The organism is Caballeronia sp. Sq4a (genome assembly GCF_023170545.1).
Taxonomy (GTDB): Bacteria; Pseudomonadota; Gammaproteobacteria; order Burkholderiales; family Burkholderiaceae; genus Caballeronia.
The window spans coordinates 57672-172610 of record NZ_CP084252.1; the positions used below are offsets into that span (position 1 = coordinate 57672).

A 114939-nucleotide genomic window follows, 5' to 3' on the forward strand; every position below is an offset into this window, starting at 1 on the left:
CATGCATGCTGTTCGTGCCGAGCATCGGCGGAGTCAGCCATGACTTCATCGAGGATACGGCTCAGGCGCACATCGTACTGGGTTGCGAAGTCGCGGCGCATGCCGCAGCGAAGATTCTGCAAGCATTGCGGGGATAGGCGGCTGAGAATGCGGCGTGGCTGATTCACGCGCGTCGGGGCACGAGCAATGAACCAGCGCAAGCCCGGTTAGAACCCATACACCTCACCCGGATTCCCCACAAGAATCTTGCGCCGCCCTTCGTCCCCCGCGACGAGCTCCATCGCCCAGTCGAGCATCTGCGCGTCCTCAGGCACGGGCCGCACATTCGGATGCGGCCAGTTCGATGCCCACAGTCCCCGCTCCGGATACCGCGACGACAGATCGCTCACGAGCCACGCCACGTCGTCGAATGCGGGCGGACCGACGCGCGAACTCTCATACGGCGCGGACAGCTTGATCCAGCAACGCCCGCCATCCAGCAAACGGGACAGCGACGCGAAGCCTTCGCTCTGCGGCGTGACAGGCGCGAGAAACTTGCCGAGATGGTCGATCACGAGCCGGGACGAAAGACGCGACAACATCGGCTCATAGCGCGGCAACGCATGCCCGTCGAGTTGCAGATCGATGTGCCAGCCGAGTGGCGCGATGCGCGCGGATATCTCCGTCAGCGCGTCCCACGGCAAAACGCCGCCCGGGAGCATCATGAAGCGCACGCCACGAATGCCCGCCTCATGCAAACGCTGCAATTCGTCTTCGCCGACATCCGGCGGCACGACCGCGACGCCGCGCGCCCCGCTACCCAGTTCCGCTATCGCCGCAAGCGTGCAGCCATTGTCGAAGCCATAACCGGTTGGCTGCACGACGATCGCGCGGGACAGGCCGAGCGCGCGCTGCATTCGCGCATACGAGGACGCAGGCGCCGGTGGCGGAATGAACGTCGCGCTCGCGGCGAGCGCATAGCCTTCTTCGTACACGTGAATGTGGCAATCGCACGCGCCGTCGAAAGTGAGCGGCGACTTCATCGCGCATCCGCCGGAACGTCGATGCCCGCGTGGCCCCAGCGCGCCAGCCGGAACGCGTGCGCCGCATTCACCGCGCCGACCGGCATGCGACCGTTGAACAGCGCTTCGGTCTGGGCGACCGTCTCCATCGACTGATGCTCGATCGCGCCCGGCGTCAAGCCACCGACATGAGGCGCCGCGATCACACGCGGATGCGCCGCCAGCCGGGGCGATGGCATCTGATCCGGCGCGCGCCCGACATCGAGCGCGCATCCCGCGATGCGTCCGCCCTCCAGCGCGGCGAAGAGCGCGGCGTCATCGACCAGTTCACCGCGCGCCGCGTTGATGAAATACGCGTCGTGCTTCATCGCGGCGAAGGCGCGCGCATCCATCAGATTCGCGGTCTGCTCGTTCGCGGGCGCGAGACAGACGACGAAATCGGCCTGCGCGAGCAAGGCGTCCAGATCGACCGCGCGCACGCGCGCATCGTCGATTCGCGCGTAAGGATCGGACACGATCACGCGCATGCCGAACGCGAGCGCAAGCTCGCACAAGTAGCGCGATATCTGTCCGTATCCGATCACGCCGAGCGTGCTGCCCCGCAATTCGCGGCCCATCTGCGGCACGGGCGCTTCGTTGCGGTGATACGCCGACGCATACGCGGTCGTCGAGCGCGCGAGATCGAGCATTGCGCCGATCACCCATTCGGATACCGCCGGCACGAAGCCCGCGCTCGCCTGCGTGACGAGCACGCCATGTTCGCTGGCAGCATCGACATCGACAGTGCGAATATCCACTGCGCAGCGCACGAACGCCGCGAGCTTCGGCAGCGCCTCGAACAACGCGCGCGGCGCAGGCGTCTGACGATACGCGATGACGACATCCGCATCGCGCGCCTTGTCCGCGAGTTCGGCCGTGCTCAGCTCGCGGTCTTCGGGGTTGTAGGCGGCATCGGCGATCTTCGCCAGCGCCGCCGCCGCGCGGGCGCCGAAATAATGGTCCAGCATGTGCCGGGGGTGACTCACGAATACCTTGTTCATTTTCTGGTCCTGGATTGCTTCGTTACCGGCCTGGCGCTGCCCGGCGGCGCTACCGATTCCCGTTCGACGAGCGTGATCTCCGTGAACAGCGCCTGCTCCGATGCGGGCATCGGCTCGTCGTGCGCGCGCATCACCCGTTCGACCATCGCGGCGGCCATCGCCGGAACCGGAAGCTGCACGGTGGTGAGCGCCGGGTTCGAGATCGCCGCCAGAAAGTGCCCGTCCATGCCGACGATAGACACGTCCTCGGGCACGCGCAGCCCCGATTCGCGCAAGCCCGCCATCAGACCCAGCGCCATCAGGTCGTTGACCGCGACGATCCCGGTCGGGCGCTCGTCGTCGGCCGCCAGTCGACGCGCAAGCGCGCGGCCGTTCTCGGCGATCATCGAGTCGCCGTACTCGTTGACCGGACCGCTGTCGAGCACCTGCGCGCGCCCGGACAGGCCCGCTTCGCTCGCAGCGGCGAGAAAGCCGTCGATCTTGTCGCGCCGGCTCATCGTCATGCCGGTCAGCGTCGCGAACGCAAGCCGCGTGTGGCCCTGTCCGATGAGATGACGTGTCGCCATGCGCGCGGCGCCGAAGTTGTCGGGCGTAACGTGATCGACGCGCGTGGCTTCGCCTTCGGTCGCGCGGCGGTCGTAACTCACGACGACCATCCCGCGTCCGGCGGCGGTTTCCAGATGGCGCTCATTGGCGAGCGATGAAATCACGATCACGCGGCGCACGCCCTGCGAGAGCAGGTCCTCGAAGAACGAGGCTTCCTTCCCGGGATCGCGATACGTGTTGCCGATCATCACCCGATAGCCGTAACGCTCCTGCGCATAAGTTTCCACTTCGCGCGCGATATAGCCGTACATCGGATTGGCAATGGACGGCACCAGCAGTCCGACGATCGGCGTCTGCCCGGTCTTGAGCTGACGCGCCAGCGTACTCGGGCGATACCGCAGCGTGCTGATGGCGGCCTGCACGCGGGCGAGTGTTTCCTGGCGCATCTGATCGATGCGGCCGTTGAGCACGTTCGACACGGTGCTCACGGACACGCCGGCTTCGCGGGCCACATCCTGAATGGTGCTCATAGCGTTGACTTCTACCGGCTACAGGCCGAGCCGGGTCGGCAACCAAAGTGAGAAAGACGGCACCAGAACCAGCGCCACCAGTGCGATGGCCAGCACCAGCAGATATTTGACCATGGGACGCGCCACCGCCTTCATGTCCGTGCCGGTGATCGCGCAGGTGGCGAACAGGCCGAGACCGACGGGCGGCGCGAAGAGGCCGAAACCCATCGCGACGACGATGACCGTGCCGAAGTGCAGCGGGTTGATGCCGAGTTGCGTCGCGATCGGCGTGAGCAGCGGCCCGAAAATGATGAGCGCGGGCGCGCCTTCCAGCACCGCGCCGAACACAATCATGATGAGCACCGAGAGCAGCAGGAACATGGTCGGGCCATACTGATGCGCGAACGCGATCATCGAATCGGACACGAGCGCGGGAATCTGCTCGATGGTCAGCGCGAACGAAACGCTGGATGCGGCCGCCACGATGAACAGAATACTGCTCGCCATCGATGCCGAGCGCACGAACACGCGCGCGATCGATTTCGGCGTCAGTTCGCGAAATGCGAGCCAGCCGACAACGAGGGCATAGACCACGGCGAACGCCGATACTTCCGTCGACGTCGCGATACCCGAAGTCACGCCCTTGCCGATCATCGCGATCATGACCAGTGCGACGAGCGCGCCGCCCAAGAGCGGCAGCCACGCGCGCGGGTTCGTCAGGGCATCGGCGAGGTTGATGCGCCGGCCGCAGATCACGGCGACGATCGCGAGCGCCACGGCGAGCACCGCGGCCGGCACCACGCCTGCGAGAAACAGGCCGGCGATCGAAATGTTCGCGACGAAGCCCATGATGATCATGTTGACGCACGGCGGGATGGTTTCCGCCATCACGGCGCTGCAGGCGAGCAGCGCGGCCGCTTCGTTCGGGTCTTCGCGGCTCTGGCGCACCGCGGGCATCACCACGCCGCCGACCGCCGCGATATCCGCCAGTTTCGAGCCGGACACGCCGGAGAAGAACGCGGTCGCCATGATCGTGATGAGGCCGAGTCCGCCGCGTACCCGCCCGAACATGCGCAGCAGTAGTTCGATCAGTCGCGACGACATGCCGTTCGTTTCCATCAGAAGGCCGGCAAGCACGAAGAACGGAATCGCAAGCAGTACGAAATGATCGGTGCCGGCCATGACCTGCTGCGAATACACGAGCATCGGCAGGGACGGTTCGGCGAGGAAGTAGAGCAGGGCCGAGAAGGCGAGCACGAAGCCGATCGGCACGCCGAGCACGAGTCCACCGATAAAGCCGATGGCGAGCAGCGCGCCGGGCTTCGCCGCATGACCGGGTACGAGGACGTTCCACGCAAACACCGCCGCCGCGATCGCCATGCAGCCGAGCAGCGTGCCGAGCACGAGTCGGCGCGTGCCGTTCAACGCATGCGCGAGGGCGAACACTGTCATGAACAGGCTGCCCGCGACGAGCGGATACACGTTGATCCACGCGGGCAGACCGCTCGGCGTCATCTGCCCGTATGAATCGACGAGCAGCAGACACGACGACACGCAAAGATTGGCGGCGACGCCCGCGATCACCCAATGGCCGGCATGCACGAGCGCCGGTTGCCAGCGCTTGGGCAGCATGCCGCGAAACAGATCGACGCCCACGTGCTGGCTGCGCCCGAGCACGGTGGCCGCGCCGAAGAAGACCAGCACGATCATCAGCGCGCGGGCGACTTCCTCGGCCCAGTCGAACGGGTCGTGCAGGAAGTAGCGATAGATCACGGACAGAAACACCACGAGCACGTCCGCCGCGAGCACAGCCGCGCACAAATATTCGATGCCGCGCATCAGGCGCACGAGACCGCGCGCAAGCGCAGTCTCGCGGCCGAAGTCCGGCGCGGCGAGCGTGGCTTCGGGGCCGGGCGTCGCGGAGAAGGTGGTCATGGCGTCGTTCCTCCGTTCAGGCCCGGGCCGAAGCGATGGCGGTGAAAAGCGGCGCGGTCGCGGGATATTGCTTCGCGAAGCTCGCGTACAACTGCGTCTGCATTTCCTTGCGCGCGGTGTCGCGATCGGCCTGCGACATCGGATAGAAGGTCATGCCGCGCTTCTTGAGTTCCTGCTCGGCGCTGGCGGCGGTCTGGATGGCCGCGACGCGCTGCTTCGCGGTGGCGTCCTGCGCGGCCTTCTGAAACGCGGGACGCAGGTTCTCGGGGATCTTCGCGAGCGCGCGGCGGCCCATCACGACGACGAGCGGGCTGAAGACGTGCTGCGTCTGCCAGCACGACTTCACGACCTCGTCGTACTTGCTGGCGAGCACGGTGGCGCAATCGTGCTCGAAGCCGTCGACGACGCCCGTCTGCGCGGCCATGTACAGCTCGCCGATGGGAATGGGCGTCGGCACGGCGCCCATCAGCTTGAATGTTTCCATGAACGCGGGCGTGGGCAGGACACGCAGCTTCACGCCCTTGATGTCCGCGAGCGATTGTGTCGGCTTCTTCGTGAAGACATTTCGGCCGCCGAAGGAATAGCCCCACGTGACGACGGAGCAGCCGGCGCGCTGTTGCAGCATGCTGTCGAACGACTTGCCGACGCTGCCGTCCATCGCGCGGCCGACGTGGTCGAAACTGTCGAACACGTAGCCCAGGTCCAGCATGCCGAGCTCGGGCAGCACGGTCGCCCAGATCGACGAGCCGGTGACCATCATGTCCACGGCGCCTACCTTGACCTGCTGCACGACGTCGCTTTCCTTGCCGAGCTGGTTGTTCGGGAAGTAGTCGATGCGAATCTGGTCGCCCACGCTCGCCTTCAGGTTCGCGGCGAGATTCTGATACCAGACATAGTGCGCGGCGTTCTCGTTGGCGGGCATCGAAGACGACAAGCGCAGCGCGACGGCCGGCTGCGCGCGCACGATGGCGGGAAAGCCCGCGCCCGCCGCCGCGAGCGAGGCGGCCGAGGCCGTCTGAAGGAACCGTCGCCGGGAAATCGAATGCATGGTGTGTCTCCTGATTGCCGCGTGAGCGCGGACGAGTTTGCGCGCATGCGAGCGTCCGCCGCGCGGCTGTATCGATTTAGTGTATCGATACAGTAGGCGACGGGTCGTCCAACGGTCAACCGCGCGTTTTCCCGTAGGCTCATCCGTTGGACCGACTGCGTTCGCCCTGAATCACCCGCGACACGCCGCAACGGACTGCGACATTGGCCAACCCGAGCATGCAAACGACTCGGCGTTTTCACCTAGTTGACTCGTCCGCGCACTCTGCCCAAACTGCGTTCCATGCGGTGTGATCACACATCACAAGCACAACCGGCATGCCTTTGGGAGGTCTTCTCGTGGCGACTCGCGCATCACCGGACTTACCGGCACTCGAACTGGTTGCACGAGAGACGATGGCGAGCCGCGTCTACACGCAGTTGAGGGAAGCGATCATGACCGGACGCTTCGCGCCCGGGCAGTTGCTGAGCCTGCGCAGCGTCGCCGAAGCGGTCGGCTCGTCCACGATGCCGGTACGCGCCGCGCTCACCCGCTTGCAGGCGGAAGGCGCGCTGATCGACGGACCCGGCCGCGCGCTCATGGTCCCGCCGATGACGCTCGAACTGCTCGAAGAACTCCGCGACGTGCGCATCGCGCTCGAAGGCGCGGTGGCGAAACGCGCGGCTTCGCGAATGACGCGCTCGCATCTCGCCTCGCTACAGGAGATCTTCGACGAGATGGATGTTCACGTAGAAGCGGGCGACGTGGCCGCCTACCTGCGCAGCAACTTCAGATTTCATAGCGCGATCTACGCGCACGGCGCGAGCGAAATCACCCAGGCGACGATCCAGAACCTCTGGATGCGCATTGGTCCCTTTCTCAACCTCGTCGCGCCTGACATTCCTCACATGCGCCGTTCGATGGCCGCGCATCGGCATATCGTCGAGGCGCTGTGGCGCGGCGACGGCGAGGGCGCGCGCGCCGGCATCGAGGAGGACATCGGCGACGCCGCGGCCGATTTGCAGGAACGCCTGCAAAGCGCCACGAGCGACGAAGCAAGCGACGACGGCGGCGGCAATCTGGCGCAGGCCTGAATCGAAGAAGATTCGTACAACGAATGAAAACAAACGGAGACGGACAATGACGGTTCTGCAGATGCTGAAACCGCACGCGGGCTTGCGCGTGCTCATCACCGGAGGCGCATCGGGCATCGGGCTCGTGATTGCGCGGGCGTTCGTCGATGCAGGGGCGCGCGTCCACGTTTGCGATGCGAGCCAGCAAGCGATTGACGAACTCGCCCACGCCGAAGCGGGCGCGGAGTTGAATCCGATCACGGCGACGCTCGCGGATGTCTCGGATCGCGACGCGGTGGAGCGCGTGTTCGCGGACGTGCAAACCCAGCTCGGCGGGCTCGATGTGCTCGTGAACAACGCCGGCATTGCCGGGCCGACCGGCGGCATCGACGAGATCGACGTCAAAGCGTGGGAAGACACCGTCGATGTCAATCTGAACGCGCAGTTTTACTTCGCGCGCCGCGCGGTGCCGCTGCTGCGCGAAGCGAGGGAAGGCGGCACGATCATCGCGCTGTCCTCGGTGGCCGGGCGTCTCGGCTACGCCTTCCGCACGCCGTACGCCGCGACGAAATGGGCCGTGGTCGGCATGACCAAGAGCCTCGCGATCGAGCTCGGTCCCGACAACATACGCGTCAACGCAATCCAGCCGGGCATCGTGAAGGGCCCGCGCATCGAGCGGGTCATCGACGCGCGCGCGAAGCAGCTCAATCTCTCTTACGAAGAGATGGAGAAGCAATATCTCGCCAAGATTTCGCTGCGTCGCATGACGACGCCGGAAGAAGTCGCGGCCACTGCGCTCTTTCTGTGCTCGCCTGCGGGCAGCGGCATCTCGGGACAGGCTATCTCGGTCTGCGGCAACGTCGAAGTTCTCTAACGCACGAGGATCCCATGGCAACGAAACGCAAGGTCATCATCACCTGCGCGCCGACCGGCGCCATTCACACGCCGTCGATGTCGCCATATCTGCCGGTCACGCCGCAGGAGATCGGCGATGCCGCGCTCGCCGCCGCCAAGGAAGGCGCCGCGATCATTCACCTTCACGCTCGCGATCCGAACGATGGCCGTCCGACGCAGGACCCCGCCGTGTTCCAGGAGTTCCTGCCGCGCATCAAGGCGGAAACCGACGCCGTGATCAACCTGACGACCGGCGGCAGTCCGCACATGACGGTGGCCGAGCGCCTGAAGCCCGCGCATCATTTTCAGCCAGAGGTGGCGTCGCTGAACATGGGCTCGATGAACTTCGGCCTCTATCCGATGCTCGATCGCTTCAAGGAGCTTAAGCACGACTGGGAGCGCAAGCATCTCGAGAATAGCCGCGATCTCGTGTTCAAGAACACGTTCGCGGATATCGAATACATCCTGACTTCGTGTGGCGCGAACGGCACGCGCTTCGAGTTCGAGTGCTACGACATCTCGCACTTGTACAACCTCGCGCATTTCGTGGATCGCGGGCTGGCGAAGCCGCCGTTCTTCGTGCAGAGCGTGTTCGGGCTTCTGGGCGGCATCGGCGCGCATCCGGAAGACCTCGCGCACATGAAGCGAACCGCCGATCGCCTCTTCGGCAGCGATTACGTCTGGTCGATTCTCGGCGCGGGCCGCAACCAGATCGCGCTCGGGTCCATCGGCGTCGCGCAAGGGTCCAACGTGCGCGTCGGACTGGAAGACTCGCTGTGGATCGAGCCCGGCAAGCTCGCCGATTCGAGCGCGGCGCAGGTGCGCAAGATCAAACAGGTGATCGAAGGGCTGTCGCTCGATATCGCGACGCCCGCCGAAGCGCGCCAGATGCTGCAACTGAAGGGCGCGGACAACACCAACTTCTGACCGGGAGCGCATCGTGAGCGCGAAGCTGAAAGTCGTCGCGATGCCGACGGGTTGGCTCACCGTCGATCGGTCATCGCAAGTCTATGGCCGTTACTTCGGCCAGCAAATCAAGGTGCCGGTGTGGTCCACGGCCATCGTCGGCGCGGGCAAGAAGATCGTGGTCGATACCGGCATACACGATCCGGGCTGGGTGTCGAGCTTCGTCTGCCCGTGCGAACAGGCGCCGGAAGAAAGGCTGGAACGCGCGCTGAAGGAGTACGTCGGCTGGAGCGCGGACGAGGTCGATATCGTCATCAACACGCACCTGCACTACGACCACTCCGGCGGCAACACGCTTTTCAAGAACGCGCGATTCATCGTGCAGGCGCAGGAATGGGAGTATGCGGGCCGCCCGCTGCCGACGCAGGCCACCTATTACCAGGAGTTCCTGATCGGCCGCGAGCCGCTCGCGTACTTCCGCTGGCAGTTCGTGCACGGCGTCGCCGATATCGTGCCGGGCGTGCGCGTCGTGCCGACGCCGGGTCATACGCCGGGCCATCAGTCCGTCGCCGTGGATACGGAAGAAGGCGTGGTACTGATCGCGGGAGATTGCGCGAACTGCATGGAAAACATCGTCGATCTGGTGCCGGTCGGCATCGTGCACGAGACGCTCGCCGAGATGGGCTCGCTCTCGCGCATACGCCAGATCGCCGATTTCGTGATTCCCGGACACGATCCCAACGTCGTGCCGGGAAGCGCGGGCATCGCATTGCCGGCGAGCGCGCGCTTGCCGCATGTAGTGAAAGAGGCGTAAGTCCGAAAGCAGTCAAGAAGACAACCAGCGGAGGAAGACATGAAAGCATGGACGAATACGATCCGTCATGCGGGCCGGGCAGCGCTCGGCCTCGCGATGGCGACGGCGCTCGCGATGTCGGGAAGCGCGCACGCAGCGGGCAAATACAAGGTGTTTCTGTCGATGAGCTATGTCGGCAACGACTGGCAGACGGAAGCCGCGAACATGGTCAAGGCCATGGCGAACACGCCGGCGCTTAAAGATAAGGTCGATCTCGAAGTGCAGGTCGCGGGCACCGATGCGCAGAAGCAGATCCAGCAGATCAACTCGATGGTGCAGGCGGGCGCGAAGGCCATCATCATCTATCCGATCTCGCCGACCGCGCTGAATCGCGCGATCAAGAATGCCTGCTCGAAGGGCGTGGTCGTCGCGGCGTATGACGCCGAAGTGACCGAGCCGTGCGCGCACAACGTGAACATCGACCAGCATCAGGCCGGCACGGTGACCGCGGAATGGCTCGCGAAGACGATCAACGGCAAGGGCAACATCGTGATGATCAACGGCGTGCCGGGCACCTCGGTGGACCGCGCGCGCACCGAAGCCGCGAAGGCCGTGTTCGCGAAGTATCCGGGCATCAAGATCGTCGCGGAAGGCACCGGCATGTGGAGCCAGGCGACGGCCAAGACCGAACTGTCGAAGATTCTCGCCACCAATAGCTGGGACAAGATCGACGGCTTGTGGATGCAGGTCGGCTGCTTCACGGCGGCGTCGATGCAGCTGGACGCCGGCATCGCGGACGACAAGATCAAGCCGTGCGCGGGGGAATCGTCGAACGGGCATCGCGTGCAGATGCTGCCGCCCGGCGAGGTCAAGGGACAGGGTGCGTATCGCTCCATCGGCTACCGGTCGATCTCTTACGGCGCGCCGCCGTACTCCGGCGCGATGGCGCTCAAGATGGCTGTCGCGAAGCTCGACGGCAAGGACTTCCCGCAGCACATCACGCTGAAGCTGCCGCTCGTGGAGAACGGCCAGTCGAAGCTGTGCAAGACCGGCAGCATCGACGAACTGAAGGCGGGCTGCACGGCCTTCAGCCCGGACAAGGTGCCGCCGGGCTGGTTCGCGGACATCTACTCCGAGGACACGAAGGAAGTCGGCTTCAACGCGGCGCTCACGGGCAACCAGGACTAAAGGCGCTCATCATGAACGACGCATCTCTGGCGATCGATCTATCGAACGTGACGAAGCGTTTCGGCGCGACGGTCGCACTCGACGGTGCGTCGTTCCGCGTGAAGCGCGGCGCGGTGCACGCGCTGCTCGGCGAAAACGGCGCCGGCAAATCCACCACGGTCAAGCTGTTGTCCGGGTTGATGCAGCCGGACGAAGGCAACATCCGCGTGATGGGCGCGGAAGTCGCCATGCGCGGACCGAAGGACGCGCATCGGGCGGGCGTGCAGACCGCGTTTCAGGAAATGACGCTGGTGCGCGATCTCACGGTCGCGCAGAACCTGCTGATGTCGTATGAGCCGACGGGTCTCTTCGGGCGCATCAAGAAGCGCGAAGCGCAGCGGCAGGCGTCGGAGTGGCTCGAAAAGCTGGAACTCTCCGACGTGCGTCCCGGCGCGTATATCCGCGACCTGTCCTTGCCCGTGCGACAGAAGATCGAGATCGCGAAGGCGATCGTGCGCGGACCGCAAGTGCTGCTGCTCGACGAGCCCACGTCCGCGCTTTCCGGGCGGGACGTCGCGTGGTTGTCGCGCCGCATCGATGAACTGAAGGCGAAGGGCGTGACCTTCGTGTTCATCTCGCACCGCATGCAGGAAGTGCGCGAGTTCTGCGACAGCCTCACCGTGTATCGGAACGGTCGCGATGTCGGCGAGTTCGATGCGGCCGATATTACGGATGACGAAGTAATCAAGCTCGTCATCGGCAGATCGCTGGAAGCGAAGTATCCGCCGAAGATCGAGCCGCCCGCGCTGCGCGAAGCGGCGCCGAAGCCGCCTGCGATGGAGGCGCGCGGCGTGCGCGTCGACGGCGTGGTGACCGACTTCGATCTCGTGCTCAAGCCTGGCGAGGTGCACGGCATTGCGGCGTTGCAGGGAATGGGGCAGCGCGAGCTGTTCGAAGCGCTGTTCGGCGCGACGTACGTCGACGACGGGCAAATCCTCATCGACGGCAAGCCGGTCACGCTCACCTCCACCGCCGATTCGCTGAAGGCGGGTGTCTCGACGAGCTTTCTGCCGGAGGATCGCAAAACCGAAGGCCTGTTCCTCCGCTTGCCCGGTGGCGACAACGTGTCCCTGCCGGTCATCGGGCGTTATGCGCGATTCGGCCTCATCGACCGTAAGCGCGAGCAGGCCGCCATCCGCACGTCGCTCGCCCAGATGGAAGTCAACCCGCGCGCGCTCTATAAGCCGTGTCTGTCGTTCTCGGGCGGCAACCAGCAGAAGATCGCGATGGCGAAATGGCTGCTCACGCAAAGCCGCGTGTGGCTGATGTTCGATCCGACGCGCGGCATCGACGTCGGCACCAAGCATCAGATCTTCGTGCTGATGCGCGCTTTCGCGGCGGCGGGCGGTTCCGTGCTGTTCTATTCCACCGATGTCCCTGAGCTCGTCAACGTCTGCGACCGCGTGTCGGTGATGTATCGCGGCCGCAATGTCGGCGAGCTTTCCGGCGACGCGCTCACGGAAGAAAACGTGATGCGCAAGATGCTTTCGACTTGAGAGGTGCTTCCATGAAGGTAGCCATTGCGTCGCCCGACAGCGAGACCGTCAAGCCGGGCACGGGAACGGGATGGGGCGCGCGTCTGGACCATCACCGCGGGCTCATCATCGCGGTCGGCGCGTTGCTCGCCATGCTGGCCGCGTGGGTCGCGCTGTCCGCGACGCCGGTCGGCATGTACGACCTCGGCTCGGTCATTTCCAGCGCGACGACGCTCGCGCTCGCGGCCATCGGACAGACCATCGTCGTACTGACCGGAGGCTTCGATCTGTCGGCCTCCGCGGTCGTCTCGCTCGCGAATGTGCTTGCAGTGCGATTCGTGCAAGGCACGCCGCTCGAACAATGGATGGGCGCGGCGCTCATCATCGGAATCGGCGGCGGCATCGGGCTCGTCAACGGCGCGCTGATCGCCTGGTTCCGCCTGCAATCCATCGTCGTCACGCTCGCGACGATGTTCATGGTGCAGGGCATGACGCTCCTGATTCAAAACAAGCCGGGCGGCAGTGTCGGCGAGCAGTTCGGCGCATTCCTCACGTCCGATCTGATTCCCGAGAAGTTGCCGATGTCCGCGGGCGTCCTGATCGTCGCGTTGTTGATCTGGGCGTTCGTGAAGCGCACGCGCTTCGGCGTCGGCCTGTACGCGCTCGGCAGCGATCCGGACGGCGCGTTCGCCAACGGCATGCCGGTGACGCGCTATCGCATGGCGACCTATGCGCTCGCCGGCATGTTCTACGCGGCGGCGGGGCTGTACGTGTCGGCGCAGACCGGTTCCGCCGATCCGCTCGTGGGCCGTCCGCTGCTGTTGTCGATGTTCACTGCCGTCGTGCTGGGCGGCACCTTGCTCGGCGGCGGGCGCGGCGGCTGCGTCGGCACGGTGTTCGCGGCGATGACGCTGATGATCACCGTGAATATTCTGCTGGTGCTGAACGTATCGGCGTTCTTCACGACGATCGCGGAGGCGGTGATTCTGATTCTCGCGGTGCTCGGCGCTTCGATCGGCGAGGAATCGGCGGCGCGTGAGTCCATGCGTCACGCGGCGCAGTGGCTGAAGGCGGTGCGAACAGGCACGCGCGTCACGAGCGACGCGCGGGCGCGGCGCGTGACGTTCCAGGTGAACGACTTCCGCCCGATCGAGAACACGGAGCTCAAGGGCCGCGCGATCGGCGACTGGATCGAGCGCAATCGCGAATGGGCGAAGTATGTGCTGCCCGCCTATCTGCTCTTCATCGGCGTCGTCGCGGTGACGGGCGTCGTCTACGGGCCGGGCGTGCTGTTCAGCGCGAACTTCTACAGCAGCCTGCTCACGCTCACGCTGTTCCTCGCGATCCTCGGGCTCGGTCAGGGCGCGGTCATCCTGACCGGCGGCCTCGATCTGTCGATGCCGTGGCTCATCACGCTCTCCGGCGTGCTGCTGACGGGCCTCACGCACGGCGTCAACGGCGCGGCCGCGTGGGCCGTGCCGGTCGTGCTGGGCGTAGGCGTGCTCGTGGGGCTTTTCAACGGCATCGGCGTCGTCATGCTGGGGTTGCCGCCTATCGTCGTCACGCTCGCGGCCAACGGACTGCTGCAAGGCCTGACGCTCATCTACTGCAACGGCTCGCCGCAAGGCTGGGCGCCGTCGGCGGTCAGCGACTTCACCAATGGCAGGCTCGGGCCGCTGTCGCTCGCCGCGTGGAGCGTGCCGGTGTTTCTCGCGTTCGCGCTATTGCTTTTGCATCGCACGCCGTTCGGGCGTCGCATCTATGCAGTCGGCAACTCGCAGATCGCGGCGAAGCTCTCCGGCGTGCGCGTGGGCGCGGTCCTGATTGCCGTGTACTGCGTCTCGGCCGTGTGCGCGGCGCTCGTCGGGCTGCTGCTCGCCGGCTTCAGTTCGCAGGCCTTCCTCGGCATGGGCGATCCTTACCTGCTGCCGTCCATCGCGGTCGTCGTGGTGGGCGGCGCGCTCATCACCGGCGGACGCGGCCATTATCTCGGCGTGTTCGGCGGCGCGCTGCTGCTGACGGCGCTGGGCACGCTGCTCGCCGGAACGACGGTTCCGCCTGCGGTGCGCGACATCATCAACGGAGTGGTCGTGCTGGCTGCCGTCATCACGCTGCGCGACAAACGCGCCTGACATAAGGAGAACGAAACATATGAGCACGAGAGAGATAGCGGTGATCGGTTCGGGGCGGATCGGCCGCGCATGGGCGATCGTGTTCGCCCGCAGCGGTTTTACCGTGAAAATCCACGATGCCTCGCGAGACATGCTGTCGGGCGCGATCCCCGCCATTCGCGAGAGCGTCGAGGATTTCGCTTCCTTCGGCCTGATCGACGAGAGCGTGGACCGTATCGTCGGGCGCATCGAGGCGTGCGATACGCTTGCCGAAGCGGTGGCCAACGCGGATCTGGTGCAGGAGAACATCGCCGAGATCGTGGAAGTGAAGCGCACGATGTTCGCGGAACTCGACCGCCTCACGAAGCCCGAAGCGCTGCTCGCCAGTTCGACTTCAGGTTTGCCCGCGTCGACGTTCACGGAAGGGCTGGAGGGTCGCGCGCGGTGCCTCGTCGCGCATCCTGTCAATCCGCCGTCGCTCGTGCCGCTCGTCGAACTTTGCGGCACGCCGTGGACGTCGCAAGAGACGCTGCAACGCGCGCGCGCGATTTACGAGGAAGCAGGACAGAGCCCCGTCACGGTGAACCGCGAAATCTCGGGCTTCTTGCTGAACCGCATTCAGGGAGCGGTACTCGACGAGGCGTTGAGCCTCTACGAACAAGGCTACGCGAGCGCCGCCGATCTCGACACGGTCATGCGCGATGGGCTTGCCATGCGATGGTCGTTCATGGGCCCGTTCGAAACCATCGACCTGAACGCGCCCGGCGGCGTGGCGGATTACGCGTCGCGTTATGGCGGCACCTATCGCAGCATCGCGGATACGCGCGTGCCGTTCTCGTGGTCCGAAGAAACCATCGCGAGCCTGCACGCGCAGCGCCGTGAACAGCTCCCGGCCGACCAGATCGAGGCGCGCAGCCGGTGGCGCGATCGCCGTCTGATGGCGCTGCTCGCGCACCGGCGCGCCGAGAAGAACAAGAACGACTGACAGAACGAACCCATCAAGGAGACGACGATGCCCGAAGTACGCTTGCTGGTCGATGCGAATAATCACCTGGGCGAAGGACCGCTCTGGGACGTGCAGCAAGATCGGCTCTACTGGATCGACAGCACGGCAGCCGAAATCTACAGTTGCCGCGCGGATGGAAGCGAGGTCACGCGTTACTTCGTGCCGCATCATATCGGCTCGATGGCGTTGCGCGAGAAGGGCGGCGCGGTGGTGGCGCTCGCCAACGGTCTGCATTTCTACGACTTCGAGTCGCAGACCGTCGAGTTCATCGCCGATCCCGAATCCGACGATCCAGAGACGCGCTTCAACGACGGCAAGGTGGATCGGCGCGGCCGCTTTATCGCGGGCACGATGGCCTACGACTTCGACCGCTATTTCGCGGATCGCGGCCAGCGTTCGACGCGCAGCGGCGCGTTGTACCGGCTCGATATCGACGGCCGCGTGACGCGGCTCGACAGCGGCATCACCTGTTCGAACGGTCCGTGCTGGAGTCCGGATAACCGCACGTTCTATTTCACGGACACTTACAGCAAGGAGATGTACGCCTACGACTACGACATCGAAACGGGCGGCATTTCGAACAAGCGGCTTTTCGCATCGGCCCGGAACATGGCGGGCACCTTCGATGGCGCGACTGTCGACGAGGAAGGGTATATCTGGTCGGCGCTGGTGTTCGGTGGGCGGATCCTGCGCTTCTCGCCGGATGGAAAGCTCGATCGCGTCGTGCCGTTTCCCGTGCGCAATCTGACGAGCGTGATGTTCGGCGGCGCGAATCTCGACACGCTGTACGTATCGACCATGGGCCGGCCCATGTGGGGCATTCCGCAGAAAGAGCAGGACAAAGGCGGATTGTTCGCGGTGACGGGACTCGGCGTGAGAGGGCTTCCCGAGCCGCGCTTCGCTGGATGAATGCGGCCGGTGCGCCGGTCCAGGCGAACGGCACCGAAGGGTCTACGAAGCCAGAGCCCCGCGTCACTCGCCCGATCCGCGTACGCCGTTATTCATTGCTCGCATGAACCGGTAAACGAGCGCGGCGCGCGAGCGCACGCCGAGCTTGGCATAGATTGTTTTTACATACGTGCGCACGGTGAACTCGCTTATCTGCAAGCGGCCGGCGATCTGCTTGGTCAGAAATCCCATGCATACCAGCTGAACCACTTCCATCTCGCGCCGGCTCAGCATGCGCATGATGTCCATGCCGATCGCGCCATCGGGTCCCTTCATGGCGTCGTAATCCGGGCGCATCGGCCGCTCAGTGACGACGGCATAGCGCTGTCCTTCGAACTCGAAGCGGACGATCGGATCATTGCCGCCGCGCGACGTTACCGGCGGCTCGCTCTGATGCGCCGCGCGCGGCGCGCCCGAGCCATCGACAAGGACTCGACATAGCTTGCCTCCGAGTTCGATTGTTCCGACCTCGCGCATGCCGGCCGCGTCCGCGAACTCGACAAGCACGGCATCGTGCGGACGCCGCTGCGAATCGCAGGACGCTCTGCGCTTGTCTGAAACCGTCGCCACGAAGCGCCTCCCATCGGATCGGCTCAATCCTGACGCGAAAGCGTAAAGCCGTTCGGTAGCCGGTGATTGCCTCCGACTCCGCGTGCGCCCGCAAAGCGGTGCTCCGCCGTGTCGTCATGCGGCGGACCACGTGGCACGAGCGTCACGCGAATCCACTGGAGGCCTCACTCATCGCAGCACGAATGCAAGCGCCGAAGAAGAGTCGTTTGGATACCTTGCAATGCGATCAACGCGAATTGCGATCAGGTTACTGCCGTTATTTTTAGGTATACCGAATGTAAAAACGCAAGATATATCTCGGCTGAAAGTGCGCTACCTCATATGCGGTAATCCGTTCGCATCCGCCACTGCGCGCTAATGTCTTCTGTGTCGCTTCAAAAAGCGGGTTCAGAGGGGCGAGAGCCGACGCAGCAACCCGCATGCATGTGCCCCTTCTGACGATTGAACCGCGTGCGTAAGTTCCTACACTGCGCACATGGATCGGCTCGCGCAGTCGATGTCAGTTGCGGAGAAAGCAATGAGTGATCTCTTTGATAGCGACCTTGCAGATCAGGCCGATGCCGACAGTGCCGACGACTTGGATCCGCCCAATCAGTTCGACGAATCGGCTGACGGCATGTATGGCGACGAGGCATTCGCCGATAGCGGCGATTGTGCGACGGAGGACTGCTTCGACGGGATGTCGTCAATTGAAGCGGACGACGTCGACGACATGGCATTGTGGAACGCGTTCGAAGAAGAAGTCGCCGATGGGCTCGACGCCGCAAGCGACGACGAATTCATCGGCCGTTTGCTCGGCGGCCTCGGGCGCGCGGCGGGTCTGGTGAGCCGCGGCATGGGGAGCGCGGCGGGCGCCGCAGGCAGGATCGGATCGTTCGCAAGCCGAGCGGGCGATATCGCCGGCGGCGTGGGACGCGCGGCGCGTGTGGTCTCGCCCGCTGCCGAAACGGCCGCGCGGCTTGCGCGCTTGCTGGGAGCGCCCGGCGCAGGGAGCGTACTCGATCAGGTAAGCCGCGTCGCGCAGGGCGTCGGGTCGGCCGCGGGGCGGGCGCAAAGTATCGCCGGATCGCTCGGCCAGACCGCGAGCGGCGCGCAGGGACTGTTCAGCCAGATCGGCCAACTGCTGGGACAAGGCAACAGCGCCGACGATGCGTTCAACGCAGTCATGGACCTCTATCTCGAAGATGGCCTCGACGAGGCTCTGCCCGCCGCAGTCGCACTCGCGGCGCGCGCGGCGGCGCGGGGGCTCGGTTATCGCAATGTCGCGCAGTTATCGGAGGCGGGCCGCCGTGCGCTCGTGCGCGGCGTCGCCGCGGCGGCGCGTGAACTCGCGCGGCGGCGCGGACCGCAGGCCGTGCGCACGCTGCCGAGGCTTTCAGAATCGGCGGCGCGCGTGGCTCAGCGGCAGGTGCCGACGCCGCAGCAGGCGGTGCAGGTGCTGCGCCGCGGTCTGCCGCGGGCGGCGCAGCGGCTCACCCAGCAGCCCGGCCTGGTGCGCCGCCTCACGCGGTCGCCGCGAGCGAGGCCTTCATCCGCCGGACCGCTCGCGCGCCCCCGTTCGCTCGGACGCGGCCTGCCTGGCGTCGGTCGCGGGCGGACCCGAACCATCCGGATCAGCGGGCCGGCGACGCTGACCATCACCCCGCGCTGAGCGTTGTCGAACAGGGAGCACATCATGGATCGCTTCGAAACCGATGTAATGGACGATTTGATGTACGAAGCCGCGGAAGGCCCGTCGCATCATTCGATGGACGCCTACGACGAGGGCGACGAAGACGGCTACGGCGAAGGCGACTTCGCCGACGAGGGCGACGATGAGTTCCTCGGCCGCGTCGCCGGTCACGCGGCCGGTGCGTTCGACAACTATGACGAATCGGACGACGAATTCCAGATGGCCGACGAAGGCGACGAACTCGACGAATCGGACGAGTTTGACGAATTCGACTCGGGCGACGACCTCGACGCGATGGAAGACGCCGTCGCCGATGCGCTCGACGCCGGCGACAGCGACGAGTTCTTCAAGCGGCTCGGGCGGATCGCGCGCAGTGTCGGGCGGGGCATCGGCAGCGTGGCGCGCACCATCGCGCCGATCGCCAGCATGATTCCGCTGCCGCAGGCGCAGCTGATCGGCCGTATCGCCAATGTCGCCGGGAAGATGCTCGCGGACGGCGCAGACGAGTTCGAGCTGTTCGACGAAATGGTCGATGCGCTCGACGAGGACGAACTGGATGCCGCCGCGCCCGTGCTCGCGGGCTTGGTCGTTCGGCGCGCGTTGCCGGCCGTGACACGTGCGAACCCGCAGGTGCGGCGTGCGGCGGTGCGAACGGTCGCGCGTGCGGTGCGCACCGCGACGCGCAGCCAGGGACCGCAGGCTGCGCGTGCGGTCGCGCGTGTGGTGACGGCGACGCGCCGCATCGCACAACGCCGGCGGGCGTCGCCGCAGACGGCCGTGCAAATCGCGCAGCGCGCGGCGCAGCAGGTCGTGCGCCGGCCGCAGACGGTGCGCCGTCTCGCGCGTCCTCTCGTATCGGCGCAACGGCGCGCGACGCCGCGCGGGCAAGTGGCACGCACCATCGCGCGTACGGTCGCGCCTGCCGCGCGCCGCGTGGCGGCCGCCTCGGGACGCAGGATGCATCGCGGCGGCGGCGCGTGCCCGCACTGCGGCGGCGGACGCCGCCTGCGTCTGCGCGGCCCGGTGACGATCGTCATCCGCGGGTCCCGCTAGCGGCGCGATCTGGCAAACGCAGCGGACGGAGCCCGCCATGAGCAATGTGGAGCGTTTTCTCCAAGCGAAAATCACCGGCCTGACGGCGCGGTTGTCGCGGCTCGCGCGCATCGACAATGCATTCGTCGGGCTGAGGCCGCAGGACATGCCTTATGCGCCGTCGGCAGATCATATTCGCGCGGCAAATTCACGGCTTGCGAGCGTCGAACAGAGAATCCGCGCACGTTCCGCCGAATTGCGCAAGGGCTGGCGGCAACGCCCGCCGCAGCGCGTGCTGATCGACATCGCACTCGTCGAACGTGAGCTCGATCGCGCGCGCCGTCTCTTCGGCATGTTTTACGAAGTCTTCGCGCAACGCGGGACGAGCTTCGGGCCGGCACTCGCGGCGCACGATGTCATCGCGCAGGATTGCTACCGGGCCATCCGCCAGGCTGCACCGCGCATCTTCGACGGTCCGCTGCTCAAGCCGGTGTGCTATCTGGAGCACGGCTATTCGCCCGCGACGATGCGGCGTGGCGTGCAGTTGTCGCGCCTTCTGGGCGAGCCGAACCCGTTTCCGCTGATTCGGATTCCCTGGGACCGTGACCAGCCTTGGCAATCCGTTTTTCTGCATGAAGTGGCGCACAATCTGCAGGCCGATCTCGGCATCTGGCAAGAGAACCGTCAGGCCGTTCTGCGGCGCATTCTCGGTTCGTCGCGCGATCCGCTCGTCGCCACCGTCTACGGACGCTGGCATAAGGAGATTTTCGCGGATCTCGCCGCGCTGCTGCTGGGCGGCCCGGCCGCCGCGTGGGGTATGGCGGATTTCCTCGCGAACCCAGGGCCGCGCAGCATGACGTACCGGCCGGGCAGCGCGCATCCGACGGCCTATCTGCGCGTCTACCTGCTCGCGGAGATGCTGCGGCGCATGGGATTCAGCAAAGACGGGACGCGTCTGCTGCGCGTCTGGCAGGCGATGTACAAGCCTTCGCAGGGGCACCGCATACCGGCTGCGCTGATGAGTAGCGCGCCGCGCGTGATCCCCGACGTCGTCGATGAAATTGCGTTCCAGACGCGGCGCAATCTTGCCCAGCGCGCGCTTGCCGACATCATTCCGTTTCGCCGCGAGAATGAGGACGCGATCCGGGCGGGCGCGCGCCGCCTCGCCGAAGAACGTCCTGCCGAGTTGCCGCCGCGTCATCTCGTGAGCGCGGCACATTATGCGCTCGAAGCCGGCTGTATTGCGCCGCGCCGGCTGGCCGACAACGTCATCGGGCAATTGACGGATCACCTGCGCGAGAAGGCCTCGGAGCCTTCGCACTACAAGACGGCAGCGTGACCAGCAACTAATTTTCTGACGCCAGGACTTGCCAAAGGTAGGTAGCCGCCATGAACGAAACCCCGAACGCCCTCTCGCCGATGCCGGATCGTCAGACTCTCGTCATCGACAACCTCATCCGGCGCGAACTGAAGGTGGGCGATCCGCGCGATCCTCAGGCGATCGCGCAGGCACTGGCAGACCGCTATCAATCCGATGTTCGCGCGCAGGCGATCGAAGGCGAGGCGCAGGGCATGCCGTTTCTGCGTACAACGGTGGCCCGGCCTTCGGCGCCGCCGCCGCTCGCCGCGACCAACATCGATCTGAACCAGGCTCGCCACGACGTTGAAACCGATATCGCGCGTCTGCTCGATGACAACCAGAGCAAGGACATTCGGCCGGAACTGGAAGGCTGGCAGCAGGTGATCGTGCGCTCCATCGATGAGGGCGTGGCGGCCGCGCGCATGTCGATGGACACGCGCCAGCGCGACAAGGCCTTCGCGATGCGACGGCAACTCGGCGACTACGCGCGGCTCGCGCGCATGATCGGCGTGCTGACGCCGGACCTGAATCGCAGCTTTCGCGATCTCGGCCAGAGTCTCGACGAAGTATCGGCCGTGATCCTCGTGCTGATGGGCGAAGCACTGGCGAATCTCGGGTTCGCGGGCGGTCACTTCCTGCTGCAGGCGCCCTTCACCGAGCTTCAAGCGCGTCGCGATGCCGTGCTGAATGCGTTACGCCAGGTCGACGGCGTCGCGGCGATGGTCGGACAGGGAAGCACGTGGCCGCGCGGACTGCAATCGTACCGGCAGCTCGCCGCGATGCTCGAAGCGCGCGGACAGGGCGATCTGCGCTCGCTGCTCGGTGAAGGCGAACTCGCGCGCACCATGGACGAAGTCGTGCAGCTCGCGAGCGGCGGCGGGTCCAGCGGATTGCGGGCGATCGGAGCCACCGCGTGGGGACCGCTCGCGCGGCTCAACCGCTTCGTGCAGTCGACGCTCGGGCAAATCCCGAACGTGTCGCCGGAACTGGCGACACTGCTGGAGGCGCTGCAACTATTCATCGACGGATTCATGCCGGCTGGCGGTTTCCGGCTGCTGCGCGTCGCGCGGCCTTCAGTGCTCAACTACGGGCTGTACGGACCGTCGCCGATCACGCCGGCGGAAAACCGCCTCATGAATGTCGTCAATCATCGCGGCACGCTCGCCCGTCAACTGGATTGCCTGACCGACTGCGCGTGCGACCACGACACGGTGCTCGCCCAGATCGCGCTCGACAAGCTGCTTTACGACATCGACCGCTCGATCGACTTCTACTGTGTAGGCGACGCCGATCTCGGTCTGCCCGAAGCGCGCGCCGCCGCATACAGCTTCCTGATCGACGTGATCGTGGCGTCGAACCCGATCAACGCGAGCGTCCAGGCGAGAGAGCCGTTCTTCGGTCAGATGTGGCCGTTCCGCGGCATCGTGCAGCCGCGCGCGTTCCGCAGCACCGGAATCCGGGTGGCCGGCGTAGCGGGCGTGATTCCCGACGCGGTCATCAATGAACTCGACGCGATCCGCCGCCTCTTGCGCCCGCTCGACGCGACCTACTGGTCGGTCACGACGACGGTGGCGAGCTTTCAGAACATCGTGCAGAACAACCTCAGCTTCATGGGCGGCGCGCCGTCCGCGCTGCGCTTCGTCGACGTCATGCACGAGGAACTCTGCCTGCAGCGGGACAGCGATCTGCAATGGCGTCCGCTCGTCGAGCAGATGACGATCGGCTGCGTGTCCGTCGAAGAGATCTTCGACAGTTCGACGACCGGGCCGGAAGGCATCTTGCCGCTTTTCATCGACCGTGCGCTCGACCTGTTCCGCGAAGCGACGGGCGGCGGCGTCCCCGCTTCGTGCACGCCGCTCGATCCGAGAATTCCGCCGCACTTCGAACAGACGCTCTTCGATCGCCTGTAAGCATTCACGCGTCGCCGGCCGCTTTTGCGGGAGGACATCATGACGATAGACAAATATGGCGGATGGGGAAGGCTTCCTTCGGCCGCCGCGCCGAGCCCGACCATCGCGCAGACGCTCTGCATGGCGCGCATCGAGCAGGACGACAACTTCGAAGCGCTGACGCGGGCCGTCAACGATGCAGGCGACAACATCCGTCTGGCGCTCGCGAATCTGAATCCGAATGTGAGTGTGGCGCTCCCCGGGCCGGTGAGTACGCTGCTCGACGACCTTAAGACGCTGCTCGACACGACGAACCGGAATATCGACTGCGTCGCGCAGGCGATTACCGGGCAGCCGAGTCTCAGCACTATCGCAACGCAAACAGCCGAGTTGCGCCAGTGCGTCTGCGAAGCGGGAGAGCGGGTGCGCCTGCTCGCCGGCATGATGAACCGGCAGGCGGAATGGCCGAGGCATCTTTCCTCTGTCGCGATCAGGGTGATGCTGCATCTGTCGAATTTGCAGCATGCATTGCTTAAGGCAATGGACGAAAAGCCCCCGAAACAGCTGGCCAACACACTCATCGAATACGAAAAATCGTTCGCGAGCGATGTCGGCGGGCGCAACGATATTCCCGCTGGGATTGTGGATGAAATCCGCAAGCTGTATCGCCCAATCTCGCCGAAAGAACCACAAAAGGAGATCAACGAGCGTTTGATCGAATTAGCGCGGGTCGAGCAAACTGTGATCGTCGAGCTGGCCTGATCGACGTGCCCGAGGAGCGGGACCATGAACTTCAATACCACGGAAACCATTCAGCGGCTGTGGGAGTCGTTCCTACAGGAACAGCTCGCGAGCCTGCCGCCCGAACAGCGCGACGCCGCGGCGTCGCAGTTCGAGCAGCGCTTCGCCGAACTGCTTGGCAAGCCCAACGGCGACAGCGGCGAATCGGCGTTCTTCGATCTGATCGGCCTCGGGCAGCAAGGCGTCGTCGGTTTTGACAAGGTCGGCTACGCGTACATCAAGCCGGACTTCGACGATTCCATCGTGCCGAGCCAGTTGCACGCGGCCGCCGAGCTGTACTACATCTATCAGCACGAGCGCATGAAGATCTTCGAGGTCGCCGAGACACTGCTCAAGCTGTTCCGCCTCGGCAAAATGCGCATTCAGCGCGGACCCGGCGCGCGCGGTTTGTATCTGCTCGAAAAGTGGCGTCCGCTGCGTTATACGCGGCAGGACCGCATGGTTGCGTACCGGCGGGCGTTCAATTACGGCACCGCCCCGGCACCCGCAGGCGCAATCGTCAATCGAAACTTCCACCGCCAGCTGCTGGGCTTCATGGTCGCGGTGAGCCAGTACTTCCGCGACCTGATGATCGGCGAAGTGATCCGCGGCGGGCCCATGCTCGAACAGCGGCCGTTCGGCAGCGTCGCGACGGTGCAGCGCATCGGGCTGGATTTGCGCTATGCGCTTGACCGCTCGACCTACGGCAACATCTTCGCGCTGACGATGGAAACGGGCCACTACCTGATTCAGGTGCTGAAGCTCCTCGATGCGCCCGACATCAAGAAGTCCTTCGATGCGAACACGAAGTGGGACGTGGTCGAGATCGTGTCGAACCGCTATCTCGGCGGCGTCGCGGAGCCGTCGCAGCGCGCGAAGATGGCGGAGAGCGGGCGGCGCATTCTTCAGTTCATCGCGGACAACGACTTCAAGACCGCCGTCGATCCGATACTGTTCCAGAGCGTCGTCCGGCCGATGGGCGCGCACGCGGAAGCATGGGTCGCCGCGTATCGCATGACGCCGGAAGGACGTGGCTTCCCCGGCGTGACGCCGGCGCTGCGAGGCGTGCTAGGCGTGCCGCAGCCGGTGGCCGTTTGAGCACGAGTGGCCGACCGGTGAACCATGAGCCATCGGCCGTGTAAGACGTGAGGCAGGAAAGCCATGCACGCATCCGACATGCTGGTTCACGTCCACACGAGGAAGCTCTCGTGTGTGCTCGATCCGGCGCTGATCCTCGCGACGCCGGGCGGCATCAAGTTGGCGCTGCGTCTGACGCACGTCGTCGAGCCGTGGCTCACCCGCACGTTCTGGCAGCTGATCGATTCGAGCGACTGGCTCCGGGCCGTCCTACCGAACGACGACGCGGACGCGTCCGTGGCGCCGCGCAGCGACGTGCTCGGCGCGTGGATCGAGATGCGCGAGCAGACGGATGCCGCGTCGTGGCCGTTTCGCTGGATCGGCGACCGCCTCGCCGAATCGCAGTTGCTCGATCACGCGGATGCCTATCTCATCGAACACTACGAAGCGCTCGCCGACAGTCTCGCCGCCCGCGCCGAACGCGGTCGCGGCAGGCGCCGGATGGACTGGCCCACGCACTGGGACCCGGGCACGGCGAGCATCGACACGCTGCCGCTGTCGGCGGCGCTCGATGCCGCGATGATACTGACCGCGAGGGGCGCGCTGAATGGCGAGGAAGGCGAGCCCACGCTGGTGTCCAGGCTGCGCGAGCTGGACATCATCGTCGAGGAAGCCGACAGCGCGTCGCCCGATTCGCTCTTCGCGGCGGAACGCGCGCTGCTGCGCGAGGCCCTGGCGCAGGCGGGTCTCACAGGCCTGTGCCAGCGCCTGCCGCGGCTCGCCGTCGTGCATGTGACGGCTGAAAGGTGGAACGCCTCATCCGCGGATGAGAACCGTTCGGACGATGCCCGCTCGTCCGACGCGTGGTCCGAAGCGCGGGCGTGGTGGTATCCGGTCTGACTCGGCGGCGGCTCGCGGAAGTCCGCGCGGCACGTCCGTCCGGCCGTCGAAGGGAGCGTGAATCATGCCGAGCGAACTGGCCACAACGCGTGCCGGCACGCCTCGAATCAACACCGACGAACTGGTCGCCGCGGCCGTGATCGGACAGATCGCGCATCCGGTCGGGCGCGCGTCGGCGTATCGCATCGGCTACGACGGCGTGCCGCGTGTGCTGCACGGCACGGGTGGCATTGCGCTGAACAAACGTATCGGCGATGCATGCGTCGGGCTTGCCAGCGATCACACCGAACCGGGCGTCGCGCTACATAACAACGGACGTGAAATCGTCGGTCCGCGCGACGGGCCGAATAATGCGCTGCTCACGTATGCCTGCGTGGGCAATGCGGTGCATGTGATCAGCGGCCCATGCGAGGGACGCATCGGTCTCGTCACGGGCAAGCATGGCGGTGTGAATCACGTGCTCGTCGACTTTCCGACCGAGGTGCTGCGGCGCCTGCGCATCGGCGATCGGATGCAGGTTCACTCCGTCGGTCCCGGCATGCGGCTCACGGAACATCCGGATATCGACGTCTTCAACGCGTCGCCCGCTCTCATCCGGCGCTGGGGCCTCGTCGAGCGCGACGGCAAGCTGGGTGTTCCTGTCACCCATCTCGTGCCGGCGCACGTGATGGGATCGGGACTCGGAAAAAACACCGCATGGCGTGGCGATTACGACATTCAGCTCGCCGACCGGCAGACGCGCGAGCGTTACCGGCTGGGCAGCCTGCGCTTCGGCGACATGGTGGCGATCATGCATGCCGACGCCCGGCGCGGCCCGCTTTTTCGCAGCGGGTTCGTGACGATCGGCGTCGTCGTGCACGGGGATAGTACGGTGAGCGGACACGGACCGGGCGTCACGCCGCTCTTGAGCGGGTCGTTGAGTTCGATCCGGCCGATACACGCGCCGCAGGCCAATCTCGCGGAGATCTTCGACGTGCGCCGCGCGGTGCCGCCGCGCGCACGGCCCACGCTGATCGAGGCGACATCGCCGCGGCCGCGGCGTGGCGATCCTGCGGCCATCACTCATGGAAAGCCCGATCGGGACCGGCATGAACCGTTACGTCGATGAAGGCGCATCGCAGTCGGCCGATGCGCTCCACCGCTTGCGCCTTACTTCGCCACCTGCTCGCGCCACTTATAAGCCTGTTGCCAGCCGAGCAAACGCTTGAGTTTCTCGTTGCTGAGCAGGGTTTCGGATTCCGCCAACTGCTTCTTCACCGGCACGTTCGGATAGAAGCGCTTCAGCAATTCAGCGGTGGGCAGATCGGACGAGACGTCGTCGGCGGCGACGTTCATCACCTGGAATCCCAGACCGTCCTTCTCGATGCCGAGCCGCGCGGCCGTCGCGAGATCGCGTCCGTCGATGTAGCTCCACGCAATGCGCTTTCTCAACGCGGGATTCTCGAGCCACGCCGGGAATTTCTGGTAATCGGCGGGATCGAGCACGTTGCCGATGCGAAAGCAGTAGATATCCGCGCCCGTGCGGGCGTGAAACGCTTTCGCCGTGACTTCGTTGATGACCTTCGACGTGGCATAGCTGTCCATCGGATCCACGGGATACTCTTCGTCCAGCGGGAAGTACACGGGGTCGCGATGCCGGTGCGCGAACACCACGCCGTATGTCGTCTCGCTCGATGCGACGATCACCTTCTTGATGCCGAGTTTCGACGCCGCATCGAGCACGTTGTAGGTGCCCATGACGTTGATGCGAAAGACTTCGTTGTCGGTCGTGACCAGAATGCGCGGAATCGCCGCGAAATGCACGATGGCGTCGATCGGCTTCGGCTCGATGTCGTCGTCGAATTCCTTCGGCGTCGTCGTGGATGCGAGCGCGTTGAAGACCTGTCCCGCGTCGGTGATGTCGGTAATGAGCGTGCGAGCGGTGCCCTTCGCCATGGGCACGCGGTCCACGTTCAGCACCTCATAACCGTGCGCGACCAGATCCTCCACCACCCATTTGCCGGCCAGGCCGCTACCGCCGGTCACAATCACTCGCTTCGTCATGCTGCGCTCCTTTGAATTCGATAAGTGTGTGCGCGCATCGTAGCCGTTCTTGGCGTTCCATTTCTGTGACGCGCGTCATAGCGGCGCGCGAGTTGTTCTACGGGTCATCCCCGATGCCCGACTATGACGCGCGTCACAGATTTGCCGTTTCCAACGCGCCTATGATCGGCCTCAGCCTGAACGGAGGAGCGATCGGTGAGCGCACTATCGTCGAACAAAGCATCGGACAAGCCGCAGCCGCAGTCATCACGCGGGGTGGCACTGCTGCGTGCCTGTCTGCGCATCCGCGAGCTGAACGTACTCTCCGTGGTGTTGCTGGTCGGACTGCTGATCAGCGCGTTCTCGCCGTACTTTCTCACCACCAACAATCTGATGGGCGTGTTCCGCTCATTCTCGCTCGTGGCGCTCATGTCCATCGGCATGATGCTCGTCATCATCACGGGCGGCATCGATCTCTCGGTCGGCTCGGTCATGGGGCTGTCGTCGCTCGTGACGGCGCTCGCTTTTCAGCACGGCATGACGGCGTTCGCCGCGGTTCTGTCGGGGCTCGCGGTCGGCGTGATCGTCGGCGGCTTCAACGGCCTGATGATCACGTGGATACAGTTGCCGCCCTTCATCGCGACGCTCGGCACCTTGTCGATCGGGCGAGGGCTCATGTACATCATCACCAAGGGCGTGCCGGTCACGCCGGACGTGCCGGATGCGTTCACGTTCATCGGGCAGGGGTATATCGGTTTCGTGCCGTTTCCGGTCGTCATCCTGCTCGCGATGACCGGCGTGTTCTCCGTCGTCATGCGTCAGACGCGCTTCGGCCGTCACGTCTACGCGACGGGCGGCAATGAAGTGGCCGCGCGCTTGTCCGGCGTGCGCACCGCCCGCGTGAAATTCGCGGTGTACGTGCTGTCCGGACTGATCGCGTCGATGGCGGGCGTCATCGCGTTCTCGCGCTTCGTGTCGGCGGAACCGGCCTCGGGATTCGGCGCGGAACTGGACGTGATCGCGGCGGCGGCCATCGGCGGCGCGAGTCTTTCGGGCGGCGCGGGCAGCGTCGAAGGCGCGATCATCGGCGCGGCGCTCGCCGGCATCATCACGAACGGCGTGGTGCTTCTCAACATCGATACCTATGCGCAGCAGGCCATTACCGGCTGCGTGATCCTGATTGCGGTGAGCATCGACATATGGCGCGTGCGCCGCAAAGGGCCCTGAATTGAGCCTGATCGACAGAAACCATAACGGGAGACGAAGCATGAAGACCACGCCAAGAATCATCGCGGGCTTGACGCTCGCGCTTTGCACCACGCTCGGCAGCGCTGCGCACGCAAAGGAGGGAAAGGACATATCGGTCGCCGTGATTCCCAAAGTCGCGGTGCCGTTCTTCGACGACTGCAACAAGGGCGCGCAGTCCGCCGCGGACAAGGCCGGCGTCAAGTATCAATGGGTCGTGCCGCAGAACACGCAGGGCTCGACGCAAGTGCAGATCATCGAAGACCTCATCTCGCGTCACGTGGATGGCATCGCCATTTCCGTGAACGAGCCGAAGTCGGTCGAAGGCGTCATCAAGCGGGCCGCGCAAAGCGGCGTTAAGGTCCTCACCTACGATTCGGATTCGCCGAAGAGCGGCCGCTCGATGTACATCGGCACGAACAACGTGCAGGCAGGCGAGACGATGGCCGACACGATGGGCCGTGCGTTGAACGGCAAGGGCGAGGTCGCGATCGTGACGGGGCAGCTCGGCGCGGTGAATCTCAACGAGCGCATCGCCGGCATCAAAAAGGGTCTCGCGAAGTATCCGGGCATCAAGATCGTCGAGACGCAGGGCACGGACGACGACCTCGCGCGTGGCGTGTCCGTTGTCGAGACGACGCTGCGCGCGCATCCGAATCTGAACGGCATCTTCGGCGTGAGTCAGGTCGGGGGCCCGGCGGTCGCGAAGGTGCTCAATACGAAGGAATTCGGCGCGATGAAAGGCAAGCTCGAAGTGCTCGCCTTCGACGACCTCCCGGATACGCTCAAGGGCCTGAGAGATGGCTACATTCAGGGCATCATGGTGCAGCGTCCGGTGACGATGGGCTCGCTCGCGGTTCAGCATCTGGTCGCGCAGATCCAGGGCAAGGAAACGCAGGAGAAGGACATCGACACGGGCGTCACGGTGGTGACGAAGGACAACATCGGCAGCTACACCAAATGACACCCGCCGGCGACCGTACGAAGCCCTTTCTGGAGATGCGCGGCATCTCCAGAACGTTTCCCGGCGTGAAGGCGCTCGACCACGTCGATCTGGCCATCTACAGGGGCGAAGTGCTCGCGCTCGCCGGCGAAAACGGCGCAGGCAAGAGCACGCTCATGAAGGTACTGACAGGCGTGTATGCGCCCGATCCCGGCGGCGTCATCCTCGTCGAAGGTCGCGAAGTGACGATCGCGAACAGCAATCATGCGCGCGCGCTCGGCATCAATATCATCTATCAGGAACTGGCGGTCGTCGAGAATCTGACGGTCGGCGAGAACATCTTTCTGGCGAAGGAGCCGCTCACGCGCTTCGGCCTCATCGATCGCGCGGGCATGCACCGCGAAGCGCGCGAGGTGCTGCAGATGATCGACATGGACGTCGATCCGGCGACGCGCGTGAGCGAACTGAGCGTCGGGCAGCGGCAGATGATCGAGATCGCGAAGGCGCTGTCCGCGCAGTCGAAGGTCATCGTCATGGACGAGCCGACGGCGTCCCTCAGTCATCACGAAACAAGCGTGCTGCTGGGACTCGTCAAGCGATTGCGCGAGCGGGGCATTGCCGTCGTCTACATCTCGCATCGGCTCGAAGAGGTCTTCGAGCTTGCGGATCGCGTGACCGTGCTGCGCGACGGCCGCACGGTCAGCACCATGCCGATCGACCGCGTGACGCGTGAAACGCTCGTGCGTCAGATGGTCGACCGCGAGTTGAGCGAGCTCTATGGCGAGCCGCAATCGCACGCGACCGGCCATCCTGTGCTCGAAGTGCGCGATCTTTCGCTCAGGCAAAGCAAGTCCGCTGATGCGCGCATACGCGATATCAGTTTCACGCTGCATCGCGGCGAAGTGCTCGGCATCGCGGGGCTCGTCGGCTCGGGACGCACCGAGATCATGGAGATGATCTTCGGCATGCGCCCGTCGACTGGCTCGATCCTGATGGAGGGCAAGCCGGTCGCGATCCGCCATCCCCATGATGCGATCCGCGCGGGCATCGGCTTCGTCACCGAGGACCGCAAGGCGCAAGGGCTCGTGCTTGGCATGAGCGTGCGCGAGAACTTCAGCCTCACGCATCTTTCGCGCTATTCGCCGTTCCAGTTCGTGCAGCACGCGCGCGAGCGATCCAGTTGCGCGGAGTACGTGCGCATGCTCGGCATCAAGACGCCGGGCGTCGAGCAGAAAGTGGTGAACCTGAGCGGCGGTAATCAGCAGAAGATCGTCATCGCGAAGTGGGTCGCGCGGCAGCCCAAGGTGCTGATCGTCGATGAGCCCACGCGCGGCATCGATATCGGCGCCAAGGCCGAAGTGCATGCCCTCATTGCGCGGCTCGCGTCGCAGGGCATCGGCGTGATCGTGATCTCGTCGGATCTGCTGGAGGTTCTCGCCGTGAGCGATCGCATTCTGACCGTGCGCGAAGGACGCATTAGCGGCGAATTGCGCCGCGAGGAAGCCACTCAAGAGAAGGTGATGGCGCTTGCCACTGCCTGACAATCACTCATTCAAACGTTAGAGCGAAGCATGGCAAAGATCGTCGTAGTGCATACCGGACCCGTTACTGTCGAGCCGCTCAAGGCGCAATTCGCAGAGCAGTTGCCGGGCGATCGCGTCATCAACATCGTGGACGACAGCCTGCTTACCGATGTGCGCGCAGCAGGACGCCTGACTCCCGAAGTGACCGCGCGTCTCTATGCGTACATGTCCAGCGCGCAGGGCATGGGCGCGGACATCATCCTGAACGCATGCTCATCGGTCGGCGAAGCGACGGATCTGCTTCGCGGCCTCATTCGCACGCCCATTGTCAAAGTGGACGAGTCGATGGCCGAGGAAGCGAGCGCGCTCGGCGCGCGTGTCGGCGTCGTCGCGACGGTGTCGACCACGCTCGAGCCCACCGTACGTCTCATTCGCAGCAAGGCGGCCGAGCACGGACGGCAGGTCGACGTGACCGAATGCATCGCGCAGGGCGCATTCGAGGCGCTGCTCGCCGGCGACGCGGGCCGGCACGACGACATCGTGAAACGCGCGATCATCGAACTGGCCGATCGCGTCGATGTGATCGTGCTGGCGCAAGTGTCGATGGCGCGCCTCGTGCCCGCGCTCGGCTCCTTGGCCGTGCCGGTGCTTTCGAGCCCGCAAAGCGGCGTGGCCGCCGTCAAGCGGGCGCTCGCGAATAACGCTTAAGCCGTCGCGAGCGCGTGCGTTCTGCCGATGAAGCGCGAAACGAACGCGGGCGTCAGTACGATCTTGCGTTCGCGCATGTCGACGAGACCTTCGGCCTTGAGATCGCTGATATGCCGGTTCACCGATTCGCGCGACGTGCCGATGAATTCCGCGAGCTTGTCCTGCGCGATCGGTAAGTCGATGAGAATCGCATCGCCCTGATCGGCGTAGTCGCACGCGACGCCCACTTGTCCCGAGAACATCACGAGGATGTTGGTGAGCCGCTTGCGCACGTCGTGCAGCGAAAGGTTCTCGATCAACTGCTGCGCTTCCTGCCAGCGCAGATAGTGATTGCGCAGCACGAACTGGTTGATGACGTCGTAGCGCGCGAGCAGGTCCTTGAAATCCTGCTTGCGGATGAAGCAGACCATGCTCGGCGCAAGCGTCTGTGCGTGATGCGAATAGTTCGCCTGATTCAGCACGTCGCCATCGCCGAAGATCATGCCGGCCTTCACGAACGCCAGCGTGATTTCCTGACCGTCTTCGGTCAGCCGGTATAGCCTGACGCTGCCGCTCTTGAGCAGATAGACGTGCTCGCTCGACTCATCGGGGCGATACACGATGGTGTTCTTGCGCAGCGTGCGGTGATCGCTGAACGCGGGCATTACCTCGTCGAGGCAATTGCGCTGGATGAGTGAAAGCAGTTCGCTCTTGCCGACAAACCACATTGCCGTCTCCTTGGGGTTGCCTTTCGATCGGCTCTCTTTCCGGGCGCTCGTTCGTAGGCGCATGCGGAGCCGTACTTCAGGACGGCTCATTCTACACACGCAAGCATCGGCAGGTGTCTCATGCCGCGTGCGTTGCACCGCACTTTTTTCCTCGCGAACCAATGGGCGTTATTGCAATGCGACGAGCGCATGCGCCAGCGCGGGCGGGATTGCGTTGCGAAAAATGCTGCAGGCGCGGAATGCCGCTCATGTAGACGAACCCATCCGGCTAAGGGAAAATCCCGACAAGAACATCAGACGTCTGATGTATATTTGACCCCATGACACCTGCGGGAGCCCCATGCGTTTAAGCGTCGAGCGTTCGATGAGCGACAAGATCCAGGAGTCGCTTCTCACGATGATCCGCGAGCGCAAGCTCAAGCCCGGCGACCAGATTCCGACGGAAATCGAGCTGTGCGAGCTGCTGGGCGTGGGGCGTTCGAGCCTGCGCGAAGCGGTCGCGCAAATGATCTCGCATGGACTGCTCGAACGCGTGCAAGGCAGAGGAACGTTCATCAGACAAATTTCGCTCAAGCTGCAAGGCGGCCTGGATGATCTGATGTCCGTGACCGACATGATCAAGAGTGTCGGCGCGGTGCCGTCGACGAGCCGCATCCGCATGGACATCGTCGGGGCATCGGAGAGTCTTGCGGAAAAGCTGGGTATCGAGGCAGGCGACGAATGCGTGCGCATCGAGCGCGTGCGCCGCGCGGACGACGCCATTGCCGCGTACTGCATCGACACTATTCCGAAGACGCTGTTCGATGCCGCGGACGGGGAACTGGGTGAGTCGCTGTTCGGGATGTTCGCGCGTACCGGGCGCCGTTTGTCCCACACGCATACGTCGATACAGCCGACCATCCTCACGCCGCGCGACTTGCCCGAACTGGGCGATGGCTTCGGTCTGTTTCTGCTGCTGGACGAAGTAGATTTCGATCAGAGCGGCGAGCCGCTTTGCTATAGCAACGACTACTACAACACGAGCATCTTCAAGTTCGACCTGGTGCGCAAACGTCGCTGAAGCGTTCCGCTGACCTGCGCGCTCAACACATCGGAGGAGACACCGATGGAGTTCGAAGCATTTACCGCAGCCGCACTTGCCGATTACCTCGGCGGCATCCCCGAAGTGCGCGCGCGGCTGGGCGATCCCGATGACCTCGAGATCGTCGAAGTGGGGGACGGCAATCTCAACTTCGTGTACTTCGTGACCAATGCGAAGGCGCGCGAGCGCAGCGTCGTCGTCAAGCAGGCGCCGCCGTTCCTGCGTCTCGTCGGCAAGAACTGGCCGCTGTCCTGCCAGCGCATGGAGCATGAAGTCGCGGCGTTGCGACGCTTCGGCGCGTTGTGTCCGCAGCATGTGCCGCAGGTCTTTCACGCCGACAGCAAGCGCTTCCTGATGGTCATGCAGCATCTCTCGTCGCATCGCATCTTGCGGCACGGGCTCATGGACGGCGTCAGGTATCCGCTCATGGCCGAGCATTTGTCGACGTATCTCGCGCAGACGCTATTTTTCGGCTCCGATCTCTATCTCGCGCCCGACATCAAGAAGCAGGCCGTGGGCGGCGCCGTGAACGCGGAGTTGTGCAAGATCACCGAAGACCTCGTGTTCACGTTTCCGTTCGAAGACCATCCGTCGAACGTCTACAGCGCGGCCTTGCCGAAGTCCGCGCTCGAACGCCTGCGCACCGACGATGCGTTGCGCCTGGCCGCCGCCGACATGAAATGGGCCTTCATGAATCATGCGGAAACGCTGCTGCACGGCGATCTGCACACCGGCTCGATCATGGTCAACGAACGCGAGACCTATGTCATCGACCCGGAGTTCGCCTTCTACGGGCCGATGGGCTTCGACATCGGCGCGCTGATCGCCAACCTGCTGCTTGCGTATTTCTCGCGCGATTATCACGGCCGCCTCGATGGCGGCGAACCCGGCGCGTATCAGGAATGGCTGCTCGATCAGACGGCGCGCATCTGGAACGGCTTCAGCGCGAAGTTCCTCGCGCTCTGGCGCGATCACGAAAGCCGAAGTGGCCGGCCCTTTATCGGCGGATCGGCGGATAGCCGCGCGGCCGACGCATACCGCGCGCACTTCATGCGGCGGCTTCTGGCGGACACCCTGGGTTTCGCGGGCTGCAAGATGATCCGGCGCATCGTCGGCATGGCGAAGGTCGCGGAAATCACGCGCATTCCCGACGCCGACGTGCGCGCGCAGATCGAAGTGCGCTGCCTGCGCTGCGCCGAAGCGCTCCTCGTGCAGCGCGCCGCTCTGACCGGCATCGAAGATGTCACCCTGCTCGCGCGCGACATGCAGCGCGAGGCCGTCGAACAACGCTGACTGGAGCATGAATGAATTCGCAGCCCTTGTTTCCTGCGCTCGCGCCCACCATCGAGTGGCGTGACGGCAAACTGCTGCTGCTGAACCAGACGCGGCTGCCGCACGAGATCGTGGTGGAGCATGTCGCCGATGCCGCCGCCGTGTGGCGGGCCATCCACGAACTGCGCGTGCGCGGGGCGCCTGCCATCGGCGTCGCGGCGGCATATGGGCTATGCGTCGCGATGCAGGATGCGCGCGCGTTGCCCGTCGCGCGCTTTCGGGCGGAACTGGAACGGCGCGCCGCGTGGCTCGACAGCGCGCGTCCCACGGCGGTCAATCTGAGCTGGAGCCTCAGGCGCATGGTGCGGCGCGTGCGCGAATGCGACGCGCAGGATGGCGCCGCACTCTACGACGTGCTCGTCGACGAAGCGAAGCGCATCCACGAGGAAGACATCGCGCTATGCGAAGGCATCGGCCAGCATGGCATGTCCCTCATCCGGCCGGGCAGCGGCGTGCTCACGCACTGCAATGCAGGCGCGCTCGCGACCACCGGTCTAGGTACGGCGACGGCGCCGATCTACGCGGCGCATCGCGCGGGCGTCGCATTCAACGTCTTTGCCGATGAAACCCGGCCCCTGCTGCAAGGCGCCCGTCTCACGGCGTTCGAGTTGCAGCAGGCGGGCGTCGACGTGACGCTCATCATGGATGGCGCGGCGGCGTCGATCATGTCGCAGGGTCTCGTGGATCTCGTGATCGTCGGGACGGATCGCGTGGCCGCGAACGGCGACTTCGCGAACAAGATCGGCACGCTGGGCCTCGCGATCGCCGCGCGCCACTACGGCATACCGTTCTATGTCGCATGTCCTTCTTCGACGCTGGACTTTTCGACGGCGACGGGCGAGCGCATCGAGATCGAGGAGCGCTCGGGAACCGAGGTCACGCATCTCGCCGGGCAACGGATCGCGCCGGAGAACATCAAGGCGCGCAATCCCGCATTCGACGTGACGCCGCACGCCCTCGTCACCGGCTTTATCACGGAACGGGGCATCGTCGAAGCGCCGTTCGAGCGTTCGCTCAGAAACCTCTTTGCCGCGGAAGGCAACGCGGCATGAACGCGACGGATGAGGACACGCTGCGCCGGGGCATCGTGGAAACGGCGCTCGAAATGGAACGCCTCGGCATCAACCAGGGCACGTCGGGCAATGTCAGCGCGCGTCTGCGCGACGGCTTGCTGATTACGCCGAGCGGCGTTCCGGCACGCGAGCTGGACGCCGCGAGCATCGTGTATCTGCCGCTTCGCGTGCGCGACGACGATGATGTCTTTCGCGTCGAACGGCCTTCGTCGGAATGGCGCATTCATCGCGATCTGCTGCGCGCGCGCCCGGACATGCATGCGGTCGTGCATACGCACTCGACGGCCGCAACGGCGCTCGCCATTCACGGCCGCGATATCCCGGCGGTTCACTACATGGTGGCGGCCGCGGGCGGCGCGTCGATACGCTGCGCGCCGTATGCGCTCTTCGGCACGCAGGCGCTATCGGACCATGCGCTCGCCGCGCTGGAAGGAAGACGCGCGTGTCTGCTCGCGCATCACGGTGTCGTCGCGCTCGGCGCGGATCTCGCGCGCGCCGTGTGGCTCGCGCATGAAGTGGAAGTGCTCGCGAGGCAATATCTGCTCGCGTTGCAGCTTGGCACGCCGCCTATCTTGAGCGACGAGCAGATGGACGACGTGCTGGAACGATTCAAGACGTACGGCAAGCGCAGCAAGGGCGATTGAAACCCCGCGACACGACCTGAAGCTAACTGCAATGAACAACTCATACAAAGGAGACAGTGATGGCCTGGAGTTCTGCACGATTCGATAGTTGGGGAACGTTCGGCAAATCCACCGGGGCGCTGCTGCTTTGCGCCGCCGCGCTCGCGGGATGCAACAAGAGCGAAAACACGTCGTCGGGCAGCAGTGCCGCCAAGAGCGCCAGCGAGAGCGCGAGCGCGCCGGCAAGCGGGCCGGCAAGCGCAGCGGCGAGCGCCCCGGCGGCGGCCGCCGCGAGCGGCGCCAAGCCCAAGATCGGTTTTTCGATCGCGACGTTGAACAACGCGTTCTTCGTGGGGCTAAAGGCCGGCGTCGAGCGCGGCGCGAAGGATCAGAACTTCGACCTCGTGCAAACCAACGCGAACGGCGATGCGCAGCAGCAGGTCAACGATGCGCTCAATCTGCTGAGTCAGGGCGTGACGGCGCTCGTGCTCAATCCGATCGATTCGAAAGCGATCATCCCGGCCGTCGAGAAGGCGAACCAGATGAACATTCCCGTCTTCACGCTCGATCGCGGATCGGATGGCGGCAAGGTGACGTCCTTCGTCGCGTCGGACAACGTCGCGCTCGGCCAGACGGCGGCGAAGTGGATCGCGGAGCAGCTCAAGAAGCGATACGGCTCGGAGAAGGGCAACGTCGTCGACCTGATCGGTCTGGTCGGCACCACGGCGGCGACCGATCGCGAGAAGGGCTTCAGCGACGAGATCGCGAAGTATCCGGACATCAAGGTCGTGGCTCGCCAGGAAGGCGCATTCGATCAGGAGAAGTCGCTCAACGCGATGACCAACATCCTGCAGAAGTATCCGCAAATCGACGCGGTATTCGGCGCCAACGACGACAACACCGTGGGCGCGGAAAAAGCCATCGACAACGCGGGGCGCTACAAGCCGCTCGACGACAAGGCGCACATCATGGTGATCGGCGCGGACGGAACCGCACAGGCCCTCTCCGCGATTCGCGCGGGCAAGCAGGACGCGACCATCTCGCAGAACCCCATCAAGATGGCGGCGAAGTCGTTGCAGTTCATCGCGGACTTCAACGCGAAGAAGGACGTTCCCGCGAATTATGCGTGGCCGACCATGCTCATCGACAAGTCGAACATCGACTCGGACGCGGTCAAGCAGTACGGCCTGTGGTCCGAAGAAGTGAAGCAGTAAGGCCAACCGGCGGCCGCGCTTGCTTCAGGGCGCGCGGCCGCGAGCGGAATGCGAACATGACAGTCGAAACCGAACCGCGCACGCGCGCGCCTTCGAGCACGAAGGCGCCGCTTCTGCGCATGCAGGGCATCGTCAAGAGCTTTCCCGGCGTGAAGGCGCTGCGCGGCGTGAGTCTGGAATTGCAGGCCGGACATGTGATGGCGATCGTCGGCGAGAACGGCGCGGGCAAGTCGTCGCTCGTGAAGACGCTTTCGGGCGCTTACGAGCCGGACGAAGGCGACATCGAGATCGACGGCAAGCCGCTTGCGCGCGGCACGAACGCCGCCATCGACGCCGGTGTTGCCGTCATCTACCAGGAGCTTTCGCTCATCAACGACATGACGGTCGCGGAGAACCTGTTTCTCGGCCGCATGCCCGCGAGCAAAGGCTTCGTGAAGCAACGCGAGGCGCATGCGATGGCGCGCGAGGCGCTCGCGCGCGTGGGGCTCGACGACGTGGCGCCGTGGATGCGCCTCGGCGATCTCCCGCTCAACAAGCGGCAACTCGTGGAAGTCGCCAAGGCTATCGCACGCGACGCGCGCATTCTCGTGATGGACGAGCCGACCGCCGCGCTGCAAAGCCACGACATCGAGAACCTGTATGCGGTCGTGCGGCGCCTGCGCGAAGAAGGACTTGGCATTATCTTCATCTCGCACCATCTTGAAGAAGTGTTCGAGCTGGCGGATTCGGCAGTCGTGATGCGCGATGGCGCGACCGTGGGCGCGCGTCCCATGTCGCAATGGACCGAAGCCGAACTCGTGCAGGCGATGGTCGCGCGCAATCTCGAATCGTTCTATCCGTGGGAGCCGCGCGATTATGGGGAGGTCGTGCTGGAAGTGCGCAACCTCGCAAGCGCGCCTCTGCTGCGCAACGCGAGCTTCACGGTACGCGCGGGCGAGATCGTCGGCATCGCGGGCATTGCGGGCGCGGGGCGCACGGAACTGCTGAAGACCATCTTCGGCGCGCTGCCCGCCACGCATGGCGAGATCTTCGTGAAGGGCAGGAAGGTCTCGAATCATTCGCCGACCGAAGGCGTTCGTCACGGGCTCGTCTATACGTCGGAAGATCGCAAGCTCGAAGGGCTCGTGCTGGACGCAAGCATCGAAGAGAACATTGCGCTGTCGAGTCTCAGGGCGCTCGCGAGTGGCGGCTTCGTGCGCGGCGCGAGAAAGCGCAAGCTCGCGCAGGACGCGAGTACGCGCTTCGGCGTGCGCGCCTCCTCGGTGCTGCAAATCACGGGCACGCTCTCGGGCGGCAATCAGCAGAAGGTCATTCTCGGACGCGCCACCGCGACGAATCCCGCCGTCATCATGCTCGACGAACCGACGCGCGGCATCGACGTGGGCGCGAAGACCGAGATCTACGCGCATATGGTGGCGATGGCCCGCGCGGGCGCGGCGGTCGTCATGGTCAGCTCGGAACTGCCGGAACTGCTCGGCATGTCGGATCGCGTGCTGGTGATGTATCGCGGCAGCATCGTGACTGAAATACCGCGCGACAAGGCGGACTCCGAAACGGTGATTCAATGGGCAACGACAGGAGCAGGGGCATGACATCCACGGCAGCCAACCGGGCGGACACCGAAGCGCTGTCGCGCCGCGTGATCCGTCAACTGAGAAGCGGCATCGGGCCATTGTTCGCGGCGCTCGTCATCATCTGCGTCGCGTTGTCGATTGCATCGCCGGAATTCCTCACGACGAGCACGCTCACCAACATCATGGTGCAGGTGTCCGTCGTGGGCATCGCGGCGGTCGGCGGCACCTTCGTCATCATCACGTCGGGCATCGATCTCTCGGTCGGATCGCTCGTCGCGCTGAGCGGCATGGTCGCCGCGACCTTCATGGCGGGATCGAGCCCGGATGCGGTCGGGCTCGGCATAGGCGGGCTCTTCATCGCGCTGGCGACGGGCGCGGCGGTCGGGGCGATCAACGGCTTCGCCATCTCCTGGCTGCGACTCGTGCCGTTCATCGTGACGCTCGCCGCAATGGCAATGGCACGCGGTCTGACGCTTGCCATCTCGGACGGCCGCACGAAGTTCGACTTTCCGAACGCGTTCACCGTGTTCGGCGCGAAGGCTATCGCGGGCCTGCCCATGCCGATGATCGTGATGCTCGTCGTGTTCGTCATCGGCCACGTATTGCTGCGCAAGACCACGTTCGGTCATCAGGTGTTCGCGGTCGGCGGCAATCAGGAGGCCGCGCGGCTCGCGGGCATTCCGGTGCGGCGCGTCGTGTTTCTCACGTACATGCTCGCCGGCGTCACGGCGGCGATCGCGGGCATCGTGCTCGCGGGACGGCTGAATTCCGCGCTGCCGTCGGCGGCGAACGGTCTCGAACTTCAGGTCATCGCGGCCATCGTGATCGGCGGCACGTCGCTCGCAGGAGGGCGCGGCTCGATCGTCGGCACGTTCATCGGCGTCGTGCTGATCGGGGTAATCAACGTCGGCCTGTCGCTGCTGGGCGTGAACCCGTTCTGGACGCAATTCATTCAGGGTGGCGTGATCTTCGCCGCGGTCCTGCTGGATGCACTGAGCCAGCGACGCAAGCTGTGACACGCGCGACCTCAACCAATACGCAGGACATCGAGAGACAAACCAAGGAGACACGCGAAGATGAAGAAGATCATCAACAACCCGGAAACCTTCGTCGATGAGATCATCGACGCGCTCTTGCTTGCGCATCCGAAATGGATCAAGGCAGCCAATGCCGACAAGCGCGCGCTCGTTCGCGCGGATGCGCCCCGCGAAGGCCGCGTAGGCATCGTGACCGGCGGCGGATCGGGCCACATGCCGGGTTTTCTCGGCTACGTGGGCGAAGGCTTGTGCGGCGGCGTGGCGGTGGGCAACGTGTTCTCGTCGCCATCGTCGGAACAGATTCTGGAGGCCACCAAAGGCGTGAACGGTGGCGCGGGCGTGCTCTACGTGTACGGCAACTATGGCGGCGACGTGCTGAATTTCGATCTCGCGTCGGACCTCGCGGATGCCGAGGGGATCGAAGTGAAGACCGTCGTGCTGACCGATGACGTCGCATCGGCGCCGAAGGAGCGCGCGTCCGACCGGCGCGGCGTCGCAGGCATGGTGTTCGCGTTCAAGTGCGCGGGCGCGGCGGCCGAACGCGGCGACTCGCTCGAAGAAGTGGCCCGCATCTGCGCGAAAGCCAATGCGAACTGCCGCACCATGGGCGTCGGGCTTTCGCCGACCATCCTGCCCGCGGCCGGCAAGCCCACCTTCACGCTGCCGGATGGCGAGATGGAGATCGGCATCGGCATCCACGGCGAACCGGGAACGCATCGCGGCGCGCTGCAGTCGGCCGATGCCATCGCCGAGAATCTGATGCGCCAGATTCTCGACGATCTCGCGGCACCGAAGGGCTCGCGGCTTGCGCTGCTCGTCAACGGTCTGGGCGCGACGCCGCTCGAAGAGCTGTATCTGCTGTATCGGCGCGCGTCGCAAATGGCCGAGGGCGATGGCCTGTCGATCGCGTGGTCGTACGTTGGCGAATACGTGACGAGTCTGGAAATGGCGGGGGCATCGATCACCGTCATGCTGCTCGACGATGAACTCGAAGCGCTGCTCGCCGCACCGGTGCATTCGCCCTTCTTTCGCGAAGGTACGCGCGCATAATCGGGAAACCTAAATGATTACGACGAGACAAATGCGGGATCTGTTGTCCCACGCATTGAGTGAGCTTCCGTCTCATGCCGACGAGCTACGCGATCTCGATGCCGCGCTCGGCGACGGCGATCTCGGCATCACCGTGCGCGCGGGGTCGGAAGCGGTTGTCAGGGCAATCGGCGCGCTGCCGGACGAGGCCACGCTCGGCGACGTGCTCCTCGCCGCAGGGAAGGCGTTTTCGACGGCCAATCCGTCGACATTCGCGGCGTTGGTGGGCGGCGGCCTGCTTGCCGCCGCGAAGACGGTGCAGGGTAAGGATGCATTGGGACGCGACGAGGCGCTCGCCATCGGGCGGGCGGTGGCGTCACGCATTACCGAGCGTGGCAAGAGCAAGATCGGCGACAAGACCGTGCTCGATGCGCTGGCCCCGAGCCTCGACGTGCTGGAGGCATCGCAAGGAAGCGCGGCCGAGACGCTCGACGCGATGATCGCCACGGCGAGCGAACGCGTCGTGGAAACGGCGAAGATGCAGTCGCAGAAGGGCCGCGCGGCGTGGGTGCAGGAACGGAGCATCGGCCATCCGGATCCCGGCGCGACGGCCTATGTGCGGTTTCTGGAAGCGTTGCGCAGGGCGGTCGATTCAGGCGCGCCGGCGTGAGCGCGGGGCGTCCGTCCCGCGCCCGTGAACGCTACCTGTGAGAGAGCGCGCGCGCCGATTGCAGAAGGTCGTCGAGCATGGCCTGCCGGCGGTCCGGCGTCGTGTCGCGGCCTGTCATGAAGCAGAGCGCCGCGACCGGCGTTCCGGCGCGATCGCGAACGGGCGCGGCCATGCATAGGCGAAACGCGTTCGAGAGTCCCTCGGTGCAGCAGTAGCCCAAGTCGCGCGCAAGCTCTACATCGCGCATGAATGCCTGAAAGTCGATACGAACGCCGTTGTCCAGAACGAAGTCTTCCTGCGGAATCAACGCGCGGATCTCGTCGGCGTTCATGTGGCCGAGCAGAAGGCGTCCGGTCGCGGTCCACGGAATCGGTACTCTCACGCCGATGTCCGAACTGATGTTGAAAGGGCGCGCGCTATTCTCGGATAGAACGACGGTGTACTTGTTACCCTCCAGCATGCACAACTGCGCGGTTTCCTCGTGCTTGCGCACCAGCGCGAGAATCGACTGATGCGCGCGGCTGATCAGGTCGTTGTGCGTTGCGTAGTCGGAGCCGTAGTAATGCATCTCCCGTCCGAAGAAGACGCTGCCGTCGGCGGTGCTTTCCAGCCAGCCGACTTCGGCGAGAATCGCGACGAGTTCATAGATGCTCGATCGCGGAGCGCCGGTCGCTTCGATCAGCTCGCGAATCGACATCGGGCGCTGCGCAATGTGCAGTTGCCTGAACATTGCGATCACGCGATCCACGCCCCGGGCGCGCGACGATTCCATCACAGCCATTCATCCGCTCCGTCGTGCGTCAATGATCGAGCACCCGATGCAGAAACTGCCGGGTGCGCTCGTTCGACGGATTGACGAAGATCTGCTCGGGATCGCCTTGCTCCGCGATCACGCCCTTGTCCATGAACACCACGCGATCGGCGGTCTTGCGCGCAAATTCCATCTCGTGAGTGACCACGACCATCGTCATTCCGTCGCGCGCGAGACCGCGCATCACGTCGGTGACTTCCCCGACAAGTTCGGGATCGAGCGCAGAGGTCGCTTCATCGAAGAACATGATGCCGGGCTCGACGGCAAGCGCCCGGGCAATGGCGACGCGCTGTTGCTGTCCCCCGGACAACTGGCTCGGATAATGATCCGCGCGCTCAGCGAGCCCCACGCGATCGAGCACGTCCATCGCGCGCTTGCGTGCATCGGCGGGACTCATCTTGCGCGCCTTGATCAACGCGAGCGTGACATTGCCGAGCGCGGTCTTGTGCGGAAACAGATTGAATTGCTGGAACACCATGCCGACGTGACCGCGAATGTCGCGCGCGCGTTTCGGGTCGTGCAGCGGAACTTCGTTGACCCAGACTTCGCCGGAATCCGCCGTTTCGAGGCCCGCCATGATGCGCAGCACCGTGCTCTTGCCCGAGCCCGATGCGCCGATGAGCACGAGGACTTCACCCGCACGCACGTCGATATTGATTTCGTCGAGCACGCGCGTTGCGCCGAATGCCTTGCTGACGCGCGTGAGCGCAATGACGGGCTTGTTCTGGCTTTGCTCGCTCACGAGAGTCTCCTGCGGTCATGGTGGCGCACCCACTGCGAAAGCGGGAAGCACACGACGAAGTAAATGACTGCGACGAGCCCGTAGATTTCGACGGGCTTGCCGATCCGGTCGACAATAGCCTGTCCGCCGTGCATGAGTTCCGACATGCCGATCATGCTGACGATGGACGTGTCTTTGATGAGCGACAGATACTGTCCGACGAGCGGCGGCAGCACGATTCTTCCGGTCTGCGGCAGCACGACGGTGCTGAAGGTCTGCATGCGCGACAGTCCGAGGATCTGCGAGACTTCCCACTGGCCCCTCGGCACCGCCTCGATTCCCGAGCGGAACACTTCGGCGATATAGGCGCCCTGATAAACGCTCAGACCGATGACGCCGGCCGCGAACACGTCGATCGCATAGCCGAAGTAAGAGACGCCGAAGTAGATGAACATCAGCGTGATGAGAACCGGCGTGCCGCGAAAGAGCTCGATGTAGACCTTGGCGGCGCGATCCGTGGCCCACGGCCCAAACGTTCGCAGCACGGCGGCGAGAAGGCCGATCAGCGTGCTCCCGATGATGGCCGCGACCGACAGCAGCAATGTCGTCACGAGACCCTGCAACAGGATCGACAGACTGGTACCCAACAATTCGAGTGACATGATCCGGCTCCGGTTCGCGACTCAGGCGCGATTGGCACGGCGCAACGTGAAAGCGCCGAACCGCGCGCGCGGCGGCACGACGAGCGGTGGATGAAACAGCCGCGCGCCGAGGCGGCTTGCAAGCCAGGACAGCACGTTGCTCAGCACCAGATACGCAACGAGCACGACCGCGAAAGTCTGAACGTACAGCAGCGTGCGCGAGTTGATGACCGTCGCTGTTCCGGTCAGCTCGGGCAGCGCGATAGCGGACAAGAGCGACGTGCCGAGCAGCAACTGGATCAGGTAGTTGACGATCGCCGGATAGACGGCGCGGGCGGCCTGAGGCAAGACGATCTCCGACATGATCTGCCCGCGCTCGAGGCCGAGGATTGCCGCAGCTTCCAGTTGTCCGCGCGGCACCGACTGAATGCCTGCGCGAAACACTTCCGACAGGTAAGCGCCGACATTCAGCCCGAGCGCGATGACGCCTGCCCAGTAGGCATCGAGCGCGATGCCCGCCGACGGCAGGCCGAAGAACACGATGAAGATCTGAAGAAGCACCGGCGTGTTGCGGATAATCTCGACGTACGCACGCGCGAGGAAGCGAACGACGCCGAGCGGGGACATGCTGGCCAGCGCGGCCACGAGGCCCAGAAAAATCGCCAGCACGAACGAGAGAAGCGTGACCTGCAGCGTTAGCCAGCCGGCTTTCAGGAACTCTGGAACATAGCCCCACAGGGTCAACCACTCATAGCTCATGTCCTTCTCCGTATCGGATCCATCGGTCCGTCGTCGGCCGGCGATCCCATCGTGCGCTGCTCAGAATTGCGGATTGAGCGGGAAGCGCGGATCCACGCCGAACCACTTCTTGTAAAGCTGCGCGTTGACCTTCGACGCATTGATGTTGAAGAGGAACAGGTTCAGGTAGTTGAGCCACGCCTGATCGCCGGCTTTCACGCCGAACGCGTTGTACTCCAGCGGCACCAGTGCTTCGTTGGTCACGGTCAGTTCGGGGTCCAGCTTCGCCTGATAGGCGAGGAAGTTGTTGTCCTCGATCATCGCGTCGGCTTGCCCTTGCTTGACGGCGAGAATAGCGGCCTGCGAACTGTCGTATTCCTGAATCTTGACCTGCATGTTCAGCGAGCGGACTTCATCGCCATTCGTCGACCCTTTGACGGTCGCGATCGTGCGGTTAGTCATGTCCTTCACCGACTGAATGCCGCTGCTCTTCTTGACCAGCAGCGCCTCGCTCGCGACGACGTACGGCGACGTGAATTCGATGACCTTCGCGCGTTCGAGATTGCGCGTGAAGTTGCAGAAGACGACATCGACCTTGCTCGTCTGCAGGTTCGGAATGCGGTTGGCGCTGGTCGTATTCACGACTTCGAGCTTGACGCCCATCTGCCGGGCCAGCTCCTTCGCGAGATCGACGTCATAGCCGTCCGGCTGACCGTCCTTGTCGTAGAAGCCGAACGGCGCGAACGTCAGACAGTCGCCGACGCGCAAGGTCCCGCGCTGCAGGACTGCCTGCAGTGTCGAGGAACTCGATGCCGCAGGGCTTTCGGCTGGGGTGGAGACCTTCGTGCATGCCGTCAAGGCAATCGCGCCGATGACGAAGAGAGCGGCCGCTTTGCCGCGAAGAGCAACGAATTTCATTTGCAGGTCTTGATTCCAGGGTGGACGAGGGACCGGTTCCAGAACTGCATCCGAAAGGCACCGGAGTGTGTTGTGTCCGATATATCGGACAGGCATCTGACTCTTTGGAATGGAGTTCAGTGTTGACCGAGAGTATTTCGGCGGCAAGCGGCCTAATTACGGATTGTCTTGGGCTTTTTGATGAGATAAAGGCTCGGGGCAGGCAGCCCTGATGTGGAGGCTCGATCGTTGCGATGCGTTGAGCGCGGCGTATGCGAGGGCAGTGCGATCCTGTGGCATCGTTGCGACCTGCTTTCTATTCGATACTCCGCGACAGAGATGAGCGTATCGAAATCCGACATCGAAGATTGCTTGCTGCGACTGCTTCGACAGCGCGCCGCGACTTCCTCTATCTGCCCGTCAGATGTTGCGCGCGCTCTCGCTGCCGATGAAGACGCATGGCGCGCGCTAATGCCCGTGGTCAGACGGGTGGCCTCGGCACTGGCGCATGAAGGGCGCATCATCGTCACGCAAGGAAGCGAAACGTTGCATCCGGACGCGATCAATCACGGACCTATTCGCTTGCGACGCGGGCCGACGTTCGGGCAAACAGAGTGACGCGCGGCGTCGTGGGCAGTCCCGCCAAGCCGGCATCCGATTTCAATGCAGAACGGCTTGCGCGATCCCCGCAAGCGCGCAGCCGATCACCACGACGAGTGGCGGAACTTTCCAGCGCACCAACAGGAAGAAGCCGATGACAGCGATCGCAAAGTCGGATGCGGTGCGCACGGCGCTGATCCAGACCGGCGAGTAGAGCGCTGTCGCGAGCAATCCGACAACGGCCGCATTGACACCCGACAACATCGCAGCCATCGACGGCCGCGCACGCAGCGCTTGCCAGTACGGCAACGCTGCAAGCACGAGCAAGAGACCGGGAAGGAAGATGCCAACGATGGCGAGCAGCGCTCCCCACGCGTGATGGCCTGTCCCGGTCATGGTCCACCCCAGAAAGGCAGCGAAAGTGAATAGCGGACCTGGAACCGCCTGTGCGGCGCCGTATCCAGCCAGAAAGTCGTTCGACGATACCCAGCCCGTCGCCACCGTCTCCTGCTGAAGAAGCGGAAGGACGACGTGACCACCGCCGAAGACGAGCGCGCCCGAACGGTAGAACGCATCGAACATCTTGATTGAGTGTGTCGGATCGGTCGCCATCAAGACCGGAAGTCCGAAAAGGAGAACGCAGAACAGAACGAGCGCGATGGCGCCCGCCGCGCGAGGCACGCGAAACGCCTGAGCGTGTTCATGCGTTGCAGCGAGGCTTCCCGCCGTGGGCGTGTGGCACAGCGCGATGCCGAGCAGTGCGCCCGTCACGATGACGATAAGCTGCGCGTACACCGTGGTCAGGGCGGCGAGAATCGCGATCGTAGCCAGCGCGATCCACGCCCGGCGATGATCGGGACACAGGCGCCGCGCCATATCCCATACGGCTTGCGCCACGACGGCGACTGCGACGAGCTTGAGCCCGTGAATCAGGCCGCTGCCCACCGGCCCGTCGAGCGATGGCGCGAGAATCGCGAAACCAATCATCAGCGCGACAGAGGGCAGCGTGAATCCGCACCACGCTGCGATCCCGCCGAGCCAGCCCGCGCGCAGCAGGCCGATGGAGAAGCCCGCCTGGCTGCTGGCCGGTCCGGGGAGAAATTGGCAGAGACCGATGAGATCGGTGAAGGTGTCGTCGTTGAGCCAGCGGCGTCGCTCGACGAACTCGCGGCGGAAATAGCCGATGTGCGCGACGGGTCCGCCGAACGACGTCAGCCCGAGCTTCAGGAAGACCATGAGCACCTCGAGTGCCGAGCCTGCCCGGTGCCGGCTGGACGTCAGAACGTTTGCTTCCATCGAGGCCTTTCGATCATGATTGCAACGAGCGCGATTCGGCGCTAAAGATCGGCCGCGTCATTTAAGCAGTGGGGATTGCCGTGTCGCCGATGGCTGCAATCGAAAGCCATGTGCGCTGGCCATCCTCGGGAAACAGCTCGATCTGCGAAATGGCATGCAGGTTATCGCGTTCTCGCGAACAGAAAGCGCTTTTAAGGTCCTGTCCTGTTCGATCGAGCGACCACGCACGCGTGAGCGCCTTAACCGATAGCGCAAACGAATGATATCCCCAGCCAACGCCATGCGCCGAAAAGACGACGGTAGATCCTGGCGAAAGACAGAGCAACGGCGCTTCGCTTCCGCGAAGACGCGCGGTTCGACCAGTTCAATCGCCGGGGATGGCGCGGGCACACAGTGTTTCGTTACGATGCCCGGCGCACGCCACGGGCGTCCGTAGATGAGAGCGCTCCTTTATTCGATGGATGATGGTCCACCCTTATTGGGCCACCTCTTAAGCAAGAGATAAGATTTCGCTGCCTATACTGCATTGAGCAAGTTCGGTTTTAGTGAGCACTGAATTAATAGACATTAGCGATCCTAAACTGACTTTGAAGCACACCGTACTCGCTTTTAACTTCTGTTCTTTGCAGTGTGACTCATAACCTGACAGGCACTAGAACGCTCGTTTGAAACTAGGTCTCACGGCACCGTTACATTCACCTGGGTGTATCCGGAATGAGTGAAGCTCTCTTTGACGGGTTCGATGTCGAAAGGCTGATTCATGGCTTCCGCCCGCCTGAACTGCCGCAGTGTGAGCCCGACGAAGCCACGATAGAAGCGGCGGGCCGCAAGGTCAGGCAGTGGACGAGTAGCGTGACCGGTCCACTGACGCCGGGCACCGACGCGCATCGTAGCGAGATGTGTCGGATGTTCCGTGAGACCTTCAGTCCGTATCGTCCGTCTATTATGGATTGGCCGAAGCTCGAACCGGACGTGTTGCAGAGAATCGTGTCTCTGCCGATCTGGGACATCGCCGTGCAGACGGAGGGCAAGGCCAGGATGCGCATGGCCGCGTACGCAGCGACCCTCAGTGAGCCCGACGTTCGCGACGCGCTGGCGCTCAACGCCTGGGAGGAGAACCGGCACAAGGAAGTCTTGTCGCGAATGGTGGCGACATACGGCATTCCGCTCGCGAGCGAAGCACCGTATGTCTATCCAAAGGATACCGAATGGGCTTACCTGGTCACGGGTTACAGCGAATGTATCGATAGTTTCTTCGCTTTCGGCCTCTTCGAACTCGCCCGCCGCTCGGGGCTTTTTCCGCCTGAACTCGTTGATACCTTCGAGCCGGTCATGCATGAGGAGTGCCGTCATATCCTGCTCTTTGCGAACTGGATTGCGTGGCACCGTTCCAGGCTCTCGTGGTGGCGGCGTGTCCGCTTCGAGCTAAAGGTGGCTGCGGTATGGGCGTTTCTCGTTTGGGAGCGGATGAGCCTCGCGCGAACGCTCGACGCCGACGGCAACGAACAGAAACAGGACAACAACTTCACTCTCAACGGCGCGCAGTCGCTGTCGTCGGCACAGGTCGGTGTCGCCGATCTGATGAAGCTATGTCTGACGGAAAACGAACGGCGGTTTTCCGGCTATGACCGCCGTTTGCTGCGCCCCGAAACGGTACCGAAGCTGGTTGCTTTCGCACTGCGCTTCATGCGCAGTAAGACGGAATGAGGTCATCGCTTCAAGGAAGTTTGAATGAGCGAAGCCGTGAGCCGTCGTCATTTGCAAAACCGGGGCCATTCTGCGTCGCGATACCGATGTTAAGCAGCAGGGCAATCACGCCAGCGCAAAAGTCTTTCGCTTACCGCTTTGGCGGGACGCTGCGAGGGAGCGGCGTACGGTTGCGTACCGCGATGCCTCGATCAGCGGGGGGCGCGAAACCGACGCTTCCTGTGTCAGGTTTCCCGAGAAGACCTCCCTAAGCCACTCACGCCATGATGTTGACGCCGCCATCGACATACAAGGTCTCACCCGACAGGCGGCGCGCATAAGGCGTCGCGAGAAACGCGCAGGTGAAGCCCACGTCCATGATATCGACGAGTTCGCCGAGCGGCGCGCGCTGGGCCGCCTCGGTCAAAAGCACGTCGAAGTCCTTCAGACCGGAGGCGGCTCTCGTCTTGAGCGGGCCCGGCGAGATGGCGTGCACCCGAATGCCCTTCGGCCCCAGTTCATAGGCGAGATAGCGGGCGCAGGCTTCTAGCGCCGCCTTGACCGGCCCCATGACGTTGTAGGTCGGAACCACCTTGTTCGCGCCGTGATAGCTCATGGTGAGCATCGTGCCGCCGTTCTTCATCAAGGGTGCGGCAAGACGCGCCATCCGTACGAACGAGTGGCAGGATATGTCCATCGCACGGGCGAATCCTTCGCTGGAACTGTCGAGCAATGGGCCCTGTAAGTCCTCCTTGGGCGCCCATGCAATGGAGTGGACCAGGATATCGAGTCCGCCCCATTCCTTCTCGATCCGTTCGAACACGTCGTCGAGTTCGGTTTGACGAGATGCATCGAGCGGCATGAAAAGCGATGCGTCGAGGTCTTTCGCAAGCGGCTCGACGTAGGGTCTTGCCTTGTCGTTGGCATAAGTGATCGCAAGCGTCGCGCCGAGTTCGTGAAAGGCTTTTGCGCATCCGTATGCAATCGAATGTTCATTCGCGATGCCGGTGACGAGCGCCTTGGCGTCGCGTAGGATGGGCTGCGGCGAGGTCGGTGTCATGAGAGAGATCCTTCATGCAGGCAGAGATGCGGCGCCACTGGTCGACGCCGTTGGCTTGATCGCCGCGAGCGTATGCTGGCCGATCATGAGTTCTTCGTTCGTCGGTATGACCCAGACAGTCGCCTTGCTCGACGCCGCGCTGATGCAAGGTCCGCCCGACGCGTTCGCGGCAGGGTCGAGCTCGATTCCAAGCCACGCTGCATCGCGCACGACGCGCTCGCGAATGATGCTGGCGTTCTCCCCCACGCCGGCCGTGAAAACCAGCGCGTCGATGCCCTGCATCGCGGCCACCAGGGAACCGAGTTCGCGCGCGATCCGGTAGATGTACATGTCGATGGCAAAGCGCGCGCGCGGCGCGTCGCTCGCGAGCAGCGCGCGCATGTCGCTCGACATGCCCGACACGCCGAGCAGGCCGGACTGCCGGTAGATCAGATCTTCGATCTGCTGCGTGGTCATCTTCAGCTCGGACATCAGGTAGAGGATGACGCCAGGGTCGAGGTTGCCGCAGCGCGTGCCCATCAGCAGGCCGTCGACAGCGGTGAAACCCATTGTGCTCGCGATGCTCTTGCCGCCAGCCATCGCGCACATGCTCGCGCCGTTGCCCAGATGCGCGACGACCGTGCGGCCGCTCGGGGCGGCCGGTGCCAGGCGCGGCAGCACGCTCGCAATGTACTCGTACGAAAGGCCGTGAAAGCCGTAACGGCGCACGCCCTTTTCGGTGATCGAGGCGGGCAGTGCGTAAGCCTGCGCCACTTCAGACGCCGAGCGGTGAAACGCCGTATCGAAGCAGGCAACTTGCGGCAACTCCGGGCGCGTTCGCGCGATGATGCGGATCGGATTCAGGTTATGCGGCTGATGCAACGGTGCCAGCGGCACTAGCTTTTCGAGTTCATCCAGCACCGCTGGCGTCACCTGAACCGGCCCCGCGTACGTCTGGCCGCCATGCACCACACGATGACCGACAGCGATAAGACGATGCCCTTCGCCGTGGCTGCGCAGAAACGCGCCAATATGCTCGATCGCGCCCTCGTGGTCGAGGCCAGCGTGCGCGCTCATGTCTTCAGCCGTCGTATTGCCGGCGTTGTCGACCGCGCTGAAACGGGGCGCCGTGCCCAGTCCGTCGACCTGTCCGCGCAACACGAGATGCATGGTCGTGCCGTCCACGCCGAAAGCGCGGAACTTGATGCTGGACGACCCTGCGTTCAGTACCAGAATGACGTCGGCCATGACGCTACCTCAACACGTTGTGGGTCTCGCGCTTCGCCTCTGCCACGAGCGTGGCGACCGCGCATGAGGCGAGGCGCGTCAGCAAGGCGTCGGCGCGGCTCGTCAGAATGATCGGCACGCGCGCGCCGAGCACGATGCCGGCCGCGTCTGCGCCCGCCAGAAACGACAGGCTCTTCGCGAGCATGTTGCCCGCTTCGAGATCGGGGACCATCAGCACGTTGGCGCGTCCCGCTACCTGCGAATCGATGTGCTTGATCCGCGCGGCTTCGAGATTGATTGCGTTGTCGAGCGCGAGCGGACCGTCCACCAACGCGCCCGTCACCTGGTGCCTGTCCACCATCTTGCATAGCGCGGCGGCTTCTATCGTGGACGGCACCTTCGGATTCACGGTTTCCATCGCGGACAGGATGGCGACGCGCACTTGCTCGAAATGCAGCGCGTGACCGAGATCGATAGCGTTCTGCAGAATGTCCATCTTCACGTCGAGCGACGGCGCGATGTTGATTGCAGCGTCGGTCACGATCAGCGCATGCTCGGTCTGCGGCACATCCATGACGAAGCAGTGGCTGATGCGCCGCTCCGTGCGCAGTCCCGATTCGCGGTTGACGACCGCACTCATTAGTTCGTCGGTATGCAGGCTGCCTTTCATCAGCGCTTCGGCCTTGCCCTCGCGCACGAGCTGAACGGCGGCCGAAGCCGCGGCATGACTGTGCGGGGCATCGACGAGCGGGTATTCGGCAATGGAGATGCCGGCTTGCGCCGCCGCTGCTTCAATACGCTCCTTCGGTCCGACCAGTACCGGTGCAATCAGCCCCATGCGCGCCGCTTCGACGGCGCCTTGAACGGAAGTCGAATCGCAGGGATGGACGACCGCCGTTTGCAATGGGGGCAGGCTCTTGCAGAACTCGATCAACCGTTGATACTTCGCGTGCTTGTTTTCCATCGTGCCTCCATCGAAAAGATGACTGCATGCGATAGCCCGGACGAGTCATGGTCGCGCGAGTGCAGCGGTGGCTCGGCCGCGCGTGGGCTTTGCCGCGAGAACATTGCGGATGCGATCCAGCATGGCCCGCTGCGCGTCGGTCGGGCTGGTGCTCTGGACCCGTTCGTCGGTCATCAGCGCGTCGAGTAGCGTGACGAAGCGCGCGCGATCGTTCTTGTCGGCGATGAGCAGTGGCAACGTTGCGAGCGCCTGTTCGGGTTCGAAGCTGACGATGAGTTCCTGCTCGCCGCGGATGCGCCTCCATTGATCAGGAGGCACTTCGGGAAGGTAGTCCGCATACGCCTGCGCCAGTTCCTGGCGCGTGATGAGCCGCGAGAGCGGCAGCGGTTCGCCCTTGCGTGCAAGAAGCGCCGCCGCGCGTGCAATGGCTTCCGTGTAACCGCCTTCGCTGATCGCCGCGAGCGCGTCCTTCACGAAAGGCAACTCGCGCGGCTCTGCGCCGGTCTTGACTGGACTTTCCGCCGGAGCTTTGTGATCGGCGAGATACGCCGAGAAGAGATTCGCATAGATCGTGAAGAATGCCGCTTCCATGCCGGCGTCGCGCATTGCCCGGTAATAGTCGAGCGATGCGCTGATCAATTGCGAGCCGGTCGTCTCCATTGCGCACCACGGATTGTCCCGTTTTGCGGGCTGGCGATTGGCTTTTACTGCGTTCGCCGCCGATGGCAGCCACGCGAGCCACGGATTCAGGTCCGAAAACGCCCAACGCTGGAAGCGCAGTGGATGGAAGGCGCGCAGCATGCGCGCGCTCGTATCGTTCGACATCGACTGCACGAACGGACGCGCGAATAGTTCATAGGCACGCTGATTGAACTCGGAAATCTCGGCCACGGCCTCGAAGGGCTTCTCGTCCTCGCGCTCGAAGCGGTTGAAGCGAGCCGCCACTTCTTCCAGCCGATACTCGCGAAACTCGACCTCGTAATCGGGTTGGCCGTCCGTACCTTCGCGTTCGGTAATCGACATTCCGTACAGGCCCGGCGCAAAAGACTCAATGGCTTCGAGCACGGAAACGATCTGCGCATGTTCCTTCTTCGCCACTTTGCCAGAGACAAAGATGCCGAGATGGCCGATATGCTCGTGCATCAGACCGACGATGACTTGGCCGCGTGCCTTGATCTCCTCGGTGCTGCCGTACAGGTCCGCCACCCAGTTGAAGGCCTGTTGCGGCGGCGTGATGTTATCGCCCAGCGACGCGAACAGAATGATCGGCGAGCGGATGTCGCGCAGATCGAATGCCTTGCCGCTGGCGGCTTTGACATCGCCCGACCAGAGCTTGTTGCCGACGAAGAGGTTGCGGGTGATCCACTCGATCTCCTCGCTGTTCATCAGATAGTAGTCGCCCCACCAACGTTCGAAGTCGAGAAAGCGCGGCGGTTCCGTGTCGATGTTGTGATACAGGTGGTAGTACTTGTCCCACAGCGTATTGGCCGGGTTCAGGTTCTCGAAGTTCTGCACCAGATGTGCGCCGTCGAACTTGCCGGCGCCGAGATCCGCGGCGAACGACGCGAGCCACGAGCCGCCGAGCAATCCGCCGGCGTAGCGCATCGGGTTGTCGCCTTCGCCTTCGCTCCAGGCGCCGCTCCAGTAAGACATCGGCGCGCCGTTGATCACGATAGGGCCGGTATCGCCGGGATCGGAGGCTGCGAGCATCATTGCGGCCCAGCCGCCCTGACAGTTGCCGATCAGCGCGGGCTTGTCACTGTCCGGATGCAACTCGCGAACTCGCTTCACGAACTGTTGCTCGGCCACGCAGACGTCGAGCAGTGTCTGCCCCGGTTCAGGATCGGGAAAGAAAACGACGAAATACACGGGGTGTCCCGCTCGCAGCGCGACACCGGCTTGTGAATCGTCCTTGAAGCCGCCGATGCCCGGGCCGTGTCCCGCGCGCGGGTCGATGATGAGGTACGGGCGCTTGCGTGGGTCCACGGTCACGCCTTCGGGCGGTGTGATCTTCAGAAGCGCGTAATTAACGGGTCTTTCGAACTGACGGCCGTCGAGGACGAACTCGTAGTCGAAGTGCAGCACCGGCTTCGGCTCTTGCCGGCTTCGTTCGTAGAATGCGGTGCCGCGCTCGCGCAGCGTATCCCAGAACATGACCGAACGCTGAATCAGGTCGAGCCCGTAGGACCAGGTGTCCCACGGAGTCGGCGCACGCGCGTTCGCGCCGGGCGCGGTGCCGGCGCCGCCGAACGCGGCGTGTAATCGCTCAGTGAAATTCTTCTGCGCGTTTTCGGTCCGTGCGTTCAGTATGCGCGCAACCTTCGCGTTGATCTCCCGACTGCGTGACAATTGGTTTGCTGCGTCCATGACGTAGACCTCTCGATCGAAGAGCGGGAACAGCGGCGTGCGACCCGGCACGTGCGCTAAGTCGCGGCTTGAATACAGAAGCTAGCAGCGGACGATGACGATTAGACTAAAGCTGCTTACGGCAACCGCCAACCGACGAGTGCAGTGACTTTGTGCTGAATCAAGATCATGCGCATTAAAGGCGGCACAAGCCGCGCGTAGCAATGCCTTGACTCATCCGGCGTGGCGAAGCTGCAATCGGGTTATTGCAACAGGCCTCCTGCGAGTCATGCAAGTGTGTTTTCTCCTGACGCCCCGGTATTTTCTTCTGAAGGTGCTGAACAGAAACGCCCTTCGATACGTAGTTAGCCTAACGTCCATATCGTAGTGAGCCACTACTTAAGTCGATGCTGAGCGCTTCGCACATCGGTCTTCACGTGCCTGAAAGACAAGCGCTTGACGTAGATTAACTTCGGAAAAACGACGTCGCCTTACGATCGAACCGACGGTCGAGAATCGCGTGTGATGGTCGACTTGAGCACTAGCAGTGAACTCGCCACTGCGGCGGAACACGACGAAGGAGGCACCTGGACAATGAATCGCTATTCAGGCTTGGTACCGGAAAAGACACAACAAGCGCCGCCGACGGCAGAGGAAATCCTGCGCGATACGCAAAACTTTTCCCTGGTACTTGGCGGGCCGCTCTTCCAGCTTTTTCGCAAGGCTCACATAGCCGATGATGCCTTGGATCTCGTTCGTCAGCGGATCCTCGTCATCTCGCTTGTCGCATGGCTGCCGCTGCTGGGGCTTTCCGCGCTGGAAGGGCATCTGTGGGGCCATTCGGTGGCGATTCCGTTCTTGCTGGATATGGAAGTCCATATTCGCTTTCTCGTGGCCGTGCCGTTGTTGATCCTCGCCGAGCTCGTCGTTCATCGGCGCCTGCGCCCGATCGCGCGTGCATTTCTCGACCGGCACATCATTCCGGAGGCGTCCGTCACGCGCTTTGACGATGCAATCCGGTCCGCATTCCGGCTGCGCAATTCGGTGCCCGCGGAGCTGCTACTGATCGCCCTGGTGTACGGCGTCGGAATCTTCATTGTCTGGCGCCAATACACCGCCCTGCAAACGACGACCACATGGTACGCCGTCCCGGGCGCTAGTGGATTGTCGCTCTCGCTGGCAGGAATCTGGTACGGCTATGTGAGCGTGCCTATCTTTCAGTTCCTGCTCATCCGATGGTATTTCCGGTTGTTCGTGTGGACGCGTTTTCTGTGGCAGGTATCGCGCATCGAACTCGACCTCGTTCCCGCACATCCTGATCGCGTAGGCGGCCTGGGGTTTCTTGCCAACACCGTCTATGCGTTCATGGCGCTGCTGGTTGCGCATGGTGCGATGCTGGCCGCGCAGTTCGCGAATCGCATTTTCTTCGCCGGTGCAGCACTGACGGAGTTCAAGGCAGAAACCGGCGCGATGGTCCTCTTTCTGCTTGGCCTGGTCTTCGCCCCTTTGTTGGCTTTCGCGCCACAGCTGGCCAAGGCAAAGCGAACGGGTTTGAGTGAGTTTGGCTCGCTGGCGGAACGTTACACGCGGGAATTCGACGCCAAGTGGCTGAAGAGCGGTTCACGTTCAGACGAGCCGCTAGTGGGAAGTGCAGACATTCAGTCGCTGGCGGATCTCGCCAATAGCTTCGACGTCGTTCGGACGATGCGCATTGCTCCAATCACACGCGATGCCATTGTACGGCTCGGCGCTGCGGTGCTTGTTCCGATTGTTCCGCTCGCATTGACAATGATGTCTCTTGAAGATTTGCTCAAGCGACTCTTCGGATTGGTTTTTTAGGCTGCGAGCATGCATGCGGGGGCAGTGTCGTGTGCGAGCCAGGACGCGGGCGATTTCGTGCAGTGCATGCGGCATGGGTTCATTTGATTTGCGTCTGCTTCATGTCTCGAGCAACAGCGCGAAGTTGCTGCTCGAAGCGCAGCAGCAGACGAACATCGTTCGTCGCTGCACGCCTCATGTTTGAAGATAGGTTGCATGGAAGGAAAATCCATGTGCCGTGACTCATGACTCGCCGACTGCGAAGCGTTGACACCGACGCTCATTCCGCGATGCCCCGCGTCGCAGGACGAGCGGCCAGTACGCTCGCGCTGCGCTGCGTCGAGGCGAACGCTAGCAAGGCATAGCCAGCATCATTTGCGGCCTCGCACCGGCGAAATAGTCCCGAATAACCCGTTCGCCTCTTCGTTCGGACCTGCCGAAAAGTAAAGGGTGTCCGAGTTCGAGTTGCGCCCGCCGCCCAGTGAAAGCGCCCACAAACCGTCGATGGTCAGCGGATTGCCATATACATCCTCCAGCTGATCGACGAAGGCACCGTCGTTGTTGAACACATTGATCCGTCCATTGCCGAAGTTGCCGATCAATATCTTGCCGCTGAAAGGACCGAAGTCGAACGAGGCGCGGGTGACGCCCCAGGGAGAATTCAGCGTGCCGCGGCTGGCGAAGCGACGTAACAGATGGCCATCGGTATCGAACACATCGACGAAGCCGCGGCCGTCGCCGGCGACGTCGTCATGCTTCTGGTCATCTTGCTGGGCATAGGTGACGAAAAGATCGCCGTCGATATTGCTGATGCCGAAAGGCGCATAGCCCGCCGGCATTTGTGGATCGACGAAGCCGCCGTCTGTCGACGCGCTCATATAGCGGCCGTTGACTCCGCCGCTGGGCCCGAAGACATCGATGCGGCCGGACCGGAAATTCGTGGCGAAAAGAAAGAGTCCCCTTTTGTTGACGCCGAACGCGAGGCCCTTGTAGACGGCGTGATTCGCGACGGACGGTACGGCTGAATTGTCCACCGCAAGCACGGCGTTGTTCGCAGGACTGAGGCCGCCGGCCCAGGCAGCGAGTGTGCCGTCTTCGGTCGAGAAGATGAAAGCCGCGGGGATAGTCGTTCCAGGGACAAGAAACGCCGCCGAGGCGTTCCACACCATTCCTGTCGGTGCAGCCGGCGCGGGAGTCGGTGAATTCTTTTGGACGACCGGGCGGCATGCGCTAGACGGTATGACGCCTCCGGGAAGAGGAATGACAACTTGCAAAGGGACTTTCGTACCTTCGCCGTCATACAGCGTGGAGCAGCCCGTAGCGTTGTCACTGATCCAGAAAGGACTGCCTGCAGGGCTGAACGCGATGCCCCAGGCGTTGCGCAGGACGCCGTCCACTTTCGGTGCCGCGCCTGCTACGTTCGAGACGAGCGGCCTCACGACATATGCGTCACCGTGGTCTGCATGAACGGTCGTAAAACCGCTGGCGACGGCGATCGCCACTGCTGCTTTCAGACATCCAGAGAAATGAGACATGACACCCTCCTTGGCTCGACTGACGAGACATGCTCCTCGAATAGAGCTGAAGCAAGGTAAACGGGGTGACGTTTCCAATATTCCAGAGCATGCGAAGGCTTTAGCGAATTCCTGTCGTCCGTTCGGGCGGTTGGGATGGAAAGCCGCGAACGCTTCGTGTGAGTTATTAGAACCGCTACATATATACGAATATCCGGACACGCCGGAGCCATAGAAAAGATAGGCGCGCGCGGAATGAATTCGGTGTCCGGCACGTTCATATACAAGCTGCACGTGCCGCAGGATGCGACGAGGGGCTAGCCATGAAAGTCAGGCAGTATCAGTGGAATCGTTTGATGATGACCGTCGCGATGGTTCTCCCGTTCAATGCCGTGGCGAACGAGACGATCCATGTCGCATTGGGCGACGACTCCATCCGGCTCGACACGGATAGAGCGAGAGCAGGACGCGTCTCGTTCGAAGTAACGAATGTGGCGAGAAGCGGAACCGTTCACGAATTCGTCGTCTTGTCGACGAACATCGACGAAAGCCGGTTGCCCGTCAGGAATGGTCAAGTGGTGGAAGGGCAGCTGAAAAAAATGGGCGAAGTAGAAAACGTTCACAACGCATCGAGCAAGCGTCTGTCATTGAACTTACGGCCAGGGCGATACGTGCTGATTTGCAATATGCCCGGCCATTACGCGATGGGAATGCATAAGACCCTGACGGTCTTGCCTTCATCGGGACACGACGCGCAGGCTCATGAAGCGTCGAATGAGGTGAAGTAGTCCATTAAGTTTGGAGATTCGGGACTGAGTCGACGTGCAAGGCTGCTCCGTTCACGACCCTTGTTGGCCCGACGCTTCCGCGAAGGCGAGGCGGTGCGGGTTCGAGGGTCGATGCGGCCAACATTCACGTCGGCGAGCCAGGCGTGAGCAGCGCTTGCTGCTCGCATAGGCATTGAGACAAGAGCGAATCGTCGTCCATGAAGTAAGAAGCCTTAACAAAATGAGCGAAGGGGCTGTTAACTCTCGATGAATGCTGTTAACCTTTTCATTGTTTCGACGACGAAAAGGACATGGCCAAGCCGATACTCGACGACGAACTGTGGGCACTCATTGAACCGCTGCTGCCCCCGCCCAACCCACGACGAACCCGTTACCCAGGGCGCAGGCCGCTCCATAATCGTGCGGTGCTCACGGGCATCCTCTTCGTCTTACAGACGGGCCTGCGTTGGGACCTATTGCCTCGCGAGATGGGCTGCGGCAGTGGCATGAGTTGCTGGCGTCGTTTGCGTGACTGGCAGGCCGCCGGCGTCTGGGAGCAGTTGCACGAGGTGCTGCTTGCGCGATTGCGCGCAGCCGACCAAATCGACTGGTCTCGCGTCATCGTCGATTCCTCCTCAATCCGCGCTGTGGGCTCAGGTCAAAAACAGGACCGAATCCCACAGACCGCGCGCGACCCGGTTCAAAGCACCATCTCATCACCGAGGCCCAGGGTATCCCGCTTGCGGTGATACTGACCGGCGCCAACCGAAACGACGTCACTCAACTTCAATCGCTGGTCGAGGCTATTCCGCCCATCAGCGGCAAGCGTGGCAGACCGCTATCGAAGCCTCGGGTCGTTCAGGGCGACAGAGGCTACGACCACGACAAATACCGACGTCCACTGCATGCCGCCGGCATTGCAACCGAAATCGCTCGACGCGGTCAGCCTCATGGAAGCGGGCTGGGCAAAACACGCTGGGTCGTGGAGCGGACCATTTCGTGGCTTCACAACTTCCGCCGACTGCGCATCCGCTTCGAACGGCTCGCTTTCATACACGAGGCTTTCCTCAAAATCGCTTGCTGCATCATATGCTGGCGGCAGCTGCAAAAGTCATTCTGTTAACGCCTCTAAGTCATGGGACCATCGCCGTGTGCCAGCGCATAGCAGCCGGCGCACAGCACGATCAGAAACAAGATGCCGATGATTACGCGTGTCATCGCAGTCCTCCCAGGGCGGTTCAATTGCGCGATTGCGCGATCCGACTGTCAAGCGCGTCAGCGCATGAGCAGAAGATAGGACCAACGCGCGCATTGAAACAGTCGCTATTCGCGGGGTGGGCTATTCCCCGCAATAGGAGGGACGGGACTTGTGGAGCGACCTTGCGCACTGGCGAGAGCGCTCGACGGCGAGATCAGCGACGGTAGTTAACGATAGAGGTAACTAGCGGCTGTCTCGTCGGAACATGAACGGGGGCGCGGACTGCCCGAGGCCGGCGTAGTCCGCATGTGCTTTTGCGTCGCCGCATACGGCCACGATGCGGCCCCCGCCGTTCATTGCATGCGCATTCTGCGTCATGTCGCCGTACGGCGACAGTTCTGCGAAACATCGTCGCACGGCGCCGCGAGGCTGGCGCGCGGCGCGTCTTCGGCAGACTGGCCATACAGTTCCGCCACCTTGCCGCTCGCGATGCCTTGCCCGAGCTTCTGCAAATCGAGCGACGTGTCCTTCGCGAGCAGCACGTAGGCGAGGCGGTTGGTGCGCCATGTCACAGTCTTCATCTCGCCGACCTGCTGCGTACGAACGGGCTCATCGCTCTTCGCTTCTTCGATCACGCAAAGCGCGACGGGATCGCCGCGTTCAGGCAGATAGACCATTTGAATGAGCGGCCGGTCGTGATAATTGAGCCGCTGCACGCGCTTGAACTTGAGTCCCGCCTGCCGCAAGTCAGGCACGTTCACCGGCATGCCATCGCGCTGATGAATGTCCGCGAGAACCTGCTCCGTGCTCACCTTGTCTTCGCGAATGTTCGCAACGGTATCGCGTCCGTATAGCACCTGATAATCCGCGACGCTGCGAACCCACGGATCAACGCCGGGCTTCAGCGGATTCATCCCGCCGAGATAACCCGTCAGCACGCCGGAGCAGATGGCGCCCGCGACGAATGCAGCGGCTGCCCACTGCATCGGAAAGCGTCCGCTCGCGCGAGCCGGACGGCGCTTTTGCGCGGTGGTCACGCTGACGAGCTCGTCGATGCGGCGCGTTAGACTCTCGGGCACCGGCGGCACCGGACGACGTTCGTATGCGGCGCGATACGGAAGCACGGACGCCTGAAGCGCGGCCACACGGCCCGCGAGATCGTCCGAATGCGCGATGGCCGCTTCGACTTCCGCGCGTTGCTCCGGCGCGAGTTCCCCGTCGACATAGGCCATCAGCAGTGTGTCGTCGACATTCATCATATGGATTCCCCTTTTTGTCCTTTCTGTGCCGCAGCCGGCGCCTGCACGCCGAATTGCTGACCAATCGTCAGCCGAGCGCGGGAAAGCCGGCTCATGACCGTGCCGATGGGCACGTCCAGCACGTCGGCGGCCTCGCGATAACTCAGGCCTTCGATCGCCACCAGCACCATGACGACGCGCTGCGCTTCGGGCAACGCTTCCACCGCGTTGAATACCTGGCGGTGCATCAAATCGACTTCCGGATTGTGCCCGCCCGGATCGGCCAACGACTCGATTTCCTCGTCCTGCCAGTCCATGCTGCCGCGGCTGCGTATCGACCGGGAGCGCAACTCGTTCATCCACGTCGAATGGACGATCGAGAAGAGCCAGCTCAGCGTCGACGTGCCCGGCTGCAACTGATTGCGCCGCTCCAGCGCCCGCACGCAGGCTCGCTGGACGAGATCCTCGGCGTCGTGCTGGTTCTGCGTGAGCCTGAGCGCGAAGCGCCACAGGCGCGGCAGCAGTGTCGGCAGGACGGCGGGCAGGTCGTCGTCGTTCATCGGGGCAGCTCCTGGTGTCGGCGCGCTCATGATTGATAACACCCGAGCGGCCCGCTTATTCCAGGGCTTTTTCGATTTTTTGTGCGGAATAAGCCGGCGAGTCCGGCTGTTTTCGGGTCACTGCTCGCGCAACGAAGCGCACTCGAAAGAACGAATAGGAGACAGATCATGGCGACCCTCCTCGACCAAGCCCGGCAATCAGGCAGAACGGTCATGCGAAACACGTGTTTCGCATGCACACGCTTTCTTAGCATAGTCGGTCCCGAACCGATGCGCGAACGCTTCACGCAAGCCGCCGGCAAGCAAGATTCGACCTGATTCGATGCTTTCCCGATGTGGCAGAAAGCACGCCGCGTACTTAGGAAACCGAACGAATCCGCACCGCATCGACCTCTTTCGCGCTCGAACGACGCGATTTCACCGTGCCGTAACACGCACATTCATTACCTGGAGACTGACATGGCTGTAGACATTTTCATCAAGCTCGGCGACATCAAGGGCGAATCACAGGACTCGGTTCACAAGGAAGAGATCGAAGTCCTGAGCTGGTCGTGGGGCTGCGCGCAGACGGGCACCACGCACAGCGGAACGGGCGGCGGGACGGGGACGGCATCGGTGCAGGACCTTTCGTTCAGCAAGTATCTCGACAAGAGTTCGCCGACCATCGCGCAAGCCTGCTGTCAAGGCGCGCACATGCCCGAGGTCGTGCTCACCATGCGCAAGGCGGGCGGAAAAGAGCCTGTGGAATATATGAAGATCACGCTGAACGAAGTGATCATCAGCACCTATTCGGTCGGCATGAGTGGTGGAGACCAGGCTTCGGAAAACGTCTCGCTGAACTTCGCCAAGTACAAGGTCGAATATCAGCCGCAGGACAACAACGGCGCTAAGAAGGGCGGGGTCGTGACCGGCAAGTGGAACGTCCCCGAGAACAAGTCGGAGTGACCGACGAGCACGCCGCCGTAACCTTCAACGCATCGGGACATCGACATGAATCACGCCGATATCGCTGGCTGGCTCACCGACATCACGCCGCACGCACCCTGCGGCGACGACGAGGAATACAGCGCCGACTTCCGTGCGCTCGAAGAGGCGGTGGCGGGCAAGCCCGATGCGCAATACGGCGGCGTCGTGATCGCGGCGACGCCGCCCGACTGGGCGCTCGCGCTCTCGCTTGCGAGGACGCTCTTTGCGCGCACGCGTGACTTGCGAGTGGCCGTGCATTACACGCAGGCGAGCACCGCACGCGAGGGCTTCGAAGGACTGGCGCGCGGCCTCGCGTTGATCGAAGGCTTGCTCGATACGCAGTGGGGCAGCGTCCATCCGCAACTAGACGATGCCGATGGCGACCCGACCGCGCGAGTCAATGCGCTCTCGGCACTTCTCGATGCCGCAGGGCTCGCCGGCGCGCTGCGCGATGTGCCGTTCGTCGCGCCGCGCGGTCATCGCGCGTTTGCGTTACGCGACCTCGAAGTGATGGCGGGCGAGTTGCCGCTCGCGGAGGGCAGCGAGATGCCGAGCATGGCGACCATCGACGCCGCTTTCGCGCTCGCGGGCGCCGAGGCTGCGCGGGCCACATGCGATGCGCTGGCGTCGGCGCGGGCTTCGCTCGTGCGGATCGAGTCGCTGCTGACCGAGCGCGTCGGGCCGGCGCGGGCGCTGGACTTCGGCGCATTGGCACGGCCGCTTGCCCGCATCGACGAGTTCGTCGCGGCCCGCGTTGCGGCGCTCGATCCACAGGTGATGCGACGGGGCGGTGCGATGGAGACCGACAGCAGTGAAGAGGGCAGCCATTCCGGATCGGCAGCGCATGAGCCGGCCATGCCCGGAATCGCCATGGCCCCGCGCATTGCCAACGCAAGCGACGTGGTCGACACGCTCGATGCCATCTGCGCGTATTACGCAGAACACGAGCCGTCGAGCCCGCTGCCGGTCCTGCTGCAGCGCGCGCGAAGGCTGGTCGGCAAGAGCTTCATCGAGATCATCGAGGACGTCGCGCCGGATGGCGCGCATCAGTTCAGGCATCTGGGCGGCGTCGAATGAGTAACCCAGTAATCTAGTTAGATATCCGAAGGAAACCCATCATGGCTAAGGAAAGCAGTCAGAAATTCATCGCGCGCAATCGGGCGCCGCGTGTGCAGATCGAATACGACGTCGAAGTCTACGGCTCGGAAAAGAAGGTGAACCTGCCCTTCGTGATGGGTGTGCTCGCGGATCTCTCGGGTCAGCCGGCCGAGGCGCTGCCGAGCGTCGCGGAACGCAAGTTCCTCGAAATCGACGTGGACAACTTCGATGAACGCCTGCGCTCGGTCAAGCCGCGCGTGGCGGTTCAGGTGCCCAACACGCTGACGGGCGAAGGCAACGTGGCCGTGGACCTGACGTTCGAGTCGATGGACGACTTCACGCCCGCCGCGATCGCGCGCAAGGTCGAGCCGCTGCGGCAGTTGCTGGAGGCGCGCACGCAGTTGGCGAACCTTCTCACGTACATGGACGGCAAGACCGGCGCCGAAGCGCTCATCGCTCGTCTGCTGGAAGAACCCGGACTCATGCGCGCATTGTCCGCCGAGCCGCGCCCGAGCACGTCTGAAACCGAAGCGCCCAACCACGGAGCATGACGCGATGAACGATCTCAGCATCCACCCGCAGGCCGCCACGGACGTCGCATACGGACAGGCCGCGCCCGAAGTGAGCGACTTCTCCGCGCTCCTGCAAAAGGAATTCAAGCCGAAGTCGGAGCGGGCCCGCGAAGCCGTTGAAAACGCGGTGCGCACGCTCGCCGAACAGGCACTGCGCGACACGCAAGTGATTTCCGGCGATGTCCTCGCGACCATCGAGGCGCTCATCGCGCAGATCGATCAGGCGCTCACGGCGCAGATCAATTTGATCCTGCATAGCGAGCCCTTCCAGAAAGTGGAGAGCGCGTGGCGCGGCCTGCACTACCTCGTGAACAGCACGGAAACGGACGAGTCGCTCAAGATTCGCGTGCTGAACATCTCGAAGCCCGAGTTGCACAAGACGCTCAAGAAGTATCGCGGTGTCGCGTGGGATCAGAGCCCGCTCTTCAAGAAGCTCTACGAGGAAGAGTACGGCCAGTTCGGCGGCGAGCCGTATGGCGCGCTGGTCGCGGATTACTACTTCGACCATAGCGGCCCGGACGTGGACCTGCTCACGCAAATGGCGAAGATCGCCGCGGCGGCACACGCGCCGTTTATCGCGGGGGCGGACCCGGCTGCGCTGCTGATGGAATCGTGGCAGGAACTCGCCAATCCGCGTGACCTGACCAAGATTTTCCAGACGCCGGAACATGCTGCATGGCGCTCGCTGCGCGACTCCGAAGACTCGCGGTATATCGGTCTTGCCATGCCGCGCTTTCTCGCGCGCGCGCCGTATGGCGCAAAGACGGACCCGGTAGAAGCATTCGACTTCGAAGAAGACACCGCCGGCGCGAACAGCAGCCATTACGTGTGGGCGAACGCATCGTATGCGATGGCGGCCAACATCACGCGCTCGTTCAAGACCTACGGCTGGTGCTCGCGCATTCGCGGCGTGGAATCGGGCGGCGCGGTGGAAGGGCTGCCCGTGCATGCCTTTCCGACGGACGATGGCGGCGTCGACATGAAGTGCCCGACCGAGATCGCGATCAGCGACCGGCGCGAGGCGGAACTCGCGAAAAGCGGCTTCATGCCGCTCGTGCACAAGAAGAACTCGGACTTCGCCGCGTTCATCGGCGCGCAGTCGCTGCACAAGCCCGCCGAGTACGAGGACGCGGACGCCACCGCGAACGCCAACCTCGCCGCGCGCCTGCCGTATCTCTTCGCGTGTTCGCGTTTTGCGCATTACCTGAAGTGCATCGTGCGCGACAAGCTCGGTTCGTTCAAAGAACGCGACGACATGGAGCGCTGGCTGCAGAACTGGATTCTGCAATACGTCGATGGCGACCCTGCGCATTCGTCCGACGACACGAAGGCGCGCAAGCCGCTCGCGGATGCGCAGGTCGTTGTCGAGGAAGTGGAGGGCAATCCGGGGTACTACACGTCGAAGTTCTTCCTGCGTCCGCATTATCAGCTGGAAGGCCTGACGGTGTCGCTGCGGCTCGTCTCCAAGCTGCCGACCGCGAAGACCGCGTAAAGCACGCACCCTGACCACGACGAGAGGAACCCGCCCATGTCCGATCCGACCACGCGCGACCGCCTGCAACCGTCGCTGCTCGACCGCCTGACCGATCACGAACCGCACGCGCGAACCGAACCGCGCGAGCGTCGCGTGATGTCGTCGCGGGCGCTGCGCGAGAGCGTGCGGCGCGACATCGGCTGGCTGTTGAATGCAAGCGGTCTCGCGGCCCGCATCGATACGGCGGGTTTCCCTCACGTGGCGACGTCCGTCCTCAACTATGGGCTGCCGGATCTTGCCGGATGCAACGTCGCGGCGCTCACGCCGGGCGCGGTCGAGCGGCTGATCCGCGATGCGCTGTGGGCCTTCGAGCCGCGGCTCGCGCGCGAATCGGTGCGCGTCACCGTGATCGACGACGCGAAGAACAGTGCGCGCGGCCACGTGATCTGCTTCGAGATCGAAGCGCAGATGTGGTCGCGGCCGTACCCCGAGCGGCTGCATCTGCGCACGGAGCTGGATCTCGAAGCAGGCGAAGTGCGCATAGCGGACGCCGCGCCCGCGCGCAGTGTCCACGGCGAAACGGGCGCGGAGGTGCAGGCATGAACCCGGCATTCCTCAAGTACTACAGCCAGGAGTTGCGGCATCTGCGCGAAATGGGCGGCGAATTCGCGGCCGCGTTTCCGAAGGTCGCGGGACGGCTCGCGCTCGACGGCCTGGAATGCGCGGACCCGTATGTCGAGCGGCTGCTCGAAGGCTTCAGCTTTCTCGCGGCGCGCGTGCAGATGAAGCTCGACGCCGAGTTTCCGCGCTTCACGCAGCATCTGCTGGAGATGACGTATCCGCACTATCTGGCGCCCACGCCTTCGATGGCCGTCGTGCAGTTGATGGCGGATCACGCGAACCCGCAACTCGCGGCGAGCGCCAATGGCATCGTGGTGCCGCGTCATACCGTGCTGCGAAGCATGCTCGACGCGTCGTCGTCGACGCGCTGCGAGTTCCGCACCGCGCACGCGGTCACGCTTTGGCCGGTCGAAATCGCGCAGGCGAAGTTCGTGACGCAGGGCGCTTCGGCGAGCGCGAAGGTCGCATCGAGGGCCGCGCTGCGCCTGCGGCTGCGCGCGACGGGCACGCTCGGCTTCGACCGCCTCGCGCTCGACCGTCTCGTACTGCATCTGCGCGGCGCGGACGGCCTCGCGCTGCGCATTCACGAGCGGCTGCTTGCCGGTTGCGCGGGCGTCGCCGTCGTGCAGCCGGGCAAGAACGGCGCGGCCGATACGACGCTCGCCGTGCTGCCGAAGACCGCGCTGCGCCCGCTCGGGTTCGCCGAAGACGAGGCGCTCTTGCCGGTCAGCCAGCAATCGTTCGATGGCTACCGGCTGTTGCAGGAGTATTTCGCCTTCGCGCCGCGCTTTCTGTTCGTCGAGATTGCCGGCTTGCGCGATGCGCTGCGCCACTGCCGCGAACGCGAAGTCGAAATCGTCGTGCTGCTCGATCAGACCGATGCGTCGCTGGAACGCGCGGTCGATGCAGCGCATTTCGCGCTGAACTGCACGCCCGCGATCAACCTGTTTCGCCGCCGTACCGACCGCATCGCGCTCACGCATACGGACTTCGAATATCACGTCGTGGTCGATCGCACGCGGCCGATGGACTACGAGATCCACCATATCGAGGACGTGACCGGCTACGGCTCGGGCGCAGAGACGCAGCGGGCGTTCAGGCCGTTCTACTGCGCGAAGGACCTGGACGCGCCGGGCGAGGGCGGCGCGTTCTACCAATTGCGCCGCGAGGCACGGCGCGCGTCGGTGCGCCAGCAGCGCGACGGCGCGCGCAGCGGCTATCTCGGCAGCGAGGCGTTCATCGCGCTCGTGGATGCAGCGAGCGCCCCGCTCGACGGCGACGTTCGGCAACTCGGCATCACCGCGTGGTGCACGAACCGCGACCTGCCGCTTGCGATGCCGCTCGGCGCGGGCACGACCGACTTCACGCTCGACGCCGAAGCGCCCGTGACGGCGGTGCGCTGCCTCGCGGGTCCGAGCCGGCCGTTGCCTTCCTTCGCGCAAGGTCCGGCGGCGTGGCGGCTGCTGGATCATCTGTCGCTCAACTATGCGTCGCTCGTCGATCACGACGCACAGCAGGGCGCGCGGGCGCTGCGCGAATTGCTCGCGCTCTACTGCCCGGCCGACGACGCGGCGGCGCTGCGGCAAATCGAGGGATTGCGCTCGGTGTCGTCGGAGCCGGTCGTGCGCCGCCTGCCGTCGCCGGGGCCGATCGTGTTCGGCCGTGGCCTCGCCGTCACGCTGAATTTCGACGATGCCGCGTTCGAAGGCGCGAGCGCGTTCCTGCTCGGCGCGGTGCTCGCGCAGTTCATGGCGCAGTACGTGTCGATCAATTCGTTCGCCGAGACCGCCGTCGCGACGCTCGCGCGCGGTTGCATCATGCGCTGGCCGCACAGGAGCGGACGATGCCCGACGCTCTGAACCTCGACGCCGTGCTCGCCCGCGACGCGCGCCGCTTCGACTTCTTTCAGGCGCTGCGGCTCATCGAACAGATGAACGCCACGCGGCCGCGCCTCGGCCGTTCGGCGAGCCCTCGCGACGACGCGGTGCGCCTTTCGCAGGAGCCCGAACTGATTTTTCATCCGACGACGCTCGGCGGCTACACGCCGGGCGAAGGCGGCGAGCCGGGGCGCCTCGCGGTGAATTTCCTCGGCCTGCTCGGCCCGAACGGACCGCTGCCGACGCACCTCACCGCGTATGTCCGCGAACGCGCGCGCAACGCGAACGACCCGACGCTCGCGCGCTTTCTCGATGTCTTTCATCACCGGATGCTCTCGCTGTTCTACCGCGCATGGGCCGACGCGCAGCCGGTCGTGAGCGCGGACCGTCCGCAGGAAGACCGCATCGCGGATTACGTCGGCAGCTTGTTCGGCCTCGGCGCGCCGGGCATGCAGGACCGCGACGCCGTGCCGGACCACGCGCGCCGCCATTTCGCGGGCGTGCTCGCCGCGCCGACGCGCCACGCGGGCGGCCTGCGGCTGATTCTGGCGCGCTTCTTCGGCGTGCCGGTCGCCATCGAGCCGTGGCGCGGGCACTGGATCGCGCTGCCCGCCGATTCGCTCGCGCGGCTGGGCGATGCGCGGCTCGGCGTGTCGGCGGTGGCCGGCACGCGCGTATGGGACTGCCAGCACAAGTTCCGCATCGTGATCGGGCCGCTGTCGTACGCCGATTTCCTGCGCTTCCTGCCGGGCGGCGCAAGTCTTCGCAAGCTGCGCGACTGGGTGCAGAGCTACGTGCGCGATCCGCTCGACTGGGACGTCGCATTGCATCTGAAGCGCGACGAAGTGCCCGCGCTTCGCCTCGCGAGCACGCCGAAGGGCGGCGCGCGCCTTGGCTGGACGACGTGGCTCACGAGCGGCGCGCCGGTCCATGACCATCGGGTCGTGATCGCGCGAACTGCGCGCACGAGCCACATCGAGGAGACGCTCCATGACTGAGATCAGCCGCCAGGCCCTGTTTGGCAAGCTGCATCCCGTTGCGTATCGCGCGATAGAGAACGGCACCGCGTTCTGCAAGCTGCGCGGCAACCCGTATGTCGAACTGGCGCACTGGGTTCATCAGATCCTGCTCGCGCCGGATTCCGACCTGCAACGGCTCGTGCGCGCGTTCGAGCTGGACGAAACCCGGCTCGCCCGCGACCTGACCGCCGCGCTCGACCGCCTGCCGCGCGGCGCGAGCTCGGTATCGGATATCTCGGCGCAGGTGGACGAAGCGGTGGAGCGCGGCTGGGTCTTCGGCTCGCTGATTTTCGGGGCGGCGACCGTGCGCACCGGGCACCTCGTCATCGGCATGTTGCGCACGCCGAACCTGCGCAATGCGTTCTTTGCGCTCTCGCGCGAGTTCGAGAAGATCGGCTTCGACGCGCTTTCGGCGCGCTTCGACACGCTGCTCGACGGTTCGCCCGAAGCGGGCATCGGGAACGCGGCGCATGTCGAATCCGCCGATGCCGCCGCGCCGCTCGCCACGCCGCTCGCCGCTCACGAGGCGCTCGACCGCTACACCGTCGATCTGACCGCGCAGGCGCGCGATGGCAAGCTCGACCCGATCGTCGGACGCGACGCGGAAATTCGCCAGGTCATCGATATCCTGATGCGCCGCCGCCAGAACAACCCGATCCTCACCGGCGAAGCGGGCGTCGGCAAAACCGCGGTCGTCGAGGGCTTCGCGCAACGCATCGTCGCGGGGGAGGTGCCGCCCGCGCTGCGCAACGCCGTCGTCCGCACGCTCGATATCGGCTTGCTGCAAGCGGGCGCGAGCGTGAAGGGCGAGTTCGAGAACCGGCTGCGGCAGGTGATCGACGAGGTTCAGGCGTCGGCCACGCCCGTGATCCTGTTCATCGACGAAGCGCATACGCTCGTCGGCGCGGGCGGCGCGGCCGGCACTGGCGACGCGGCCAATCTGCTCAAGCCCGCGCTCGCCCGCGGCACGCTGCGCACCATCGCGGCGACCACATGGGTCGAATACAAGAAGCACATCGAGAAAGACCCGGCGCTCACGCGGCGCTTTCAGGCGGTGAAGGTGCCGGAGCCGTCGGAGGCGAGTGCCATCGCGATGATGCGCGGTCTCGCGCGCAAGATGGAGCAGCATCACGGCGTGCAGGTGCTCGACGAGGCGCTGGAAGCGGCGGTGAAGCTGTCGCATCGCTACATTCCCGCGCGGCAGTTGCCGGACAAGGCCGTGAGCCTGCTCGATACGGCCTGCGCGCGCGTCGCGGTGAGCCAGCAGGCGCTGCCGCCTGCCATCGACGATGCGAAGCGCCGCATCGAAGCGTGGCGGCTCGAAAGCGAGATCGCGGCGCGCGAGGCGGCGCTGGGCATGACATCGGCCGAGGACGCACAGGAACGTAGCGCCGATGTCGCCGCGAGGCTCGCAAGCGAAGAAGCACGCCTGAGCACGCTGACCGCGCGCTGGGAAGCGGAACGCGCTCTCGTTTCGCGGATTCTCGCGGCGCGCGCGGAAATCGGCGAACGCGGCGAGTCGTCGATGGAAGCATCGACGGAAGTGCGCGCGGATCTGCGCGAACTCACGAGCCAGCTCGCCATCGAGCAGGGCGAAACGCCGCTCGTGTTGCCCGCTGTCGATGCCCATGCCATCGCATCGGTCGTGCAGGACTGGACCGGCATCCCGGTCGGCCGCATGGTGCGCGACGAAGTGAGAAGCGTGCTCGATCTCGCCTCGGCGTTGAACCGGCGCATCGTCGGCCAGCAACATGCAATGCAGATGATCGCCCGCCGCGTGCAGACCTCGCGCGCCGGGCTCGACAATCCGGAGAAGCCGGTCGGCGTGTTCATGCTCGCGGGCACCTCGGGCGTCGGCAAGACGGAGACGGCGCTCGCGCTCGCGGAGTCGCTCTATGGCGGCGAGCAGAACGTCATCACCGTGAACATGAGCGAGTATCAGGAAGCGCACACCGTTTCGCTGCTGAAGGGTTCGCCGCCCGGCTACGTGGGCTACGGCGAGGGCGGCGTGCTGACGGAAGCGGTGCGGCGTCGCCCGTACAGCGTCGTGTTGCTGGACGAATTCGAAAAAGCGCACCCGGACGTGCACAAGCTCTTCTTCCAGGTCTTCGACAAGGGCCGCATGGAAGACGGCGAGGGCCGCGAGATCGACTTCAGCAACACGCTGATCCTGCTGACGACGAACGTCGGCACCGAACTCATCACGCAGCTTTGCGTGGGGCGGCAACACGTGCCGCCGCCCGACGAGATCGCAGAGGCGCTGCGCGCGCCGCTCCTCGACGTGTTTCCGCCCGCGCTGCTCGGCCGCGTCACGGTGATTCCCTATTACCCGCTCGACGACGCGATGCTCGACGCGATCATCCGCCTGCAACTCGCGCGCATCGGGCGGCGCATCGAGGCGCGGTATCGCGTCGGCTTCGCTTATGACGACGCGGTGACGCGCGAGATCGCGCGCCGCTGCACCGAGCTTCAGAGCGGCGGGCGCATGATCGACGCGATTCTGACCAACACGGTCCTGCCGCGCGTGAGCACCGAATTCCTGAGCCGCCTCGCCGATGGACGCAGCGTCGCGAAAGTGGCGATCGGCGTGAGCGACGGCGAATTGACCTACGCGTTCGATTGAATCGGAAAGGAGCCTGCGATGCCTCAACAAGTCAGCATGGGCGCGACGCTTCAGTGCTCGTTCGGCATGGCGCCGTCGACGCTCGTCGTGTTGCCGACCAACCGCGTGCTGTGCGAAGGGCCGCCCGCCGCGAACATCATGGACCACATACCGCTCGTGAACATCATGCCGTTCGGCATGTGCAACGCGCCCGCGAATCCGGCGGTGGCGGCGGCGACCGCCGCCGCATTCGGCACGCCGACGCCCGCGCCCTGCGTGCCCGCCACCGCGCAGCCGTGGACGCCCGGCGCGATCACCGTGCAGATCGCCAATGCGCCGTCGCTCGACAACCTGTCGGTGTGCCCGTGCAACTGGGGCGGCGTCGTCAACGTGGCCGATCCGGCCACGCGCAAGACCGAGCTTCCCTGACTCTTCCTCGACGAGACCCGTGATGATGCTCACCGACACTCACCGCATCGCCCGCGTCACCTGCGCGCTCGGCGCCGACGCCTTCGTGTTCTACCGCATGCGCGGCCACGAAGCACTCGGCCGTCTCGCGCAATGGGACATCGAACTGCTCGCGGACGACTCGAACGCCGATATCGCGAAAGTGCTCGGCCAGGACTTCTCGTTGTCCATCGAGATTCCGGGCGGCGGTACGCGCGAATTCAATGGCATCGTCACCGCGTTCGAACTGGCGCGGCCCGCCAGCACGAAGCCCAACCGTCCCGCGCTTTTCCGCGCGACGGTGCGGCCGCGCCTGTGGCTGCTCACGCGTGCCTCGCATTGCCGCTTCTTCCACAAGATGACGACGCCGGACATCATCGCGCAGGTGCTCGGCGACTATCACATCGACTTCGAGAACAAGTGTTCCGCTTCGTATCTGAGCCTCGAACACTGCGCGCAGTACCGCGAGACGGACTTCGATTTCGTGAGCCGGCTCGCGGAGCGCGAGGGCATCTATTACTACGTGCGGCATCACGGCGGCAAACACACGCTGATTCTCACGGATTCGCCGCACGTTCACGAGGCGATTCCGCACTACGGCGAGCTTCCGTTTCGTCCGGCAACGAATGCGCCGCGCGAGCATGAATGGATCTATGCGTGGCATGCAGGCGCGCAGGTGCAGACGGGTATCGCCGAAGTGAACGACTACGACTTCGAGAAGCCGTCGCAGAGCGAGCAGCAGGGGCTCGTTGCGCGAGCGAGACGCAGCGAACCCTTCGACTCCGCGCTCTACACGATGCAGGAGCACGCCGTCGGCTATGCGCGCGCCGAGGATGCCGAACGGCGTGCGCGCGTACACGCGGAAGCGCATCAGGCGGGCAATGTCTGCGTGAGCGCCCGCGCGACGGTGCGCGGCATCTGGCCGGGCGGTCTCATGCGGCTCGCCGATCATCCGCTGGCTTCGCACAACGGCGAGTATCTGGTCGTGTCGGCGGACTATTCGATTAATTCGGACGACTATCTATCGACGCTGGACAACGCGGCCATAGCTCATGTCTTCGATTGCGCGTTTCGCGCGCTTCCCCGCGACGCAGGCTTTCGTCCCGAGCGCATCACGCGTCGCGCGACGGTCGCGGGGCCGCAGACCGCGTGCGTCGTCGGACCGGCCGGGGAAGAGATTCATACGGACAAGTACGGCCGCATCAAGGTGCAGTTTCATTGGGAGCAGCTCGCCACGGAAGCTTCGCGCGACTCGCTGCAACGCTGCTGGGTGCGCGTCGCGCAGCCGTGGGCCGGCAAAAGCTACGGCGCGTTCTTTCTGCCGCGCATCGGGCAGGAAGTGCTGGTGCATTTCATCGAGGGCGATCCGGATCAGCCGCTCGTGATCGGCAGCGTCTACAACGCCGCGCAGACGACGCCCTACGCGCTTCCCTCGAAGATGGCGCGCACGACCATCAAGACGAATTCGACCAAGGGCGGCAACGGCTTCAACGAAATGCGCTTCGACGATACGAAGGATCACGAGCAACTGTTCTTTCACGCCGAGCGCGACATGGAGACGTGGGTGGGGCACGACGCGCTCGAACGCATCGGCAACGAGCGGCATGTGATCGTGGAAAGCCACGATGTCGCGCGCTGCGGCGGCAATCGCAGCGATGCGGTCAAAGGCAGTCACAGCGAGCGAATCGGCGGCAAGTGCTCGCTGGATGTCGGCGGCGACACGCAAATGAAAACGGCAGGGAATTTTGCGTTGGGGGTGGGTGTTAACGTCGACATCAAGGGCGGTGCGAACGTGACGATCGAAGCGGGCGCGACGCTCACGCTCAAGGCGGGCGGCAACACCATCGTGCTCGGGCCGTCCGGCATTGCGATCAATGCGGCGGGGCCCATCACGATCGACGGCGCGACGGTGCAGATCAACTGCGGCGGCGCGGGCGCGGCGGCAGGCGCGGCGAGCGCATCGCCCGATGCGCCCGCTGATCCGCGTGAGGCCGACGACGGTTCCCGATGAGCGCCGCTTTCGCCGCTTCACTCATGCACAGGCAGGAGACGCCATGCACATCACGCTCGCAGTCCGGACGTATCAGGGCGAGCCGCCGCACACGCCGGGTACGCCGCTCGTCTGCCGATTCGACGCTGCGGGCGGGACCATCGGCCGCGGTCCGGGCAACACGATGGTGCTGCCCGATGCGGCGAAGACCGTCTCGCGTGTGCAGGCGCGCATCGACTGGACGGGCGAGGGCTGGCGGTTCGTGGATCTCGGTAGCAATCCGAGCCGGCTGAATGGCCGCGTGCTCGCAAGTGGTCAGACGGCGCGTCTTGCGAGGGGCGATTGCATCGAAGCGGGGGCGTACCGGCTGGAGGTGTCGTCGCTGGATGATGACGCGCAAGCGTTCGATGCACCCTTAGGCGTCGTCGATCAAGCGCATGTCGCGGGGGCGGGCGGTCGTCGGGTGAATGGGCGCGGGCTGGAGCCGGCGTTCGCACTAGGTGCGCGGGCTAACGATGGTGTCGTGGCGGCTCGTAAGTCTGCGGCGAACGGTTCGATTGGCGACATCGCGCACGAGCCGGGCTCTGCGGCTCGCAGTGCGTTCGCTAAAGAGCCGTTCGTCGCACCGATGAGTGATTCGCTGGCTGCCAACGCTCGGGTCGCGACGCGGACCGTCGACGAACGCGTGGTGCCCGGAACGGCGAGTGATACACAAGCCGCGGCGCGCGCACCGCTTGCCGACGACGACAATGCGCCGTGGCATGCATCGGGCGACGATTCGCGCTTGCGTTCAGGTGGTGCTCCGGCGCATGCGTTCGCAGGCAGCGGCATCGCGGAATCGCATGCCTTTTCCGACGACCCGCTCGCACGGGCAGCGGTACTGTTCGCGGCCCCGCTGCCGACTGCGCATTTCGATCCGCTGGGCGGCCCGCTTCCCGATCTTTGCACGCCGCCGCGCGCCGATGGCCGCGCGCCGTTTGCGGGCTCCGCCAGCGATCATGTCCCGCCCGAGCAGTTCGCGTATGCGCCGGGTCCGGTTCCGTTCGCCGGGCTCAACGGCGGCATTCCGCTCGACTACGATCCGCTCGACGATGTGGCGTTTGCCGCAGGAGCGTCGGCAGCCGCGCGCGCCGTCGAAAGAGATGCCGCCGCGACGCGCCCGGCCGGCGCCGAGAACATCGACGCGAGCCCGCAGACATGGGCGGCAAGCAGTCCGCTGTCTACCGCAGCGCAGAGTGCCGCCACGAACGCTCTCTTCGACACGGCCCCGAGCGCCAACGCCATCGCAACATCGCATCCCCGTGCGCAAGCAATCGCCGACGCCGCGGTGCAATCCGCGGCGGCCGAGAGGGACGACGCGAACCCGCCCGCCGACCTCACCCTCGCCGCGCTCCTCGACGGCCTGAACGTCGACGCGAGCGTCCTGCGCGGCCGCGCTGCGCCCGAGTTCGCGCGCATCGCCGGATCGATGCTGCGCACCGCGATACGCGGCACGGTGAACGTCATGCTCTCGCGCTCGGTGATGAAGCGCGGCATGGGCGTCGATACGACGATGCTCGTGCCGCGCGGCAACAACCCGCTCAAGTTCTTTCCCGATGGCGACAGCGCGCTCGCACACATGCTGCGCGGCGCGGGCGCGGGCTATCTCGCGGGCGATGACGCACTCGAAGGCGCATTCGACGACATCCGCCGCCACGAGCTCGCCGTCCTCGCGGGCATGCGCGCCGCCATGCAGCATCTGCTGCGCCGCTTCGACCCCGATGTCATCGCAGGCGAAGGAGCGTCGCGCGGCTGGCTCGACTGGCTGCCCGGCCGCCGCAAGGCGCAGCAGTGGGACCGCCTCGTCGCGCTGCATCGCGAACTCATGCGCGCGAGCGCCGACGACCTCGCGGCGCTGTGCGGCAACGCCTTCTACGACGCCTACGAGCGGCACGCGGACGGGTCGCCCGAACGCGCGCCGCACGCTTCCTCACACGCATAGCGAGATCGACGATGTCCGCCAACAACAAGGTGATCTGGTCCGAAGGCATGCTGCTCCAGCCGCAGCATCTGCAACAGCACGACCGCTATGTGCGCGCCCAGCTCGACGCGCGCTGCGCGGCGCTGCGTCCCTACGCGTACGGCTTTTCGGAACTGGCCGTCGATGCCGAGCAACTGAAGCTCGGCCGTATCGTGCTCACGTCCTGCGCGGGCGTGCTGCCCGACGGCACGCCGTTTCGCCTGCCCGCCGACGACGACCTGCCTGTGCCGCTCGCCGTCCCCGAGGACGCGCGCGATCTGACCGTCGTGCTGGCGCTGCCCGTCGCGCGTCAGGGCGTGCCCGAGGCGACGTACGGCGGCGAGACGGCGGCCGGATCGGGGCGCGAGGGCTTCGCGCGGCATCGCATCGCGGAAACGGAAGTGCTCGACAGCAACGAGGGCGCAACGGGCGCGGCGCTCGTGCAAGTCGGCAAGCTGCAACTGCGCCTCGCGTTCGAACAGGACGTGGCGCACGCGCATAGCGCGCTCGGCGTCGCGCGCATTGTCGAGCGCCGCGCGGACAACAGCATCGTGCTCGACGCGGCCTACATTCCGCCGTGCCTCGACTATCGCGTATCGCGCCGCCTGTGCGCGTTCGTCGATGAACTCGTCGGCCTCATGCATCAGCGCGCCGATGCGCTCGCCGCCCGCCTCGCGCAGCCGGCCGCCACGGGCGCGGCGGAGATCGCGGACTTCCTGCTGCTTCAAGTGCTCAATCGCGCGGAGCCGCTCTTCGCGGCGCTCGCGTCGACGACCGGCCTGCATCCGCACGACCTGCATCACCACGCGCTGCAACTGGCGGGCGAACTGGCGACCTTCACCGCGCCGGGCAAGCGGCCGGCGCCGTTTCCAGTCTATCGGCACGAGCGGCTCGATGCCGTCTTCACGCCGCTTATCGATGCATTGCGCGCCGCGCTCAGCGCCGTGATGGACCCGCATGCGGTGCCTATCGAGCTGGAGGAGCGCAAATATGGGCTGCGCGTCGCCATCGTGCCGGACCGCGATCTGTTTCGGAGTGCGAACTTCGTGCTCGCGGTCAAGGCCGATCTCGCGCCCGCCGCGCTTCTCAACGGCTTCGCGCAGCAGGCGAAGCTCGGGCCGGTCGAGCGCATTCGCGATCTCGTCAATCTTCAGTTGCCCGGCATCGGCTTGCGGGCCTTGCCGGTCGCGCCGCGACAGTTGCCGTTTCACGCGGGCTTCACGTATTTCGAACTGGACCGCGGCAGCGACCTGTGGAAGCAGTTCGCGGGATCGGCCGGTGTCGCGCTGCACGTCGCGGGCGACTTTCCCGGCCTCGAACTGGAATTCTGGGCGATACGCCCATGAACGAGCACGCCGCTGATCTCTCCGATGCCCCGAAGGAACCGACCGTGAATGCGCGAACCTTGCCCGATGCCGGCTTCGATCCGGACGAAACCATCCTGATTCCGCAGCCGGGCGGTCGGCGTGTCGCGCCGGCCGATGATCGGTTGCAGACAGCGCCGCGTGCCGAACCATCCGCGCTCCTCGTCGCGACCGGCCTGAACCCGCTCGTCCGCGCGGCCGGTCCGCTCTTGGAACTCGCGGTGCCGTTGCGCACGCGGCACGCGATGGCGGATATCGAAGCCCTGCGCGCGGAACTCGTCCGCATGGTCCACCAGTTCGAACGCGATGCGCGCGCAAGCGGTATCGACACCGAACGGCTCGCGGCGGCGCGCTATTGCCTGTGCACCTGCATCGACGAAGCCATTTCCGGCACGCCATGGGGCAGCGGCGTGTGGGGCAGCCGCAGCCTGCTCGTGACGTTCCACAACGAAGCGTCCGGCGGCGAGCGCTTCTTCCTGATTCTGCGGACACTCGCGCAGGACCCGTCGCGCAACATCGACGTGCTCGAACTGTTGTATGTGATTCTTTCGCTGGGGTTGGAAGGCCGTTATCGGCTAATCGACGGCGGCCGCAATCAGCTCGAATCGGTCCGCGAGCGGCTCGCGCGCATGATCCGCGCGGAGCGTGGCGCGTTCGAAGCCGAACTGTCGCCGCACTGGCGCCCTGTGGAGCGCGCCCGGCCGCCGCTCGTGCAGCGCGTGCCGCTGTGGGTGTACGTGGCGCTCGCCGGCGTCGTGGCCGCCGCCACGCATGTCGCGCTGGCGGTCGGCCTCAACCGCACATCGGACCCGCTCTTCGACGCGATGAACCGCATTCGCGTCGCGGCGCCGCAGACTCCGCCAGTGGTCGCTGCCGCGCCGATGCGCGCCGCCGCCGCGTCGCTCTCGACGTTCCTCGCGCCCGAGATCCGGCAAGGGCTCGTCAGCGTGCGCGAGGGCGCGGACCGTTCCATCGTCACGATCAACGGCGACAACCTGTTCGCATCCGGCAGCGCGACGCTCGACCCCGCGTACGAAGCGCTGATCGCCCGCATCGCGGATGCGCTCAGGAGCGTGCCGGGCAAGGTCGTCGTGACCGGGCACACCGACGATCAGCGGCTCTTGTCCACGCGCTATCCGTCCAACTGGCACTTGTCACAGGCGCGCGCCGAGAGCGTGCAGGCGATGCTCGTCGCGATCACCGGCACGCCCGCGCGCTTCACCGCCGAAGGCCGCGGCGACGCCGAACCGCTCGCGCCCAACGACACGCCCGCGGGCCGCGCGAAGAACCGCCGCGTCGAGATCACGTTGCTGGCGCCGGGTGCGTCGTCGTGATGCGCGCATCGACCGTTCAGAATCAGGAGACACCGATGAAGAAGATCGCAGGTTCGATGAAAACGCCGCAATGGATCACGCTTGCGGGCGTGGCCGCGCTCCTCGTGTTCGTCTGGTTCGAGGGGCCGCTTTTCGCGTATGCCGGACGCGCGCCGCTGGAGACGCAGAAGAGCCGTTTCATTGCGATGGCCGCGATCGCCGCGGCGTGCGTCATCGCATGGGGAGCGCGGCTCGCGGCGGCGCGCTACATGAACCGGCGGTTCCTGAGCGGTGTCGGGGGCGAGAGCGGCGGCGAGCAGGCGCAGCCGGCGTCGACCGGAGAGCTCGCCGTGCTGCGCGAGCGGTTCGACGAAGCGCTCGCGACGCTGCGGCAAGCGCGCATGAAAGGCGCGAACGGCCGGCAATGGCTCTATCAACTGCCGTGGTACATGTTCATCGGCGCGCCGGGCACGGGCAAGACCACGGCGCTTTCGCACTCGGGCCTGCGCTTTCCGCTGCGCGACAAGCTGGGCGGCGACGCCATCGGCGGGATCGGCGGAACGCGGCATTGCGACTGGTGGTTCACGGACGACGCCGTGCTCCTCGATACGGCAGGCCGCTTCACCACGCAGGACAGCGACCCGCAAGCGGACCAATCCGCGTGGACCGGCTTTCTGCAACTGCTGCGCAAGTACCGGCCGCGCCGGCCGCTCAACGGCGTGATCGTCACGCTGTCGGCGGCGGATCTCATCCGTCAGGACGATGCCGAGCGCGACGCGCACGTTCGCGCCATCCGGAGCCGCCTGAAGGAACTGAACGAGCGACTCGGCATGCGCTTTCCGGTCTATGTCGTGGTCACGAAATGCGATCTCGTCGCGGGTTTCACCGAGTTCTTCGACGACCTCGGCGAGCAAGAGCGCGCGCAAGTGTGGGGCATCACGTTTCCGCTCGACGAAAACGGCACATCGGCGGGCGCGCAGCAATCGCTCGCCGCCTTCGCCGCCGAGTTCGATGCGCTCGGGGCGCGGCTGCGCGCACGCGTGATCGAGCGCATGCAGCGCGAGACGGACACGGCGCGGCGCTCGCGCATTCACGGCTTCCCGCAGCAGTTCGCGGGACTGGAGCCGGCACTCGCGCGCTTTCTCGGCGATACGTTCCACGGTACGCGCTTCGAGGCGTCGCCGCTTTTGCGCGGCGTTTATTTCACGAGCGGCACGCAGCACGGCCGGCCCATCGACCGGGCGATCAGCGCGCTCGCGCAGTCGCTCGGGGGAAGGCGCGACGCCGCTTCGGCGCGCGACGCCTCCGGCCGCGCGTATTTCATCGAACGGCTGCTGAAGGACGTGGTATTCGCGGAAGCCGGTCTCGCGGGCGTAAACGCGCGGCTCGAACGGCGTCGCGCGTGGCTGCGGCGCGGCGCGCTCGCGATCGTCGGCGTGTCGCTCGCGCTGGCGCTGGCGGGCATGGCGGTGAGCTATCAGCGCAACCGCGCGTTCGTCGCGGAGTTCGCGCGGCAGACGGAGCACGTCCGGCAACTGGCGCGCGATGCGAACGCGAGCAGCGACCCGCTCGCCGCGCTGCCCCTGCTCGACGCGGCGCGAGCCCTGCCCGGCGGCTACGCGGATGCCAGCAAGCCGGTTCCCTGGCTCACGCGGCTCTGGCTGTATCAGGGCGACAAGCTCGGACAGGAAGCGCGCGTGACCTATCGCCGGCTGCTCGATCAGACCTTGCTGCCGCTCGTCGTCGGCAAGCTGACGCTCGAATTGCGCGACAGCGGCAACGGCAACGGCAACGGCAACGGCAACGGCAACGACGCGCCGGGCGCAGCCGAGTATCGCTACGACGCGTTGCGCACGTATCTGATGCTCGGCGACCCGCGTCACTACGACGCGAACGCCGTGCGCGCGCACATGCTGGCCGCGCTTTCGCGCAACGCGGATGCCGGGCAAAAAAGCGCGCTCGATACGCATCTCGCCGCGCTCTTCGACAAGGCGCGCTTCGACCCGTCGCTGCCGCTCGACGAGGCGCTCGTCAAGGATGCGCGCGCCCGTCTCACCGAACTGCCGTTGTCGCAGCGCGTCGGCAATCGCGTGGATCGCGAACTGGCGCAGGCGAATCTCGCGGCGTTCAGCGCGAGCGCCGCCGCCGGGCCGAAAGCGCCGCTTTTGCTGCAACGGGCGAGCGGGGCGTCGCTGACCGGCGGCGTCGCGGGCGCCTACACGCGGGCGGGCTACGCGGCTTATCGGCGCGTGCGAGACACCGCGCTCGCCGATGTCGCGGGCGACGCCTGGGTGCTCGGGCGGGACGATCTGCCGCAGACCGCCGACGGCGTCGCGACGTTGCGCGCGGCGCTCGACCAGCGTTATTTCGACGCGTATATCCGCGCATGGGACGCCCTGCTGGACGACATGACACCGACGCCCGCCGCGAGTCTCGCGGACAGCGCGCGCATCGCCAACGAACTGTCCGCCCCGGATTCGCCGCTCGCCCGGCTCGTCGTCGCGGCGGCGCGGGAAACGACGCTTGGCGGCGCGGCTTCGGCAACCGCCGTCGATGACCACTTCGACGCGCTGCATCGGCTGGCGGGCAAGCCGGGCGATGCCGCTGCGCTGGAGCGCGCGTTCGCGCCGCTGAAAGACGCCGCCGTCTATCTCGACGCCGCCGACGCCGCGCGCCGGCTGGGGCAAGCCGCGCCCCCCGGCGATGCGCTCGGCAAGCTGCGGCTCGCCGGCCAGACGAGCGCCGCGCCGCTGACGGGCGTGGTGGCGTCGGTCGCGGCGGCGGGCGCGTCGCTCGTCGAGGGCGGCGAGCGCGCGCGTCTCGTTGCGCAATGGAACGCGGGCGTCGGGCCGCTTTGCCACAAGGCGCTCGACGGCCGGTATCCGCTGGTGCGCGCGTCCACCCGCGACGCCGCCGCCGATGATTTCGCCAGGCTCTTTGCGCCGGGCGGCCTCATCGACGACTTCTTTCAGAAGAACCTCGCCGCGCTCGTCGATACGAGCAAGCCGGTCTGGCAATGGCGCGCGGGCGCGACGCCGGCTGGTTTGCTGCGTGATGCGCTGGCGCAGTTCCAGCGCGCGGCGCAGATCCGCGATGCGTTCTTCGGCGACCGCAGCAGCACTGTCGCCATGCGTTTTCGCGTGAAGGCGCTCGCGCTGGATGCGTCCGTCGCGCGCGTGAATCTGGATATCGACGGACAGCAGTTCGCCGTCGGCGCCGATGGCGCGCAGTCGGCGCTGCTTCAATGGCCGGGCAACAAAAGCACGGGCCGCGCGAGCGCCCAGTTCGATCCGGCTGCGGGCGACGCGTCGTTTCAGGCGAGCGGTCCGTGGGCGCTGCTTCATCTGCTCGATGCAGGCAGGCTCGACGCGACGCGCGAACCGGACCGTTATACGCTGACGCTGCAAGCTGCCGGGCGCAAGGCCGTGCTCGAGCTGGATGCGGCGAGCGTCGTCAATCCGTTCCGGCGCGCGCCGCTCGAACAGTTCCGCTGTCCGGACCTGCTGTGATGCGCGCGCCGGGCACGGCCGGATGCTTCGGCAAATTGCGCTGCAACGGCGACTTCGTGACGCGGCGTCTTCCGTCATCGTTCGTCGAGCCGTGGGACGTCATGCTGCAAGCGGGCCTGCTCGCGAGCCGCGACGCGCTCGGTTCCGCGTGGCTCGATGCTTATCTGACCGCGCCGCTCTGGAGCTTCGCGCTGGGCGGCGCGGTGCTCGGCAGCGTGGCGTGGGCGGGCGTGCTGATGCCGAGCGTCGATCGCGCGGGCCGGCATTTTCCGTTGACGATCGCCGCGCCCATTGCCGCCGATGCCTGTGCGGACTGGATGCCGCATTCCGGTGGCTGGTTTGCCCGATGCCGCGAACTGGCGCTCTCCACGCTGATGCCGCACGCGAGTCTCGCCGATTTCGACGCGGGGTTGAGCGCGCTTTCGGATGCGAGCGGCAAGGGCGAAGCGCCGCCGAGGATGGCGGGGACACACGGTGTATTGGCATGGTGGCAAGAGGGCGAGGTGCGCGAGGCGGCCGGTCTGCCCGACGCTGTTTTCGTTGCCGCTTTGTTCGACGGCCGTGCTTTTTGATCGCCATTCGGGCAGGCCGTCACAGGGTCGCGTGGTCCGCGCGGCCTGCGTGCGGCCAGTTTGAATGGCACTTTCCACGCAGATGCCGGACACGCGTCTTTCCGGTTTCCACGCGGGTTGATCGCGCGTGCGACGCCGCTGCGGTTGGCGGGTACAAACGGCATGTGCGTGCGGTACGCGGTCTGCCCGCCGCCGCTCTCGTCGCTCCGCACTATTCGACGGCGGCGCAGTCTAGCCGCCATCCGCGCAGGCGAGCGCACGGTAGCCTTCTGCGTGCAGCATGCGGCCGACTAGTTCGACTGGCACTTTCCACGCTGTTGCGGGACACGCGTCTCTTGGGTCTCGACGCGGCGTTGGTCGCGCTTTCGGATGTGTGCGACGCCGCCGCGCTTGGCGGGTGCAAAGGACATGTGCGTGCGGTCCGCGCTCTGCCCGACGCCGCTTTCGTCGCCCCGCACTATTCGACGGCGGCACCGTCTATCTGCCATCCGCGCAGGCGATTGCACGGTAGCTTTCTGCGTGCAGCATGCGGCTTACTAATTCGACTGCACTTTCGACGCTGTTGCGGGACACGCGTCTCTCGGGTCTCGACGCGGCGTTGGTCGCGCTTTCGGATGCGTGCGACGCCGCCGCGCTTGGCAGGCGCAAAGAGCATGTGCGTTCGGTACGCGGTCTGCCCGACGCGGCTTTTGTCGCCGCGCTATTCGACGGCGGCGCATTCTAGCCGCCATCCGCGCAGGCGATCGCACGGTGCTGCATGCAGCCGGCCAGTTTGAATGGCACTTTCCGCGCAGATTACCAAACGCGCGTCTCGCCCCATGCGATGCGTCGTTGTTTGCGTTGCTGACGCGCCGCCTCTTTCATCACTTCATCCCAAGACCGCCGCGCTTCCTAGCCACCATCCACGCAAGCGATCACCGCGGTCACGTTGTCCTTGCCGCCCGCATCGCATGCAAGCTCGACGAGACGCCGGCATGCCGCATCCGCGTGCTCGGGCTGCATCTGCGCGAGCACGCGCGCGATCTCGTCATGCGAGACTTCGCCGTGCAAACCGTCGCTGCACAGCAAAAAGCGGTCGCCAGGGCGCGCGGCGTGCGCGCTGATGTCCGGCGTGATCGACGGCTCCGGGCCGAGCGCCTGCAACAGCAAGTTGCGCGGCGGCAGATGCTCGAAGTCGCCGGTTTCGAGCGCGTGCTGCAAAAGCGTCTGGTCGCGCGTCAGTTGCGCGAGCGCGCCGTCGCGGCAGCGATATAGCCGGCTGTCGCCGACATGAAACGCAAAGAAAACAGAAGCGGCGCGCGGCAGCCAGATGCCCGTGACGGTCGTGCCCATCGACCGATGCGTGCCGATACCCTCGCGCACATTGATGGCGTAGAGCGTCGCGTTTGCGTCGTCGAGCGCGGCCGTAAGCACGCGCGTGGCATTGAGCGATGCGTCGAGCACCGTGGCGTCGGGATCGGCGTCGCGCGAGGCATCGGACGCAATCGCCGCGATGTCATCGACCGCGAGCGCCAACGATGCAGCGATGCGCTCCAGCGCAAGCGCGCTAGCCCGCGCGCCGAACGCGTGTCCGCCCATGCCGTCCGCGACGGCGATGAGACGCGCGCGCGGATCGATCACGAAACGGTCCTGATTCTCGCGGCGCACGCGGCCCGCGTCGCTGACGCCGGACGCGCGGCAGCCGGCGAGACGCACCGGCGTGGAGGTGGGCGATGGCTTGCGGTTCATGCGGCAGTCTTCCGGTGTCGCGTCAGAACAAACCGACGTCGCGCGAGAAAAGCTCACGGTCTCGCGGATTCGAGATGGCGGCCGCGAGCCTTGCGTGCAGCGCGCCGATGTCCTGCACGCGCGCCGCTTCCCGTTTCGCAAGGATGAGCGCGATGGGGCCGAGATAGACGGCGAGCTTGCGCGCGGAGGCCTGCACGTCCTCCGGAGCAAGCGAACTCTGCGCGTGGCCGGAACGCGAAGCGGACATCGAAGCGTCGCCTGCGAACGCCGCGATGAACTGCGCCCGCGCTTTCTCCGACGGAATGCTCGGCGCGACCAGCGTGACGAGCGCGGCAAGGTCGGTCGCGCGCTGCGCGCAGCGCCGCACGAGCAGTCGGGCGACGGGGCCGATTTGCGCGGCGAGACACGCTTCCATTTGCGCGAGCGTGCCGTCGGGCCATTGCGTGAGCGAAGGGAAAGAATCGCATTGTGACGATGGCGCACGTGAAGCTGCTCGCGCTTCGAGCACCGTGCAATCGTCGTCGCGGCGCGCCGCCGTGCCGGCCGCTTCGCGCAGCGCCTCGGCGAGCGCGGCTGCGGTCGGATAACGCGCCTCGCGTTCCTTGCTCAGCGCGCGCATGAGCACCGCGTCGAGGGCGGGCGGCAGGGCGGGGTTGCAGGAGGACGGCAACGGCGGCGTGTCGTGCATGACCTGCTGCATGACCGCGGCCTGCGATGCGCCCGCGAACGCGCGCTGTCCGGTCAACATCTGATACAGGACGACCGCCGCCGAGAACAGATCCGAGCGGGCGTCGATGGCATCGCCCGAAAACTGCTCCGGCGACATATAGCCCGGCGTGCCGATCATGGCGCCGACCATCGTCAATGACGACGACTCGACATGCGCGATGCCGAAGTCCGTCACCTTGAGCCGGCCTTGCCGGTCGATCAGCAGATTGGCCGGCTTGATATCGCGATGAATGACGCCGCGTTCGTGCGCGAAGCCGAGCGCCGCGAGTAGTTGCGCGAACCAGTCGAGCGCGGTCGCGAGATCCGGTACGCGGCCGCCTTCGAGCACGCTCTTCAGGCTGCGGCCGCTCACGAGTTCCATCACGATGTACGCGGTATCGGCGGCTTGGCCGAAGTCGTAGACCCCGACGATATGCGGATGCGCGAGCCGTCCCGCCGCCTGCGCTTCGTTGCGAAAGCGCGCGATGAGGCTCGCGCTTTCGCCATTCGCGAGCAGTTCGCGCCGAACCGTCTTGATCGCGACGTGGCGCTCGATATCCGGATCGAACGCGCGATAGACGATACCCATCGCGCCCGCGCCGAGCGTCTCGCCGACGCGGTACTTGCCGAGCGAAGTCACGCGTGGTTCGGTAGTCGCCGTCATGGTTCGCTACGCCTCGATCATGCGGAACGCCTCGACGAGGCTCGTCTTCATGCGCGCGAACGATGCCGCGAGCGAAGCGATCTCGTCGCGGCCGCCTTCGTTGAACGTGGCGTCGTCGAGTTCGCCGAGGCTCGCCTGATCGGCGGCACGCGAGAGCGCACGGATGCGGCGCGTCACGAGCAGATGCACCATTGCGTTGAGCGCGAGCAGAAGCAGCGCGAACACGCCGAGCAGCGAGGCGAGGAAGGTGCGCAGCAACGCATCGCTGCGCGCGACGGGCAAAGCCATCGGCACCGATACGAAGTCCGCGCCGATCACCTCGTGCATCGCCCAGTTGAAGCCGTTGTCGGGGCCGTATTTGTCGATGAGCGTGCGCGGCGCGCGCGACGGCACGCTGTGGCATTCCATGCACGCGGCGTCGGTAATGCGGTTGGGGCGCGCGATGTAGAGCGCCTTGCCCGACGGCGTATCGCGCAGTCGGACGATTTCCTTCAGTTCCGGCTTGTCGTGCAGATGACGAATGACGTCCGTTTCCCAATCGGATGCGCGGTCGCGCGGGTTCGTCGGGTTCAGCATGGTCGAGCGATACGAATAGCCGGACAAGTGCTTTTCCAGCGCCATCAGCGTTTCGACGGCGGAGAACGCCGGCACGGATTGCGGCACGAAACCGTACTTGAGCTGCGTCTGAAGCAGCGGCGTGACCTGCGTGGCCGTGTAGTTCTGCGACGCGCCCGCCGCTTCCATGAGCACGCGCGCGTTCTGCACGGTTTCATCGATAGCGGCGCGGCGCAGCAATGCCCGCGCGGCAAGACCAGCGGATGCGAAGCCGATCACGAAGACCGCCAGGAAGACGAGGTTGAATTTGACGGCAAGCGACAGTCTCATGATGGTTCCTCGGATGTGGCTTCGATGGGTGCGTGGATGCGCGCGCGAGGCGGCGCGGACGGCGGGCACAGCACGCGCCGCCATTCGGGGAGTTCGCGCAGGTGCTGCTGCACTTGCGCGCGAAACGGTCGCGCTTGCGCGAGCGGCCTGAAGCGCGCGACGAACGTGCGGCGCAGCGGCAGCGATGCCGTCAGCCAGTCGCCGATGTCCGCGTACGATGCCGTGCGCCCGTCGGCGAGCGCGTCGTCCTTTGCCGCCGTGCGTCGAACGATCGGGCGGAGCGGATCGCGAAACGCCGCGGGCATGGCGGCGATGAACTCGGGCGCGGGGCGCGGTTGCGTCGCCAGCGGCTTGCCGGCGTCGCCCGGCGCGCGCTGCACGTAGCGTTCGCCCGAAACGGGCTGCGGCCGCTCTCCGCGCCCCGTCACCGTCAATACGATGCCGCCGCTTTCGACGAACAGCGATACCGACACCGCGTCCGCATGCACGACAGCGGAGCCGTCGGAGAGCATCGCGCGCCATGCGGTCGTATCGATCGACAACGCGCTCGATGCCAACGCGTGCGTCCGCGTGACCTTGGCCCAGCCGCTCAGCAGCGCAAGCGAGTCCGTCGACGCGGTGGCATCGACGGCGAGGCGCGTATCGGCGGCGAGCGCGGCAAGGGTGCCATCGCCGTATTGAATCTGCGCGCCCGCTTGCGGGCCGGTCGCGAGCAAATCACCCGGCTCCAGCGCCACGGGCGCATTCACGCGATAAACGGTCGTCGCGCGAATCAGCGTGACCGGCCCTTCGGGCGTGAGCGTCGCATGCGCGGCATGCGCAGCCGACGCGGCACAGAGGCACGCCAGCAGCGCGCAGACACGCGGGCATCGCAGGGCAGCGCGAGGGATCATCGTCGTACCTCGTTATGCGTTGAGGAAACCGAGGACGGCCTTGCGGAGCTTCAGGTCCCAGGTCTGTTCCTGCGTGTGGCTGACCGCGAGCTTGAGCAAGCCCTGGATCATCGGGTCCTTCGACTTGAACGTGAAGCCCGAGTCGTCCAGATAGTCGGCGCCCCACACCTTGAGGCTGTCGATGTACCGGCAGCCCGATGCGAAGGCCGCCTCGCTGATGACCGTCTCGTCGTCCTTGAACATCGCGAGAAAGTGCATCTTGTCGCCGCAGATGCCCGAGTTCAGCGTGAGCACGGAGAGCGCCGGTATCGAGACCGCATAGTTCTTGTACCAGCTGTTGAAGGCAACGGGCCGCGTATGCAGCGCATCGCGCTCCATGCGCGCCTGCCAGTGCTTGCGCGCGAGCTCGCAGAACCGTTTGATGCGCCGGATCTCCACCAGCTTCCAGATGGTCTTGGCAAGCGTTTCGACGATGGATACGACGACATCCACGATGGTCGATGCGCCCTGGCTCGCGAACTGCATGCCGAGGCTCGCGCCGCCTTTCACGAGGTCGTACACGCCCGCGCCGATGGACAACTTCATCGCGCGCCGGATGGCTTCGATGATCGTGCCCGGATGCCCGGCAAGCACTTCGACGTCGCGTCCGGCCACCCATTCGCGATACTTGGTAATGCTGCTGTCGACCGTATTGGCGATGCCTTTCGCAATGTCGAGGCCCGCGCCGATGAAGGGCGCGACGCTCGCGAAGAGCTTCGCGCACAGCGTGTCCACGAGCTTGCGCAACAGTCCCGGCATGGTGTCGAGCGCGAAAGCGCCGGGATCGTTGCGAATGTCGGTCACCTTGTTGCGTATCGTCTCCCACAGCTTTTTCGCGGCTTCTTCCACCTTCGCGCGGATCGAGTCGTACAGCCGCCGCGCGGCGCTGCCGAGCGCGGGCAGGCTCACGGTGCCGTTATTCAACTCGTTGGCATCGACGCGCTTCTGGCCCTTGTGCTTCTTGATCTTCTTCCGCACCTGTTCGAGCGCGACGGAAGCGGACTTTTGCACGAGACTGTTATCGAGCACTTCGGCGGCGTGCGATGCCGCGACATTCGATTCAGGCGCGAGCCCGAGACCGGCGTTCGTGACTTCGAACGCGCCGTCGAGCAACACCTGGAACGTGTCGTCCTCGATTTCCATATTGCCGAACAGGTACAGCACGCCTAGCCGCGAATTGATTAGCGCGGGCGTCATGAAATCCATCGCGCCCGCGGCTGCGTCGGTGTCGGCCTGACCGCGTAGCTGCCGGTCGAGAAGCGCGAAGTAGTCCGAATCATTGCGTGAGCTTTCTTTCCAGGCATCGCCGGGTCCGATGGACGCCTTCCAGTTCTCGAAGGCGTTGACGAGTTCGTGGAAGCGATAAGCGGTGTGATTGCGTCCGTAGTGCAGTATCTGCTCGTCGAGGCGCTTGAGCGCCGCGCTGCGAATCTGCAAGCGCGATGACGTTTTGCGCATCCATTTCTCGTAAGAGACGATGTCGGGCAGCCGGGCATAGGAATAAGGCATGAATGGTCTCCCTGCGGTGGAACGAAGCGAACGCTTTCAGCACCAGGTGATCTGATTAAGCTCGACGTAGTGCGTTTCGATCAGGCGGCCGCTGCGGCTGCGCACGTCGACGCGATAGAAGCAGCCGAGGTTGAAGAAGCTCTGATCCATGACATAGATGGCGCGGTGCATGACTGTCTCCGTGTGCGTGCGTTGCGTCTGCGTTCGCTACGAAAACAACGGGCGCGGCTCATTTGTTCCGCGGTGGGCGGGGAGAATATTTGTGAATCAGAGGGAATAGAGGCGCGGGATCGAGTGTTACTTGCGCGTGCGGTCCGGGTCAGGCGAAGACTGGCGGGGCGGCGTAGACAGCCTTGGATGGGGAACGTCGTCTAAAGATCAGACGGAATGTATCCGCCCGGTGACGTTCATCGGCTTGGCGCAGCCATCGGCCACATTGCCAACCACAATGGCGCTATTGAACCCATTGCATTGCCAGTATGACCGCACGGCCGTATCTTCGTCTCCATATCAAGGAGACGCCAATGAAGATCGCTTTTCTCGGGGCGGGCGCACTCGGTTGTGCCATCGGCGCCGCGCTCACCGAAGGGGGCCACGAGACGTGGCTCGTCGATCGTTTCGCGGAACACGTCGAAGCCATGTCGCGCGACGGCCTGCAAGTCGACGATGAGCGCGGCATCCGCCGCGTCAAGGTCCGCGCGACGATGGACCCGGCCGAAGTCGGCGCGGTCGATCTGGTGATCGTGCTGGTCAAGTCGTTCCACACCGATTCGGCGATGCGCGGCGCGCTCGATCTCGTCGGGCCTGGAACGGTCGTGCTATCGCTGCAAAACGGCCTCGGTCACGAAGATGTGCTGAGCGAGATCGTCGGGCGCGAGCGCGTGCTTGCCGGCAAGACATACGTTGGCGGCGTGCTGCGCGCGCCCGGCCATATCCAGTCCGGCGTCACCGGAAAACTCACGATCATCGGAGAGCTCGACGGACAGATGACGAGCCGCGCGAAGGCGATCGCGGACGCGTTCAATAGCGCCGGTCTGACGACCGCCGTCAGCGATAACATCGTCGGCACCATGTGGGACAAGCTGCTGATCAACGTCGCCACCGGCGCGATCACCGGCATCACCGGACTCACCTACGGACAGCTGTACGACGAGCCCCTTCTTAAAGCCACATCGCTTGCGGCCATCGAAGAAGCGATGGCTACGGCGAAAGCCGCGGGCGTTACGCTTTCCATTGCGAGTGCCGAGGACGCCTGGAAGATGGCAGCGGAGGGACTGTCGCCCGCATTCAAGACCTCGATGCTGCAAAGCCTGGAGAAGTCATCGGTCACGGAGATCGACTTTATCAACGGAGCAGTGGTGCGTTGGGGCGAACGCCTCGGCGTGCCCACGCCCGTCAACTCGACGCTGGTCGCTTGCATCAAAGGCATCGAGCGCGCGATGAAGGACCGCCAAACGGAAGGAGCCGCTGCATGAGCGCGCCGAAAGCCTATCTCGAACATGTCGCGATCTGGGTGAAGGACATTCACTGGCATATCCGGTTCTTCGAGCAGGTGCTCGGCATGACCATGCGCGAAGTGGACGGCACTGTGGATGAGCCGCGTCAGTACTGGACCTTCGGCGGCCTGCAGTTCATCAGCGAGCCCCGGTATGAAGGTCCGGAAGGCCGGCTCGCCCATCTCGGCGTGATGTGCGAAGACCTCGATGCCGCACTGCAAGCGGCGCAAGCGTTCGGTGTCAGTGAGATGCCGCAAGGCCGCAACTGGCTACGTCTTCCCGACGGACTCGCTGTCGAACTGATTCAGGCGAAACCGGTAGCGTGCGTCGCGCAGGCGCTGTCGATCAATCCACGCGCGGAGGCATGAGCATGAGCACCATCACCGAAAAGTACTGGGACGACGCGCGCGAAGGCGACGAATGCGTGAGCCCGACGTACACCGTCACGAAAGAGCGCATTCTGGCTTACGCCGATCTCACGGGCGACCATACGCCTGTGCATGTCGATGAAGACTACGCGAACGCGAGCCACTTCGGTTCGATCGTGGCGCACGGGCTCTTCGGCTTGTCGATAGCCGATGGCCTGAAGACGCAAAGTGACTATCGGTTCCTGCCGGGCATGTCGCTCGGTTGGACGTGGGACTTCCTGTTGCCGATCAAGGTCAACGACGTCTTGCATGTCAAGTTTCGCGTCGGCTCGATGCGCGCAAGCAAGAGCAAGCCGCAATGGGGCATCGTCGTATTGCCTTCGGAACTGATCAATCAGGACGGTCACGTCGTCCAGCGCGGGGAGCATCGCCTGATGATTCCGCGCCGTCCGGGAGCGAACTGATGCAAGCACGTCCGTTGGAAGGTATCCGCGTCGTCGATTACAGCCACTTTCTCGCTGGCCCGTATGTCGGCCGATGTCTTGCCGCGCTCGGCGCCGAAGTCATCAAGGTGGAGCGTCCCGGTAGCGGCGACGCAGGACGTCAGCACGCCACGATTCTGGACGATCAGCAAAGCGCCTATTTCCTGCAACTCAACATGGGCAAGCGCGGCGTGAGCGTCAACATGAAGGACCCGCGCGGCAAGGCGTTCATGGAGCGTCTTTGCGATTCGGCCGACGTGTTCATCGAGAACTATCGCCCCGGTGCGCTCGACAAGCTCGGTCTCGGCTACGCTGCGCTGTCAGCGCGCAATCCGGGCCTCGTCTATTGCTCGATCTCCGCATATGGGCATACGGGGCCGGACGCGCATCGCGCAGGCTTCGGTCTCATCGCGGAAGCCAAGAGCGGCATCATGCAGATGATCGGCAACCCGGGCGAGCCGCCGCCGCTCATGCGCATTTCGCTGGGCGACATGTACACAGGCATCCACGCGGTTGCTGCCATCAACGCGGCGCTGCTCGGTCGTGTAAAAAGCGGACGCGGTCAGCACATCGACATGGCGCTGTACGACACGCTGTTTTCGATGCACGAGTACGCCGTGCAGTGTTACACCATGCAGGGCGTCGTTCCCGAGCAGACTGGCCACGATATGCCGACCTCGACGTTGTACGGCGTGTTCCGTGCAGCGGATGGCGACCTCGTGATTGCCGCCCAGGTGGATGATTCGTGGAAGCGGTTCGCCGCGCTCGTCGAAGGTCATGGCGGCCCCGAGGGATTCGGCACGGATACGCGCTTTCACAGCCTGAACGGACGCAACGCAAATCGCGAGGCGATCCTTGCTGTCGTGAAGCCGTGGGTCGCATCCCGGCCTGTTGCCGACGTGTTGGCCTTGCTCGACAGCGTCGATGTTCCGTGCGCGAAGGTTCAGCGCATCGATGAAGTCGTGGCCGATCCGCAGATCGTCGCGCGCGGCATGGTGGTGGAACAGGAGCACCCGCGTCTTGGCAAACTGCGTCTGCCGAATCTGCCGTTCCGTTTTTCCGATTGCGATACGTCGATCGCCGAAGTGGGACCCGACCTTGGACAACACAACGAGGAAGTGGCGCAATCCCTCGGCTTCAGCGCGGCCGAAATCGACGCCCTGCAAACAGACGGCGTGTTGTTCTCGAAGCGGAGCGCGCAATGAGCGACCGGTACGCGGTGATCGGCAACCCGATCGGACACACCAAGTCTCCGCTTATCCACGGTCTGTTCGCGCAAGAGACCGGGCAGGATATAACATACGTCGCTATCGAAGGTCCTCTGAAACCCGAGCACGCCTTCGTCGATACGGTGAGGGAGTTCATCGCTGCGGGCGGCAAGGGCATGAACGTGACTGCACCCTTCAAGCTACAGGCGTTCGCCATGTCAGACGAACGTAGCGAACGGGCCACGCTTGCAGGCGCAGTCAACGCGATGAAGTTCGAGGACGGACGCATCATCGCCGAGAACTTCGATGGCGTTGGATTGGTGAGGGATATCGAAGAGAATCTGCATCAGCCGATGGCGGGCAAACGGGTACTGATTCTCGGAGCCGGCGGCGCGGTGCGCGGCGCATTGCTGCCCTTCATTGCCTCAAGGCCGGGCGAAGTCGTCGTTGCGAACAGGAATGTGGAGAAAGCAGAGGGGCTGGTGGGTCAGGTCATGGCAGGCGACCTACTGCGCGCGTGCGGGTATCACGCCCTCGGATCGATGGGCCAGTTCGATCTGGTCGTCAATGCGACGTCGGCGAGTCTCACCGGGCAACTGCCGCCCGTGCCGTCGAGCGTCTTTAGTCCGACCGGAGGCGCCTACGAACTCGCCTACGGAAAGGGACTCACACCGTTCCTGCGCCTCGCCCGTGATGCCGGCGTTCGAAGCGTCGCCGACGGCGTCGGCATGCTGGTCGAGCAAGCGGCCGAGGCCTTTGCATGGTGGCGTGGCGTTCGCCCGCAGACGCGCGCTGTCATCGATCGTCTGACTGTTCCGCTTACGTGATGCTTTTTAGGGGCGTGGCATATATTCGCAAGGATGCGGGCGATACACGCCGGCCCCGAAACCCACGGAGAGTGACATGGAGAAGACACGCATCGCCGTTGCCGGTGCCGGTTACATCGGTCTCGAACACATTCGCGTGATTCGGGAAAGCACTTCCTGCGTGCTGTCGGCGGTCGTCGATCCCTCGGCAGCCGCGGGCGAGGTCGCGGCCACTGCGGGCGTTCCGCACTACCGGTCGCTCGACGAGCTTATCTCGAAGGACCGCCCCGATGGTGTCGTGCTTGCCACGCCGAATCAATTGCATGTCCCGCACGCGCTGCTGTGCATGCAGGCGGGCTTGCCGATGCTGCTGGAGAAGCCGATTGCTCCGACCGTCGACGAGGCCGAAGCACTCGTTGCCGCCGCCGACCGATACGACGCGTCGGTGCTCATCGGGCATCACCGCGCGCACAGCCCGATCATGACGCGGGCCAGAGAGATCATCGAAAGCGGCGCGCTTGGTCCGCTCGTTGCCGTGATGGGCAGCGCGTTATTCTTCAAGCCCGACCGCTATTTCACAGACGCGCCGTGGCGCAAGGCGCCGGGTGGCGGCCCCATCTTGCTGAATCTGATTCACGAGATCCACAATCTTCGCATGCTCTGCGGCGACATCGTGGCCGTGCAGGCGTTCTCATCGAATGCGACGCGCGAGTTCGAGGTCGAAGATACCGCTGCCATCATCTTGCGTTTCGCGAGCGGCGCACTGGGCACGTTTCTGTTATCCGATACAGCGGCGAGCGCACGAAGCTGGGAGCAGACCTCGCAGGAAAACAAAGCGTATTCGTGGTACTCGGATGAAGATTGCTATGCGATCGCAGGCACGTTCGGATCGTTGTCGATTCCGACCATGCGGCTCAAGACCTACGCGAAAGCGGAGGATCGCTCGTGGTGGAAGCCGTTCGATGTGAGCGTCGCCGACGTGACGCGCGACGATCCGCTCAAGCATCAGATGGAGCATTTCGGGCGAGTCATACGAGGCGAAGCGAGTCCTCTCGTCACCGCGCGCGACGGCTTACAGAACCTTCGAATCACCGATGCGATCGTGACGGCCGCCAGGACGGGATGTGTTGTGGAGACGTCCGTCGCGGCTGCTAAAAACTAGGGCAAAACCATGAAAACGTTTCTGATGCTGCATGGCGTGAATCACAACATGTTCGGCAAGCGCGATCCCGTTCAATACGGAACGGCGACGCTCGCTGACATCGATGCGCAGCTTCACGCGCTGGCCAAAGAACTGGGCGTAACGGTCGAGACTTATCAGACCAACAACGAAGGCGACATGTGCGAGCGAATCCACAAGGCGTTCACCGATCAGGTCGACGGCGTGCTGATCAATGCGGGTGCATGGACGCACTACAGCTACGGCATACGAGACGCGCTCGCGATACTGACCGTGCCTGTCGTCGAGATTCACATGTCGAACATCCATGCGCGGGAAGCGTTTCGCCATCACTCGGTGTTCGCCGAAATCGTGAAAGGGCAGATCTGCGGCTTCGGCATCGACAGCTATTCGCTCGGGCTCCGCACGGTGGTGTCGGCGGCTGCGTGATCGTCGCGGGCATGACGCGCCGCGTTCACGGAAAGGGTATCGGCAAGGCGCAATGCAATGGCTACAATGGCGTCATTGCGCTGGACAATACGCCGTGAGCCCATCCGAACTTCCTGATCTCAAACTGCTTCAGCTTTTCGACCTGCTGTATGACGTGCGTAGCGTCACGCGGGCAGCGGAGCAACTTGGCCAAAGCCAGCCGACCATCAGCATCTGGCTGGGGCGTCTGCGTGAGTATCTGCAAGACCCGCTCTTTGTTCGCACGCCGGGCGGCATGACGCCGACGCCTCAGGCCGACGCGCTCATCGGTCCGTGCCGAGAGATACTCGAATCGCTTCGACGCTTCGCCGCATGGGAAATTTCGTTCGACCCGAGCACCGCCAAGCGCCGCTTTCGCATCTGCATGACGGACGCGAGTCATATCACGCTTCTGCCGCGAATCCTGGCACGCGTGCGCGAGGAAGCGCCGGGTATTCGGCTAGAAGCCGCCCGCATTGATGGGAATACCGAAAGGGCACTGGAGTCCGGTGAAGCCGATCTTGCGATCGGGCATGTTCCTTGGCTCGGCGGCGGTATGTATCAGCAACAGCTGTACATGCAGGATTGGGTCTGCCTGGCCAATCGGAATCACGCGCGGGTGCGCAGCAGGCTGACGCTGAAGCAGTACCGTAGCGAGGGGCATGTGGTCATCGCAGGCGGCACCGGGGCTCAGCAGCTCGAACAAGCCTTATTGCGCGAGAACATCGAACGGGACGTTGTGCTCGAGCTTCCGGGCATGCTCGGGCTGGGATCCATCATCGCATCGACGGATTTGATCGCCACGTTGCCGAGGAACATTGGCGAGACACTCGCCCGAGTCAATGGCATCGCGGTACATTCGTGCCCTCTACCGGTCGACCAGTTCGCCGTGCGACAGCACTGGCATGCGAAGTATCACCACGAGGCAGGGAACCGGTGGCTTCGCTCTATCGTGGCTGATCTCTTTCTCGATAGAAGCTAGTCGCTGGTCTGTACCAGCGTACGCGCATTCTATGATTTGCAGCGATCGATTCGCGGTAAGCCTTCGAAGAATGGATCCGTTCGAGAATGGGGCGGGCTGCTAAGCGTTTGCCACTGCCACGCGACGGCGATCATCGTACCTATTCCTCGTCGCCCCGCTGAGGCGTGCCGGCGTCTTGCAGCATCGTGCCAGTTCTTGCAAAGCGTTCATGCAGTGCGAAAGCCTTCTCCAGACAATGCGGCGTGTGGCCGCCGCGCGCTTGTGCGTCGCGGTAATAGTCGCGCAGCATATCCTGATACAGCGGGTGCGCGCACTTCTCGATCACCGTCAGCGCTCGTTCACGAGGCGCAAGGCCGGTCAGGTTAGCGAGTCCGCGCTCGGTCACGATGACGTCCACATCGTGTTCGTTGTGATCGCAATGCGGCACCATCGGAACGATGCTCGAAATGCAGCCGTCCTTCGCAATCGATTTCGTCGCGAACACTGCATATGATGCATTGCGCGCGAAGTCTCCGGAGCCGCCGATGCCATTCATCATGTGCGTGCCGCCGACGTGCGTCGAATTCACGTTGCCGTAGATATCGGCTTCCAGCGCGGTGTTGATCGCGATGAGTCCGAGCCGGCGAATGACTTCGGGATGATTGCTCACTTCTTGCGGGCGCAGCACGAGCCGGTCGCGATAGCGGTCGAGATCGTTCAGAACCTGTTCCTGGCGTTTGGCGGAGAGCGTCATCGACGCGCCCGACGCGAAGGCGAGCTCGCCGGCATCGAAGAGATCGAAAGCCGAGTCTTGCAGCACCTCGGAATAGAGCGTCAGTGCTTCGAAGGGCGACGCGGCGAATCCCGACAGCACCGCGTTCGCAATGGTGCCGATGCCGGCCTGCAACGGCGGCAAGCTCTTCGGCAGACGGCCGCGCGACACTTCATGCTGAAAGAACTCGACGAGATGACCGGCGATCAGCGCGGTATCTTCATCTGCGGGCAGCACGGTCGAAGGGCTGTCAGGCTGATTCGTGATGACGATGGCCGCGATCTTTTCGAAGGGAACGTCGATGCAAGTGCCACCGATACGATCGCTCGGGCTAACGAGCGGCAGCGGCGCGCGTGAAGGCCGCGGCGCGGGCGACCAGATATCGTGCAAGCCTTCGAGCGCGAGCGGCTGCGCAAGATTGATCTCCACGATGACCTTTTGTGCCAACATCGCAAAGGTCGCCGAATTGCCGACGGACGTGCTCGGCACGATGCCACCCGACTCGGTGATCGCGACAGCTTCGATGATCGCGATATCGAGTGCGCCGAGGCGCTGGTCGCGCAATAGCTCGACGGTCTCCGAGAGATGCTGATCGACGAACATGACGTCGCCGCGATTGATGGCGCGACGCAACGTGGCATCGACCTGAAACGGCAAGCGACGCTCCAATGCGCCAGCTTCGGTAAGAAGGCGGTCGATGTCGTTGCCGAGCGACGCGCCGGTCATGAGCGTAATGCGCAGCGGATCGCTTTCCTCACGTGCGCGGCGCGCTATTTCGAGGGGTACCGCTTTCGCATCGCCGGCGCGGGTAAAGCCGCTTGCGCCCACGCGCATGCCATTGCGCACGAGCCGCGCTGCATCGGCTGCGGATGTGATCTTTGCGCGTAGCGCGGCACTACGAATGCGGTCTTCGAACATCGGTATCTCCACCAACTCTGCATGAACCACGCGCTCGCATGCGCCTTCATCGTGACCGGTCACTGCTGTCGGCGCCGGGATGCGATTCTTTTAGCTACGATTATTCGAGCGCCATCGCGCTTTAACTGCCGCCGAAAAAGACCGTGCAATAACTCGCCGGGCCAACGCACGATTGCGACTGATTCGACGGCTGGTTCGTGGACTGAATCGAAGACTGATTGGCGTTACTGTTAGCAGCGGGCGCGGACGTTTGCGCCATCGCGAGCGATGCGCCCGATACCATGATTGCAGCGACTACGAATTTAAGCGACTTCATCGAACTCTCCTTGGGACTTACCGCCGGCGTGAATTGCCTCGGCAATGGAGACACTATAGGCAGCCAGCTTCGGGCGATAAATCGTCGCGCACGGAAGGCACATTTCCATGCCGAGGAAAGATCGGTTCAGCGGGAAGCGCCAAAAGTCGCATCCGAATCGATCAGCGCGCCGCGTATGAAATGCAGGCACGCCAGAATGCGGCGTAGGTCGCGCACGCATTCGCCGCCATCCACGCTCGACGCTTTCGCGCACTCGACGAGGGCTTCCGCCGCGAAGATCGACCGCACTACAGAGTTGATCGCGCGCCGAAGCGACGCACTGGAGGGCATGCGAAAGAGCATGGCGACTTCGCGAAGCATGAGCGCCACGGATGATGCCCATGTGAGACGAATGGGCGGTGGAATCGCATCGACGTCGAGCGCCGCTTTCAGCGTGCGCAGATCGATCATCGCCTGTCCTACTTCGAGCGTGACGAGCATCCACTCCAATGCGCGACGATGTCCTCGCGAAGACTGAGCGGAAAGCGCCAACAGTTGAGACATCAGATCATGCGTGCCCGAATGAAAGCGTTCGCTCAGGGAAGCCAGAGGGCCTTCGCAGGCGAGCGCGGCTTGCGCACGCAACGCGGCAAGTGTCTTGCCGACGAGCCACGGCGTATGCGGCGGCACGAGAATGGCGCATGCCGCCGACGTGACGAGCATCGAGACAAGAATGGCAATGCCGTTGTTCAACAGCGTGGCCGGGTCATAGACGATGACGTTATCGGGCGCTGCAAGCAGGCAGAAGAAGACGCAGAATCCCACGCCGTAACCCGCTGTCGGCCGGCGCATCGCAATGAAGGTGCCCAACGCGAGCGGTGTGGAAAGCATCGCGCAAAGCAGCGGGAAGCCATCTATCGCGGGATAGACCCGGCACAAGAAGACATAACCGATGATCATGGCGCCCGCCGTTCCCACAGCCATCTGCGCAACGAAACGCGCCGGCCGCGCCGATGCCGATGACAGCCCGCAGGCCAGCGTCGCGCCGATCAGCGCCAATCCGCCGCTCGGCCATGCAGTGGCGATCCAGAAGGCCGCGACGGCCGCCATCACCATCGCCGTGCGGGCGAATGTCGTGGCGACCACGAAGCCGTCCGTGTTCGCGACGTAGTGCGCGAGCGGCATGTCATCGCGCTGACCTGCGGACAGTGCCGCGCGCAGTTGCGCTATGCGGTCCATGTCGCCGATCAATCGTTCGAGGAGTTCCGCGCATGTGACGACGTCGATCTGCGATGCATGCGGCAGGCGCGCCGATAGCGACGTTCTAAAGCGCATCAGAGCGTGCCGGTCGCAATCGGTCGAATCGAGCAGATCTGCAAACTTACTCAGGCAGGCCGCGAGCGCGGGGCACGCCATATCGGCGCGCAGCCGCTTGATCGACTGGTCCAGCGCATGAAGCCGCGCGCACGCATTCATGAACGCGTTATTCAATTGCGAGAGCAGCATGCGTTGAGGACGCAACGCGGGATTCTCATACGCCGCGAGACGCCGGGTTGCTTCGAAGCCGACGATATCCGCGACCAGTCCGGCGTAATGGCGCTCGCGCGCGCTTCGCTTGAGGCGGCCGCGCAGTATCTCTGCGGTAAGCGTCCTGAATGCGGCCTCGCGTTGCGCGAGCGTCGCAGTGAGTTTCGCGCTTGCATGCCGCGGTAGAAGCAACGCACTGACTAAGCCCGAGCACACGATGCCGAGCATGACTTCCGCGCCTCGCGTGAGCGTCGCGAGCAGAAGCTGACCGGGGGCCGTCACGAGCGGCACGCCGATCAACGCAGCCGTATAGCCCGCTAGCGCCCAGCCGTACCAGCGATACTGCCGATATCGCACCGCCAGCGCCGTGCAGGTCGCCACCCATATCGTCAAGCCGATGGCATATAACTCCGCTTGCTGCACGCATGCGGCGCCAAGCACGAGCGCCGCGACCATGCCGAGCAGCGTGCCCGCGAAGCGATAGACGCTCTTGGCGAGCACCATGCCTGAGAATGGCTGCATCAGGACGAAGGTCGTCGTCATCGCAATGCGCGGTTGCGGCAACTCGAGACGCATGGCGAGACCCATTGCGAGAAACGCCGCAATGAGTGTCTTGGACAGATGCAGCCACAGCGCGCCATCCGTCGCGAGCCAGTCGCGCAAGCCGTCGAAAACATCTCGCGCGAAGGGGGCGCGCTCGCCCGGCCGATCCATGAACGACATGCTGTTGCCCGCTGCTTTCTTCGTGAAGGCTGCGATTCTAGACAGCGCGCGTCAGCCGATTAATGAGGGAATCAGGGAACATTCTTTCCAGAAACAATAACAATAGGTCTAACTATTAAGCGGACAATAGTGACCTTCTGGCAACTGTGACGTTTTGATGGACACCCTACAGAACATGCGGGTATTTGCCCGCGTGATCCAGACCGGCAGCTTCACCGCCGCTGCGCAGTCGATGAACTCGACGACCGGCGCCATGTCGCGCGCCGTATCGGAACTCGAAGCGCATTTGCGCACGCGCTTGATGAATCGCTCGACGCGGCGTCTTGCGCTCACATCGGCAGGCGAGCGTTATCTGAAGCGCGTCGTGCAGATTCTCGCGGACATCGACGGGGCGGAAGAAGAAGCGAGCTGCGCGCACGAGCACCCGTCGGGCACGCTACGCATGTTCAGCTTCGCGAGCGTAGGGCAGCACTATATTCTTCCCGCCATCGCCCAATACCGCGCGCTGTATCCGGACGTGAAAGTCGAACTAACGCTGTCGCAGCGCATGCCCGATCTCTTCGAAGGCAGCAGCGACGTCGCGGTCGTGTCGGCAGCCGCGCTGTCCGATTCGGAAGTGATTTCACATCGGCTCGGCAGTACGTTCAGCATTCTGTGCGCGTCGCCCGAGTACATTCGCGCGCGCGGCGCGCCGATGCAGCCCGCCGACCTCGCGGACCACGATTGCCTCACCTTGCAGACGCCGGCATTTCCCGCGCGCGAATGGACGCTCGAAGGTCCGCAAGGCCGGGAGACCTTGCAGATCAGCGGGCCGGTGCAGGTGAACATCGCGGAGTCGCTGGTGGTGGCGATTCGCGAGGGCATGGGCATCGGCATGCTGCCGCTCTATGCCGCAATCGACGGCTTGCGCAACGGTTCGCTCGTGCGCGTGCTGCCGCAGCATACCCTTCAGTCCACGAATCTCTATGCGCTCTATGCGTCGCGCAAATTCATCGATGCAAAGACGCGTACGTGGGTGGACTTCCTGCGTGCGCATCTTCCCGGCGTGATCGCCCGCGATGAAGCCGCGCTTGCCGAGATCATGCAACGCGATGCGTCAGGCGGTGTCGCGCTGCCGATGACTCAAGAGCTCGCCGCGCAGGTGAGACACTAGGCGCTTCGGTCTCGCTCGCTTCGCCGCTTTCTCTCGCCGGATGACTTGCGCTCGCGTTCGAGCGAAGGCGAGCGCTCGGTCAGCAACGCTGCATCGTCGTTAAGAGCAGGCGCCGCCGCCGCGAACTGCCGCCGATAGTCGGCCGGTGTCGTGTGCCTCGCGGCCTTGAACTGGCGATTGAAATTGGCGACGTTCGCGAAGCCCGAGCGGGCAGCGATGACCGCAACGGGAAGCGACGTGTCGGCGAGCATGCGGCACGCGTGCCCGAGGCGAACACGGGTGATATAGCGTCCGACGCTCTCGCCTATATGCTGCACGAAGTACCGCGTGAGCGTGCGCTCCGACAAACTGGCCGCTGCGCAGAGTTCCGACAGCCGCAGCGGTTCCGCGAAACGCGCATCGATCATCGAAAGCACGCGGTTGATGCGCTCCGGTTCATGGCCGGACGGCCCCGTCGTCGCCTGATCGAAGGCGCTCGGTGAAGCGAGCGGCCGGCCGGGCGCGTCGGCGAGCGTGCAGAGAATATCGAGTGCCGCGCTCAGCCGTTCGCGCGCCACGTTCGAAAGCAACGCGTCCAGACGGCCGCGCATCCATTCACCGGCGGGCGGCTCGAACGCGAGTCCGCATGCGGCTCTGCGCAAGAGCCTGCGCAGCGGCTCGTATTCGCGGCAGCAGTCCGCCATGCGCCGCGCCCAGTCGCCGTCGAACCAGATTACGATCGCCACTTGCGGCGAAGAGGGCTCAATAGAGCGGTTCGACGCCCACGTATGCGGCAGATCGGGCGGGACCAGGACGAGATCTTCCGCGCCGTAGTCGTTGACCGCGTCCCCGATGTAGCGCTTGCCATGACTATTCATCGTCAGGGTTAACTCGTATTCGGGGTGGTGATGCCACTCGAACGGAATACGCGGAAGCCGCCGATGGTAAACCCGGACCGAACTATCTTCGCCGAACTCGACATGCTCGTATGCAGGTTTCATGGCCGAAAGCGCAAATGAATCGACTGGATAGTATCACTCGGTTGCAAGTACGCGTCATATGCTATCGCCACGATGAACCACAAGGGGACAAGCATGGCGCTCGTAATCGACGACGTGCCGGCCGCAATCCGGCAGGCAAAAAAGGAGCTTCGCGCGGCGTTGCCGAACTACCGGGAGGTCTTCGCCGAAGTCGAAGAATCGATCGGCGCAGCGGCAAAGCGAATCGCAGCGCAGCGCGATCGCGGAGAAAACGTCATTCCGGAGATTCAATTCTCCGACATCATTGAACAGCGCGTGACGGCCGAACAAATCGCGCTCGTCAAATCGCGCGGCGCATGCGTGATACGTAGCGTTTTCCCGCGCGCGCAGGTGCAGCAATGGGATGACGATATCGCGCAATACGTCGAGCGGAATGATCTCGACAAGCGCCTTGAAAACCGCGCCGAGGACAAGTACTTCGGTCAGCTGGCTTCGAGCAAGCCGCAGATCTACGGCGTGTACTGGTCGAAGCCGCAAGTGCTGGCCCGTCAGTCGGAATCGCTGACGGCGGCGCGCGTCTTCCTCAACAAGCTCTGGCGGAACGAAAGCGACGGACGCGTTCACTTCAATCCGGAACATGTGCCCGTCTATGCGGACCGTCTGCGCCGGCGGCCGCCGGGTTCGGCATCGCTGGGCTTGTCGGCGCATTGCGACGGCGGCTCCGTCGAGCGCTGGATCGAAAGCAATTTTCGCAAGGTGTATCGCCACGTGTTCTCCGGCAACTGGCGCGAGTACGATGCCTTCGACGCCGCTTTCCGCACCGATGTACAGGAGATCGCGTCTCCCGCCGTCTGCTCGATGTTCCGCACGTTTCAGGGCTGGACGGCGCTGACGCCGCAAGGCCCGGGCGACGGCACGCTGCAACTCGTGCCCATTGCCAACTCGATGGTGTATATCCTGTTGCGCGCGCTTCAGGACGATGTCGCCGACGACGACCTGTGCGGCGCGATGCCCGGTCGCGCGCTTTCGATCAAGCCGGAGTTTCATGCGCCGCTGTTCGAGGCGTTGTCGTCCATTCCCAAGATGGAAGCGGGCGACACCGTGTTCTGGCACAGCGACGTGATTCATGCCGTCGAGGACGAGCATCGGGGCGCGGGCTATAGCAATGTGATGTATATCGCCTCGGCGCCGTCGTGCGCCAAAAACGACGCGTATCTGAAGCGTCAGTTGCCGAGCTTCCTAAAAGGCGAAAGCCCGCCTGATTTTCCGACGGATCATTTCGAAGTCGACTTCATCGGCCGCGCGACGGCCGACGATTTGACTCCACTCGGCAAGGCGCAACTCGGTTTCAATCTGTAGCTGTAGTACCGGCATGCATGCGCGGTCTCTCTGATCGCGCATGCGTCGCTCGATCCATAACGATAAATTCGGAGACTGCAATGAAACAACAACTGACGTCGGTTGCGACGGCTGTCGCGCTGCTTGTCTCGGGCACTCATGCTGCTCTCGCTGCAGAACAGGTTTCGGTGCTTCACTGGTGGACCTCGGGCGGTGAATCGAAAGCCATTCGGGTGCTCAAGGACGACATGAGCAAACAGGGCTATGAGTGGAAAGACTTCGCGATTGCAGGAGGGGCGGGCGCGGCGGCCATGACGGCGCTGAAGACGCAGGTAATCTCGGGCAATGCGCCTTCGGCCGCGCAGATCAAGGGGCCGCTGATTCAGGACTGGGCCGAGCAAGGGATGCTGGTCACGGTGGATGCGCCTGCGGCTGACTGGAAAGCGCACACGCCCGCGCTAATCGATAGCGATATAAAGGCGGGTGGTCACTACGTGGCCGCGCCATTCTCTGTCCACCGGATCAACTGGCTGTGGATCAACAAGGCGGATCTCGACAAGGTAGGCGGCACGCCGCCGACGACATGGCCGGAGTTCTTCGCGCTCGCCGACAAGTTCCGCGCCGCGGGTATCACGCCGGTCGCGCATGGCGGCCAGCCGTGGCAAGACATGACGATCTGGGAGACGGTCGTGCTGTCACAGGGCGCGGACTTCTATCGAAAAGCGCTCGTCGATCTCGATCAAAAGACACTGACATCGCCGCAAATGATTCAGGTGTTCGAGACCGTTCAGAAGATCCGCTCTTACTTCGACAAGGGCTACCAGGGCCGCGACTGGAACCTCGCCACCGCGATGGTCATTTCCGGCTCGGGCGGCATGCAGTTCATGGGCGATTGGGCGAAGGGCGAATTCGCCAATGCCAACAAGAAGGCGGATGTCGATTATGTGTGCGCGGCCGCGCCTGGCACGTCGAACGCCTACACGTACACGGCGGATGCCTTCGTGTTCTTTCAGCAGAACGGCAAGAAGGACGCGACACCGGGACAGGTCGCGCTCGCGAAGACGATCATGTCGGTCGATTTCCAGCAGCAATTCAGCCTCTATAAAGGCTCGATTCCTGTCAGGCTGGACGTGCCGATGGACAAGTTCGACAGTTGCGCCAAGAAGTCTCGCGCGGACGAGCAGGCGACGATCAAGACGGGCGGGTTCTTGCCGTCGCTCGCTTTCGGTGAACTTCAGTCGCCGGTCACGGCTGGCGCAATCACCGATGTGGTGACGAACTTCATGAACTCGAACGAGGATGCGAAAGAGGGCGTGCGCAAGCTCGCCGCTGCCGCGAAGGTCAAGTAAGCGACGCGCAATCTCACTCACAACAGGAGACAGACTTGAATCCAGTCGCCAAAAGAAAATGGCCGCGCTCGGGGCTCGAAACAACGGTGATGGGCTTCGGCGCCGCGCCGATCGGCAACATCTTCAGGCCGATCAGCGAAGAGGATTCCGCGGCTTTGATTAAGGCCGCATGGGACGCGGGCGTACGCTACTTCGACACCGCGCCGATGTACGGACATGGCCTGAGCGAAGCGCGCTGCGGGCAGGCGCTGCGCTGGTATCCGCGTGACCAGTTCGTGCTGTCGACGAAGGTCGGCCGCCTGCTCAAGCCGGGCAAGCGCGCCGACATTCAATTCGCGCCGTGGGTCGACGGCCTGCCGTTCGACATCGCTTTCGACTACAGCTACGACGGCACGATGCGGTCTATCGAAGACAGTCTGCAACGTCTCGCGCTGGAGCACATCGATATTGCGCTGATTCACGACATCGATGTATTCACGCACGGAGAGCGCCAGCCGGAGATGTTCGAAGCGGCGATGGCGGGCGCATCGAAAGCACTGCTCAAGCTACGCGACGAAGGCGTCGTGAAGGCGGTCGGGCTGGGCGTCAACGAATGGCAGGTCGCTCAAGAAGCGATTCGCCGGCAGGACTTCGACTGCCTCCTGCTGGCTGGGCGTTACACACTGCTCGAGCAGGACGCGCTGGACGGCTTTCTGCCGCTGTGCGAAGCAAGACAGGTGTCGGTGGTTCTCGGTGGAGGGTTCAACAGCGGTATCCTCGCCACCGGCGCGATACCGGGCGCCAAGTACAACTATGCGCCCGCGCCCGAAGCCATTCTGGAGCGCGTACGCCAGATGGAGCAGGTATGCCGGGATTTTTCGGTGCCGCTCAAAGCCGCTGCACTGCAATTCGTTCTTGGGCATCCTGCGATACCGACCAGCATCCCGGGAGTGCGCACGGTCGCGCAACTCGAAGACAATCTGCGGACCTTCCGCACACAGATACCCGCGGATTTCTGGGCCGAGCTTAAACGTCGCGACTTGATTCGACACGACGCGCCGACGCCGGATTAGCAGTTGACGTCAGGGCGCGCTGCCATTTCATGCTCAACGTCGCACCGATAAGCAGGCTGGATGCGGCGCACGTGTCAGACAGCACGCGCTTACGCTATAGCGGATTAGCCGGAAGGCTTCGATGAATAGCCATCGAAGCCATTGCAGCTTCACCCACTGCGACGCAGATCTGATTGAGTGAATTCACTGCATCGCCCGCAGCGTAGAGCCCGTCCAAACTCGTGCGCTGATGCTTGTCGGTCACGATCATTCCGTCGCTGTCTCGCTCTACATCCAGGCCACTCAACAGGTCGTTTTGAGTGAGGCAGCCGAGTACCGGATAGATGGCATCGAATGCATGTCGGTGACCATTTTCGCAGGCGACGTTCAGCGGCGCCTCGGTGCTGTTCGGTAGATCGAGCGCCACAGTCGCGATCAGATCGATGGCATGCTGTGACGCGAGGGCACGCTCGTCTTGTGTCAGCGCATCCAGATCGGACGCGATGACTGCTACCTGCTGACAGAACGTGCGAAAGAACACCGCATGCGATAGCGCGCGTGACGCCGGACCTAGCATTCCGATTCGCTTGCCTTGCGCTTCGAATCCGTCGCATATCGCGCAAAAACGGAGCAATCCGCGCTGCGTCAGCCGCACGGCCTCGTCGACCGGCGGAAGTTTGTCGCGAATTCCACAGGCGAGTAGTGCGCGATGTGCGATCAGGGTGCGGGACGATGAATCGCCATTGCTGCCGTATTCGACGAGGAACCTGCCGTCTGCCTCTTTGATCGCCGTCACGCGTCCTTCGATAATGGGCACGTCGTAACACTCGATCTGACGACGCATCTTGGCGAGCAGTTCGTTTCCATTGATGCCGTTCTCGAAGCCAGCAAGGTTGCGCACGATGGGAATAAGAGACGCTCTGCTGTGACCGTCGTCGATCACGATCGTCGAGCGCCTAAATCGCGCGAGATACAGGGCAGCGGTGAGGCCAGCAGGACCGCCACCGACAATAATGCAATCGATCGGATCGTTCATCGATGTCTTCGTTTTCGGTCGATAGACCTGCGTTTTGCGTATGGGAGTGCGCACGCCGTTGTCGGACGTGCCGCTTGCGTTTCGGAATGCGTGAGCAATAGCGATTCCCAGCATGAAGAACGGCGGGTCCATCTGAGACGAGCGCCGGGTGGCGATGTCTCTATAGAAATGAAACGATCGGTGACTTTTCCAGGCGGGAAACCAGTAGGCGGAGATCTGGAAAGAATGACCGGCGAACGGCAAGTCACTAATGTTTGTTCTTATCTACTCGTGCGCCGTATTCGAAGCAGGCCAAAACGACAATGCCCACTTAAGAGTGGGCATTGCGTTTTTTTCAAGGAACGCAGCTTTAGCGTTCTGCTCGCTCGACGTTGAGCATGTTCTTGGGAATCGCCAGAATCAGAACGCAACTGACGAGTAGGCAAGCCCCGAGTGCATACGTCCCGTTATTGATATTCCCGGTCAAGTCCTTGGCGACGCTCGTAATCATCGAGCCTGTAAAGCCCGACAGGTTGCCGACAGAGTTGATGAGCGCAATGCCTGCCGCTGCTGCCGTGCCGGACAGAATCTGTCCGGGAAAGGTCCAGTAGATTGGCATCAGGCCGAGGATCGCGCAAGTCGCAACGGTCAACAGAAAGATCGACAGCGGCACATTGTTCGCGAAGTGAGCGCTGAGAATAAGGCCCAATCCACCGATGCACGCCGGAATGGCTGCGTGCAGGCGCCGCTCGCCCGTCTTGCGTGAGTGTGCCCCGTTCCAGCTCATCGCGACGACGGCGCACATATACGGAATGGCCGTCAGTAATCCGATGTTGAACGTGCTCTTCACTCCCGAGGCTTTAATGATCGACGGCAGCCAGAATGCCAGACCATAAAAGCCCGTGTTGAACGTCAACAGGATGAACGTCAGCAGCCAGACGCGCGGACTCTTGAGCGCAGCAGCGACGCTATGCGTCTTCTTGGCGCTTTCCTGTTGAAGGTTCTTGTGCAGCAATGCCTTTTCCGCGTCCGTCAGCCATTTGGCGGACTGAATGCCATCGCCCATGCGGAACAGCACAACGAATGCGACCAGTATCGACGGAATGCCTTCCAGCAACAGCATCCATTGCCAGCCACCCATGCCAAAGAGCCCGTGCGTGTGCTCCATCAGCCAGCCTGACACCACGCCGCCGAGGGTAAGGCTTACCGGAATCGCGATCAGGAACCCGGACATGGCGACGCTTTGACGCCGGGCGGGGAACCAGTAGTTCATGTACAGGATGATGCCCGGGAAGAATCCCGCTTCGCACACGCCAAGCAGGAAACGAAGGATGTAGAACATCGTCCCTGTTCCGACATGGAAGAAACTGGCCAGCGGCGAAATGAAGGCGAGCGCCGAAGACACGATGCCCCACGTCACCATGATCCGGGCAATCCAGAAGCGCGCGCCGTACTTGTGGAGCAGCAGGTTGCTCGGCATCTCGAAGAGGAAATAGCCCCAGAAGAAGATGCTTGCGCCGACTGCGTAGACGCTGTCGCTGAGCCCGAGTGCATCCAGCATCTGCAGCTTCGCGAAGCCGACGTTGACTCGGTCCAGATAGGCGACCACGTAGCAAAGCAGCAGCAAGGGCAAAATGCGCTTCAGGACTTTCCGGTACAACTGGTCTTCGGCCTCGTCCCCGACGGCTGCCCTGGAGGCGGCAGCCTGAGTGATGGTTGGCATCGTATTTGTCTCCGTACTATGTGTAGTCAGCTAAGTCGTGGCTTGCGCCTGAAGGGGCGCATCCTCTGCATCTTCGAAATGAGTACCGTTAGTTACCGGTAACATCGAAGGCTGGCGGGGCCGGATCGGATGATATGTTATCGGTAACAAAGGTAACACGATCGCATCTCGTGCCGCAAGCTGCGGGAAGTGCCGAGTGCGACAGCGAGGTCCGCGCAACCCGGCTATGCGATAGGCGCCTCTCAGGCTATGTCTTCCGCAGAACCGACTCGGATCGCAAGCTGTCTTCGATGAACTGGATCAGCGCGCGCAATGCGCGGCCGTTGTTCGCTGCCTCGCCATAGACGGCGATTTCGCATGCGGGCAGCGGCGGCAAGTGCGGGCTCAGGTCCCGCAAGCCCGGGTTCCGCGCGAGCGATGACTGCCCCAGTATGGCAAGGCCCGACCCTGCGGCAATGGCCGCCTCGACGCCGAGCAGACTGGTGCACGCGTACACGACGTCGGCGGGACGTCCGACGGACGCGAGCGCATCGATGGCCATGCGCCGATAGGCACACTGCGGAGGCAGCGCCACCAGCGGAACCGGCCCGCTGTTGCCGAGCTCGAAGTCATCGGCTGCGACCCATCTCAGTGGCTCGGTCCACACCACGCGTCCCCCGCGTTCATCTCCCTCGCGGTTAGCGACGACAACCTCCAGCGCTCCGGATCGCATGTGCTCAAGCAGATCGGCCGACAGTCCCACTTGAACCTCGAGTCGCACCTTGGGATGCGCTTGCCTGAAGCGCGTCAGCACGCGGGGCAGATGATCCGGCACGAACAGTTCGCCGATGCCGAGCCGTATCGTCCCCGTCGCCTCCGAGGCCCGCAAGTGCGCGAGCGCGGCGTCGCTGTCGCGAACGAGGCGCCGGGCGTAGCCCAGCAGCAGTTCGCCAGCGGGCGTGAGTGTCGTGCGGTGCGCGTTGCGCTCGAACAGCTGCTTGTCTAGCGCTTCTTCGAGCTTCCGAATCTTGAGGCTGATGGCCGATTGCGTCCGTCCGACACTGGCCGCCGCCGCCGTGAAACTCCCGCCGTCCGCAATAGCCAGAAAGGTTCGGAGACTGTCGAGATCGAGCCGAGGCGTCGTCATTGCGATGTGCGCGGAAAAGAAAGGCTGGATCTTAGCATTAGCCTCGCTCATGCACGGGATTGGAATTAGTCGTTTTGCAAATGCTGTGGCGGGCGCTATCGTCCTTGTTCCGGATAAGAAGGTCCAACTATGAAAGCTTTTGTATTGAACGAATTCGGCGTCGAAGGGCACGTGCTCGATACGCTTCCGATCCCCGAGCCCCAAGCAGGCGAACTGCTCGTCGCCGTGCACGCCTCGGGTGTCAACCCGGCGGATCTCAAGATCAAGGCGGGCGAACTCGGCCCGGCCGCGCCCGCGCTCCCGGCGATCCTGGGCATGGACTTCGCCGGCATCGTCGCGAAGGTCGGGGCCGGCGTCGAGGATTTCGACGTGGGTGACGCCGTGTACGGCTGTGCTGGCGGCGTCAAAGGCAGAGCCGGATCGCTCGCCGAATACATGGTGGTCGACGCGCGCCTCGTTGCCCCGAAACCGGCCCGCCTCTCGATGCGTGAGGCCGCCGCCCTCCCGCTCGTTGCGATCACGGCCTGGGAAGGTCTCGTGGATCGCGCGAAGGTCAGCCTCGATGAGAAGGTACTGGTCCACGCGGCGGCAGGCGGTGTCGGCCATATCGCCATTCAGCTCGCGAAGATCTTCGGCGCTCGGGTGTTCGCGACCGCATCGACGCCCGAGAAGCTCGCGCTGGCCGAACGCCTCGGCGCCGTCGCGATTCCCTATCGCGACATGCCGACCGAGGACTACGTCGCCCGATACACGGATGGCCGGGGCTTCGACATCGTGTATGACACGGTGGGCGGGCCGACGCTCGAACAGTCCGCCATGGCGACTCGCCTGTATGGGAGGCTCGTTACTTGCGCCGCGTGGGGGCAGCACAATCTCGCGCCGGTGCTCGGGCGCAGTCTGGACCTCATCGGCATATTCATGTTGTTGCCGATGCTGACGGGCGCGCGGCTCGAAGACCACGGCGTCATCTTGCGCAAGATTGCCGCGCTGGTGGATGAAGGCAAGCTGTCACCGGTCGTCGATTCCGTCCGCTTCCAGCTTGCGGACACCGCAGCCGCTCACGCACGCCTGGACAACGGCGAAGCGGTGGGCAAAGTCGTTATCGATATCGTCAATTGAAGAGGAGCAGGTCTCATGTCCCAAGAAGTCACTGTCGTCGCAACGGTTCAGGCGCGAGCCGGGATGGAAGCAGAAGTAGAAGGCATCATCAGAACGTGCGTTTCCGCCACGCGTCACGAATCCGGCTGCCGGCTCTACACCGCGCATACCGACCCGCAGCATGCCGGGCGGTTCGTGTTCATCGAAAGATGGGCGAGCCGCGAAGCGCTTGCCAAGCACGAGCAGGAACCGCATTTTCTCGCCATGGCCGAGGCGTTCAAGACGCGCCTTGAAGGGCCGATCGAAGTGCAACTGCTTCGCGAGCTGGTGTGACTCGCTAGATAGCTATGTGGCGCGTTGAAGCGCTGGCGGCCCTTCGCGTGGGCCGCCGCTTGGCTTTCGCATGAATCTGCGAAAGCGTGATCCTATCCGACGCAAATGCCCGGCACGGCGACCTTCTGAAAGAGATGCGGTGAAGTCATCGCCGACGAAGGGTAGGCGGCGAGGCTCGCCCTGAAATCCGGATGACCGAATGCCGCTCGAAAATGCGCGTTCGACTCCCACACGGCATAGTTCAGATACGTGGGACTGTCTCCGACTGCCCGGTGCAGTTGCGTCGAAATGAAACCCGGCTGCCGCTTCATGAATGCCGCGTCGTCCTGCCAGACTTTCAGAAAGGCTCGCTCGTCGGCCGGGTCCAGCGTGAAGACATTCACCAGAACGACAGGGGCAGCGTCGATGCCAAGTTGACGCTCGATCGGGAAAGAAGGGTCAAGCGGTTTCAATTGCAGCATGGTCAGCTCCGTTGGTCGAAAAGACAATGACAGCGATGATCGAATTGAGGGCCGCGTCGCTGCTCCCACATCTGATCGGTCCCGCCCTGCCGAACCAGACATCGATAAGCGCCCCGCTTGGCAAAGGACTTGCTTCAAAGGCCGCCACCCCCGTTCGCCGATGATCCTGTCATGCCGAGACCGTCGTTTTCCACGCAGCTTCTCACGCTCTGGGCTCTGATCGCGGTGCTGTGCGGTCTGCTGAGCGTCGCGGTATGGCTCATGTTGTCGTCGGCGCTGGGCGAGCGTGTCGTGGCCGCGAGGCAGCAAGCGGAGGCAGCGTGCACGGCGGTGGCGTCGCGCTACGACCTGTCGATGCAGCGTTCCGGCGAAACGAACGTCGACCTCATGCACGCGGTGCTCGATCTCGTGCTCGTGCAGACCGACGGCATTGAAGGCGGCTTCTGGACCAGCCAGCCGCCGTCGAATGCGTCCAACGGCTTCATCGCATACGCATTTCCTACCTATGGCGGCAGCGGCGTCAAGCGCGACATTCCCGAAGCCGAGACGCCGCTCATTCTTCGTACGCTCAAGAGCGCATCGAGCGCCGGAGCGTTGCACGCGGAAACCGTGTCGAGCGGAACGGACGCGGTGCTCGCGGTGGCCTGTCCCGTGCCGCGTCACGCGGCGCTGTTCGCATGGACGCTCACGCGCGCGCGCCCGCCGCTCGGACCGTACGGCGAGCGCGCCACCGCCATTCTGGCGGGCGTGCTTGCCGTCATCGTCGTGCTCGCGTTGTTTCTCGCCTTGACGCTGAAGCGCTGGCGACAGAACCTCGCGCTGCTCGAACAGTCGCTCGCGCCCGGCGGCGATTTCGAGCGCGGCAAACGGCTGGAGCGCATCGGCGAGCGCGATCTCGATCAGATCGTCGATGCGCTCAATCGTTACGCGGACCGCGCCGAGCGGCTCAAGCGCGACGCCGACGCGCTGAACCGCAAGCTCGCGCAGGCGGAACGCTTCAGCATGCTGGGAAAGATGGCCGCGCAGATCGCGCATGAGATCCGCAACCCGGCGGGCGCGATGCGTCTCAAAGCGGAGAACGCGCTGGCCGGTGACGGCGCGCGCCGCGAAGCCGCGTTGAAGACGATCATCCAGCAAGTGGGACGCATCGAATCGCAGGTGACGAGCCTGCTCGCGCTGACGCAATCGGTGACGGTGCACGCGCGCGAAGTCGATCTGCGCGCCTGGCTCGACGATATCGTTCATACGCACGAATCGCGCGCCGAAAGCAGGAATGTCGCGCTGAGTCTGGAAGTCGCACAGTGCGAGACGCCGCCGGTTTTCGACCCGGCGCAACTCGCCCGCGCGCTCGACAATCTCCTCGTGAATGCGCTCAGGCACGCGCCGTCGGGCGGCAACGTGACGGTTCGCGCATACGGCGTCGAAGAGCAAGAGGGCGAAAGGCTCAGGCTGGAAGTCATCGATAATGGAGCCGGCGTGGCCCTGGCCGAGCGGGAGCGGATCTTCGAGCCGTTCGTGACCGGCCGGCCCGAAGGCTCGGGTCTCGGTCTCGCTGTCGTGCGCGAGATTGCGTCGGCGCACGGCGGCCGCGCTTACCTTGCCGACGATTCCAACGTGACGCGCTTTGTGATCGACTTGCCATGGCGACCATCCTGATCATCGACGACGACGACGCGTTTCGCGAAGGCCTCGCGGAAACCGTGCAGGA

The 114939-nt window shown here is 64.3% G+C and carries 102 protein-coding genes (2 of these 102 running past the window's edge); 68 read left to right on the plus strand and 34 right to left on the minus strand.

What is annotated here, in order from left to right; translation table 11 throughout:
- Positions 1 to 137 carry the 3' end of a Zn-dependent hydrolase gene (locus LDZ24_RS19875; protein WP_248323833.1) on the plus strand. The gene continues 1096 nt to the left of window position 1, outside the view, so 137 of the gene's 1233 nt are visible here — the last part of the coding sequence; its start codon lies beyond the left edge, outside the window; the stop codon is at positions 135 to 137.
- 69 nt (positions 138 to 206) lie between these two features.
- Here LDZ24_RS19875 and LDZ24_RS19880 read toward each other — a convergent pair whose 3' ends face one another.
- The 5 genes from LDZ24_RS19880 to LDZ24_RS19900 are packed head-to-tail and all read right to left on the minus strand — an operon-like array spanning position 207 to position 6079.
- Complete coding sequence (locus LDZ24_RS19880; RefSeq protein WP_248323834.1) at positions 207 to 1022, minus strand: amidohydrolase; 816 nt, start codon at positions 1020 to 1022, stop codon at positions 207 to 209.
- Positions 1019 to 2041: a hydroxyacid dehydrogenase gene (locus LDZ24_RS19885; protein ID WP_248323835.1), complete on the minus strand. Its 1023-nt coding sequence runs from the start codon at positions 2039 to 2041 to the stop codon at positions 1019 to 1021. The genes LDZ24_RS19880 and LDZ24_RS19885 overlap by 4 nt, the downstream gene beginning before the upstream one ends.
- Positions 2038 to 3117, minus strand: coding sequence for a LacI family DNA-binding transcriptional regulator (locus LDZ24_RS19890; RefSeq protein WP_248323836.1), 1080 nt, complete (start codon positions 3115 to 3117; stop codon positions 2038 to 2040). The genes LDZ24_RS19885 and LDZ24_RS19890 overlap by 4 nt, the downstream gene beginning before the upstream one ends.
- A gap of 18 nt (positions 3118 to 3135) precedes the next feature.
- On the minus strand, positions 3136 to 5031 hold the full coding sequence (locus tag LDZ24_RS19895) for a TRAP transporter large permease subunit (protein ID WP_248323837.1): 1896 nt from the start codon (positions 5029 to 5031) through the stop codon (positions 3136 to 3138).
- A gap of 16 nt (positions 5032 to 5047) precedes the next feature.
- Entirely contained in the window at positions 5048 to 6079 is a 1032-nt protein-coding gene (locus LDZ24_RS19900) for a TRAP transporter substrate-binding protein (RefSeq protein ID WP_248323838.1), read from the minus strand.
- A gap of 338 nt (positions 6080 to 6417) precedes the next feature.
- Here LDZ24_RS19900 and LDZ24_RS19905 point away from each other — a divergent pair, with 338 nt between their 5' ends.
- Genes LDZ24_RS19905 through LDZ24_RS19945 form a run of 9 tightly spaced genes read left to right on the plus strand, consistent with a single transcriptional unit; the run spans position 6418 to position 16452 of the window.
- Complete coding sequence (locus LDZ24_RS19905) at positions 6418 to 7152, plus strand: GntR family transcriptional regulator (RefSeq protein WP_248323839.1); 735 nt, start codon at positions 6418 to 6420, stop codon at positions 7150 to 7152.
- Between the two features lie 46 nt (positions 7153 to 7198).
- Entirely contained in the window at positions 7199 to 8005 is an 807-nt protein-coding gene (locus tag LDZ24_RS19910) for an SDR family oxidoreductase (RefSeq protein WP_248323840.1), read from the plus strand.
- Positions 8006 to 8019: 14 nt separating this feature from the next.
- Entirely contained in the window at positions 8020 to 8952 is a 933-nt protein-coding gene (locus tag LDZ24_RS19915; RefSeq protein WP_175942647.1) for a 3-keto-5-aminohexanoate cleavage protein, read from the plus strand.
- A 13-nt stretch (positions 8953 to 8965) separates the two neighbouring features.
- A complete protein-coding gene (locus tag LDZ24_RS19920) occupies positions 8966 to 9745 on the plus strand; it encodes an N-acyl homoserine lactonase family protein (RefSeq protein WP_248323841.1) in 780 nt (259 codons plus the stop codon).
- A gap of 39 nt (positions 9746 to 9784) precedes the next feature.
- Positions 9785 to 10912 (plus strand): sugar ABC transporter substrate-binding protein, encoded by a 1128-nt coding sequence (locus LDZ24_RS19925; protein WP_175942651.1) that lies wholly within the window; start codon positions 9785 to 9787, stop codon positions 10910 to 10912.
- Positions 10913 to 10923: 11 nt separating this feature from the next.
- Entirely contained in the window at positions 10924 to 12447 is a 1524-nt protein-coding gene (locus LDZ24_RS19930) for a sugar ABC transporter ATP-binding protein (protein WP_248323842.1), read from the plus strand.
- Positions 12448 to 12458: 11 nt separating this feature from the next.
- Positions 12459 to 14558: an ABC transporter permease gene (locus tag LDZ24_RS19935; protein ID WP_248323843.1), complete on the plus strand. Its 2100-nt coding sequence runs from the start codon at positions 12459 to 12461 to the stop codon at positions 14556 to 14558.
- A 19-nt stretch (positions 14559 to 14577) separates the two neighbouring features.
- Entirely contained in the window at positions 14578 to 15522 is a 945-nt protein-coding gene (locus LDZ24_RS19940) for a 3-hydroxyacyl-CoA dehydrogenase (RefSeq protein ID WP_248323844.1), read from the plus strand.
- Positions 15523 to 15549: 27 nt separating this feature from the next.
- Positions 15550 to 16452 carry an SMP-30/gluconolactonase/LRE family protein gene (locus LDZ24_RS19945; RefSeq protein ID WP_248323845.1) on the plus strand — a complete coding sequence of 301 codons (903 nt, stop codon included), beginning with the start codon at positions 15550 to 15552 and terminating at the stop codon, positions 16450 to 16452.
- A 63-nt stretch (positions 16453 to 16515) separates the two neighbouring features.
- Here LDZ24_RS19945 and LDZ24_RS19950 read toward each other — a convergent pair whose 3' ends face one another.
- Positions 16516 to 17061 carry a response regulator transcription factor gene (locus LDZ24_RS19950; RefSeq protein ID WP_248323846.1) on the minus strand — a complete coding sequence of 182 codons (546 nt, stop codon included), beginning with the start codon at positions 17059 to 17061 and terminating at the stop codon, positions 16516 to 16518.
- 475 nt (positions 17062 to 17536) lie between these two features.
- On the opposite strand from LDZ24_RS19950, the gene LDZ24_RS19955 reads away from it, so the two are divergent.
- The 8 genes from LDZ24_RS19955 (at position 17537) to LDZ24_RS19990 (ending at position 26879) form a co-directional block, all read left to right on the plus strand.
- Complete coding sequence (locus tag LDZ24_RS19955; protein WP_248323847.1) at positions 17537 to 18712, plus strand: hypothetical protein; 1176 nt, start codon at positions 17537 to 17539, stop codon at positions 18710 to 18712.
- Positions 18713 to 18736: 24 nt separating this feature from the next.
- Positions 18737 to 19786 carry a hypothetical protein gene (locus LDZ24_RS19960; RefSeq protein WP_248323848.1) on the plus strand — a complete coding sequence of 350 codons (1050 nt, stop codon included), beginning with the start codon at positions 18737 to 18739 and terminating at the stop codon, positions 19784 to 19786.
- Positions 19787 to 19823: 37 nt separating this feature from the next.
- Positions 19824 to 21104: a hypothetical protein gene (locus LDZ24_RS19965; RefSeq protein ID WP_248323849.1), complete on the plus strand. Its 1281-nt coding sequence runs from the start codon at positions 19824 to 19826 to the stop codon at positions 21102 to 21104.
- Between the two features lie 50 nt (positions 21105 to 21154).
- On the plus strand, positions 21155 to 23035 hold the full coding sequence (locus LDZ24_RS19970; RefSeq protein WP_248323850.1) for a hypothetical protein: 1881 nt from the start codon (positions 21155 to 21157) through the stop codon (positions 23033 to 23035).
- Positions 23036 to 23074: 39 nt separating this feature from the next.
- A complete protein-coding gene (locus LDZ24_RS19975) occupies positions 23075 to 23776 on the plus strand; it encodes a hypothetical protein (RefSeq protein ID WP_248323851.1) in 702 nt (233 codons plus the stop codon).
- A 24-nt stretch (positions 23777 to 23800) separates the two neighbouring features.
- Positions 23801 to 24892, plus strand: coding sequence for a hypothetical protein (locus tag LDZ24_RS19980; protein WP_244851529.1), 1092 nt, complete (start codon positions 23801 to 23803; stop codon positions 24890 to 24892).
- 63 nt (positions 24893 to 24955) lie between these two features.
- The gene (locus tag LDZ24_RS19985) at positions 24956 to 25771 is read left to right on the plus strand and encodes a hypothetical protein (RefSeq protein ID WP_248323852.1); all 816 of its coding nucleotides are present in this window, start codon (positions 24956 to 24958) and stop codon (positions 25769 to 25771) included.
- A gap of 64 nt (positions 25772 to 25835) precedes the next feature.
- Positions 25836 to 26879, plus strand: a complete 1044-nt coding sequence (locus LDZ24_RS19990) for a DUF4438 domain-containing protein (RefSeq protein ID WP_248323853.1) — start codon at positions 25836 to 25838, stop codon at positions 26877 to 26879.
- A 41-nt stretch (positions 26880 to 26920) separates the two neighbouring features.
- On the opposite strand, the gene LDZ24_RS19995 is transcribed toward LDZ24_RS19990, so the two are convergent.
- Complete coding sequence (locus tag LDZ24_RS19995) at positions 26921 to 27814, minus strand: NAD(P)-dependent oxidoreductase (RefSeq protein WP_206469995.1); 894 nt, start codon at positions 27812 to 27814, stop codon at positions 26921 to 26923.
- A 195-nt stretch (positions 27815 to 28009) separates the two neighbouring features.
- Between LDZ24_RS19995 and LDZ24_RS20000 the strand changes: the two genes are divergently transcribed.
- Genes LDZ24_RS20000 through LDZ24_RS20015 form a run of 4 tightly spaced genes read left to right on the plus strand, consistent with a single transcriptional unit; the run spans position 28010 to position 32212 of the window.
- Positions 28010 to 29020 carry an ABC transporter permease gene (locus tag LDZ24_RS20000; protein WP_371747481.1) on the plus strand — a complete coding sequence of 337 codons (1011 nt, stop codon included), beginning with the start codon at positions 28010 to 28012 and terminating at the stop codon, positions 29018 to 29020.
- A gap of 40 nt (positions 29021 to 29060) precedes the next feature.
- Entirely contained in the window at positions 29061 to 30002 is a 942-nt protein-coding gene (locus tag LDZ24_RS20005; protein ID WP_248323854.1) for a sugar-binding protein, read from the plus strand.
- Positions 29999 to 31522, plus strand: coding sequence for a sugar ABC transporter ATP-binding protein (locus tag LDZ24_RS20010; RefSeq protein WP_248323855.1), 1524 nt, complete (start codon positions 29999 to 30001; stop codon positions 31520 to 31522). Before LDZ24_RS20005 ends, LDZ24_RS20010 begins: the two co-directional genes overlap by 4 nt.
- Positions 31523 to 31552: 30 nt before the next feature.
- The gene (locus LDZ24_RS20015; protein WP_248323856.1) at positions 31553 to 32212 is read left to right on the plus strand and encodes an aspartate/glutamate racemase family protein; all 660 of its coding nucleotides are present in this window, start codon (positions 31553 to 31555) and stop codon (positions 32210 to 32212) included.
- Here the strand turns inward: LDZ24_RS20015 and LDZ24_RS20020 are convergent.
- The gene (locus LDZ24_RS20020; RefSeq protein WP_248323857.1) at positions 32209 to 32919 is read right to left on the minus strand and encodes a Crp/Fnr family transcriptional regulator; all 711 of its coding nucleotides are present in this window, start codon (positions 32917 to 32919) and stop codon (positions 32209 to 32211) included. The genes LDZ24_RS20015 and LDZ24_RS20020 overlap by 4 nt on opposite strands.
- Before the next feature lie 364 nt (positions 32920 to 33283).
- On the opposite strand from LDZ24_RS20020, the gene LDZ24_RS20025 reads away from it, so the two are divergent.
- From LDZ24_RS20025 to LDZ24_RS20065, 9 genes are read left to right on the plus strand one after another with little or no spacing between them, the layout of a single operon-like run.
- Complete coding sequence (locus LDZ24_RS20025) at positions 33284 to 33979, plus strand: GntR family transcriptional regulator (protein WP_244140150.1); 696 nt, start codon at positions 33284 to 33286, stop codon at positions 33977 to 33979.
- 45 nt (positions 33980 to 34024) lie between these two features.
- Positions 34025 to 35293, plus strand: coding sequence for an S-methyl-5-thioribose kinase (gene mtnK, locus LDZ24_RS20030; protein ID WP_248323858.1), 1269 nt, complete (start codon positions 34025 to 34027; stop codon positions 35291 to 35293).
- Positions 35294 to 35304: 11 nt separating this feature from the next.
- Positions 35305 to 36384, plus strand: a complete 1080-nt coding sequence (mtnA, locus tag LDZ24_RS20035; RefSeq protein WP_248323859.1) for an S-methyl-5-thioribose-1-phosphate isomerase — start codon at positions 35305 to 35307, stop codon at positions 36382 to 36384.
- Positions 36381 to 37049, plus strand: a complete 669-nt coding sequence (locus LDZ24_RS20040) for a class II aldolase/adducin family protein (RefSeq protein WP_248323860.1) — start codon at positions 36381 to 36383, stop codon at positions 37047 to 37049. The genes mtnA and LDZ24_RS20040 overlap by 4 nt, the downstream gene beginning before the upstream one ends.
- A 59-nt stretch (positions 37050 to 37108) precedes the next feature.
- Positions 37109 to 38242: a sugar ABC transporter substrate-binding protein gene (locus LDZ24_RS20045; protein WP_248323861.1), complete on the plus strand. Its 1134-nt coding sequence runs from the start codon at positions 37109 to 37111 to the stop codon at positions 38240 to 38242.
- A 56-nt stretch (positions 38243 to 38298) separates the two neighbouring features.
- Complete coding sequence (locus LDZ24_RS20050) at positions 38299 to 39834, plus strand: sugar ABC transporter ATP-binding protein (RefSeq protein ID WP_248323862.1); 1536 nt, start codon at positions 38299 to 38301, stop codon at positions 39832 to 39834.
- Complete coding sequence (locus tag LDZ24_RS20055) at positions 39831 to 40832, plus strand: ABC transporter permease (RefSeq protein WP_248323863.1); 1002 nt, start codon at positions 39831 to 39833, stop codon at positions 40830 to 40832. The genes LDZ24_RS20050 and LDZ24_RS20055 overlap by 4 nt, the downstream gene beginning before the upstream one ends.
- Before the next feature lie 60 nt (positions 40833 to 40892).
- Positions 40893 to 41903: a dihydroxyacetone kinase subunit DhaK gene (locus LDZ24_RS20060; RefSeq protein WP_248323864.1), complete on the plus strand. Its 1011-nt coding sequence runs from the start codon at positions 40893 to 40895 to the stop codon at positions 41901 to 41903.
- A 13-nt stretch (positions 41904 to 41916) separates the two neighbouring features.
- Positions 41917 to 42552 carry a DAK2 domain-containing protein gene (locus LDZ24_RS20065; RefSeq protein WP_248323865.1) on the plus strand — a complete coding sequence of 212 codons (636 nt, stop codon included), beginning with the start codon at positions 41917 to 41919 and terminating at the stop codon, positions 42550 to 42552.
- Between the two features lie 31 nt (positions 42553 to 42583).
- Here the strand turns inward: LDZ24_RS20065 and LDZ24_RS20070 are convergent, their stop codons facing one another.
- The 5 genes from LDZ24_RS20070 to LDZ24_RS20090 are packed head-to-tail and all read right to left on the minus strand — an operon-like array spanning position 42584 to position 46381.
- On the minus strand, positions 42584 to 43333 hold the full coding sequence (locus tag LDZ24_RS20070) for an IclR family transcriptional regulator (protein WP_248323866.1): 750 nt from the start codon (positions 43331 to 43333) through the stop codon (positions 42584 to 42586).
- Positions 43334 to 43352: 19 nt separating this feature from the next.
- The gene (locus LDZ24_RS20075; protein WP_248323867.1) at positions 43353 to 44105 is read right to left on the minus strand and encodes an amino acid ABC transporter ATP-binding protein; all 753 of its coding nucleotides are present in this window, start codon (positions 44103 to 44105) and stop codon (positions 43353 to 43355) included.
- Positions 44102 to 44746 (minus strand): amino acid ABC transporter permease, encoded by a 645-nt coding sequence (locus tag LDZ24_RS20080; RefSeq protein WP_248323868.1) that lies wholly within the window; start codon positions 44744 to 44746, stop codon positions 44102 to 44104. Before LDZ24_RS20080 ends, LDZ24_RS20075 begins: the two co-directional genes overlap by 4 nt.
- Before the next feature lie 21 nt (positions 44747 to 44767).
- Complete coding sequence (locus LDZ24_RS20085) at positions 44768 to 45484, minus strand: amino acid ABC transporter permease (protein ID WP_248323869.1); 717 nt, start codon at positions 45482 to 45484, stop codon at positions 44768 to 44770.
- Between the two features lie 60 nt (positions 45485 to 45544).
- A complete protein-coding gene (locus tag LDZ24_RS20090; protein WP_248323870.1) occupies positions 45545 to 46381 on the minus strand; it encodes a transporter substrate-binding domain-containing protein in 837 nt (278 codons plus the stop codon).
- Between the two features lie 318 nt (positions 46382 to 46699).
- Here LDZ24_RS20090 and LDZ24_RS28160 point away from each other — a divergent pair, with 318 nt between their 5' ends.
- Entirely contained in the window at positions 46700 to 46978 is a 279-nt protein-coding gene (locus tag LDZ24_RS28160; RefSeq protein WP_350029453.1) for a DUF3253 domain-containing protein, read from the plus strand.
- A 42-nt stretch (positions 46979 to 47020) separates the two neighbouring features.
- On the opposite strand, the gene chrA is transcribed toward LDZ24_RS28160, so the two are convergent.
- Positions 47021 to 48256, minus strand: a complete 1236-nt coding sequence (gene chrA, locus LDZ24_RS20095) for a chromate efflux transporter (protein ID WP_248323871.1) — start codon at positions 48254 to 48256, stop codon at positions 47021 to 47023.
- Positions 48257 to 48970: 714 nt separating this feature from the next.
- On the opposite strand from chrA, the gene LDZ24_RS20100 reads away from it, so the two are divergent.
- Positions 48971 to 49963 carry a ferritin-like domain-containing protein gene (locus LDZ24_RS20100; protein WP_248323872.1) on the plus strand — a complete coding sequence of 331 codons (993 nt, stop codon included), beginning with the start codon at positions 48971 to 48973 and terminating at the stop codon, positions 49961 to 49963.
- Positions 49964 to 50219: 256 nt separating this feature from the next.
- On the opposite strand, the gene fabI is transcribed toward LDZ24_RS20100, so the two are convergent.
- Genes fabI through LDZ24_RS20120 form a run of 4 tightly spaced genes read right to left on the minus strand, consistent with a single transcriptional unit; the run spans position 50220 to position 55539 of the window.
- Positions 50220 to 51002, minus strand: coding sequence for an enoyl-ACP reductase FabI (gene fabI, locus LDZ24_RS20105; RefSeq protein ID WP_248323873.1), 783 nt, complete (start codon positions 51000 to 51002; stop codon positions 50220 to 50222).
- 12 nt (positions 51003 to 51014) lie between these two features.
- Entirely contained in the window at positions 51015 to 52229 is a 1215-nt protein-coding gene (locus tag LDZ24_RS20110) for an acetate/propionate family kinase (protein ID WP_248323874.1), read from the minus strand.
- A 4-nt stretch (positions 52230 to 52233) separates the two neighbouring features.
- The gene (locus LDZ24_RS20115) at positions 52234 to 53172 is read right to left on the minus strand and encodes a phosphate acetyltransferase (RefSeq protein WP_248323875.1); all 939 of its coding nucleotides are present in this window, start codon (positions 53170 to 53172) and stop codon (positions 52234 to 52236) included.
- A 45-nt stretch (positions 53173 to 53217) separates the two neighbouring features.
- The gene (locus tag LDZ24_RS20120) at positions 53218 to 55539 is read right to left on the minus strand and encodes a DUF3141 domain-containing protein (protein WP_248323876.1); all 2322 of its coding nucleotides are present in this window, start codon (positions 55537 to 55539) and stop codon (positions 53218 to 53220) included.
- 573 nt (positions 55540 to 56112) lie between these two features.
- Between LDZ24_RS20120 and LDZ24_RS20125 the strand changes: the two genes are divergently transcribed.
- On the plus strand, positions 56113 to 57357 hold the full coding sequence (locus LDZ24_RS20125; protein ID WP_248323877.1) for a hypothetical protein: 1245 nt from the start codon (positions 56113 to 56115) through the stop codon (positions 57355 to 57357).
- A gap of 350 nt (positions 57358 to 57707) precedes the next feature.
- Here the strand turns inward: LDZ24_RS20125 and LDZ24_RS20130 are convergent, their stop codons facing one another.
- Positions 57708 to 58871, minus strand: a complete 1164-nt coding sequence (locus LDZ24_RS20130; RefSeq protein ID WP_248323878.1) for a TIGR03118 family protein — start codon at positions 58869 to 58871, stop codon at positions 57708 to 57710.
- Between the two features lie 302 nt (positions 58872 to 59173).
- Here LDZ24_RS20130 and LDZ24_RS20135 point away from each other — a divergent pair, with 302 nt between their 5' ends.
- Together LDZ24_RS20135 and LDZ24_RS20140 are read left to right on the plus strand one after the other, a co-directional pair.
- Positions 59174 to 59638: a hypothetical protein gene (locus LDZ24_RS20135; protein WP_248323879.1), complete on the plus strand. Its 465-nt coding sequence runs from the start codon at positions 59174 to 59176 to the stop codon at positions 59636 to 59638.
- 290 nt (positions 59639 to 59928) lie between these two features.
- A protein-coding gene (locus LDZ24_RS20140) for an IS5 family transposase (RefSeq protein WP_248320663.1) occupies positions 59929 to 60740 on the plus strand; the annotation gives its coding sequence in 2 pieces (ribosomal slippage) (positions 59929 to 60277 and positions 60277 to 60740; 813 coding nt in all).
- Positions 60741 to 61189: 449 nt separating this feature from the next.
- Here the strand turns inward: LDZ24_RS20140 and LDZ24_RS20145 are convergent.
- Positions 61190 to 62074: an anti-sigma factor gene (locus LDZ24_RS20145; RefSeq protein WP_248323880.1), complete on the minus strand. Its 885-nt coding sequence runs from the start codon at positions 62072 to 62074 to the stop codon at positions 61190 to 61192.
- Entirely contained in the window at positions 62071 to 62613 is a 543-nt protein-coding gene (locus LDZ24_RS20150) for an RNA polymerase sigma factor (protein ID WP_248324232.1), read from the minus strand. The genes LDZ24_RS20145 and LDZ24_RS20150 overlap by 4 nt, the downstream gene beginning before the upstream one ends.
- A gap of 459 nt (positions 62614 to 63072) precedes the next feature.
- On the opposite strand from LDZ24_RS20150, the gene LDZ24_RS20155 reads away from it, so the two are divergent.
- From LDZ24_RS20155 to LDZ24_RS20230, 16 genes are all read left to right on the plus strand, one after another.
- Positions 63073 to 63558: a type VI secretion system tube protein Hcp gene (locus LDZ24_RS20155; RefSeq protein WP_248323881.1), complete on the plus strand. Its 486-nt coding sequence runs from the start codon at positions 63073 to 63075 to the stop codon at positions 63556 to 63558.
- A 45-nt stretch (positions 63559 to 63603) separates the two neighbouring features.
- Positions 63604 to 64656 carry a type VI secretion system protein TssA gene (gene tssA / locus LDZ24_RS20160; protein WP_248323882.1) on the plus strand — a complete coding sequence of 351 codons (1053 nt, stop codon included), beginning with the start codon at positions 63604 to 63606 and terminating at the stop codon, positions 64654 to 64656.
- A 41-nt stretch (positions 64657 to 64697) separates the two neighbouring features.
- Complete coding sequence (gene tssB / locus LDZ24_RS20165; protein WP_248323883.1) at positions 64698 to 65228, plus strand: type VI secretion system contractile sheath small subunit; 531 nt, start codon at positions 64698 to 64700, stop codon at positions 65226 to 65228.
- A 4-nt stretch (positions 65229 to 65232) separates the two neighbouring features.
- A complete protein-coding gene (gene tssC, locus LDZ24_RS20170; protein WP_248323884.1) occupies positions 65233 to 66741 on the plus strand; it encodes a type VI secretion system contractile sheath large subunit in 1509 nt (502 codons plus the stop codon).
- A 36-nt stretch (positions 66742 to 66777) separates the two neighbouring features.
- Entirely contained in the window at positions 66778 to 67326 is a 549-nt protein-coding gene (gene tssE / locus LDZ24_RS20175) for a type VI secretion system baseplate subunit TssE (RefSeq protein ID WP_248323885.1), read from the plus strand.
- Positions 67323 to 69203: a type VI secretion system baseplate subunit TssF gene (gene tssF / locus LDZ24_RS20180; RefSeq protein ID WP_248323886.1), complete on the plus strand. Its 1881-nt coding sequence runs from the start codon at positions 67323 to 67325 to the stop codon at positions 69201 to 69203. Before tssE ends, tssF begins: the two co-directional genes overlap by 4 nt.
- The gene (gene tssG, locus LDZ24_RS20185; RefSeq protein WP_248323887.1) at positions 69188 to 70219 is read left to right on the plus strand and encodes a type VI secretion system baseplate subunit TssG; all 1032 of its coding nucleotides are present in this window, start codon (positions 69188 to 69190) and stop codon (positions 70217 to 70219) included. Before tssF ends, tssG begins: the two co-directional genes overlap by 16 nt.
- Positions 70212 to 72863: a type VI secretion system ATPase TssH gene (tssH, locus tag LDZ24_RS20190; protein ID WP_248323888.1), complete on the plus strand. Its 2652-nt coding sequence runs from the start codon at positions 70212 to 70214 to the stop codon at positions 72861 to 72863. The genes tssG and tssH overlap by 8 nt, the downstream gene beginning before the upstream one ends.
- Positions 72864 to 72881: 18 nt before the next feature.
- On the plus strand, positions 72882 to 73271 hold the full coding sequence (locus LDZ24_RS20195; protein WP_248323889.1) for a DUF4280 domain-containing protein: 390 nt from the start codon (positions 72882 to 72884) through the stop codon (positions 73269 to 73271).
- 22 nt (positions 73272 to 73293) lie between these two features.
- On the plus strand, positions 73294 to 75300 hold the full coding sequence (locus LDZ24_RS20200; protein WP_248323890.1) for a type VI secretion system Vgr family protein: 2007 nt from the start codon (positions 73294 to 73296) through the stop codon (positions 75298 to 75300).
- A gap of 43 nt (positions 75301 to 75343) precedes the next feature.
- Positions 75344 to 77260: a type VI secretion system-associated FHA domain protein TagH gene (gene tagH / locus LDZ24_RS20205; RefSeq protein WP_248323891.1), complete on the plus strand. Its 1917-nt coding sequence runs from the start codon at positions 75344 to 75346 to the stop codon at positions 77258 to 77260.
- 11 nt (positions 77261 to 77271) lie between these two features.
- Entirely contained in the window at positions 77272 to 78624 is a 1353-nt protein-coding gene (gene tssK / locus LDZ24_RS20210; protein ID WP_248323892.1) for a type VI secretion system baseplate subunit TssK, read from the plus strand.
- Entirely contained in the window at positions 78621 to 79976 is a 1356-nt protein-coding gene (tssL, locus tag LDZ24_RS20215; protein ID WP_248323893.1) for a type VI secretion system protein TssL, long form, read from the plus strand. Before tssK ends, tssL begins: the two co-directional genes overlap by 4 nt.
- 35 nt (positions 79977 to 80011) lie before the next feature.
- Positions 80012 to 83464 (plus strand): type VI secretion system membrane subunit TssM, encoded by a 3453-nt coding sequence (tssM, locus tag LDZ24_RS20220; protein ID WP_248323894.1) that lies wholly within the window; start codon positions 80012 to 80014, stop codon positions 83462 to 83464.
- Positions 83464 to 84036: a type VI secretion system-associated protein TagF gene (tagF, locus tag LDZ24_RS20225; RefSeq protein WP_248323895.1), complete on the plus strand. Its 573-nt coding sequence runs from the start codon at positions 83464 to 83466 to the stop codon at positions 84034 to 84036. Before tssM ends, tagF begins: the two co-directional genes overlap by 1 nt.
- 526 nt (positions 84037 to 84562) lie before the next feature.
- Positions 84563 to 84760 carry a hypothetical protein gene (locus LDZ24_RS20230; RefSeq protein WP_248323896.1) on the plus strand — a complete coding sequence of 66 codons (198 nt, stop codon included), beginning with the start codon at positions 84563 to 84565 and terminating at the stop codon, positions 84758 to 84760.
- A 167-nt stretch (positions 84761 to 84927) separates the two neighbouring features.
- Here LDZ24_RS20230 and LDZ24_RS20235 read toward each other — a convergent pair whose 3' ends face one another.
- The 6 genes from LDZ24_RS20235 to LDZ24_RS27995 are packed head-to-tail and all read right to left on the minus strand — an operon-like array spanning position 84928 to position 90633.
- Positions 84928 to 85764, minus strand: coding sequence for a PP2C family serine/threonine-protein phosphatase (locus LDZ24_RS20235; protein WP_248323897.1), 837 nt, complete (start codon positions 85762 to 85764; stop codon positions 84928 to 84930).
- 22 nt (positions 85765 to 85786) lie between these two features.
- Positions 85787 to 87136: a serine/threonine-protein kinase gene (locus LDZ24_RS20240; RefSeq protein ID WP_248323898.1), complete on the minus strand. Its 1350-nt coding sequence runs from the start codon at positions 87134 to 87136 to the stop codon at positions 85787 to 85789.
- A gap of 6 nt (positions 87137 to 87142) precedes the next feature.
- Complete coding sequence (locus LDZ24_RS20245) at positions 87143 to 88021, minus strand: DUF3365 domain-containing protein (RefSeq protein ID WP_248323899.1); 879 nt, start codon at positions 88019 to 88021, stop codon at positions 87143 to 87145.
- Positions 88018 to 88914 (minus strand): FecR domain-containing protein, encoded by an 897-nt coding sequence (locus LDZ24_RS20250; RefSeq protein WP_248323900.1) that lies wholly within the window; start codon positions 88912 to 88914, stop codon positions 88018 to 88020. Before LDZ24_RS20250 ends, LDZ24_RS20245 begins: the two co-directional genes overlap by 4 nt.
- 12 nt (positions 88915 to 88926) lie before the next feature.
- Entirely contained in the window at positions 88927 to 90462 is a 1536-nt protein-coding gene (locus LDZ24_RS20255) for a hypothetical protein (protein WP_248323901.1), read from the minus strand.
- Between the two features lie 36 nt (positions 90463 to 90498).
- Complete coding sequence (locus LDZ24_RS27995) at positions 90499 to 90633, minus strand: hypothetical protein (RefSeq protein ID WP_256465423.1); 135 nt, start codon at positions 90631 to 90633, stop codon at positions 90499 to 90501.
- A gap of 353 nt (positions 90634 to 90986) precedes the next feature.
- On the opposite strand from LDZ24_RS27995, the gene LDZ24_RS20260 reads away from it, so the two are divergent.
- From LDZ24_RS20260 to LDZ24_RS20295, 8 genes are all read left to right on the plus strand, one after another.
- Entirely contained in the window at positions 90987 to 91937 is a 951-nt protein-coding gene (locus LDZ24_RS20260) for a ketopantoate reductase family protein (protein ID WP_248323902.1), read from the plus strand.
- Positions 91934 to 92326: a VOC family protein gene (locus tag LDZ24_RS20265; RefSeq protein ID WP_248323903.1), complete on the plus strand. Its 393-nt coding sequence runs from the start codon at positions 91934 to 91936 to the stop codon at positions 92324 to 92326. Before LDZ24_RS20260 ends, LDZ24_RS20265 begins: the two co-directional genes overlap by 4 nt.
- A 2-nt stretch (positions 92327 to 92328) precedes the next feature.
- Positions 92329 to 92790, plus strand: a complete 462-nt coding sequence (locus LDZ24_RS20270) for a MaoC family dehydratase (RefSeq protein ID WP_206470018.1) — start codon at positions 92329 to 92331, stop codon at positions 92788 to 92790.
- On the plus strand, positions 92790 to 94013 hold the full coding sequence (locus tag LDZ24_RS20275; protein WP_248323904.1) for a CaiB/BaiF CoA-transferase family protein: 1224 nt from the start codon (positions 92790 to 92792) through the stop codon (positions 94011 to 94013). The genes LDZ24_RS20270 and LDZ24_RS20275 overlap by 1 nt, the downstream gene beginning before the upstream one ends.
- Positions 94010 to 94843 carry a shikimate dehydrogenase gene (gene aroE, locus LDZ24_RS20280; RefSeq protein WP_248323905.1) on the plus strand — a complete coding sequence of 278 codons (834 nt, stop codon included), beginning with the start codon at positions 94010 to 94012 and terminating at the stop codon, positions 94841 to 94843. The genes LDZ24_RS20275 and aroE overlap by 4 nt, the downstream gene beginning before the upstream one ends.
- Positions 94844 to 94919: 76 nt before the next feature.
- Entirely contained in the window at positions 94920 to 95984 is a 1065-nt protein-coding gene (locus tag LDZ24_RS20285) for a Gfo/Idh/MocA family protein (protein WP_248323906.1), read from the plus strand.
- 9 nt (positions 95985 to 95993) lie between these two features.
- Entirely contained in the window at positions 95994 to 96431 is a 438-nt protein-coding gene (gene aroQ, locus LDZ24_RS20290) for a type II 3-dehydroquinate dehydratase (protein WP_248323907.1), read from the plus strand.
- A 94-nt stretch (positions 96432 to 96525) separates the two neighbouring features.
- Complete coding sequence (locus LDZ24_RS20295; protein WP_248323908.1) at positions 96526 to 97431, plus strand: LysR family transcriptional regulator; 906 nt, start codon at positions 96526 to 96528, stop codon at positions 97429 to 97431.
- Positions 97432 to 97570: 139 nt separating this feature from the next.
- Here the strand turns inward: LDZ24_RS20295 and LDZ24_RS20300 are convergent, their stop codons facing one another.
- Together LDZ24_RS20300 and LDZ24_RS20305 are read right to left on the minus strand one after the other, a co-directional pair.
- Positions 97571 to 99100 (minus strand): succinate CoA transferase, encoded by a 1530-nt coding sequence (locus tag LDZ24_RS20300; protein ID WP_248323909.1) that lies wholly within the window; start codon positions 99098 to 99100, stop codon positions 97571 to 97573.
- A gap of 442 nt (positions 99101 to 99542) precedes the next feature.
- A complete protein-coding gene (locus tag LDZ24_RS20305; protein ID WP_248323910.1) occupies positions 99543 to 101645 on the minus strand; it encodes an FUSC family protein in 2103 nt (700 codons plus the stop codon).
- Between the two features lie 157 nt (positions 101646 to 101802).
- Between LDZ24_RS20305 and LDZ24_RS20310 the strand changes: the two genes are divergently transcribed.
- The gene (locus tag LDZ24_RS20310) at positions 101803 to 102798 is read left to right on the plus strand and encodes a LysR family transcriptional regulator (RefSeq protein WP_248323911.1); all 996 of its coding nucleotides are present in this window, start codon (positions 101803 to 101805) and stop codon (positions 102796 to 102798) included.
- On the opposite strand, the gene LDZ24_RS20315 is transcribed toward LDZ24_RS20310, so the two are convergent.
- Positions 102795 to 103778, minus strand: a complete 984-nt coding sequence (locus tag LDZ24_RS20315; protein WP_248323912.1) for a helix-turn-helix domain-containing protein — start codon at positions 103776 to 103778, stop codon at positions 102795 to 102797. The two genes, LDZ24_RS20310 and LDZ24_RS20315, sit on opposite strands and share 4 nt — an antisense overlap.
- Before the next feature lie 93 nt (positions 103779 to 103871).
- Between LDZ24_RS20315 and LDZ24_RS20320 the strand changes: the two genes are divergently transcribed.
- From LDZ24_RS20320 to LDZ24_RS20330, 3 genes are all read left to right on the plus strand, one after another.
- Positions 103872 to 105116 (plus strand): DUF1479 domain-containing protein, encoded by a 1245-nt coding sequence (locus LDZ24_RS20320; RefSeq protein ID WP_248323913.1) that lies wholly within the window; start codon positions 103872 to 103874, stop codon positions 105114 to 105116.
- 80 nt (positions 105117 to 105196) lie between these two features.
- Complete coding sequence (locus LDZ24_RS20325) at positions 105197 to 106444, plus strand: ABC transporter substrate-binding protein (RefSeq protein WP_248323914.1); 1248 nt, start codon at positions 105197 to 105199, stop codon at positions 106442 to 106444.
- A gap of 35 nt (positions 106445 to 106479) precedes the next feature.
- Positions 106480 to 107496, plus strand: coding sequence for an aldo/keto reductase (locus LDZ24_RS20330; RefSeq protein WP_248323915.1), 1017 nt, complete (start codon positions 106480 to 106482; stop codon positions 107494 to 107496).
- A gap of 94 nt (positions 107497 to 107590) precedes the next feature.
- Here the strand turns inward: LDZ24_RS20330 and LDZ24_RS20335 are convergent, their stop codons facing one another.
- From LDZ24_RS20335 to LDZ24_RS20345, 3 genes are all read right to left on the minus strand, one after another.
- Positions 107591 to 108511: an NAD(P)/FAD-dependent oxidoreductase gene (locus tag LDZ24_RS20335; protein ID WP_248323916.1), complete on the minus strand. Its 921-nt coding sequence runs from the start codon at positions 108509 to 108511 to the stop codon at positions 107591 to 107593.
- A gap of 349 nt (positions 108512 to 108860) precedes the next feature.
- The gene (locus LDZ24_RS20340; protein WP_248323917.1) at positions 108861 to 110213 is read right to left on the minus strand and encodes an MFS transporter; all 1353 of its coding nucleotides are present in this window, start codon (positions 110211 to 110213) and stop codon (positions 108861 to 108863) included.
- A 247-nt stretch (positions 110214 to 110460) separates the two neighbouring features.
- Positions 110461 to 111510, minus strand: a complete 1050-nt coding sequence (locus LDZ24_RS20345) for a LysR substrate-binding domain-containing protein (RefSeq protein WP_248323918.1) — start codon at positions 111508 to 111510, stop codon at positions 110461 to 110463.
- On the opposite strand from LDZ24_RS20345, the gene LDZ24_RS20350 reads away from it, so the two are divergent.
- Positions 111469 to 112458: a zinc-dependent alcohol dehydrogenase family protein gene (locus LDZ24_RS20350; protein WP_248323919.1), complete on the plus strand. Its 990-nt coding sequence runs from the start codon at positions 111469 to 111471 to the stop codon at positions 112456 to 112458. The genes LDZ24_RS20345 and LDZ24_RS20350 overlap by 42 nt on opposite strands.
- Positions 112459 to 112473: 15 nt before the next feature.
- Positions 112474 to 112770 carry a putative quinol monooxygenase gene (locus LDZ24_RS20355; RefSeq protein WP_248323920.1) on the plus strand — a complete coding sequence of 99 codons (297 nt, stop codon included), beginning with the start codon at positions 112474 to 112476 and terminating at the stop codon, positions 112768 to 112770.
- A 92-nt stretch (positions 112771 to 112862) separates the two neighbouring features.
- On the opposite strand, the gene LDZ24_RS20360 is transcribed toward LDZ24_RS20355, so the two are convergent.
- Positions 112863 to 113231 carry an antibiotic biosynthesis monooxygenase gene (locus LDZ24_RS20360; protein ID WP_248323921.1) on the minus strand — a complete coding sequence of 123 codons (369 nt, stop codon included), beginning with the start codon at positions 113229 to 113231 and terminating at the stop codon, positions 112863 to 112865.
- Between the two features lie 171 nt (positions 113232 to 113402).
- On the opposite strand from LDZ24_RS20360, the gene LDZ24_RS20365 reads away from it, so the two are divergent.
- Both LDZ24_RS20365 and LDZ24_RS20370 read left to right on the plus strand, forming a co-directional pair.
- The gene (locus tag LDZ24_RS20365; RefSeq protein WP_248323922.1) at positions 113403 to 114887 is read left to right on the plus strand and encodes a HAMP domain-containing sensor histidine kinase; all 1485 of its coding nucleotides are present in this window, start codon (positions 113403 to 113405) and stop codon (positions 114885 to 114887) included.
- On the plus strand, positions 114872 to 114939 hold the 5' portion of the coding sequence (locus tag LDZ24_RS20370) for a sigma-54 dependent transcriptional regulator (RefSeq protein WP_248323923.1). Its footprint extends 1315 nt past the window's final position; the window shows 68 of its 1383 coding nt (coding positions 1–68); it begins with the start codon at positions 114872 to 114874; its stop codon lies beyond the right edge, outside the window. The genes LDZ24_RS20365 and LDZ24_RS20370 overlap by 16 nt, the downstream gene beginning before the upstream one ends.

What these genes read in the sequence shown, in the direction of transcription:
- LDZ24_RS19880 (WP_248323834.1), bottom strand. Translation starts at nt 1,022, where the DNA reads ATGAAGTCGCCGCTCACTTTCGACGGCGCGTGCGATTGCCACATTCAC.
- LDZ24_RS19885 (WP_248323835.1), bottom strand. Translation starts at nt 2,041, where the DNA reads ATGAACAAGGTATTCGTGAGTCACCCCCGGCACATGCTGGACCATTAT.
- LDZ24_RS19890 (WP_248323836.1), bottom strand. Translation starts at nt 3,117, where the DNA reads ATGAGCACCATTCAGGATGTGGCCCGCGAAGCCGGCGTGTCCGTGAGC.
- LDZ24_RS19895 (WP_248323837.1), bottom strand. Translation starts at nt 5,031, where the DNA reads ATGACCACCTTCTCCGCGACGCCCGGCCCCGAAGCCACGCTCGCCGCG.
- LDZ24_RS19900 (WP_248323838.1), bottom strand. Translation starts at nt 6,079, where the DNA reads ATGCATTCGATTTCCCGGCGACGGTTCCTTCAGACGGCCTCGGCCGCC.
- LDZ24_RS19910 (WP_248323840.1), top strand. Translation starts at nt 7,199, where the DNA reads ATGACGGTTCTGCAGATGCTGAAACCGCACGCGGGCTTGCGCGTGCTC.
- LDZ24_RS19915 (WP_175942647.1), top strand. Translation starts at nt 8,020, where the DNA reads ATGGCAACGAAACGCAAGGTCATCATCACCTGCGCGCCGACCGGCGCC.
- LDZ24_RS19925 (WP_175942651.1), top strand. Translation starts at nt 9,785, where the DNA reads ATGAAAGCATGGACGAATACGATCCGTCATGCGGGCCGGGCAGCGCTC.
- LDZ24_RS19930 (WP_248323842.1), top strand. Translation starts at nt 10,924, where the DNA reads ATGAACGACGCATCTCTGGCGATCGATCTATCGAACGTGACGAAGCGT.
- LDZ24_RS19935 (WP_248323843.1), top strand. Translation starts at nt 12,459, where the DNA reads ATGAAGGTAGCCATTGCGTCGCCCGACAGCGAGACCGTCAAGCCGGGC.
- LDZ24_RS19940 (WP_248323844.1), top strand. Translation starts at nt 14,578, where the DNA reads ATGAGCACGAGAGAGATAGCGGTGATCGGTTCGGGGCGGATCGGCCGC.
- LDZ24_RS19945 (WP_248323845.1), top strand. Translation starts at nt 15,550, where the DNA reads ATGCCCGAAGTACGCTTGCTGGTCGATGCGAATAATCACCTGGGCGAA.
- LDZ24_RS19955 (WP_248323847.1), top strand. Translation starts at nt 17,537, where the DNA reads ATGGATCGGCTCGCGCAGTCGATGTCAGTTGCGGAGAAAGCAATGAGT.
- LDZ24_RS19960 (WP_248323848.1), top strand. Translation starts at nt 18,737, where the DNA reads ATGGATCGCTTCGAAACCGATGTAATGGACGATTTGATGTACGAAGCC.
- LDZ24_RS19965 (WP_248323849.1), top strand. Translation starts at nt 19,824, where the DNA reads ATGAGCAATGTGGAGCGTTTTCTCCAAGCGAAAATCACCGGCCTGACG.
- LDZ24_RS19970 (WP_248323850.1), top strand. Translation starts at nt 21,155, where the DNA reads ATGAACGAAACCCCGAACGCCCTCTCGCCGATGCCGGATCGTCAGACT.
- LDZ24_RS19975 (WP_248323851.1), top strand. Translation starts at nt 23,075, where the DNA reads ATGACGATAGACAAATATGGCGGATGGGGAAGGCTTCCTTCGGCCGCC.
- LDZ24_RS19980 (WP_244851529.1), top strand. Translation starts at nt 23,801, where the DNA reads ATGAACTTCAATACCACGGAAACCATTCAGCGGCTGTGGGAGTCGTTC.
- LDZ24_RS19985 (WP_248323852.1), top strand. Translation starts at nt 24,956, where the DNA reads ATGCACGCATCCGACATGCTGGTTCACGTCCACACGAGGAAGCTCTCG.
- LDZ24_RS19990 (WP_248323853.1), top strand. Translation starts at nt 25,836, where the DNA reads ATGCCGAGCGAACTGGCCACAACGCGTGCCGGCACGCCTCGAATCAAC.
- LDZ24_RS19995 (WP_206469995.1), bottom strand. Translation starts at nt 27,814, where the DNA reads ATGACGAAGCGAGTGATTGTGACCGGCGGTAGCGGCCTGGCCGGCAAA.
- LDZ24_RS20005 (WP_248323854.1), top strand. Translation starts at nt 29,061, where the DNA reads ATGAAGACCACGCCAAGAATCATCGCGGGCTTGACGCTCGCGCTTTGC.
- LDZ24_RS20010 (WP_248323855.1), top strand. Translation starts at nt 29,999, where the DNA reads ATGACACCCGCCGGCGACCGTACGAAGCCCTTTCTGGAGATGCGCGGC.
- LDZ24_RS20015 (WP_248323856.1), top strand. Translation starts at nt 31,553, where the DNA reads ATGGCAAAGATCGTCGTAGTGCATACCGGACCCGTTACTGTCGAGCCG.
- LDZ24_RS20020 (WP_248323857.1), bottom strand. Translation starts at nt 32,919, where the DNA reads ATGTGGTTTGTCGGCAAGAGCGAACTGCTTTCACTCATCCAGCGCAAT.
- LDZ24_RS20025 (WP_244140150.1), top strand. Translation starts at nt 33,284, where the DNA reads ATGAGCGACAAGATCCAGGAGTCGCTTCTCACGATGATCCGCGAGCGC.
- mtnK (WP_248323858.1), top strand. Translation starts at nt 34,025, where the DNA reads ATGGAGTTCGAAGCATTTACCGCAGCCGCACTTGCCGATTACCTCGGC.
- mtnA (WP_248323859.1), top strand. Translation starts at nt 35,305, where the DNA reads ATGAATTCGCAGCCCTTGTTTCCTGCGCTCGCGCCCACCATCGAGTGG.
- LDZ24_RS20040 (WP_248323860.1), top strand. Translation starts at nt 36,381, where the DNA reads ATGAACGCGACGGATGAGGACACGCTGCGCCGGGGCATCGTGGAAACG.
- LDZ24_RS20045 (WP_248323861.1), top strand. Translation starts at nt 37,109, where the DNA reads ATGGCCTGGAGTTCTGCACGATTCGATAGTTGGGGAACGTTCGGCAAA.
- LDZ24_RS20050 (WP_248323862.1), top strand. Translation starts at nt 38,299, where the DNA reads ATGACAGTCGAAACCGAACCGCGCACGCGCGCGCCTTCGAGCACGAAG.
- LDZ24_RS20055 (WP_248323863.1), top strand. Translation starts at nt 39,831, where the DNA reads ATGACATCCACGGCAGCCAACCGGGCGGACACCGAAGCGCTGTCGCGC.
- LDZ24_RS20060 (WP_248323864.1), top strand. Translation starts at nt 40,893, where the DNA reads ATGAAGAAGATCATCAACAACCCGGAAACCTTCGTCGATGAGATCATC.
- LDZ24_RS20065 (WP_248323865.1), top strand. Translation starts at nt 41,917, where the DNA reads ATGATTACGACGAGACAAATGCGGGATCTGTTGTCCCACGCATTGAGT.
- LDZ24_RS20070 (WP_248323866.1), bottom strand. Translation starts at nt 43,333, where the DNA reads ATGGCTGTGATGGAATCGTCGCGCGCCCGGGGCGTGGATCGCGTGATC.
- LDZ24_RS20080 (WP_248323868.1), bottom strand. Translation starts at nt 44,746, where the DNA reads ATGTCACTCGAATTGTTGGGTACCAGTCTGTCGATCCTGTTGCAGGGT.
- LDZ24_RS20085 (WP_248323869.1), bottom strand. Translation starts at nt 45,484, where the DNA reads ATGAGCTATGAGTGGTTGACCCTGTGGGGCTATGTTCCAGAGTTCCTG.
- LDZ24_RS20090 (WP_248323870.1), bottom strand. Translation starts at nt 46,381, where the DNA reads ATGAAATTCGTTGCTCTTCGCGGCAAAGCGGCCGCTCTCTTCGTCATC.
- LDZ24_RS28160 (WP_350029453.1), top strand. Translation starts at nt 46,700, where the DNA reads ATGAGCGTATCGAAATCCGACATCGAAGATTGCTTGCTGCGACTGCTT.
- chrA (WP_248323871.1), bottom strand. Translation starts at nt 48,256, where the DNA reads ATGGAAGCAAACGTTCTGACGTCCAGCCGGCACCGGGCAGGCTCGGCA.
- LDZ24_RS20100 (WP_248323872.1), top strand. Translation starts at nt 48,971, where the DNA reads ATGAGTGAAGCTCTCTTTGACGGGTTCGATGTCGAAAGGCTGATTCAT.
- fabI (WP_248323873.1), bottom strand. Translation starts at nt 51,002, where the DNA reads ATGACACCGACCTCGCCGCAGCCCATCCTACGCGACGCCAAGGCGCTC.
- LDZ24_RS20110 (WP_248323874.1), bottom strand. Translation starts at nt 52,229, where the DNA reads ATGGCCGACGTCATTCTGGTACTGAACGCAGGGTCGTCCAGCATCAAG.
- LDZ24_RS20115 (WP_248323875.1), bottom strand. Translation starts at nt 53,172, where the DNA reads ATGGAAAACAAGCACGCGAAGTATCAACGGTTGATCGAGTTCTGCAAG.
- LDZ24_RS20120 (WP_248323876.1), bottom strand. Translation starts at nt 55,539, where the DNA reads ATGGACGCAGCAAACCAATTGTCACGCAGTCGGGAGATCAACGCGAAG.
- LDZ24_RS20125 (WP_248323877.1), top strand. Translation starts at nt 56,113, where the DNA reads ATGAATCGCTATTCAGGCTTGGTACCGGAAAAGACACAACAAGCGCCG.
- LDZ24_RS20130 (WP_248323878.1), bottom strand. Translation starts at nt 58,871, where the DNA reads ATGTCTCATTTCTCTGGATGTCTGAAAGCAGCAGTGGCGATCGCCGTC.
- LDZ24_RS20135 (WP_248323879.1), top strand. Translation starts at nt 59,174, where the DNA reads ATGAAAGTCAGGCAGTATCAGTGGAATCGTTTGATGATGACCGTCGCG.
- LDZ24_RS20145 (WP_248323880.1), bottom strand. Translation starts at nt 62,074, where the DNA reads ATGATGAATGTCGACGACACACTGCTGATGGCCTATGTCGACGGGGAA.
- LDZ24_RS20150 (WP_248324232.1), bottom strand. Translation starts at nt 62,613, where the DNA reads ATGAACGACGACGACCTGCCCGCCGTCCTGCCGACACTGCTGCCGCGC.
- LDZ24_RS20155 (WP_248323881.1), top strand. Translation starts at nt 63,073, where the DNA reads ATGGCTGTAGACATTTTCATCAAGCTCGGCGACATCAAGGGCGAATCA.
- tssA (WP_248323882.1), top strand. Translation starts at nt 63,604, where the DNA reads ATGAATCACGCCGATATCGCTGGCTGGCTCACCGACATCACGCCGCAC.
- tssB (WP_248323883.1), top strand. Translation starts at nt 64,698, where the DNA reads ATGGCTAAGGAAAGCAGTCAGAAATTCATCGCGCGCAATCGGGCGCCG.
- tssC (WP_248323884.1), top strand. Translation starts at nt 65,233, where the DNA reads ATGAACGATCTCAGCATCCACCCGCAGGCCGCCACGGACGTCGCATAC.
- tssE (WP_248323885.1), top strand. Translation starts at nt 66,778, where the DNA reads ATGTCCGATCCGACCACGCGCGACCGCCTGCAACCGTCGCTGCTCGAC.
- tssF (WP_248323886.1), top strand. Translation starts at nt 67,323, where the DNA reads ATGAACCCGGCATTCCTCAAGTACTACAGCCAGGAGTTGCGGCATCTG.
- tssG (WP_248323887.1), top strand. Translation starts at nt 69,188, where the DNA reads ATGCCCGACGCTCTGAACCTCGACGCCGTGCTCGCCCGCGACGCGCGC.
- tssH (WP_248323888.1), top strand. Translation starts at nt 70,212, where the DNA reads ATGACTGAGATCAGCCGCCAGGCCCTGTTTGGCAAGCTGCATCCCGTT.
- LDZ24_RS20195 (WP_248323889.1), top strand. Translation starts at nt 72,882, where the DNA reads ATGCCTCAACAAGTCAGCATGGGCGCGACGCTTCAGTGCTCGTTCGGC.
- LDZ24_RS20200 (WP_248323890.1), top strand. Translation starts at nt 73,294, where the DNA reads ATGATGCTCACCGACACTCACCGCATCGCCCGCGTCACCTGCGCGCTC.
- tagH (WP_248323891.1), top strand. Translation starts at nt 75,344, where the DNA reads ATGCACATCACGCTCGCAGTCCGGACGTATCAGGGCGAGCCGCCGCAC.
- tssK (WP_248323892.1), top strand. Translation starts at nt 77,272, where the DNA reads ATGTCCGCCAACAACAAGGTGATCTGGTCCGAAGGCATGCTGCTCCAG.
- tssL (WP_248323893.1), top strand. Translation starts at nt 78,621, where the DNA reads ATGAACGAGCACGCCGCTGATCTCTCCGATGCCCCGAAGGAACCGACC.
- tssM (WP_248323894.1), top strand. Translation starts at nt 80,012, where the DNA reads ATGAAGAAGATCGCAGGTTCGATGAAAACGCCGCAATGGATCACGCTT.
- tagF (WP_248323895.1), top strand. Translation starts at nt 83,464, where the DNA reads ATGCGCGCGCCGGGCACGGCCGGATGCTTCGGCAAATTGCGCTGCAAC.
- LDZ24_RS20230 (WP_248323896.1), top strand. Translation starts at nt 84,563, where the DNA reads ATGCGGCTTACTAATTCGACTGCACTTTCGACGCTGTTGCGGGACACG.
- LDZ24_RS20235 (WP_248323897.1), bottom strand. Translation starts at nt 85,764, where the DNA reads ATGAACCGCAAGCCATCGCCCACCTCCACGCCGGTGCGTCTCGCCGGC.
- LDZ24_RS20240 (WP_248323898.1), bottom strand. Translation starts at nt 87,136, where the DNA reads ATGACGGCGACTACCGAACCACGCGTGACTTCGCTCGGCAAGTACCGC.
- LDZ24_RS20245 (WP_248323899.1), bottom strand. Translation starts at nt 88,021, where the DNA reads ATGAGACTGTCGCTTGCCGTCAAATTCAACCTCGTCTTCCTGGCGGTC.
- LDZ24_RS20250 (WP_248323900.1), bottom strand. Translation starts at nt 88,914, where the DNA reads ATGATCCCTCGCGCTGCCCTGCGATGCCCGCGTGTCTGCGCGCTGCTG.
- LDZ24_RS20255 (WP_248323901.1), bottom strand. Translation starts at nt 90,462, where the DNA reads ATGCCTTATTCCTATGCCCGGCTGCCCGACATCGTCTCTTACGAGAAA.
- LDZ24_RS27995 (WP_256465423.1), bottom strand. Translation starts at nt 90,633, where the DNA reads ATGCACCGCGCCATCTATGTCATGGATCAGAGCTTCTTCAACCTCGGC.
- LDZ24_RS20260 (WP_248323902.1), top strand. Translation starts at nt 90,987, where the DNA reads ATGAAGATCGCTTTTCTCGGGGCGGGCGCACTCGGTTGTGCCATCGGC.
- LDZ24_RS20265 (WP_248323903.1), top strand. Translation starts at nt 91,934, where the DNA reads ATGAGCGCGCCGAAAGCCTATCTCGAACATGTCGCGATCTGGGTGAAG.
- LDZ24_RS20270 (WP_206470018.1), top strand. Translation starts at nt 92,329, where the DNA reads ATGAGCACCATCACCGAAAAGTACTGGGACGACGCGCGCGAAGGCGAC.
- LDZ24_RS20275 (WP_248323904.1), top strand. Translation starts at nt 92,790, where the DNA reads ATGCAAGCACGTCCGTTGGAAGGTATCCGCGTCGTCGATTACAGCCAC.
- aroE (WP_248323905.1), top strand. Translation starts at nt 94,010, where the DNA reads ATGAGCGACCGGTACGCGGTGATCGGCAACCCGATCGGACACACCAAG.
- LDZ24_RS20285 (WP_248323906.1), top strand. Translation starts at nt 94,920, where the DNA reads ATGGAGAAGACACGCATCGCCGTTGCCGGTGCCGGTTACATCGGTCTC.
- aroQ (WP_248323907.1), top strand. Translation starts at nt 95,994, where the DNA reads ATGAAAACGTTTCTGATGCTGCATGGCGTGAATCACAACATGTTCGGC.
- LDZ24_RS20300 (WP_248323909.1), bottom strand. Translation starts at nt 99,100, where the DNA reads ATGTTCGAAGACCGCATTCGTAGTGCCGCGCTACGCGCAAAGATCACA.
- LDZ24_RS20305 (WP_248323910.1), bottom strand. Translation starts at nt 101,645, where the DNA reads ATGTCGTTCATGGATCGGCCGGGCGAGCGCGCCCCCTTCGCGCGAGAT.
- LDZ24_RS20310 (WP_248323911.1), top strand. Translation starts at nt 101,803, where the DNA reads ATGGACACCCTACAGAACATGCGGGTATTTGCCCGCGTGATCCAGACC.
- LDZ24_RS20315 (WP_248323912.1), bottom strand. Translation starts at nt 103,778, where the DNA reads ATGAAACCTGCATACGAGCATGTCGAGTTCGGCGAAGATAGTTCGGTC.
- LDZ24_RS20320 (WP_248323913.1), top strand. Translation starts at nt 103,872, where the DNA reads ATGGCGCTCGTAATCGACGACGTGCCGGCCGCAATCCGGCAGGCAAAA.
- LDZ24_RS20325 (WP_248323914.1), top strand. Translation starts at nt 105,197, where the DNA reads ATGAAACAACAACTGACGTCGGTTGCGACGGCTGTCGCGCTGCTTGTC.
- LDZ24_RS20335 (WP_248323916.1), bottom strand. Translation starts at nt 108,511, where the DNA reads ATGAACGATCCGATCGATTGCATTATTGTCGGTGGCGGTCCTGCTGGC.
- LDZ24_RS20340 (WP_248323917.1), bottom strand. Translation starts at nt 110,213, where the DNA reads ATGCCAACCATCACTCAGGCTGCCGCCTCCAGGGCAGCCGTCGGGGAC.
- LDZ24_RS20350 (WP_248323919.1), top strand. Translation starts at nt 111,469, where the DNA reads ATGAAAGCTTTTGTATTGAACGAATTCGGCGTCGAAGGGCACGTGCTC.
- LDZ24_RS20355 (WP_248323920.1), top strand. Translation starts at nt 112,474, where the DNA reads ATGTCCCAAGAAGTCACTGTCGTCGCAACGGTTCAGGCGCGAGCCGGG.
- LDZ24_RS20360 (WP_248323921.1), bottom strand. Translation starts at nt 113,231, where the DNA reads ATGCTGCAATTGAAACCGCTTGACCCTTCTTTCCCGATCGAGCGTCAA.
- LDZ24_RS20365 (WP_248323922.1), top strand. Translation starts at nt 113,403, where the DNA reads ATGCCGAGACCGTCGTTTTCCACGCAGCTTCTCACGCTCTGGGCTCTG.